A 115,343-nucleotide genomic window follows, 5' to 3' on the forward strand; every position below is an offset into this window, starting at 1 on the left:
GTAACAGTGACATAGAGTACGTCTCCGGCAGCATAATCGCCATCAGCCACTCCTACAGTACTAACCGAAGGGGCCAGTGAATCTTTTGCCACTGTATCGGTCACCGCGCTTCCAGTATTACCTACATCATCCGTCAGAGTAACAGAGAAGGTTAACGTCCCATCATTTAGCCCGGACACATTCAGGCCACTGATAATTTGACTGGCAGTAGTGATCGTAACGGAGCCGGTGACATTGCTGCCGCCGCCAGAGCTGCTAATAGTATAGCTGGCTGTCGCACCTACCTCGGCGCCCGCCAACGTCATACTGGCTGCTGTTTCGTTACTGTTATCAATAGATGCTTGGTCAACACTCACGCTGGTAATGGTAGGTAATACAGTATCGACCGAGGCATTAGTGCTGTCCGAGGTGGCGGTGGAATTACCTGCGTTATCTACTGCAGTTACGGCCACGTTAGCATTGTTGCTATCAATCGCTCCAGCAACCAGAGCGTAGCTGGCCGACCAGGTGCCACTGCTATTAATTGCGGCTACGGCAGCGCCGCCACCAAAGGCGGTAAAATCTACATTTGCACTGCTGATGGTATCGCTATTGTTGTCGCCACCGACGCTGTTATTCCAAGAGGCGGTAACGGTATCGCCGACTTTATAAGTGCCACCCGTACCCGATGCACCACTAATACTGATGTTGCCATCAGTCACTGTGGGAACCACGTTATCCACGGTAGCGTTGCTAGAATCGGCTCTAATCGTGGTATTGCCGGCGTTGTCTGTGGCCGTGAGCGAGACATTAAGATTGGCGCCGTCAATAGCACCGCTGGTAATGGTATAAGTAGCGCTCCAGTTGCCCGCACTATTATTTGCCGCTACCGCGGCGCCACCTCCAAAAGCGGTAAAGTTTGCCGTAACGCCACCTACCGTATCCGCATTATTATCGCCGCTCGCGGTATTATTCCAAGTCGCTGTAACGGTATCGCCAATTTTAAAAGCACCACCGGTACCCGAGGCACCGCTCAGGCTAATATTGCCGTCGGTAACCGTAAGGACCGCACTATCGACTGTGGCGTTGGTTGTGTCGGCTACCGTATTGGAACCACTCAAGTTAGTGGCTGTGATGCTTACATTGCTATTAATAGCATCAATTACACCAGCAATAATCGTATAGGTCGCGCTCCATGTCTCGCTACTATTGGTAGCCACTACTGCCGCACCGCCACCAAACTGACTAAAGTCAACCGTAACGCCGATGACCGCACTATTATTATCGCCGCCGGCGGTATTATTCCAAGTGGCGGTGACAGTATCGCCAATTTTATAAGAACCAGCGGTGCCTGACGCACCGCTAATGCTAATATTTCCGGCACTCACCCAAGGCACTGGCATCGACGTTAGTTGTGCACTACTGGCAGCTGTTAACCCGCCAGACGTTGCCTCTAAGTTGAACGTTTCTGAGGATGCACCACTGTTTGCGTACGTGATTTGCATACCGGTAAAGGTGGCACTGCCACTGCTTGGGGTTAACGTTACGGTACTACTGCTGCCATCTGAATCGCCAGTGCCCGATAACAATGCACTGCCCGCGCCATTGATTTCGGCCAAGCTAATGCCGGTACTGTAACCTGTATCGAAAATACCATTGGCGTCTTGCGCACTGACTACCGGCACGATACTAAACACGGTGGCAGAACCCGAGATAACACTTAAAGGCGCCGGATTAGTTGTAAACACAAGCTGTGTCGCAACAACATCAGAGGTAACAGCGTTAGCGTCAACCGTTGGAAGGTTAGGCGCCACGCCATCCTGATCATTGGCGGTTAAGGTAAAACTTTGTTGGTCTGCGGTCGCGGTATAAGTCACCGCCGTAAAGGTCGCAACGCCGGCCGATGCCGCAACACTTCCCCCCGTGAGTGATCCGGCGCTGGCTTCGGCTAAAGTAATTGTTTCGCTAAAATCGACATCGGTATTGCCAAAAGCATCTTGCGCGGTCACAACCGGCTGGGTGGTTAATACCGCGCCCGACACACTACCCGCAGGCTGGATGGTAAAGACTAGCGCACTGGCACTCACATCAATGGTGCCGCCTGCGCCATTGGTCACAGCAGTAGTAGCCCCCATTTGGGTGCCCGAGCCGCCAAGGGTTAAATCAGTATCGCCATCAACGCTAAGAATAAAGGTGTGATCTTCAATCAAGCCTGTATTGTCGTTGTAATAGGCGTTAATGGTGTAGGTTTCACTGCTGCCATGAGCAACCGATATTGGCAAACCAGAGAACGTAATAGTATCTGATCCGCTATCGTAGGTACCCACGTTATTGGCGACATCATTGCCATTTAAACGCCACGTAATCTGAGCGCGCTCGGCATCGGTCGATGTGCCACTGACGTTAACCCTAACCTCACTCACGGTCATCGCTAAGCCATCGTTACCACCACCATCGGTTAACGTAAAATCAAATATATTAACAGCTTCGCCAACAGTATCCACGGTGGCATTCAGGCCGACCGGCTCGGTTACTCCTGCTGCCGCTGTTAACACACCATCGCTATTAGCCGTTGTTGTGTCTCCAACGAACGAGTCAAGATTGATACTGACGAAGTCGGTCGATGAGACTCGAACTTCATCAACGACGATACCACCAAAGTTAAGAGTTGCTTGAGTGCCAGTAGCTACCGTTTGAGTACTACCGACCAAAGCATTGTTGAGATAACCACCAACGGTAATAAGTTCTGCAGCTGTATTATTTATAAAGAGACTGGTAAAGATGAAGTCAGCCGTATCAGTACGAGCAAGCGTAAACAACTCCGTAGCACCTAAGTTAACACCTCCTGACTGCAAATTAATTGAGGCGCTCCCCCCCTCTCCATATTGATTTTGCCATACCATATCCCCACCGTCGCCTTGCGCAGTAAAGGTATACGTAAACGAAACGCCAGCCAATGAGCGGGAGAAACTTGTAGTGAGGCCCGTATCTGCATCAAAGCTGTCGTTAAAGGCAACAGCCCAAGTTTTCTGAGCCGACAAAACCATCATCGCCAAAAAGAGTAATTTTCCGAACAGCCTCCAGATATAAGTGATTAGATTTTTGGAAGAGTTGGTTTTTATGACATCAATTGGCGACATGATCTTTCTCCATAATCGCTGCGCATATTTTTAAAGTAATTTAAGTAGCTTGTTTAAGCGTATAAACGCGCGCGCCCAAGCGCGAAAAAACGGACTTGGGCGTTGTATTACTACCTGCACTAAACACAAAGAAACATCAACTTCTTGAAGGGAATATTCCTTCCAGAGCAATAATAAAATTAGTACCCAAAAAAGGATTACGAATCGGCAAGGGCTGACCACCACCGGACATATCTGTCTGGCCAGTAACATGAGCATCAAACGGTCTTAATGTGACATCAGACGTATCGGTACTGTAAATAGCGCCGGCACGATCGCTCGCAGTCACTGGACCTAGAATACTGTTCACAGAAGGCGTACCCGAAACACTGGTGCTTGAGGTTACCCCCGGAATGGCAACCGCGGCCTTAAGCTGCGATGCAGTATGGGTATGCGCGGGCAGATTCGAAGTGGTCATATTCACATACTCCAAGCCCGATTTTTCACCCTGTGTTATGACGGACAATCCCGGCCCGTGCCCAATACCGACAGGACTACGCGAGCGATAATCTGGCAAGCCAAATGAGTTGACCCCATCACCGCCATATCTAGTGCCAAGTAATGAAAATAACGCTGTATTAGAGGAAATAGCTATCAATGAGCCATCACAACGCGCCCATCCTCGCGGAACGAAGTCAAAACCTACCATGCGAATTTCACCTATATACACTTCAATCATGCTGCTCTCCTTAACAAACGTGATTTACAACTCGATTAACCGAAAGAATTTTAATTATTAGATTCTCTCAAGCCAGCTTTACTGGTTCCGGTGTGCCTTGCCAACAATATTACAAATAGAATACGCGATGGAATTACAGCCAAGCGACCACTACTCACGCTGATGAGAGGTCGCTTTTATTAATTCAGATCAATACTTCGGAAGATTAGCCATAACATTCGCGACTAACGACGTTGGGCCACAAGAGCAATAAGATGCGCAGAGAGAATGGGGTGATACTATCCATGACATATCCGTTTATCCTTGCTCACATGGTGAGCCAACGTATCCATTAATCAAATGAAAAGTTTTACTTATAGCAATATAATACGCAGCGGCGATGCCTTGCATACGCCCTGCTTAAGAGCCACATCTGAATAGACAGCAACTCTTAACAAAGAATAGCCCTAATAGAGCTTAATCGTCAATAAAAAATATATAATTCATAAAGCCGTATCGCTACTGCGCTTCACGCAGAATAATGGCCGGCGGTGTCACTACCGCTCGTCGACAACTAAAGGCCCCGAGTAAACCAACCAACACAGCACCTGCCAACGGCGAGCCCAACCAGTACCAATAATGCGGCTGCACCGGCACATCAAATACAAACACTTGTAGGCCTAGCAATAACACCTCGGAGGCGAGCACGGCAATTAGCCCCGACGCTAAACCAAGCAAACCAAACTCAACCAATACACTGCCCAGCATTAAACGCCGGCTGGCGCCCAAGGTACGCAACAAACCGACCTCTTGCTTACGGCTCTCAAGGCTGCCACTAACGGCCGCCATCAACACCAAACAGCCGCCAAGCAAAACCATTATCAGCACCATCTGTACGCCATCACTGACTTGTGCAATGATGGTTCTAATCTGATTGATAATACGGTCTAACTCAACCACGACTATTGTCGGGTAGCGTGTTAGCAAGGCATTAATAAAACGTTTTTTCTCGGGGGCCAAATAGACACTGGTCATATACATGGGCGAGTAATCATCTAATGCGCCCGGCTCAAATATAAAGTAAAAATTGGGCTGTAAAGATTCCCACTGCAACGATCGCAAGCTTGCCACTTGCGCCTCGGCCACCAACCCACCAATAGAAAACGTCAACTTATCGCCCAGCTTAATACCCAACCGTTCGGCGACTTCTACCTCGACTGAAACACCGGGTAACTCAATCTCCGTTCTTTGCCATGCGTCCCACCACTGCCCCTCTACTAACTCATTGTTAGCTGCTAATGTTTGGCTCCAGGTAAGTTGCGCTTCGCGGTTAAGGGCATCTTGTGACTTAGGTTGGCCATTGATCTGGGTCAGTCGGCCTCGTACCATCGGGTAAAGCTGTTCGATTGTTAATTGATTTTCGTTTAACAGCTGGCCAAAGGCGTCTACTTCTGCAGGAGCAATATTAAGTAAAAAATGATTCGGGGCGTTGTCGGGTACCTTGACTTGCCACTCATCAATTAAAGAAGTACGCACCACCGTTAACGTTAAAAGTAACATCATGGCGGTGGCAAATACCACAACCTGTAAAACACTAGCTGCGCGTCGACGTTGAATACTTGCCCACGCTAAACGCCAATAGCTGCCCGCTTGCGAGCCTAATTTACGCCCACTGAGCAACAGTCCGTAGGCCAACCCCACGGCCAACAACGCAACCACGGCAAGTGCGGCAATAACCGTTAATGCCAGCGTCAGGTTACGACTAAACACCGCAATCAAAACCACCAGCACAACACTGGCCGCCAACACTTGCCAAACAACCGCACTGGTTTTAACCACCAATTCTGAGCGCAATACTTTTACCGGCGGTACGGTCGGTAAAAACCACAGTGCCGGTAAAGCAAACCCCAGCAGCGCTAACGGGCCACTAACAAAACTCAACACATAACTACTAACACTGGCAGGCGCCATCACCACTTGATACAAACGCACCACCGCCTCGGCGACCAGTGTTTGCAGAACACCGCCCAACAACAAACCAACTAACGAGGCCGCAAATGCCAACATCACCAATTGTGCAATATATAAATAACGTATTTGTTTGGTCGATGAGCCCAAGCTTTTTAGTAAAGCCACCGGTGCAATGTGCCGCTCGGCAAACTGCCGCGCCGCTAAGGCAATAGCCACACCGGCCAACAGTACACCCATAATAGCCGCTAACACCAAAAAGCGACGACCGGTTTGCAACGTGCCCTGCAAACGGCGTTGAGCATTCTCGATGTCCATCACCTCCTCGTGTTCGGACAACTCAGGCTCAAGCCATGCCATAAAATCGGTCAATAGGGCCGGCTCGGCGGCCAGTAACCATTGATATTCGACCCGACTGCCCGGCTGAATTACATCAGTGCTGACAAGGTCTGCCCAGTTCATCATTACCCGAGCCCCCATAACACTAAAGGGGCCGCTACCGTCGGGCTCATCAATAATCACTCGCGTCGTTTTTAGCGACCGCTCACCCACTTGCAGCTCATCGCCCAACTCGATATTCAGTAATGGCAACAAACGCGAATCGACCCAAACCTCGCCTTCTGCTGGCACACCACTGGCTCGCTCTATCTGGGCATTATCAATCGCGAACGCGGTTTGACTTAAATCAATGTACCCACGCAACGGGTAATTAGCCTCCACCGCTTTAACTGCAGCCAAGTGCATTTCATCACCGGCAAACACCATAGATGCAAAATAAGCCACGCGGCTTTGCTCGATGCCCTCGGTCGCTGCCTGTGTTTGCCACGCGGGCTCGGGCAAACGATTACTAGCGACAAGCTTATCGGCCCCCAACAATGAGTTACTTTGCTCAAGTAAAGTCGACTCTAAACGATCGGTAAAAACTGCGATGGTGCTGACTACCGCCACCGACAACATAATGGCCGTTGCCAATAATTTGATTTCACCCGCGCGACAATTGCGCCATAACAATCGCAGTGCTAGCACGATGCCACCTCTATATCCGCACCCTTAATAAGTTCACCGCCAGCCATTTGGATGTGACGCTGGCAGCGCTCGGCCAGACGTTGTTCATGGGTAATTAATATCAAGGTGGTGCCGGCGTCGGCGTTTAAACCAAACAATAAATCGTTGATGGTTTGACCTGTAGCGCTATCGAGATTACCAGTAGGCTCATCGGCAAATAATATTTCGGGCTCACACGCAAAAGCCCGAGCAATAGCCACTCGCTGTTGCTCACCACCGGACAACTGGGGCGGGGAATGTCCAACCCGCTCAGCTAAGCCAACTCGGCTGAGATACTCTTTAGCAGCCGCTTCTGCCCCCTTTTGGCCGCGCAACTCCAGTGGCAACATGACGTTTTCAAGCGCGGTTAATCCTGGTAACAATTGAAACGACTGAAACACAAAGCCCACATGACGCGCTCGTAACGCCGCCCGCCCCTCTTCATCCAGCGCCGTCAAATCATTACCCGCCAAAGTGACCAACCCAGCACTCGGCACATCCAGCCCCGCCAGCAAGCCAAGTAAAGTAGACTTACCCGAGCCCGAGGCACCAGTAATTGCCAGCGACTCACCAGGGGCTACTGCGAGGGAAATATCTTTTAAAATAGTCAACTCGCCGGCCGCAGTGGTCACGGTTTTGGTTAGCCCTTGAGCGCTGATAATATCTTGCATAGCGGTTCTCTTAATAAAATTTAATCAAATTGTTGCGCGCAGGCCAATACATTCCCGTTGTGATTATTAACAGCATAACCTGCAGACAAAGCGAGCTCAGTAGCAAAGAATACACGACTCACGTCCACTTGTGACCGGCTGCGCGAATGATTGCCCGCAAGGTGCCACTGCGGTAGGCTAACAGACTCACTATTTAGGCCATCTATTTATGCATTCCACTGTTATCTTTTGTCTCTTACGCCGCTTGTTAGGCATAATATTACTGCTAACCATTGCATTAAATACTCGAGCGCAAACACCTACAATTATTGTTTTAGGTGACAGCTTAAGTGCCGGTTATGGTTTTGATTTAAATGAGGGCTGGGTACAACTGCTGCGTGAGCGAGTAACCCAAAATGAGGCAACCGCACACTATCAGGTGATTAACGCCAGTGTCAGTGGCGAAACCACTCGCGGTGGCTTAGCGCGGTTGGATAAACTGTTAAAAGCGCATCAGCCCGAGATTGTGATTGTCGAGCTTGGCGGTAACGATGGTTTACGCGGCCAACCAATCAAGCTAATGCGACAAAATCTAGCCAATATCATCCAAAAAACGCAAGCCGCTAGCGCCACAGTGCTATTAGTAGGCATGCAAATTCCTCCTAATTACGGTGCACGCTATACCCAAACATTTTCCGCCATGTACCCTGAACTGGCCGAGCGCTTTAAGGTGGCACTGGTACCTTTTTTACTGCAAGGAATTGCGCTTGATTCCGAGCTGATGCAAAACGACGGCATTCATGCAAATGCTTCGGCACAACCCAAACTGTTGGATAATGTCTGGCCCTTGTTAGAGCCGCTGCTTTAAATCTACGGTCTTAATCCAACGGCTCGATATAATCTAACAACAACTGCAGCGACTGCCGGCCGCGGTATTCATTGACGTCTAACTTAAACGCGGCCCGCACTCGAGTCGTTGTTGAGCTAGGCCAAACATCTAAATCGACATTAAAGGCAATCGCGTCGATCACCGTTTGATCGTTAGCTTGGTGCGCTAACACCAGCTTTAAATGCTTCTCTCCCACAATACGCTGCTGCACTAACTTAAACTCGCCGTCAAACAAGGGTTCGGGGAAATGTTGCCCCCAAGGCCCTGCCGCACGTAATTGCTGTGCTAACGGCAAGCTAAATTCGGCCTCGCTTAACGCACCGTCACTAAGCACCACTGCCTGTAAATCGTCGTTGCTAAGTTGACGGCGAACCTCGGCATCAAAGGCGCTGGCAAACGCGTTAAAGTCATCTTTAGCAAGGCTCATACCCGCGGCCATAGCGTGACCACCAAACTTATGCAGCAGGTCTGGGTGCTGCGCCGCCACAGCATCTAGAGCATCGCGAATATGCAGTCCCGGTATCGAGCGCGCCGAACCTTTAATGCTGAGACCGTCATCAGCATCGGCAAACACAATCACCGGGCGGTGATGACGATCTTTAATGCGCGAGGCGAGAATGCCAATCACGCCTTGGTGCCAGCGACCATCGTACAAGCACAGCCCCCAGGGTAGCTCCCCGTCCGCCTCGACATTCAAACCCTCAAGCATCTGTAATGCTTCGCGCTGCATTCCGCTCTCAATGGCTTTGCGGTCACGATTAAAATCGTCTAACGCAACTGCCAACTCCCGTGCGGCTAAAAAGTCGTCACTTAATAAACACTGAATGCCAATGCTCATATCATCTAGCCGACCGGCTGCATTTAAGCGCGGCCCTATGGCAAAACCTAAGTCAGCCGCCACCAAACTCTCGCAACTACGTCCAGCCACCTCTAACAGCGCCATGATCCCCGGCCGGGCAACTCCAGCGCGGATACGCAGTAACCCCTGCTCTACCAAAATACGATTATTGTGATCGAGCGGCACTACATCGGCAACGGTACCCAGTGCTACCAAATCAAGAAACTGTGCCATGTTAGGCTCTGTAATACCCGCTTCAACAAACCAGCCAATATTGCCCAGCTCGCGGCGCAAGGCATTTAAGACATAGAAAATAACGCCCACACCCGCTAGATTTTTACTGGGAAATCCACAACCCGGTTGATTGGGGTTAACAATCGCATCGGCATTGGGTAATTGCGCACCAGGCAAATGGTGATCGGTTACCAGTACCGCAATGCCCAACGCTTGTGCCGCCGCGACGCCCTCAATGCTGGAGATGCCGTTATCAACCGTGACAATTAAATCCGGTTCACGCTCGGCCGCTACTGCGACGATCTCTGGCGTTAAGCCGTAACCATACTCGAACCGATTAGGCACTAAAAAATCAATGTGGTGGGCACCCATCGCTGTTAATGCCAACACTGCCAAAGCCGAACTGGTTGCACCATCGGCATCAAAATCGCCCACAATTAAAATTCGAGCATCGGCTACTACCGCATCGGCCAAGAGGCTGGCGGCCTCTGGTAAGCCTTTCATGTTGGGCTTTAATAATTCGTTCAGCGTTAACCGCAACTGGCACTCATCAGTTACGCCGCGGGCACTGTAGATACGAGTCAGTAACGGCGCTATATTGGCACTACTAAATTCGGCGGCAGGCGGGCGGCGTTTTATCAATTTATTCACGTAAGGTTCGGCTCCCATACTGTTATTGGCCGCATCATTATATACGGCGCTGGGTCGTGTTATCGAACACGCTTTTGTTTTTAGTAAGGTACTGCGACATACAAAAAAGGGAGCCGAAGCTCCCTTTTTTGTATGTGCTTATGCTTATTAGCAGGCCAAGTGCCCTGCCATAAATTTATGCACTGTCTCAGTATCGTTGGGTAATACTTCGTAGCGCTCTTCGCGCTCAAACAAGTCGGCCATGTGATGCGGCAAGGCGGGATCTTCGGTTTGACCAGCCTTTTGCACGGCTTCAGGAAATTTAGCCGGATGAGCTGTAGCCAAACACACCATTGGTACGTTTTGATCGCGACGCGTTACTCGGGCCGCTTCTACACCAATAGCGGTGTGCGGATCGAGCAGATACTCAGTACTTTCAAACACGTCACGAATCACTTCCAGCATGCGTTCGTCATCAACTCTGTGGCTGGCAAACAATCCACGGGCGCGCTCTAGAGCTTTCTCATCAAGGTGCATTTCACCAGATTTAAAATCTTCCATCATTTGCGCAATGGTCGCACCGTCGCGATCGTACAAATCAAACAGCATACGCTCAAAATTGCTCGATACCATGATGTCCATACTGGGTGACAAGGTGTGCTGCAATTGTTGCTTGCTAAGGTCATTAGCGCTGATCGCCCGATGTAAGATATCGTTGCTATTGGTAGCAATCACCAGCTGATCGATAGGCAAGCCCATACGCTTAGCGAGATAACCGGCAAAAATATCGCCAAAGTTACCCGTAGGCACGGCAAACGAAATCGGACGTGCGGGACCACCTAACGCCAAAGAGGCATAAAAGTAGTAGACGATCTGGGCCATGATACGCGCCCAGTTAATAGAGTTTACCGCCACTAACTGTCGGCCGTCCGGTAAAAACGATTGATCGGCAAAACTGGCCTTTACCATGTTCTGACAATCATCAAAGTTGCCGTCTAAAGCAATATTGTGAACATTGTCTTCTAGTACCGTCGTCATTTGGCGGCGCTGCACATTGGACACACGATTATGCGGATGCAAAATAAAAATATCGACATTATCGCAATGCCGACAACCTTCGATCGCAGCAGAACCGGTATCTCCAGATGTAGCCCCCATCACAACCACTTTTTGATTACGTTTTTTTAGAATGTAATCCAGTAAGTTGCCCAAAAACTGTAATGCGAAATCTTTAAAGGCCAAGGTCGGGCCTTGGAACAACTCTAAAATCCACTCGTTATGGCCGGTTTGAATCAGCGGCGCAATGGCCGAATGACGAAACGTTGCGTAAGAGTCGGCAATAATTTTTTTCAGATCGGCATCAGGTACCGCGCCATCAACAAACGGCGATACCACTTTAAACGCAAGCTCTTGATAAGATAAGCCTGCCCAGCTGGCGATCTCTTCGGCGCTAAATTCGGGCAATGTTTCGGGCACGTACAGGCCGCCATCGGGGGCTAAGCCTGTAAGCACGACTTCTTCGAATGACAATGCGGGCGCTTGGCCGCGGGTGCTGATATATTTCACGCGAGTAACCTGATTAAAATGTCCAGTAAAAAAGGCGAACAGTGCCGCCCGTTTATTTTAACGGCTCCAGTCGGATACGGGTAATAGAACCGGTGATTGAGCTGAGTGCTTCAATTTTACTAATAGCGGTCGCTAAGTTTTTCTCGACAGCACGGTTGGTTAGCAAAATTAGCGGTACAATTTCTTCATCATCAGGCGCTTCTTTTTGAATCAAAGCCTCAATACTGATACCAGAATCACTCAAGATAGTCGCTACCTGCGATAAAACACCAGGCTTATCAAGTGCTGACATACGCAAGTAGTAGGCGGTTTCAATATCTTCAATAGGTAAGATTTTATCTTCACCTAAGCTGCTTTGATGAAAGCCCAAGTGTGGCACTCGATGCTCTGGGTTGGCGGTCAAGGTGCGAGCAACATCGACAATATCGGCAATCACTGATGATGCGGTCGGCTCGGCGCCGGCGCCAGCACCGTAATACATGGTCGGCCCTACGGCATCGCCTTTCACCATAATAGCGTTCATCACACCATCGACATTGGCCAGCTGCTGCTTAGCGGGTATCAAGGTTGGATGCACACGCAGTTCGATGCCATCGGCCGTACGACGAGCAATACCTAAATGCTTAATACGGTAACCAAGCTCATCGGCGTAGGCGACATCTACTGGCTCAATTTTACTAATGCCTTCGGTAAACACTTTCTCAAACTGTAGTGGAATACCAAACGACATAGAAGCCAAAATGACCAATTTATGTGCAGCATCAATACCTTCGACATCAAAGGTTGGATCAGCTTCAGCGTAACCTAGCTCTTGAGCCTCGGCCAATACATCGGCAAATTCACGACCCTTATCACGCATCTCGGTCAAGATGAAATTACCGGTACCGTTGATAATGCCTGCCAACCATTCGATACGGTTAGCGGCTAAGCCTTCACGAATCGATTTAATAATAGGGATACCACCCGCTACCGCTGCTTCAAAAGCAACCGTGACACCTTTTTTATCGGCGGCGGCAAAGATCTCGTTACCGTGTTCGGCAATTAGCGCTTTATTGGCGGTAACCACGTGTTTGCCATTCTCAATCGCGGTTAAAATTAAGTCCCGAGCAACAGTTACACCGCCCATCAGTTCGACTACGACATCCACATTGGGGTTAGTTGCCACATCAAACACATCGCGGGTAACGTTTAGAGTAGTCATATCGCAGTGCGGATTATCTCGTCGCGCACCCACCTGCTCGACAATAATATCGCTACCGGCGCGGGCATTAATAACGCGCTGATTACGCGCCAATACATTTACAGTGCCACTGCCTACGGTCCCTAGACCGCAGATACCTAATCTGACCGGTTTCAATATCAACTCCTCTTAATCATGATGTTCTATACCAACAAAAGACGGCAACCTTACTCAGAGCGAAGGTTGCTGTCAATTGCTGGACAAGGGGGTACTGGCGGGATATTAACCCGCCAACAAGAAAGGATAGCTATTTACTCTTGATAGTTTGCAACAGTTGCTCAGGTGGCTGATAGCCAACAAACAAACGGCCATCGGGCAACAAAATTGCCGGAGTACCTGTTACTCCCATCTCGCCACCTTTAAGATATTGTTTTTCTACTGGACTGGCCTCGCAAGTAGCCGCAGACACCGTTTCAAGGTTTTTTAATTTATCTAGAGCGGCGGGCTGGTCATCTGCACACCAGGCACTTTCAAGCTTAGCCGCCGACGGGCTGTTAGCCCCTGCTCGCGGGTAGGCCAAATAGCGAATTTCGATACCTAAATCATTATAGCCAGGTTTATTAACGCCCATCTCGTTGTAGCTGTGCATTTGGCTGTGCAAACGCCGACAATAGCCACAATCGACATCCGTAAACACATAGGCTACATGCTTTGTCTCACCGTCTGGGGCAAACTTAATACTCTCTTTTTCACCCAAACTTGCGACAAACTCACGCCGGCTATTAAGCAGGTATGGATCCTGTACTGGAGCCAGCCCCGAGTCAGTCACATCAAAAACTTCACCCATAATAACGTGCTTACCGTCAGCCGAGATAATCACCGCCGGCCCGCCAATAATTTGAACGTTATACAGACCGTCGATGACAGACGGGCGAATTTCACCCAACTGAGCACCGCTGGTGAGCTTCTCAAGACTCGCCTTAATAGCCGCCTCTGGGTTTGCAGACTCTGATGTGTTGGGCTCTTGGGCGTACACACCGGTTGCTAGGGTCGCGGACAAACCCAGCGCCAAACCGTATTTAGTCACTTTTGAAATCATAAACTCTACTCGCTAGGGTGTTGGCCCAGTTACTTTACTGGAACCAGTTTATCATACAAATACCACCCTGGGCTTAGCCTCGAGGGTGGTGTTTTTGATGCAGCTCTTGCATGCGAGCTTGAGCCACATGGGTATATATCTGGGTAGTGGAGAGATCGCTGTGCCCCAGCAACAATTGCACTACCCTTAAATCGGCGCCATGATTTAACAAATGCGTCGCAAAGGCATGGCGCAGGGTATGCGGTGATAACGGCTTGTCGATACCCGCCACCTGGGCCCAGTATTTAATTCGATGCCAAAATGTCTGACGTGTCATCATTTGTTTTCGGCTGCTCGGAAACAATACCTCTGAGGATTGATCCGCCAGCAATAATGGTCGCGCCTCGTGCATATAACGCGTCAGCCAGAAACTCGCCTCTTCACCCAAGGGTACCAAGCGCTCTTTACTGCCCTTCCCCATCACCTTAACGACACCTTGACGCAGATTCAACAAGGTTAAAGTCAGACCGATCAGCTCAGATACCCGCAACCCGCAAGCGTAGAGCACCTCAAGCATGGCCCGGTCGCGCAAGCCTATCGGGTCACCTACATCCGGAGCATTGAGCAGCGCTTCGACATCAAGCTCGGTTAAAAGTTTAGGCAACGACTTGGGCAGCTTAGGACTTTCGATCCCCACCAACGGGTCGAGCTCTTGCAACCCCTCGCGCACTTGATCGCGATAAAAGCCTCGCAAACAAGATAACAGCCTAGCAGTAGAGCGACTGCTGTATTTTTTCGCGTGGCGCCACGCGAGGTATGCCAACACCTGCTGGCCAGTCAAAGGTGCCGCTAGAGTGCTTTGGGCGGCGGCGAGGTATCGAGCAAAGCCCTGCAAGTCGCGACGATAACTTGCTAGCGAATTTTCAGACAAGCCTTTTTCCAGCCAGACGCGATCGAGATAAGCATCAATCACTGCCGTATCGGCAGCCGACAAAGGCTGAGATGTCATAATTGTTACATTCCCATTTAAGCGAACAAAGGAGGCCGTTAAGACGATAGGTTATCAGCAATATAGCGCCATAAAAAAAGCCGATGTAGTTTCCCACATCGGCTTTTTTTATACAAAACGCACGTAGCAAACCGTGCGCTTTATGTATCGAACGCTTATGCGCCCAACTTTTCTTTAATACGTGCGGCACGACCGGTAAGATCACGCAAGTAGTAAAGCTTAGCTTGACGCACATCACCGCGGCGTTTAACAGCAATGCTGTCAATCTGACGGCTGTGAGTCTGGAAGGTACGCTCAACACCAACGCCGTGAGATATTTTACGCACGGTGAAAGCAGAGTGCAGGCCACGGCTACGGATAGCAATAACAACACCTTCGTATGCCTGCAGACGCTCGCGAGTGCCTTCAGTCACTTTAACCTGAACAACAACGGTATCACCTGGCGAAAAGCTAGGGATATCTTGTTTGAGCTGTTCGTTTTCGAGCTCTTGAATGATTTTGTTAGTCATTTCCATTCTCCTAAAGAGTTTGTAGCTTCACAGCTAGAATCAATCGTTATCAAGGTCTCGACGAAAGTCCGTCAACAGCGCCTGCTGTTCCTCAGTTAAGTTTTTGTTTTGCAACAAATCTGGCCGTCTTTGCCAGGTTCGCCCCAGCGCTTGTTGTAAGCGCCAACGCCGAATTTTTTCATGGTCACCGGACAACAATATAGCCGGTACCGTCACGCCATCGAGCACCTCGGGGCGCGTATAATGCGGATGATCCAACAACCCTGCGCTGAATGAATCCTCCACCGCTGACTGCGCATCACCCAACACACCGGGTAACAACCGAGTGACTGCATCAATCAACACCATCGCTGGCAGCTCACCGCCAGACAACACGTAATCGCCGATAGACCACTCTTCATCAACCACCGCCTGAATAAGGCGCTCGTCAATTCCTTCGTAACGCCCAGCAATCAGTATTAAATTGCCGCTTTGCGCCATCTGGCTTGCCGCCGCCTGATTAAACACCTGCCCCTGAGGCGAGAGGTAAACCACGCGGGCATCGCCCGTCCATTGTTTCGCCGCATCAACCGCATCGTGCAGCGGTTGAACTTTCATCAACATACCGGGGCCGCCACCGTAAGGGCGATCATCCACTGTATTATGACGATCAGCGGTAAAGTCGCGCGGGTTCCAGCACTGCACTTCCACTTGGCCTCGCGTTACCGCGCGACCGGTAATGCCATGGTCGCGTACGGCGGCCAGCATCTCGGGAAATAACGTTACTACTGCAACTTTCACAACTTGTCTGTCTGGCTCAAGCACCTTGGGCTCCCACTGTGTCGGCCCTAGAAAGCTGGATCCCAGTCCACCTCTATGGTGTTTGTCGCCTCGTCGATGTGGGTAACAAACTGATCCGGTATATAGGGGATCAGCCGTTCGCGATCATCGATACTATTAGCATCGGGTGCGACTACCAGCACATCGTTAGCACCTGTTTCAATAAGCTTCTTAACGGTTCCAAGGCGGCTCTCGCCTCCTTCAAAACAGCTAATAACAGCCATATCTTGCAGCTGGTGCCAATAAAATTCGCCAGCGTCCAAAGACGGCAGCAAGTCACGCTCTACCGCAATCACACAGTTGGTGTACTGCGCCGCAAGGTCGCGATCATCCACATCTTTGATGTGAGCCACAAAACCTTTACCGTGTGCGCGATACTCATCTATCTCAAAGGTTTTAACGCCATGGGCGGTTTTAAGCCACCAAGGCGAATAGTCAAAAAGGTTCGTCGCGGGCTCGGTGAACGAGCGGATTTTTATCCACCCTTTAACACCAAACACGCCGGTTACCTGCCCGACATTAACCAGATTAGAAGTAACTGCTGACACCGGAGGAGTGATCAGGCGGCTTCTTTAACCAGCTTGGCAACGCGATCGCTCAGCTGAGCACCTTGGCCAATCCAGTGAGCGACACGCTCCTGATCAACACGCAGACGCTCTTCTTGGCCACGGGCGATAGGGTTAAAGAAACCTACACGCTCAATAAAACGACCATTACGGGCACTGCGACTGTTGGTTACGGTCAAGTGGTAAAAAGGACGCTTCTTAGAGCCACCACGTGACAGACGAATAGTTACCATTCTAGCTTTCCTGTAGTTTCATTGGCGTAAGCCTAGCTCACGCACGGTTTAAAAATTAGGTTCAACAGCGGATCAAGTCCACCGCGAAAGGCGCCGTATTCTAAGGGAAACGATTGCCATTGTATAGGGCTATTGTGCAGCTTTTACGCAACCCGAGCAGATCGGCGTTAACTCACGCAAAAAAATGTTTTTACAGCGTACCGATAGATCCTTAACGACCGCCTAAACCATATCCTCGAAGCGGTTAGCAATATCTAACGATACCGGCCTATCAAAGCCCGGCAGGTGCACACCGCTGGCATCAAAAGCCACCTTCGACTCATCGATCATACCCTCACCAAAACGATAAATCGTGGCAAAGTCGCCACGTAAGGCGGCATCATCGTAAGCTTGGGCGTTGGCGCGCACGGTTACCCTACGCGCCTTATACTCGGCAAATGTCTCCGTGCCATAGCGCTTGGCCAGCATTCGCTCAACCACACGCGGTGCCAATACGCTTGCGGTTGCGTTATTGCCGCCAAAACCCTTGGAGTTTAAAAAGGCAACATCAATACCCTGCTCGGGAGTAAAATCCGCCAGCGGGATATGCAAACGATCGCCATACACATCATCCGCTACGGCATCAATGGTTTTAACACCGGGGATAACCCCATACTTAAAAGTACCCAGGCAAGCCATCATTTGATCGGCACTGGCCGGTGAGAGCGAATGCCCTACATAAGCTTTAACCGCGGCTACAGGCCAATTCTGGATACCAAAATGTGCAGCCACTTGATCGAAAATTTGCGACTCTGTGACGCGATTTTGCGGGGTGCTTGAGCCGTGCGCATGCACCATAGAGCGCTCTCGTACCGCCTCATCGCCCACTATCGCGCGGGCCGCCGCCACGGCTTTGGCAAAAGTAATATGGTTGCCTGGTCCTGGGGCGGTAATAGACTTCTTGAAGCCGTCGGCATTAATAAAGACATCACTTACCGCACCGTGAATATCTGCACCGAGGGTTAATGCCAGCTCATCGTCCATCAAGACAATGTACTGCCCAGACTCTGCAATGGTAAACCCGCAGTTGTCGCCAAATGGACGACTTGAACGGCGCAGATCGGTGACGCTATCACCATCCAACTTTTGTAGCTTATCTTCGCTTGCCAATGCACCCATTGTCGCGTAACCGTCGATAACCTCTGGCAATATGGGCGCCTCGGCATTACCGACCACGGCTACGCGGCAACGGCCACTGGTAATATCTTCAACGGCTGAGCGCAGATTGTATAAAAAAGAAGCACAAGCGCCGGCATTGGCACTCGTATGACCAACGCTGCCTAAAATATAAGCATTTACAAAGTCGGCCACCATGCTATTGAGCCCCAACGGGCACTGCTTGGTACTCACCCGGCCACCGCGTAAACGCGATTGCAGCAACCCGCCAAAACCGTCCTCATCTAGCTGACTCATAACGTTACTGGCGTATACACCCACTTGATCGGGGTTAATCTGGGCAACAATATCCGCCCAATCAATACCGATAGAACGCACTGCATCAGAGGCGGAGATTACCGCCAATTGCAGCGCGCGAGGATGAAACCGAGCATTGTATAAATCTGCAGGTTTAAATCCTTGCGGTAATTGTCCCGCCGACTTAACCGGGCAATCGCGATAACTGTCGATCTTAACGTCAACCGCGCCCGTTACCTCTACAGTCACTCGCCGCGCATCCAGCTCTGTCACCTGCCAATTAAGCGGCAAGGGCTCGGGCAACTCACGCGCCCTTATGACAAAACGCTGATTATTATTCTCGGGATTTAGGCTGACAGCCTTTTGCCAATGCACACTATCAACATCAAAAAACGCTGGATCGATACGGCGAATTAAACTGCCAGCTAAGACATCCGGACCAAATCTTGTTTCAATTTCGGCTCGTGTCAACGACTGACCGTCAAGGTCTTGCCATTTACCGGCGACAAAACGCACAAAGCCCATCATCACCGCCAAACCCGCCAAAGTCTCTTGGCGCATATCGTCGTTTAAGCTCTCAATGATCATTCGCTTAAAAGCGTGATGACCTGAGCTGCGTCCAGCGGCGTTAAATCCACCAAACCCAACAATAACCGGCAAGCGCGACATAGCGTTCTCCAAAACCATTTACAAGAAAGATATTACGAAGCGCGGAGTGTAGAAGTAATGCATAACGACGGTCACAGTCATACCGGCCAAATATTATGGTATTCTAGCCAAACTGTCGTTATTGCACCGCTAAACTTTAAATCACACTATTTGGCCTACCCATGACGGACAACATCACCCAAATTACTTTTGTTTTGTCAGAGCAGATGCTTACCACTGGCACCACACTGCCGCTAGAAATGCTGCAAACAGCCCAGCTAGCAAAACATCAATCGACTCAAGCCGCGCACGTCAACCTTATGATGCGCACTGCTGTAGCGCCGGGCACGCAGCTACCCAAACCAACAGGAATGCGCTGGACGCCCGATGTAACTCTGTCCGAGGCCACCCACAACGATATCATTTACTTGCCTGCCCTATGGCGCAACCCTCGTCCGGTATTGCGTCGTGCTGGAGCACTCATTGAATGGTTAAAAGAGCAGCACCATAACGGCGCGACCATTTGTGGTGTTGGCACCGGCTGCTGTTTTTTAGCTGAGGCCGGATTACTTGACGACAAAGTTGCCACAACTCACTGGCATTACTTTGATCAATTTCAAAAAAGTTACCCTAACGTGCAACTCAAGCGACAACATTTTATTACTCAAGCTGGCAACCTATATTGTGCCGCCAGTGTGAACTCGCTGGCAGATCTAACCGTATATTTTATTCAACGCTTGATGGGCAAGACCGTCGCCAGCCATGTAGAACGTCACTTTTCTCACGAGATTCGGCGCTCTTATGAAAGCTCGGCATTTTACGAAGACACCCGTCACCCACATCCCGATGAAACAATCGTACAGATCCAGCTGTGGATACACGACAATTACTCTCGCGTCATTACAGTTGCCGACTTAGCGCGGCGTTTTGGCATGAGCACACGAACACTCAACCGGCGCTTCAAACATGCGACCGACACTACACCGCTGGCGTACTTACGAGAAATCAGAATAAGAATTGCGCGCGAATTATTAAAGACCAGCAACTTGGCCATCGTCGAAATTGCCGATAAAGCCGGATACCAAGATAGCGCTTATTTCTCTGAACTATTCAAACAACAACTAGGCACCACACCTAGCGCTTACCGCGAGATGGTACGGGCGAAGCTGTTTCGCACTGATTAAAATCTATTAAGTTTTATTTTTTGTAAGAAACACGACATCGTCCGCCATAAATTCAAGTGTTGCATTAAACCTTTCGGCTAAGAACTCAAATGTTTGACGAGAGAAAAAGCACACATGAGTTTGATCATTTTTATAATGCCAGCGAGAAAACGCATCGGCATCTAATGCAAGCTTAGTCATAATAGCCAACACTCCCGTGTCGACCAAACAATCCCACAATTGGGCCAGCTGTAATTGCGGGTCATGTAAATGCTCCACCACCTCAGTTGCGGTAATGAAGTCATACTGTGCGCCAAGCACGGCCCTGTCGGGGACATAAAAAACATCGTAAAGCGCTACAGAGAACCCTGCCTCTTGCAGCATAACGGATAATGTTGGGCCCGGCCCACAACCAAAGTCCAGCCCTTTAGCTGCAGGTGCTAAGCGCGCCACTAACGGCTCGTAAAGACGACCAAGAAAACGTCGATAACCCAAATCATTCGACTGATTGTCGTGCAGATCATACTCAGCTCGCTCTTGCTTAGCTGTTAGATGAAACTCTGGAGGGACAAAAATAAGGTAGCAACAAGAGCAACGTAGATACACGCGTCGCGAGTCGCGATAAAACCACGCCCCCTCATTACTGGGACAATCGGTAGAACAAAGCGGGCAGCGCTGCAACTGAGGCATAAAAACCAATCTAAATAAAAAATACTGACACAATCCGTAAAAACAAAAAACGCCGGCTATACCGGCGTTTTTTTGTTAGGGAATCTGACTGGGAATCCTAACGTCATTCAGCTACCAATCATGCCGCCTCTACGCTTTGCTTTTGATCGGAATCACGCTCCACCGCGACACGTTTAACGCCATCCGCAATATCAATTGTGCGGGGCTTTATTGCTTCGGGTAGTTCGCGCACCAAATCAACATGCAACAGTCCATTCTCTACCGCTGCAGATTCGACTCGCACGTGATCGGCCAATTGAAATCGACGCTCAAAGTTACGCGCGGCAATCCCTTGATGCAGGTAAGTACGCGACTTATCGTCCGTACCTTTGTTGCCCGACACGGTCAGGTTATTCTGGTTTACTTCAATGTTTAACTCGGCGCGATCGAAACCTGCCACAGCCATAGAAATTCGATAGTGATCTTCGCCCGTCAACTCAATATTATAAGGCGGATAACTGGGCTGGCTTTGCTCATTACGAGACAGACTGTCGAGCAGGCCGGCAACGCGATCAAAACCAATAGAAGAACGATACAGGGGAGTTAAATCAAAATTACGCATAACTATATCCTCAAATTTGAGCAATATTTAACATATGCCTACCCTTCGGGTCAGGCGATCATTGCACCTCTCTTTTGAGCAGGTACAACTGATATATAAGGTCTACTTTTTACATTACAAGGTATAAAATCAATTTTTATTTTTTTAATTTTACACGCTTGCTTTTAACGCTTCGAGCAACTGCGGATAGCGATAAACAAATCCGCCCCCAAGCGCAATTCGCGGCACTACTTTATTACTATTCAGCAATAACTCTTGCGCCGCTTGGCCTAATAATATGTTAAGTAGCCAACGAGGAGCATTTAAAAACGCTGGACGATTTAACACCTCAGCCAACTGCCGACTAAACTCCCGATTACGCACAGGATTGGGTGCAACCGCATTAATAGGCCCCGCAATATCATCTTGTCCCAACAACCAAATAATCATCGACACCAAATCTTGCCGATGAATCCAACTCATCCATTGCTCACCTCCCGCAATCGGCCCGCCTAAACCGAGCTTAAAAGCCGGCAACATGGAACCCAGAGCACCGCCGCCCTGCGCCAATACAACTCCGGCTCGTAGCAAGCAGACTCTAGAGCCTCGCTCAGAAAAAAGCATCGCCTGACGCTCCCAATCGCAACACAAATCTGCGGCAAACCCCACACCTTGACTGCCATGCTCATCCGCTTCGACCTCAGCGGTATCACCGTAATAACCCACAGCACTGCCACTGACAAACACCTTAGGAGGGCTTTGCACGGCAAGCTGGGCCATTAATTTTTGAGTAAAGGCAATACGACTATCCCGAATAGTTTGGCGCCGACTCACGCCCCAACGGCCAAGTACGGCAGCACCGGCCAAATTAATTACCGCATCAAAACCCGCGCAGCTAGATAGGTCAGTGAAATCCGTCAGCGATACATCTAGACTATAGAGCTTACGCTCGGCTTTTTCTCGATCACGCGTCACTACCGTCACCTTTGCCCCAGCTTGGCTCAAACTCCGGCACAAGGCCTGACCGATAAACCCAGTGCCTCCGGTAACCAATATATTGCTTTGCGGTAAATCTATGGCACCCATACAGCCTCCCTCAACAACTTAAATATGATGGTAACCTTTTATAGATACGCAGATCACAAGCTACGGTTCACTCTGCACTAAAGCAAGACACATAAATAGCCATGGCGTTAGCTTCAGGTTAAGCTTACAAGACACATAAGACATGTGAAGGAGCAAGTATGACAGGCTATAAGCACATCTTAATTGCAGTCGATCTTGAAGTAGGAGGCACACAGTTATTAACCAAGGCACAAGCCTTAACAGACACAGCCCAGATACATCTCATACACGTAGAAGATCACCCGGTAACAGGCTATGGCGATGCCACCGGCCACAACCATAGCGTTAACGAGGTACAAATACGCCAAACCATATACCCAAAACTTGCCGCGTTGGCGGATAGCCACAATATACCGCACCAAAACCTGCACATTACATTTGGCGACCCAGCCCACGAAGTACATCAACTGGCCAAACTACTGGATATAGATTTAATTATTACCGGCAGTCACGGCAAGCATGGACTAAAGCATTTATTAAGCTCAACGTCGAGCAGTATTCACAGCGGCGCCAAGTGCGATGTACTGTCGATTTACACAGGCTAAGCCCAATAGACAACCACAAAAAAGCCGACACAAGTGTCGGCTTTTTTGTGGCAAGGTTTAAAAGTATCGCCTAACTTGCAAGCTTTGCGCTTTTAAACTCAACCAAACGGTTCAAGTTGCTCAACGATTGTAAGTGAGCATAAATCAACTCCAAGCCATCTTTCTTAAACAGCTCCAATATTTTGTCATCGCCCAGCGCTTTAAGCTTTTCACGCTTAACAGTATAAAATCCTTTAATGCTCATATTGTTGTCAGCATTGCCGTTAAACTCGATGTTTGCCTGCATTGGCTCGAGCAGATCCAAATCTTTCAGCATTTTACAAAACGTTTTGGTCATTTCTGCACGGTATTGATAGTCCTGCAAGAAGTTCAGCACTTCTTTCAAGTGGTCTGTTTGCTCGCCATTATCATCAAACAAACGCTGCCCTTTACTGCCATCAGCAATCAAAGCTTTACTGCCTTCATCTATGCACAAAGTCAGATTTTCCGAATCCTTACCGCCGGCAAAGACAAACGGGTAACGACGAATAAACGCTGGGATATAGCGGGCGTTAATACGGCCGTCGTCAGTCAGCATCAGGTTTTCACCTTGTTTTACGCCCATCACCGCCAACGGCGTGTGATCGCCTTCAGCATTAGGCGCCGAGAAAATAACGGCATATTCGGCTGAGGCAAACGGGATCTCTGTGGCCAGTAATGGCGAGGTGGCCATCTCTGAGATAAAGTCGTACGAATTAACACTCACCGACAACTTACGGTGTTTATCACTAGTTAAAGGCTGGATATCGTTGTAAATCATTAACTGCTTGGTCACGTGAATACTCCGTTGTTATTGTAGCGCCCTATCAGGTCCGCAGATCAAAAAATTAGGCGCACATAATAGCATTTTAGTAAGTCACTGCCACCCTATAACGGCCATTGCTGATTCTTGGGGGCGATTGACGTAAATACAAGGGCAAATTATTCAAGGCGAAAAAACTGCCTTTAATTTAACGTGCGGAGAAGCAAAGATAAGGGGGTAATGAAGAACTAGAGAAGAAAAATGGTCGGAACGGCGGGATTCGAACCCACGACCACTACACCCCCAGTGTAGTGCGCTACCAGGCTGCGCTACGTTCCGATGGTCGGAGCATGCTTACTCCGAGAGGTGGGCATAATACCGGATTTTTTTAAGATTGCAACAGACAATGTTATGACCTAGCGATGCCGTGCCAGGGCATTTACTCACGACACAAAAATGTAAGGTTTAACGGTAGTGGTTTGATTTACTTAGTATTTAAGACTTCTAGCAGTTGTTCGAGCTCAGCAATCATTTGATTAACCAGCTGGCTAAAATGACTCGAGTCTTGCTGTGCAACCTCGCCGCTCATTTGTTGCCGCGCACCACCAATAGTAAAGCCTTGATCGTATAAAAGTGCACGGATCTGGCGAATAGTAAGCACATCGGTACGCTGATAATAACGACGATTGCCCCGACGCTTAACAGGCTTAAGCTGAGGAAACTCTTGCTCCCAATAACGCAACACATGAGGCTTTACCGCGCATAGCTCGCTGACCTCACCAATAGTGAAGTAACGCTTACCAGGTATAACCGGCAACTCATCGTTATGGCTTGGTTCCAGCATATGTCTCTACTCGTGCCTTCAGTTTCTGTCCGGGCCTAAAAGTAACCACCCGTCGAGCACTAATGGGAATTTCTTCACCGGTTTTTGGGTTGCGACCCGGACGCTGACTTTTATCGCGCAAATCAAAATTGCCAAAGCCTGACAATTTAACTTGTTCGTTTGATTCTAATGAACCACGAATTTCTTCAAAAAACAGCTCTACTAACTCTTTGGCCTCACGCTTGTTGAGGCCAAGTTCTTCGTAGAGCTTTTCCGCTAAATCCGCTTTAGTCAGCGCGCCGTTGGGCATCGGTTGTTGCCTATCTCAGGGTTGCACCATATTGGTTTTGCAGATGATCGACCACCTGCCCGACAAATCCATTGATTTCATCATCCGTAAGAGTGCGTGAAGGATCTTGAAACGTCAAGCCCAAGGCGACACTTTTTCTTTGTGGATCAATGCCTTTGCCCATATACAGGTCAAAAACCTTTAAGTCAGACAAGCACTCACCTGCTTTTAACCTTACGCCATCGAGCAGGCTATCAACCGGCAGATCTCGATCCACCAACAAGGCTAAATCGCGCCGATTAGCAGGAAAGCGTGACAGCGGTGTAAAGCTTGGCACTCTCGCCACAAGCAGTGATTTAAGCTCCAACTCAAACACAAACACTCCCGCCGGAATATCTAGCTCTTGTTGCAGCGCCGGATGTATGGCACCAACGTAGCCAATCACCTGATCCGCCACTACCACCTCAGCACACTGCCCTGGGTGCAAAGCCGGGTGCTTGCCGGCGCGAAAGCTAAAGTCATGTGAAAGGCCAGTTTGTGCCAGCAGCGACTCGACATCGCCTTTTAGGTCAAAAAAGTCGACATCGCGTGATTCATTGCTCCAACTTTCAGCCGCTAAAGGTCCGTATACCAAACCCGCCAGTGTTGGCTGCTGATCTACCCCATTGCTGCCAGGAATAAAGCGCTGGCCACTTTCAAACAACCGTAAACGGCTCTGCTGACGGTTGAGGTTATAGCGCAAGGTTGTCACCAACCCAGGCAATAAGGTCGTCCGCATAACGGCCATATCGGCGCTAATGGGATTTTTTAATGCAATAGGCGCCAGCTCGGGATCAAATCGGGCATTGTCGGCCGGGTCGATGAAGCTGTAGGTCACGATCTCTTGGTAGTCACGGCTAATCAGGTGGCGACGCAATTGCGCCAACGGCAAGCGCGACTCAGTGTGTGCCTTAATGGCCATGGGTGAATCGGGGACACGGGTTGGCAAACGGTTATAACCGTAAATACGCGCCAACTCTTCGAGTAGGTCAGCCTCGATATCAATATCAAAGCGCCAGCTAGGTACCCGTAACTGCCAGCCGTCGTCGGTGCGTTTGTCGACCTCCAAACCTAGTCGAGTCAAGATATCCTCAATAGTTTCAGCATCTAGATCAATGTGCAGGCCACTGGCTATACGCTCGTGACGCAAAGTAACCACTTGCACACTCGGAAGCTCTGGGGTCACTTCTTCGATCACGGGGCCCGCCTCACCACCAACAATAGCCAACAATAGCTCAGTGGCACGCTCAATCGCATCACGCTGCAGCTGGTAATCTACGCCGCGCTCAAAGCGATGCGAGGAATCCGTGTGCAGGCCATAGTTACGCGCCCGCCCGGCAATCGCCAGCGGATGAAAAAAGGCGCTCTCTAACAAAATATCTTGCGTGGCGTGGGTAACAGAGCTGTTTAAGCCGCCCATAATACCGGCCATCGCCAACGGCGCTTGGCCATCAGCAATCACCAAGGTGCCAGCCTGTAAGGTAATCTCTTGCTCATCGAGCAACGTTAATGTTTCGCCCTCGCGCGCGTCACGCACGACAATACCGCCATCGATTTTAGCCAAATCAAAAGCGTGCATCGGTTGGCCCAACTCAAGCAACACGTAGTTAGTGACATCGACGACCGCATCAATCAAGCGCACTCCCGAACGGCGTAGCTTTTCTTGCAGCCACAAGGGGCTAGGGGCACTGACATCAATATTGCGAATTACACGGCCAACATAGCGACTACAAGCCTCAGGGGCCTGCAAAGCAACCGCTACGGTATCGGTAATCGCAGCCGCGACCGGGCTTACAACCACCGGATTAACGCCTAACCGGTTAATCACACCCAACTCACGCGCCAAACCACGCACACTTAAGCAATCGCCACGATTGGGAGTAATATCCACCTCAATCAAGGTGTCATTTAAATTTAAGTAATCACGTAAATCCTGCCCGACCGGCGCATCGGCGGCTAGCTCCCACAGGCCGGTATCATCATCCCCAGCCTCGAGCTCGGTCTGACCGCACAACATGCCAAACGATTCGACACCGCGCAGCTTAGCTTTTTTGATTTTAAAGTCACCCGGCAATTGCGCGCCCACAGTCGCAAAAGGGATTTTTAACCCAGCGCGAGCATTGGGTGCACCGCAAACCACTTGTATCTCACCGCCATCGGGATGGCCTGCGACCTGACAAACCCGTAACTTGTCGGCATCGGGATGTTGTTCAATTGCGACGATCTCACCAACCACAACACCACTAAAAGCGCCAGCTACCGGCTCAGTGGCGTCCACTTCGATCCCTGCCATAGTGAGCTGCTCGACCAAAGTCGCAACACTCACCTCAGGGTTGATCCACTCGCGCAACCAGGATTCACTTACTTTCATAGTTCAATCTCTTTCGGCCTGTGGGGCCTGTCTATTTGTTTCGGGCGGCTTATTGAGCAGCTTTGTGTGAACGCTCTAAATATCGCTACATTAAGGGGCGTTCAGCCAATTAAAATTGCTGCAAGAACTTAACGTCGTTTTCAAAAAACAAACGCAAATCATTTACGCCATAACGCAGCATCGCCATACGCTCCACACCAATACCAAAGGCAAAGCCCGAGTAAGTTTCCGGATCAATACCAGAGGCGTCAAAAACATTCGGGTGTACCATGCCGCAGCCCATAATCTCAATCCAACCCGTATGTTTGCACACCCGGCAACCTTTACCGTGGCACTGGGTACAGCCAATATCGACTTCGGCCGACGGCTCGGTAAAAGGAAAGTACGATGGTCTAAAACGCACCGGCGCATCGACCTCAAAAAAGGCCTTTAAAAATTGATCAACCGTACCCTTTAAGTCGGCAAAGCTGATGTTTTTATCCACCACCAAACCTTCTACCTGATGAAACATCGGCGTATGGGTTAAATCAGAATCGCAACGATAAACTCGGCCAGGGCAAATAATACGGATCGGCGGCTCGGTGGTTTCCATCACCCGTACCTGTACAGGTGATGTATGCGTGCGCAGCACATAGCTACCACCGCTGGTAGCAAACGGCTTTTCATCGACATAAAAGGTGTCGTGCATAGCGCGCGCGGGATGATGCGCGGGGATATTCAGCGCTTCAAAATTGTGGTGATCGTCTTCGATCTCGGGGCCTTCAGCGACTTCGTAGCCTACCTGGGCAAATATTTCGGCTATCCGATCAAGAGTGCGCGTCACTGGGTGCAAACCACCTAGCTCACTGGCACGCCCCGGTAGCGTAACGTCTACGGTCTGCTCCGCAAGCTGAGCTTCGATCGCAGCGCGCTCAAACTGAGCTTTGATTTTATTGATCCGATCTTGCACCTGCTGCTTGGCCTCATTGATCAAGGCGCCAGCTTTAGGACGCTCGTCAGCGGCAAGTTTGCCGAGCATTTTAGCCTGAGCACTGATACTGCCTTTTTTACCCAGATATTCAACACGGACTTTATCCAGTGCGGCAAGGTCTTCGGCATTATCAACTAAATTAAGCGCTTGCTCGGTCAGCGCAGCGAGATTTTCCATCGCAAATTCCAGTATTTAGCGTGTGAACCGCCGTGTGCAGGCACAGCGAACATCAAATAGCGCAAATAAAAAAAGGGAGGCCCATAACAGCCCTCCCCTCTATCGCTTAGTGGCGCGGGCACAAAGGCCCACACTGCAAGCGGTACTTAAGCGGTCAGGGCTGACTTAGCCTGAGCCACTACAGCTGCAAAAGCTGCTTTATCGTAAACCGCTAGATCAGCTAGTACACGACGGTCCAAAGCGATGTTAGCTTTCTTAAGGCCGGCAATAAGCTGGCTGTAAGTCATGCCTTCAGCGCGAGACTGAGCGTTGATACGAGTGATCCACAAAGCGCGGAAGTTACGCTTGTTAACGCGACGGTCGCGGTAAGCGTACTGACCTGCTTTGATAACGGCTTGCTTGGCAACACGAAAAACTCGTGAACGAGCACCGTAATAACCTTTTGCTGCTTTTAAAACTTTCTTGTGACGACGACGCGCCTCTACACCACGTTTAACACGGGCCATAATGAACTCCTAATTATCCGAATTTAACCAATTACTTGGCGCGAAGCATACGATCAACAGCTGGGACATCAACAGCTTTCAGAATGCTGGTGCCACGCAGTTGACGCTTGCGCTTAGTGGTCATTTTGGTAAGGATGTGGCTCTTGTTAGCGTGTTTGTGCTTATAGCCTGCCGCCGTTTTTTTAAAGCGCTTGGCTGCGCCACTATGTACTTTAGCTTTTGTTGCCATGAGATAAACTCCGCATTTGCAATAATATTAATATTCAGTCATTAAGGCAGCTAAAAGCCCAACAACTATCTCTTTTTCGGGGCCATGACCATAATCAGTTGGCGACCTTCCATTTTAGGCCGTTGCTCCACTGTTGCCAGTTCCTCAAGGTCTTTCTCGATGCGTAGCATCACGTCCATCCCGAGTTCTTGGTGAGCCATTTCACGACCGCGGTATCTAAGTGATACTTTGGCCTTGTCCCCGTTTTCAAGGAAACGTATCAGGTTGCGTAGTTTTACCTGATAATCTCCATCTTCCGTCCCTGGACGAAACTTCATTTCTTTAATCTGTTGCTGCTTTTGTTTCTTTTTAGCCGCGGCCTTGGTTTTCTTTAGTTCAAACAGGTGCTTGCCGTAGTCCATAACCTTACAGACAATCGGCGCACTATCAGCCGCTATCTCGACCAGATCCAAAGAGGCCTCTTGGGCGATTTTTAAGGCCTCATCCAGCGGGACAATCCCCACTTGCTCACCGTCGGCACCAATTAGACGAACTTCGCTCGCTTCAATTTGGTCGTTAATACGGGCTTTCTTGGATTTGCCTTTAGCGTTATCTCGTTTGATAGTGTCTTTCTCCTATTTGATTAATCTTGCAAGTCGGAAGCTGCCACGCGACTACGATTGGCGATATCGGCATTCAGATGTTCACTGAAGGCTTCCAGACTCATTACACCCAGATCTTGACCGTCACGGGTACGGACGGCTACTTGGTTAGATTCGACCTCTTTGTCACCAATGACTAAAAGATACGGAACCCGCTGAATTGTGTGCTCGCGGATTTTAAAGCCGATTTTCTCGTTTCTCAAGTCCGATATTGCTCTAAACCCACTATTTGACAGGGTTTTTGCAACTTTCTGCACATATTCGGCCTGATTGTCCGTAATATTGGCAATCACGACCTGAACCGGCGCCAACCAAGAGGGAAATGCGCCCTCGTAGTTTTCGATCAAAATGCCGATAAAGCGCTCGAAGGAGCCAAGAATAGCACGGTGCAGCATCACCGGCACCTGGCGTGAACCATCTTCGGCCACATATTGCGCATCAAGCCGGCCCGGCATCGAGAAATCCACCTGGACTGTGCCGCACTGCCAAACCCGATCAAGACAATCTTTGAGCGAGAACTCAATCTTAGGGCCATAAAAAGCCCCCTCCCCCGGCAGCAACTTATACTCTAAACCTTTGGCGTCTAACGCATCGGCCAACGCTTTCTCAGCACGATCCCAATCTTCATCACTGCCCACCCGTTGCTCAGGGCGCGTCGACAGACGAATAATAACCTCGTTAAAACCAAAGTCTGCGTACACTTGATACAGCAGGTCGGTAAACACCGACACTTCGTCCTGAATCGCCGCTTCGGCACAAAAGATATGGGCATCATCCTGAGTAAAGCCACGTACCCGCATAATACCGTGCAGCGAGCCCGAGGCCTCATTGCGGTGACATGAGCCAAACTCCGCAAGACGTAATGGTAAATCGCGATAGCTGCGCAAGCCTTGATTGAACACCTGTACATGACAAGGACAGTTCATCGGCTTAACCGCAAATTCGCGATCTTCTGACTTCAGCATAAACATATCATCGCCAAACTTATCGGCGTGACCAGATTTTTTCCATAAGCTCAAATCCACTATTTGCGGTGTCTTGATCTCTTGGTAGCCGTTGTCGCGCTGCACTTTGCGCATGTACTCTTCGATCGCGGTGTACACTGACCAGCCTTTAGGGTGCCAAAACACCATACCTGGGGCTTCTTCTTGCATATGAAACAAGTCAAACTTTTTGGCCAGTTTACGGTGATCGCGCTTTTCTGCCTCTTCTAGGCGATGCAAATAGGCTTTTAGCTCTTTTTTGTCATTCCAGGCCGTGCCGTACACACGCTGCAACTGAGTATTGTTGGCATCACCGCGCCAATAAGCACCCGACACACGCATCAGCTTAAAGTGACGCATCACGCGGGTATTGGGTACATGTGGGCCGCGGCACATATCCACGTATTCTTCATGGTGATACAAGCCTACAGCCTGCTCACCGGCTGCAATCAAGCCATCAATCAGCTCTACTTTATAGCTTTCGTTACGGCCCTCAAATAACTTACGGGCGTCCGCAATCGGCGTCATTTTTTTAACGACGTCGTAATCTGTTTTAACTAAATCTTTGATACGTTTCTCGATGGCGGCCAGATCTTCTGGCGTCAAGGTGCGCTCATACTCGATATCGTAATAAAAACCGTTATCGATCACCGGGCCAATAGCCATTTTCGCCTCGGGATACAACTGCTTAATAGCGTGTCCCACCAAGTGCGCAAATGAGTGGCGGATCACCTCTAGGCCTTCTTCATCGCGGCCGGTAATCAAGCTAATAGCCACGTCGCGGTCAATCACTTCACAGGCGTCAACCAACTCACCGTCAATACGGCCGCACACGGTGGCCTTGGCCAAACCGGGGCCTATATCTTCAGCAACCTGCAATAACGTGACGGGTTGAGCGAACTCGCGAGTAGAACCATCGGGGAGTGTAATAACTGGCATTTTGCTTCCTTTTCAGTGGTGACCCTTACCAAAGGCCACTTGTGGTTAATCTGGACACTTAGCATGCCCACGTAAATTAGGGCGGCAGTATATAAAACCCACAGCCAATACGCTACTGCCGCTGTAACATTCGCTCGCCTCGGGCGTCATTAAATGGCACACATCTGTGCTCATCAACGACAGGACGACCAAATGGACGCAAGCAAGCTACTGATACACACCACCAACTCACTGAACAGTGCCTTTGCTCGGACCGACGCAATTGCGGGGCTCGCCTTGCGTTTGTATCTGGCACCTGTGTTCTTGATGGCCGGTACAAGTAAACTAAGCCACTTTGCCGATACCGCTTTGTGGTTTGGCAACGAAGACTGGGGCTTAGGCCTGCCGTTCCCTACACTATTGACAGCCCTGGCAATAGCCGCCGAGCTGGGCGGCGCCATACTGCTAACGTTAGGCCTTGCTACTCGAGCCATTGCCATTCCCTTAATTGTCACGATGTTGGTGGCCATTTTTGCCGTGCATATCGATTATGGCTGGCAGGCAATCGCGGATTCAAGCGCGCCTTTTGCCAACGTTCGAGTAGATGAGGCCACGACTAAACTGGCCCGCGCCACCCGTATTTTGCAAGAGCACGGCCGTTACGAGTGGTTAACCTCTAGCGGTAAATTTGTGGTGCTAAACAATGGCATTGAGTTTGCCGCAACTTATCTGGTGATGCTGCTAGCTCTGCTCGCCTACGGCCCTGGCCGTTACCTGAGTCTTGACTACTGGATTAAACGCCGCCTGATGGCCGGGCACACAACGCCTCCCACAAACGTTTAACCACATCTTGGACACTACTATCGTGTTATATTTTACATTCAACACTACAGCTCTCTCTATGCCCCTCAGCGGGGGCTGGATTGCGGTATTACAAGGCAACGTCCTATACCGGGCCGCCACCAACCACAAAGGCAGGTTTCCCCCTTTGAGCGTCCCTATTACCCCATCGAGCAGTGATGAACTGCTTGTCAGTGCAGCCCAGCAAGGCAACGAAGCGGCCTTAGTGGAGCTAATCAATCGTCATCAAACACTGCTGCTCGCGGTTGCGCGCGCCATAGTCGGAGCCACCCACGCCGAGGATACCGTGCAAGAAGCTTGGCTCTCAGTGTACCGCTGCCTAGCAACATTTGAAGGCCGCTCGAGCTTTAAAACTTGGGTGGTACGGATCGTCAGTAACGAGGCTAAAACTCGTCTACGACGCGATTCACGGCTAGTGTCAGTGGACGAGTCCGAATTCGAGCAGCCTGACACCGACACGCAAAACTTTAACGCTCGCGGCCACTGGAGCAACCCACCGACTCGCTGGAGCAATGAGTCACCCGATGCCCTATTAGAGGAGCAACAATTACAGCGCTGCATCAACAAAACCCTAAACGTACTGCCCGAGCGGCAAAAGGCCGCCTTTTTACTGCGCGATTTAGAGCACCAGCCCTTAGAAGACATCGCCGAGCTACTGGGCATTAGTAATGCCAATGTGCGCGTCTTACTCCACCGTGCACGTCTCACACTAATGCAGGTAGTCAATCACTACCAGGAGACTGGACAATGCTAAATTGCCGTGAGATCACTCAACAGGCCAGCGCCTACCTTGATAATCGCGACGAGCCTGAGCGCAAGCCCGACCTGCAATTTCGCTTACATCTAATGCTTTGCCGCCACTGCCGTCGATTTATTCGCCAGCTACACAGTGCCCGAGTACTGGCGGCAAAGGTCCAAAGCGAACAGCAACGTACAGAGCAAGGCGATCAAACATTAGCCCGCCTAAAACGCCGCAATTAACCCCTAAACTAGAGCCAATTCGGCCACTCAGCGGGCTTTATTACGGCTGATGTGACTGGGATGACAGAACAAATGATGCTATGTTGCTGTCTTTAGTTGCGAACCTGAACCTGTAGCCTTGCCTTGCTCGCCATCGGCTGAGCCCCCGCTAACACCCACCGGGGATACGACAAGCTACCCGTCAGCCATTATCTGTTATTGAGAATACCGAGAGCGTTATATGCTGGAAATGTTGTGCAAGCCCCACCTAATGAAAGCGGGCGCATTATGCCTTGCTCTGGCCGCGGCCTTCCCTTTTGCCGCAGCAGATGAGTTAGCCCCGCTAGAGATCACCGACCAGCAACGAAAAACGACGGCCGAGATCGTCAGCTCGCTACACAAACACCATTATCGAGATCAAAATATCGATGATGCGCTGTCGAAGAAATTTCTTGAAAATTATCTCGACAACCTCGACCCGAGTCGCAGTTATTTTTTAAAAGCGGATATCGATGAGTTCTACAAACATCAAGACAAGTTTGACGACGACTTCCAAAAAGGTGAATTAAAAACCAGCTTTGTTATTTTTGACCGCTATCGCGAGCGTATTAGCACTCGATTAGAAAGTATTATTGCACAGCTAGAAGACGAGCAGCGCCAGTACAACTTCGATCAAGACGACCATCTGAATGTCGATCGCGAAGCGGCCCCCTGGCCCGCCACAGCCGCCGAAGCCGACGAGCTATGGCGCAAACGGACCAAAGCTGACTTACTCAACTTAGTGCTGGCAGACAAAACAATCGACGAGGCCCGCAAAGTGCTCATCAAGCGCTTCAGCAATCAGTTGCGTCGCATGAGTCAGCAAACCGGCGAAGACGCCTTTAGTGCGGTCATCAACGCCTTCACCATGCTTTATGATCCGCACACCAACTACTTGTCACCCCGCACGCTGGAGAACTTTAATATCAACATGTCTCTCTCACTAGAAGGCATTGGCGCGATGTTACAAAGTGAAGATGAGTACACCAAAGTGGTTCGGTTGATTCCGGCCGGTCCCGCCGACAAACAAGGGCAACTAAAACCCGCCGACCGAATTGTCGCCGTTGGTCAAGATAAAGAGGGCGAGCTTGTTGACGTAGTCGGCTGGCGTTTAGATGAAGTCGTAGATTTAATTCGCGGCAAAAAAGACAGCGTGGTTCGACTTGAGGTATTGCCCAGCAAAGCCGCCGCCGGCTCGGCCACCCAAGTGATCAATATTAAACGCGACAAAGTTAAGCTAGAAGAACAGGCTGCACAAAAAGCGGTATTTGAGCTATCCGACAAAGACAGCAACAGCTACAAGCTGGGTGTTATCGACATTCCAACATTTTATATGGATTTTGAAGCTTATCGCAAACGCGACCCCAACTATAAAAGCACCACCCGCGATGTATTTAATTTACTCGGTGAGCTCGCCGCAGAAAACGTCGACGGTATTATTATCGACTTACGCAACAACGGTGGCGGCTCACTACACGAGGCCACATCACTGACTGATTTATTTATTGATCAAGGCCCTGTGGTGCAAATCCGCCAGACCAACCAATTAATCTCACGTAATTACCGCTCACATTCTAAAGCCTTATTTCGCGGCCCAATTGTGATTTTAATCAACCGTTTAAGCGCCTCGGCCTCAGAGATTTTTGCCGGCGCGATCCAAGATTACGGTCGTGGAATTATTGTTGGCAGCCAAAGTTTCGGCAAGGGCTCGGTGCAATCCTTGCAGCCACTGCAATCAGGCCAACTTAAAATTACCGAGTCGAAATTCTATCGTGTTTCAGGCGATAGCACCCAGCACCGAGGTGTTGTACCCGACATCGCCTTGCCTGACATGATAGACCCCGATGAAGTAGGCGAAAGCAGCTATGATTACGCTCTTCCGTGGGACAACATTCACGAGGTTAAGCACGATCATTATTATGACTTAGCAACGTTACTGCCTAGCATTCAAAAAGAGCATGACGAGCGCGTAAAAAGTGATCCTGACTTTATCTTTTTGAACAAGCAACAAGTATTAATTGATCAATATAGCAACCGAACAAGAGTTTCATTAAATGAAAAAACTCGTCGGCAAGAAAAAAATGACAACGAGCAAAAGCTGTTAAATATCGAAAACGAACGACGTAAAACCCGCGGCCTACCCCTCTATAAGACTTACGCCGAAATCAGTACCGATGGCAAAACAGAGGGCGACGACGAAATCGAGACTGCCGAAGCAGAACCCAAAAAGATTGACCCGGCTAAAGATCCACTGTTAACAGAAGCTGGTTATATCTTACTAGATTTTATTCGGGGTACTAACAGTAAAAACGACACTAAGATCGCTAACTTTTAGCGCCACCTAAACGCTTTAACCCTGTGGCGGCCAAGTGCCGCCACAGTTCGTTTAAAACCAACAAACAGTTAAATCTATGAAAGTCATATCCTTCAATATCAATAGTATTCGCTCACGGCCACACCAATTACAAGCCATTATTGACAACTACAACCCCGACTTTATTGGCCTTCAAGAAACCAAAGTAGCGGACGAACAGTTCCCACAAGAAATTGTTGAGGCGATGGGCTATCACGTCGCTTTTCACGGTCAAAAATCTCATTACGGTGTCGCGCTTATGTCACGCCACCCGTTTATTGAGACCGTTAAAGGGTTCCCTGAAGATACTGACAAATCACAGCGACGCTTTATCGGCGGGCGATTTAATGTACCCGGTGCTGGCGAGATACAGGTGTACAACGGCTACTTTCCCCAAGGTGAAAGCCGCGATCACCCGCTTAAGTTTCCTGCAAAACAAAAATATTACGCCGACTTAACCCGCTTTCTGCAAGAGCAACACAACCCCAGCGATTCGATCATCGTCATGGGAGACGTGAACGTTTCGCATCAGGATATTGATATTGGTATTGGCGAAGACAATCGAAAACGCTGGTTGCGCACAGGGAAATGCAGCTTTTTACCCGAAGAGCGTGAGTGGTTAGACACACTAAAAGATTGGGGCTTAGTGGACACCTATCGCCAACTGCACCCTGAAGTTGACGACCAATACAGCTGGTTTGATTATCGCTCGCGGGGCTTTGAACGCGAACCCAAGCGCGGCCTTAGAATTGATCAAATTCTAGCAACCAAAGCACTTGCAGAGCTGTGTACTGGTGCCGGCATCGATTATCAATTAAGAGCAATGGAGAAGCCCTCGGACCACTGCCCTATTTGGGCAGAATTTAAATAACCTCACCGGCAGCTATCACCTAAAAGCTGTCGTCGGTGTGTGACAGACCTCAGCCAAAATTACTCCACCACAGGCAACGGTGGTGGCGTAACATCCAACCAACGCTGCAAGCGCCCCTCTAGTGCGTCGTAACGTAGCGGCTTGGCAACTTGGTCATCAAACCCTGCGGCTAACAACTGGCTCACCTGTTCTTCGGTAAGCTCTGGAATCATTCCAATAATGGGGACTCGACGACTATTAGCGGCTTTTTCTTGCTCGCGTATTTTATGCACCGCATTAATCGCCTCATCGTTCGGCAACTCACTATCGAGTAACACCAAATCAAAACGCTCTCGCTCCAAAATTGCCACCGCCATAGGACCTGTGTCCACCAACTGCACATAGCAACCCAGTTTTTTCAGCATACCTGATGCAACCATTTGGTTTACCCGGTGTTCCTCGACCACCAAGATGCGTCGAACTGCAGGGGCGTCCAACACCGGCGCTAGCGGCTCAGGCGTATTCTCACTAGCGGCTAGCTCGACACTCGGCGAGCCTAACAACCGCTGGCAAACGGCCTCGTACAGCTGCTTATAAATAACCGGTTTTTCTAAGCAGCTAACCTGTGAATAATGGCTCAAATGCTGCTGCACTTCTTCAGTATCTCGCTGCAGCACACTCATTGCGATCATCTGCTTAAGACCCGATGTAGCTTCTGCTCCGGCCAACTCGCGAGACAATGCCAACGCATTAAAACTATTTAAACGATTGTAAATCAGCACTAAATCAATGGGCTTGCCGCGCTTACTATCATCCTTAATGCGGGTTATCGCCTGCTCATAGCCGTAAACACTATTGCTATGAACACCCCAGTTGTTCAATTCATTTTCAAGATCTAATGCCACTCGATCAGGCAAATCTACCAGCAACAAACGCTTGCCTCTCAGCTTTTGATCGGCGCCTAGCATTTTACCTTGGTGACTAATAGTCTTCAGGCAGACATTGACGACTAATCGATTGCCGCCTGTGGTTGCTTTAAGCAAGTGCACACTCCCCCCCATGCACTCAGCCAAACCTTTACTGATCGACAAGCCAATACCCACACGACCCGCCTGCTCGGCTTCTTGTAAACGTGACTCATCGACCTCTGCTTTTGCCTCATCGGCACGATGGTAATGGCTATCGCTAATAACAACCTGCAGCTCTCCCATGTCGTCAGATGAGCTCGTGTAACTCACCTCGACAAAAACATTACCGGTCACAGAGAACTTAATAGCATGTTGCATCAGTGTCGCGGTTATCTGACGTAACCGCGCAGCATCACCATGGACTCGGCTAGGCAACTCAGGGGCGAGTAAATAATTTAATTCCACGCCTTGCTGGTGCGCCTCTAATGAGAAATCTCGCACCAACTTGGCCACTAAGCGGCGCAGATCAAATACCGACTCATCAAGCACAAGACTCTTGGTGGTAATCTTAGAGAAATCTACCACGTTATTCACCAGGTCCAACTGCCGCTCACCCGCTTTAGACGCCATTCCTAACAAGTCGCGCTGACGATCTGACAGCTCGGCGTCATCGATCAACGCCAATGTGCCAAGAATATCGTTTAAAGAGGTACGAAACTCATGCCCCAAATTGACCAAAAACTCATTTTTAAGCTCGATCGCAGCGCGCGTGCTTTTTTGCTCGTTTTCAAGACCCCGAGCGCGCTCGTGCAAAACAAAATTAGCTTCTAATCGCTGCCAATAACCACTGGCCGTTACCCGTGCTTGGTGTACTAGCATCATATAAAATAACGCCATAATGGCGGCGTAAAGATAGCCTTCCACCGTAGCCAAGGCCGCCGCGGTAAGAGCCGCCGGAACCATACCTATAAACAGGTAAATTTTTAAAAACCGAATATATGGAGCAAACACATTGGCAATGGATGAGTAAAACACCACCGTATACAGCCACATAATGAGGGCTTCTTCGCGCATTCCCAGCACCCAGGTTAAGCTGACAAGAATCACGCTCCACCAAATGGCGCCCAGGAAAGACGCTATAAAATACTGCGTACGCCAACGCCTTGGCGCTCGAGCGTAAAGCACCTCGAACCGGAACAAGTAATAACTTCGCAACAATGTTACCAACAACAAGCCTGTGACCAGAACAATAGCGAGGTTATTTTCACGATAAAAAAAGTCACCAAAAACCAGGCTTAAACTAAACACCAAGAAGTTAAGCAATAGCCCTCGACGGCTATATTTGGCCACTCGGGCATCGGTATCGTGGATGACTTGGCGGTCCTTCTGGACCTTGGACATCGGCGTAAAAAGCTCGAACATAAGGCGCCTTTTGGAGGTTCACGATGAACACGTGAGTCTTAAAGTAGACAGTTTCTGTCGATTTTACTGCGGTAAATAGCTATAAGCAGCTCTAGTCACAGACTTATGTAGGGTTCTTGACTACGACTGCCTTAATGACAAATCAGTCAGACCTAAATTAAGCATCAAAAACAACATGAAAATATCGACACGATATACTTAGGTTGTCCGCTAGGCTCTCGTAGTAAACGCCACTACAGCAAACAACTCGAACGGTTAGTACCTTAAGGGCACAACACTAAAGACGCTCATTGTAACCAAGTTACTGCAGGGACGCACTACTATCGGCGGGCCTACTTTGGCTTTTTATAGCGGTTAAAACATACCGTTTACGCCTTTCTGATCAGCCAACGATATGCCGTTATCACCGCGATTTGACTAAGCTTTCACCGCACGACAAAGTCTTTTATACTACTGTGGTATAACAACGGTAATCGCTCGATCTAACAAGGTTGCGCGAATAGGGAGACACTAACCAAGAATCAAAACCCTAGCGTTTAGCACGCCGTGTATACGGGAAAACAACTAACCATCTTGAGGGATTAATAATGAAATCTAAAGCCGTACTTTTAACTCTACCACTGATTGCCATGCTGGCCGCCTGTAGCCCCAATGAAGACAGCAACCTTAAAGATTCAGCAGAAAGCACAATGTCGAGCGCAAAAGAAACTGCGCAATCTGCCACTAATGCCGCAGCCAAAAAAGCGGGTGAACTAAAGGATAAAGCAGCTGAAATGGCTGACGATGCAGCAGACGCGACCGCCGAAATGGCTGGCGATGCGAAAGATGCCGCATCAGATATGGCTAACGACGCTAAAGATGCCGCCTCTGATATGGCTGATGGCGCTAAAGATGCAGCATCTAATGCTTGGAATGAGACCAAAGATGCCGGTGAAGATGCCGCAGACGCCGTAGAAAACGCCGCTGAAGACATCAAAGACTAAGCTTAAATATCGACCAATATAAAAATACCGGGTTTATCCCGGTATTTTTTTGCCCAATGCCGCAGCAATTACTCGTCTTTATCAGTGTTAAGCCGCTAACGGTCGCCCTGCTGCCACTCGGTGGCTGCGAGATCATCTTGCCTCCGGGCTTCAACCCAGCGGGTACCACTAGAGCGGTGTTCTTTTTTCCAAAAAGGCGCTTGGGTTTTTAATGTATCCATTAAAAAACGTGCACTCAAAAATGCCTCATCGCGATGGCGACTACTAACTGCCACCAATACAATTTGCTGTCCAACCGCGAGCTTGCCCACCCGATGCACAAGCGTAACACCGGTTAGCGACCAACGAGATCGCGCCTCGGCCACCAATGCGCACAAGGATTTTTCTGTCATGGCTGGGTAATGCTCAAGCTCTAACGCCAACACTGGGTCCAACTCGGACTCGGCACGAACTTTACCGACAAAGAATACAATTGCTCCTGCAACACCCGCTGATTGCTCTAAACGTTGGTAATGCTCAGCAACGGAGAAATCGTTGTTTTGCACCACTACCACGTCGGATAAAACACTGTCATTCATCATTAGCCTCCGGTCACTGGAGGGAACAGCGCAACCTCATCACCAACTTTAATAGCCGTATTGGCTTTAGCCATCGTTTGATTAACACTCATCAGCCAAGCTTTACCCTGCAGTACCTCAGCCCACTGGGGGCACTCGGCAACCAATGCAGGCACTACATCGCCCGCCACACTCACCGCTTGCGCCGACAGCTCGATCGATTCACAACCAAGCAATTCACGCAATTGTGCAAAAAACAAAACTTGCATCACAACGACTCCCGCCGGTATTGACCACGTCGACCACCGCTCTTCTCCAACAGACAAACACCTTCAATGACCATCGCCATATCAATTGCTTTGGCCATATCAATCACGGTTAACGCTGCCACGCTGGCAGCGGTTAACGCTTCCATTTCAACCCCAGTTTTGCCACTGAGTTTGCAATAGGCCTCTATGCGTATTTGGTTGTGTTCGTGATCCAACTGAAACTCGACCGCCACTTTAGTCAGCGCTAATGGGTGACATAAGGGGATCAGGTCGGAACACTTTTTGGCCGCCTGTATACCGGCTATTCTGGCGGTGCTTAACACATCACCTTTTTTTAAATCATTCGCCGCAATAGCCGCAAGCGTCGCCGCTTGCATGGTAACTCGCGCCTCAGCACGCGCCTCGCGAACCGTATCGGGCTTATCCGACACATCCACCATCGACGCAGCACCTTTTTCATCACAGTGTGTTAAGTTCATTACTAGCCTCTATACCTAGCTGGGGCAAAACCTGTTGGCAGCATTGACTCGCGGGCACTACGCACTCGCCATCTGCTATACCAACAAGGCAAAAATCTCTACGCACCGAGTTAATTCGATACGTAGAGATTTATTCGGCACGGCTTACATTAAAAGTTATAAACCAAGTTAATGTAAGTTGTAGTATCTGTACCCTCTTTATCATCGGCCACATCGGTATCATGGTTAATGGTATAACCTACTTTCATCTGCATCCGATCACTAATTTTAGTACTGAGCGAAGTGTCGCTCACGTAACGAGTATTATCTTCGGCCGCTTCAACACCAAGCTTTTGGCTAAAAGTCGCGTTTTCGGTAATGACCCAAGCCAGATCGCCTGCGGCGCGCACCATAAAGCCTTCTTCTTTAGCAATAATGTCATTGGCTTCATCTATGACCTTATCTCCCCAAAAATAACCTGGGCCCACTTCGGCGTCTAACGTCAAAGTATCGCGGTTAATCAGTCGTGCGCCATAACCTGCCGCCGCGGTGGTATATTTTCTATAAGCGCCAAACTCATCGTGGGTGTGCGAACCGAAGACAAAGATATTGCTGAACTCATCAGCCATCAAATACGCGCTTTTGGCCGAGATAAAGTATTTTTCCGCCGTTGTTTCCGACTCTTTAGTGCCGTCAATCTGCTCTAGCTCATCCTGCTTATACAACACGCTGGCAATATACTGATTCCTCCAGCGCTCTAAGCTTTGAGTCGCATCAATTTTGCCATTAAACGAGGTAGCTTCGGTATTACCTGTGGTTTTAATCGCACCTAACTCCGCCGAGACTAGCCAAGTTTTGTCTTGCTCTTCTGTCTGCGCCGAGCTAGTGCCGGCGGCAACAGCCAGTAAAGCGCCAATAGCGGCGGTTGTGTACATCTTCATATCGTGTCCTTTTTGCTTAAATAGGCTGCATTAAAAACCCTTATTATACACGCTCCAACACGCCCACTGTCAGCCGAAAATGCCAAGGGCGTCGCTTTTGATCGATGGATATAAGCCACAAGTCAGCCATCCGCCAACAGCGGCCAAACCCGCAAAAGCATATGGGCATTTATTAGACATACGCTAATCGACCGCCCTTCTGTGTCACCTCAGCGGTCACAAGTGCCTCTCGGGCAGAATCGTAGATGAAATTAAACGCAAAGGTATAAACCATAACAAATAGTGTTATGCCGATATCCAACCAAAATGCCTCGATCAATGACACGCCCATCACCCATGAAACCAAAGGAGTCGTCAAAGTCAGCAGGCCACCTTCAAATAACGCCACATAATACAAACGTAAGCTTAAACTGCGCTGCGCCCTAGGGGCGGGAAAGTAACGGTCAAACACTATATTAAAGTAGAAGTTATACACCATCGCTACAGCTGAAATTGCAATCATTGAGGCCAAAACAGCGCTCACTTCATGGTGGGTAAACATCAGCAGACCTACTACCGTCAGCAGTAGTGCCAACACCTCGTACAAAAAGGCATGGCCCATGCGCTCGAATGTAGACATCGCGTTATCTCCTTGTTCCGGTAAAAATCTTAAGCTCAGTATTACAAGTTATGGCCTGAAGCAAAAGTTAGCTACCATCACATAATGTGATAACCTAGAGAGGTTGAATACTCAACAAACAAGCAATATCAATAACGAGAAAACGATGTACAGCCTTGAACAGCTCAATATTTTTGTCACCGTCTGCGAGACAGGCTCGTTCTCGGGAGCTGCTCGCCAGCTAAATCGTGCCCAATCTGGGGTTAGCCAAGCAATATCTAACCTAGAAATCGCCTTCAATCGCACCCTATTCGATCGCAGCCGCAACACTCCACAGCTCACCCCCGACGGCGAAGCACTACTGCCTATCGTGCAATCTATACTGGATCAGCGGCTACGGCTCGAGCAAAAAGTGGCATCGTTAGATCAGCAACATGAACACGAACTAATCTTAGTAATCGAAGAGAGCCTGCTCGACTCACCGCTATTAGCGGCGTTAAGCGGGCTGGCCGAAATATTCCCCAACACCAACATCAATATCCTATCGGCATCTACCTTTGATGCCGAAGATATGGTCCGCGAAGGACAAGCCCATATTGGCGTGGTGTATACCGACGGCCAGATACTCACCGATGTGGATTTCTTTGCCTTAGGCTACAAACGCTTTATCACCGTCGCATCGCCCAAGCACCCGTTAACCCAACTCGCTTGCGTAACTCATGCAGACTTGCGCCAGCACCGGCAAATTGTGCAGCGTTCCACAACCGGCAAAGAGTTATGGTTCAGTTATGGCATAAGCACACAATCTTGGTATGCCAGTACCCACCAAATACTCTGCCAGCTGGCACAACAAAATGTCGGCTGGGCAATTGTGCCCGAAAGTCTCGCCCAAATGGCCCTCACATCAGGCCAGCTTATCGCCTTAAATGTCGACTTTGAGCCCAATGGCTGGGTAAGTTCTATCGACTGCATTACCTCCCGCAGCCTACAAGCAGGCCCCGTATTTCAGGCGGCACTGGCGCAATTAAAACAACACTTTAAGCCTCAAACCATCCACACAGCCAGCGTCAAAGCTGTCGCCACACTGCCAAGCAAGCCCAGCAACCCAGAACCGAAATGACTGACACATTCAAACGTTCAGCCGAGCAATAAGCTTCCACCAAGGTGATTTTGGCAACTGCGAGCATTGCAGGTAAACTAGCGCGCCTCGGGCTATAAGCTCAATCAATCACAACACCACTTAGAGTGAATGCACGGTGAAAGAAACATCAACTGGCCATCCAGCACCCGCCACGGCACAGTCTACGTGGTCGCGACGCTTTTGCGCCGCGCCGATGATGGATTGGAGTGATCGTCACTGTCGCTATTTTTGGCGTTTACTGAGCAAAAATACCCTGCTGTATACCGAGATGGTGACTACGGGTGCGCTGATTCACGGCGACCGGGAGCGATTTTTGGCGTTTAACCCAGCCGAATTGCCGGTGGCACTGCAAATAGGTGGCTCCGACCCAGCAGCCCTTGCCCGGTGCGCAGAATTTGCTGACACCTGGGGCTATAGCGAGATCAACTTAAACTGTGGCTGTCCCAGTGACCGCGTACAGAGTGGGCGTATTGGCGCTTGTTTAATGGCCGAACCCGAGCTGGTGCGCGACTGCATAGTCGCCATGAGCGAGGCCTGCGATATTCCCGTAACTATTAAACATCGCATTGGCATAGATGACATGGATGACTACAACGGTCTGCGTGACTTTGTTGTAACCGTGGCCGAGAGCGGCTGTAAAACCTTTATTGTGCACGCGCGAAAGGCTTGGCTGCAAGGGCTAAGCCCGAAAGAAAACCGCAATGTCCCACCATTGGATTACGGCTTAGTGGCGCGCTTAAAAGCTGAACTTCCAGAGTTAGAAATTATCGTAAACGGCGGTATCACTACCCTCACCCAGTGCGATACATTACTGCAAAATGTTGATGGCGTGATGTTAGGTCGCGAGATTTACTCTAACCCTTATCTGTTAGCCGAGGTAGACCAACGCTTGTTTGATACCGCCGCCCCGATACCAAGCCGGTTAGAGGTGATGACGGAATTTATGAAGTACTGCGAACAAGAACTACCTAAAGGCACCAGATTAAACCAGATGACGCGACATATTTTAGGACTTTATCAAGGCCTACCCGGCGCGCGACGTTTTAGACGGGTGATTAGCGAGAACGCCCATAAGCCCGGCGCTGGCATTACAGTAATCCAAGATGCGCTGCTGCAAGTTGAGTAAGCTATCAGCGCTTTGCCCATCGACCAATAGCGTTTACAATAGCTACCCTGAGGTTAATAGGCCTGTTTTTGACAGCGCCCACAAAAAGCCGGTTTAGACTCCTAACAAGCATACTCCGCAGAGAGTAACTGAAAAAGAGAGTGACTTTACAGCCGGAGTATTGCGCACCAAAGCCATTACGCTGCATCAAACAGATCGCCCTACTGCGCTTAATATCGTCAACGAATCTATTTAGGAGCCAAATGTGAGCACTAAACTCGAGCAACTGAAAAAAATGACCGATGTTGTCGCCGATACCGGTGACATCGAAGCTATCAAGCTGTACAAGCCACAAGATGCAACAACCAACCCATCGTTGTTGCTGAAAGCCGCACAACTGCCACAGTACAAAAATCTATTGGATCAGTGCATTGTAGCCGCCCAAAAAGCCGGCGGCAGCTCAGATCAGCAACTTAAATTCGCCAGTGATCACCTAGCAGTAGCGATTGGCTGTGAAATTCTAAAGGTTGTGCCAGGCCGAATTTCTACTGAGGTTGACGCGCGCTTAAGCTTTGACACCAATGCCAGTATTGATAAAGCTCACCAGCTGATTGAGTTATACCAACAAAATGGTATCGATAAATCACGAGTATTGATCAAGCTAGCCTCTACCTGGGAAGGTATCCGTGCCGCCGAGAAGCTAGAGAAAGAAGGCATTAACTGCAACCTAACGTTGTTGTTTGGTTTTAACCAAGCTGCGGCTTGTGCCGACGCTGGCGTGTTTCTGATCTCACCTTTTGTGGGCCGTATTTTAGATTGGTACAAAGCCAGCACTGGCAACGAGTACACCGCCGAAACAGATCCAGGCGTTATTTCTGTGCGTCACATTTACAACTACTACAAGCAACAAGACGTTAAAACCGTGGTTATGGGCGCAAGCTTCCGTAATCTTGGCGAAATTGAAGCGCTGGCCGGTTGTGACCGCTTAACCATCAGCCCGCAGTTGCTACAAGAGCTAGAAAACGACACCGGCACCTTAGAGCGTAAGCTGTCCGCCGATAACACCGGTGAAGCAATTGCCAAGCTGCAAGATAACGAAAGCAGCTTCCGTGTTGGCATGAACGATGACGCGATGGCAACTGAGAAACTTTCGGAAGGTATCCGCAACTTTGCTAAAGATCAGGTTAAGTTAGAGAACCTGCTAAAAGAGCTCGCCAATGCTTAATCGTATTGCTAAGTTCTTCGAGCGCCACCGGCAAGCCGATGGCGCGGAAGAGGCGCTGTCATTCTCACAAAAACAGCTGGCAGCTGCAGCGCTTCTAATGGAAGTTGCTGCGGTTGACCGCGTCTTTGAAGATGCCGAGTTTAATGAGTTTAAGCATATTGTTGCTAACGTTTACGAGATTAGCGATGCCGACCTCGAAGAGCTTTGTAGCATTGCTCGCGATAAGCAAGAAAACGCCACATCACTGTATCAATTTACCCAGTTGATTAACGATCATTGTACAACCGAAGAGAAGTTCACTCTGGTTAAATCGATGTGGCAAATTGCTCTGGCGGATGGCGACTTAGATAAATACGAAGAACACTTGATTCGGCGTGTTGCCGAGCTGATCTACTTGTCTCACACGGACTTCTTAGTCGCTCGCAATGCCGCACGAGACCAAGCTAAAACCGTATAAAACCACGCTCGTACGAGCTCTCTCACTAGATTATTTTGGGAGGCTGCCTGTAAGTTGTGCAATGCAGCTTATAGGCGGGGTTATTGGCCGTTTTCCAACATATTCACTAAATCGGTAAAGGTTTGCTGATTGTCATCATTAAGTTGCATCAGGTAGCGATGCGCCTCAATCACTTTATCTTTCATGGCATCTTCGTCATCCGCAGAATCCAGCGCGGCGGTTGGCTGAACAGGTGTTTTTAAGTCTTTAACAATGGTGAAGATATCGGCAAAGCCCATCGTGTCGAGAATTCTGTTAATGCTGCTACAGGTCGATAATATCACCGGATAACTGTCTATTTTATCCTCGCCCAACAACGATATTTTTGCCATCAAACCAAGCGTGGTACTGTCGATAGCTTCGGCGCTCGACAAATCAAACAGCACCGCCTTAAATTTGGGGTGAGCAAACATATCGTCAATAAATTTGTCAAACGATATGCATAGAGTCAAGCGTACATCGCCCACCATTTTAATGACGAAAACACCGTTGTGTTCGGCAACTAAAATCTGCCCAGGCCGCATGCTCAAAAACCTCGAGTAATGGTCAAAATGGCAATGTCATCCGGAGTCGAGGTAACGTCATCGATCCCAACCGCATCGCATACTGCTTCTAGATTCTGCGCTTTTTGTGCCAGTAATTCCAGTAGATAAGCTTCTTTTTCTTGTAGCGTCGCAGCTGGCAAGATTTCTAACACACCGTCAGAAAAACATATTAACGAAAACCGCTCTGGCAATATTTGCGAATAAACAGTCCAGTTTACATCGTGAAATATCCCCACCGGCTTGCCGCTGCCCAAAATAAATTTAGCACCTTCATCCGTTACCAATAAGGGCATAGGTAAATGCCCTGCAACCACATAGCGCATTTCTTGAGTGTGAGTATCAATGACTCCCACAAAGAATGTTAAATGATGGTTCAAGCTAGTTTCGTTTAACTCACGGTTAATAGAGCGCAGCATATCGTTAGCGCCATCCACAAATGATGCGTCATCGCTAAACAACCCCTCTTCTCGCACCATACGGCTAACCAAATGCTTAAGCCAAATAGTGACAAACGCAGAAGATGCCCCATGACCTGACACATCGGCCAAGTAAAAGGCTAAATAACGATTTTTTATATAAGCGTAATCGACAAAGTCGCCGCTCAAATACAACGAGGGGGCAATATGGTGCGCGGCACTGTAGCCGTCTGGGGTCGTTAGCGGTTTTGGCAGTAAGCGGCGTTGAACTTGGCGCCCGGCCAGCTGATCGCGCTCAAGCACACGGAGGTTATCACGCAGATCCTTGTTGACCTGTTCGAGCTTTTCTCGGTATTTTTTATTTTGCGCTAACAAATCGCGCCGCTCTAGAGCTTTTTCTATCGAGTGCTCCAACACCGCCATATCGACCACCGGCTTAATAAGATAATCGGCAGCCCCAAGGCGCAGCGCCGACACCACATCACTCATAACGCCAGCACCGGAAATAACAATAACGGGGGTTTCAACAGATTTTTCATGCAAACTCTGCAGAACACTCAGACCGTCCATAGCCGGCATACGCAGGTCGGTAATCACCAACTCAACGTCGCCTTCAGCAAATCGAGCTAAACCTGCAGGACCGTCGGCCGCCTGTAAAACCCGATAGCCACTGTCCTCCAAAAACGCAGCAATACTGTGCCTTACCGGCTTATCGTCGTCGATAATCAGCAGTGTTCGGCAGCTTTCGTTCATTATTTGAATCCGTCAGACCATTTCAGATACAGGTGCTCGAGGCCCTGTTGTAATGGCGCCTAACAGTACTCCGATAGCTGCGCAGGCGCAAGCATCACAGGCGAACTACATCTCTATGGAGTTGCAGCATGAACGCTGCTACTCTTAGGAGGCTCTGAACAATACAATGTTTGCAGTAACAACACGCCATTAACGTGTCCCTTTAACGCAAGCCCTTAACTCGCGACACAAAGAGCGATGCTAAAGGCCTATACAGCAACACCCTTTGGAGGATCAATTGATGAGCCATTCAGAGAATTCTTACGCCGAAAAACGTGATTTTATTCGTATGAAAATCGCACTCCCTCTTACCGGCACCCTTACCAGCGATAGCCTTAGTATCGACGGCCAGTGCCATGAATTAAGCGGTGGTGGATTACAGCTTGAGTTGCCAGAGCCGGTGGCAGAGGGTTCTCGGTGGGAACTACACCTCGCCGCAGAGCACGATCAGCGAGCCCAGCTGCGAGCACTGGTCGAGGTGGTTAGGTGTACCGCTAGTGGCACCAACTACAGCACCGGCCTACAAATTATCGAAGTGCTCGAATAGCGCTCGGTCACCGACGAAACGCTGGGGGATAAAACGACAGCTTCTCAATTAGAAATCGTCAAAATCATCAAAACCATCAGCATCACCGCCAAAGGTGTCCTCCACCTCGCCATCTTTGACGAGATAATCGCGCCTTTGCAGGTAAATATCGCGCAGCAGGGTGTACTTATCGGCACCTATATCTTGCTCAAGCGCTAGTAACCGAGCCCGAGTATCCAGCAACTCAACGGCTTTTAGCTCGTAGCCTGTCTGCGTGTGACCAATGTAGGTTTTAGGGTCAGTGGCCCAATCGATTGGCGTTGCCGCAGCGTCGCGCAACGTGCGCGGCCCAAAAATAGGCAGCATTAGATAAGGCCCCTCTGGCACTCCCCAGCGACCTAATGTTTGACCAAAGTCCTCACTCTCGGCGCGCGGCATTCCCATATGATGGGCGACATCAAATAGCCCTGCCACACCTAATGTTGTATTAATCAAAAACCGACCGCTGTCTGTACCCGCTTGAGCAAACTTACCTTGCAGCAGATCATTAAATACTTTGGGGATCTCTAGGACATTAGAGAAAACGTTGTTAACCCCTTGACGCACCGGGCTTGGAGTAACCGCTTGATAGCCACGAGCAACCGGACGCAAGACATAAGTATCGGCAGCATCATTAAAAGCAAATACAGCTCGATTAAAGTCTTCCCATGGATCTTGCGGATCAGCGGCGCTGACCACAGAGCTAAAACCTGAAAACAACAATACCCAGGCGAGTTGTTTAAGAGTGTTCACGGTACTTTCCTTTTAATCCTTTACAGGCCTGTTAAGCCACCTAAGTCCACTAGGGCTTTACACCGCCCCAACTCCAACTTATTGATAAATTGACCAAGAAGCCAATGAACGATCATTCACATTTTACCCAACCATCACACGCTACACAATCTGTGAATTTGTATAACTGATCACTATCTACAATAAAAGCTCATAATAAGCTGAGTGTGCCCCTGATGCCCTTGTCTATAGGCCTCTTCACTAAGCACAGCAACTCCATCGCAGTGTTCAGCGGCTTGAGCCACCAAGGTGAAGCGTGCCTGCACTAAATCCAGTGCACTTTTAACACCTACACTGATTAGCTCAAACTTCGCCGCTAACACCGGGGGATCTACAACCGGTGGTAATACTGCGGTTTGAGATGTATGCATCGGCTCAGGGGTATTCTCTGTGCGTGCCTTAAACCAGCCGTTTAGCCCTTTATCGCTGTAATCGCACTCGCTCATACGGTTAACCGCATCATTGCTTTCCAGCATATCAACCGCCGGTTCGCAACCCTCTGCCTGTACACTTAAACCGTAAGCACTTAGCAAAAGTACCAAAACGTACAGTAGAGCTGACATGGAGACGGGCAAGCCCGCTGAGCGTCGCAATTAAAACTTCAACTCTAGGCCAACACCTAAATAGTCGCCATCGTTGTTGATGCTGTCATCGTTTTGCGTGTAGTAAGTAAACGCCTTAACTTTTTTAGTAAACACATAATCAGCCCCCACGCTTAGGGTTTTCTGGTCATTAAAATCGCTACTGGATTCACCGTATTGTGTTTTCAGTACCCAATGGTCGTCTAGCCGCCACTTTACCGAGCCGAAAAAACCATCGGCATCATCGCCGTTATCGTAGGTAGCCTGTTGGTACGCACCGCCAAGCTGTACCGAGCCCAGCTGATAAGCGCCCACCAGACGATAAACATCAGCTTCATCCACCTCTTGATCTACCGCTACGGCTACATACAAGGCGTCGGCATTATAGGCGAGTGAGGCCGACACACCATCTTCATCACCATTACTGCCGCCTTCATCGAGCACATAGGCAAGCTTAGCGGTAAAAGGGCCTACAGACTCGGGCGTGACATATTGGACAATATTGTTGACACGGTTCTCGCCGGCAAAGACATTTTTAATGTCGCCGACTAGATTATCAAATAAATCAATCTTTCCTTGGGCTGTTTTAGTGGGGGTATCAAATTTACCCGCCATTAAAGTACCGGCCTTACTTTGCACACCCAAATAGATATTGCGCTGGGTTAACGTCTGGCCGTCTTTATCCCCATCATCAATACTGGTTTCGTATTCAAAGCGATAAATAGCTGTTAAACCGCTGCCAATCGCCTCGCTGCCCATCACCCCGATACGCGATGCGTTACTTTTTAGCTCGGTCTCGTTGTCGCCTGCTTTATCTGTGTACTGCAATGAGACATTCGCCTTACCATAAAGGGTAACATCGGCCGCCGCATGGGCGGACACTAGGGTAGCGGCAGCTGCTGCCAAGCAAAATTTAACTCGCATGATAATTTCCCAATATCGATTACGACAAACTAATGTCCGTCTTATGAAGTTTTAATGACAGTATTGTGACAAGCGTGCGCATGATGCGGGGCAATTGTTGCAGTAATGTTACGAGCGGGCAATATTTTAATGATTAAACCGTAATACAGCACCTATGTAACCGGCCAGAGCACATCCTTATCGTACAACTCCAAGAGTATAGACTCTCCCAGCGCGACAAACCGATCAACATCGGTAAATTTGATGTCGACAGCCAGCTGAGCAAGTATCGTACGGCCATTTGAAGGCGCTGACTGGAGCTTTTGCAACAGATGTACGGTGACCGCATTAGAGTGAATAAACTGAACTGCATCGGCACGATTACGATACACCAGCAAGAAAGTAGGCTCAGCTGGCGGCTCGCTAGGCTGATAGTCAGGCCCCAGTAAATGCACTGGATACTGATAATTAAGGCACCAGAGTAACTTAGAAACCTCAATAACCGAGTCGAGTAAGCTGTTATCCGCCAAAGGCTTTGGGGGTAACTCGTCAAGTGCCACATCCAGCGCCAGCTCGACCCATTCATAGTGGGCAAGCTCAAGCATAAATGGTGGATCGCCAGCATCGGCGCGGCGCTCATTTTGCAGATACAACAAAAACTCTTGGCTAATCTCTAAAAAATACGGACTTTGGCTTTTATGCTGGGCCACAAAATCACGCACCATGGCGTGCCAATGGCTATCGTTTAAAATTTCCCGCAGTACCGGAAAGCCTCCCGCGATAAACCCTTCAATATTGTTATAGATCAGGTCGCGATATATGGCCAAACGACGATCTTCTACATCCTGAGGGCCTTGGTGATGCTGCGGGTCGCGTAAATGATCGGTCAAAGATTGCTGCAGCGCAGCCAATGGCAGGGAGCTCAAGTCAAAGCCTCTACTCGCCCAGCGAGACCTGCGGTGCTGAATGTCTCGACTTGGATTTGGCGAATTTTATCGACCTCGGTTAACAACTCAGGAACCGACGGGATATTAAAATCACGCTCCAGCAATGTAGCCACACTACCCGCCCGCTGATAAAGCGCGGCCAACAACGCCCACACAGGCTCTTCTACTGGCGCGCCATGAGTGTCGACCCGTAGATCCTCGGCCTCGTGAAAGTGCCCCGCCACATGTGCGTAAGCAACTCGCTCTAAAGGTAATCCAGACAAAAAAGCATCGGCGTCATAACGGTGATTAATGCTGTTAACGTACAAATTATTCACATCCAACAACAGGCTGCAGTCGGCTCGCTCAATCACGGCGTTAATAAAATCCAGCTCGCTCATTTCTTGCCCTGGAGCACAGTAATAAGATGCGTTTTCAATCGCTATGCGCTCGCCCAATATATCTTGCGCTTGTTTTATTCGTTCGGCCACATGCGTGAGCGCAGCTTCCGTAAATGGAATAGGCAATAAATCATACAATTGGCCAGCATCACTGCAATAGCTTAGATGCTCACTGTAACCGCGTATATTATGCTCGCGCATAAAAGCCTTGATAGACTTAAGCAGGTCAACATCAAGGGGCGCTTGTGAGCCTATTGAGAGAGATAAACCGTGACATACAAATGGGAAACGTTCGGTATAGGCACGCAGTTGACGCCCTAAACGACCTCCCACATTTATCCAGTTCTCAGGTGCCACCTCCATAAAATTTATATCGGTGGTGCTCACCCCCTCAAGAGGTTTAAGCAGTGCACGGCGCAGGCCAAGGCCCGCACCAGCAATGTTTAAGCGGTAATCGCTCATTAGTGACCGCAAGTGCCTTCGGCATCGGCTTTTTTCTCGCCGCCACAAGAACCTTCTTGCTCAGCTTTTTTCTCGCCACATTTGCCTTCACCACACTTACCTTCGCCTTCAGCTTTAGCCTTGGCTTTGCTTTCACCACAAGTGCCTTCAGCATCGGCTTTTTTCTCACCGCAAGTACCTTCAACTTGCGCTTTTTTCTCGCCGCATTTGCCCTCGCCACATTTGCCTTCGGCGTCTTTACTGGCAAGCTTATAGCCTGCAGATAGCGATTCGGCAGCAAAAGGGTTTTCAGTGGCAGAAGCTACTGGTGCCATCATCGCTGACGCCATAAAAGCGGCGCCTACGGCGGCGGCCAAAGGGGATGTTATTTTCTTATTCATAAGTTAACTCCATTACTCGTTAGTGAAAACAGTGGCTGCAGCTCCTTAGCCAAGCCTACCGATAGATTACGCAGACAACCCCAATTAGGATCAACTGTTATGGTATGGATGCGCGATTACTGCGTTTGTTACATATTGGCTCATTAAAAATCTGTTTATATTGCACCCCAAAGAGCGCGATATAAACAGATTAGCTAAATACCACACCAAAGCTTGGCTTTTATGACACAAAATCCCGTTAAAATCTCGAATAGCCGCACACTAACCGTTAGTAGCCTCTTGCCAAAGCTTATTAAGCCTTTTACCCGACACCGGAAATCGAGTCTTTAACGTTTGTGCAAACAGCGACACTCTAAACTCTTCAATGGCCCAGCGATAACGCATCAGTTCTGGGTTTTCGGCCAACTGATACCGTCCATGCTGTGCTAAATACTCGGTCAAACGTGCCTCATAAGGTTCGATCTCAAGCATTTGCACCCGATCTTTTTGCGCGTTAAGTACCGCCTTTTCTAACCGCAGGTTGATCGCTTGTAAATAACGCGGATACTCATGAAACCACTCAGGCGGTGTTTCAAACACCAGCGACGGGTAAAACAGGCGATCCAGCTGTTGAGCAATATCGCCCGCAGCCAAAGCTACCGCCAATGCATTTTTGGAGTGCTTAAGCTGCTTTTTAATACCGACAACTAAACTGAGTGAGCTCAATAAAGTTTGCTCTAGACTTTGCGTGTAGGTTACAAGGTCGGGCTTCACCCGAGCCAAACATGCAGAAAATTCCGCCTCGGTACGCGGCAGCTGTCCCTCGGGCATCGCCAAATGCCGCGCGCCAGCCATAATCAAATCATCAACCACTCGTTCGCGGTTGCCAATTTGCACCACCGTTAACCCCAGCTCTTTGCCTTTTAACAGCTGTTTCTGTAAGTATTTAACCGTCTCCTTGCTGTGCAGCAACAACAAACGCGCCACTCCAGCAAGCGATGCATAATGGGCCTCTTGCGGATTATCGAGCACTTGCATAGCGGCCGAGTCACGCTGATCAAGCAGTGCGGGGTACGCACGAATGGACAACCCGCGACGCTTCAACTGCACCTGCTCGGGCAACTCCAAATCCCACCGGGTTATATTCTCGCGGGTAATATCATCGGCTGCATCACGAATATTATCTTGCACCCGCTCACGATAATTAGCTTTTAATTCCGTTAAATTACGACTGGCAGCAATGGTTTTGCCGCGATCGTCTACCACTTTAATATTAAAGCGATAAAAATCTTCTAATCGTTCACTTTGCCAATCAGTGGGCTTTACCTCCATCAGTGTCTGACGCTTTAGCTGCAAGCTAAGCGCTTCAGTTAAAGGTTGATTATCGGGCGCCATACTGGCCAGTGCTTTATCAACAACATCGGGTACCGGCACAAAGTGCTTGCGCAGGGTTTTAGGCAAACTTTTCACCAGCTCAATGCATTTATCGCGCAGTAACCCCGGCACCAACCACTCTAGCCGATGCTCAGGCAGCTCGTGTAACAAACTCACGGGGACGTGTACACTCACGCCGTCATCAGTCTGTCCCGGCGCAAAGTGATAACTTAATGGATAGCTCACCCCTTTATATTCCAGGGTGTCGGGAAACTGCACCTCACTCACACTGCCGGCGCCTTGCAACACTAAACGCTCGCGCGGAATTTTTAAAACATCAGGCTGTTCTTGCTCAGCTTGTTTACGCCAAGCATCAAAACCGACCCGGTTGACCACATCCGCCGGCACCCGCTCGTTATAAAAAGCAAATATCTCTTCATCATCGACTAAAATATCTCGCCGCCGAGACTTAGCTTCTAATGCTTCGATCTCATCGACCAAGGCTCGGTTATGGGCAAAAAACGCTGGTGGCTTTTGCCCCCGTTTAAGATAGCGCCCCTCAACCAATGCGGCGCGAATAAACACTTCATGACAAGTCACAGGGTCGATCTGGCTGTAATTAATACGGCCCTTTTCTACCAGCGCCAAACCATACAAAGTAACACGCTCGTAGGCTTTTACCTGCCCCTGTTTGGGGTCGTAGTGTGGCTCAAAATAATTGCGCTTAACCAAGTGTTCGGCGGCTTGTAACAACCACTCGGGCTCGACTTTGGCAACATCGTGAGCAAACAACTGCGAGGTTTCAAGCAGCTGTGCCGCCACCAGCCATTTAGGACGTTTCTTCTGCTGCGATGAGCCGGGGAAGATGGAAAACTTACGGTTGCGCGCGCCCAAATACTCACGGCCTTCATCATGAAAACCAATATTCCCCAACAGCCCCGTCGTCAGTGATCGATGTACTGCTTCGTAATTCGCGGGCTCGCGATTAAACGTAAGCCCGAGCTTTTTCGCCGCTAATTTTAATTGCCGGTGGATGTCACGCCACTCACGCATGCGCATAAAGGCTAAAAACTCTTTTTTACAAAGCTTGCGCAACTGATTTTGGGTCAGCTCCTGACGCTGTTGCTCAAAGTAGTTCCACAAATTCACGTAAGCCAAAAAATCTGAGTGCTCGTCAGCAAAACGCTTGTGCTGTAGGTCCGCGGCTTGCTTTTTATCGGCCGGCCGCTCGCGCGGATCTTGCACCGACAGCGCACTGACAATAATCATCACCTCTTCCACCGCACCGAGTTTATCGGCGGCAAGTAGCATACGCGCTAATTGCGGATCGACCGACAATTGCGCCAAACGTCGTCCGTCGCGAGTTAGCCGCTTACGCGTATCAACCGCGTGCAGCTCCTCCAGCATTTTAAAACCGTCGTTAATCTGACGAGAATCGGGCGGGTCGACGAAAGGGAATTTATTGATATCACCAATACGCAACTGCAACATTTGTAAAATAACAGCGGCGAGATTGGTTCGCAGGATTTCCGGGTCGGTAAATTCGGGGCGATTAACAAAATCATCTTCGCTGTACAAACGAATACAGATACCGTTACTTACCCGACCACAACGACCTTTACGTTGATTAGCGCTGGCTTGGGATATCGCCTCGATGGGCAACCGTTGCACCTTAGTACGCACACTGTAGCGGCTGACACGAGCTACACCCGTATCAATAACATAGCGAATACCCGGCACCGTGATCGATGTTTCAGCAACGTTAGTCGCCAACACGATACGTCGGCCGCGATGGCTTGAGAATACTAAATTTTGCTCGGCTAAGCTCAAGCGCGCATAAAAGGGTAACACCTCAAAATGGCGTAAATCAGCTTGTCGTAAACGCTTTGCGGTTTCGCGAATTTCTCGCTCACCACTTAAAAAGATTAAGATGTCGCCGCCGCGTTTGCCCTCGGCGCGCTCATGCCGATCAATTTCGTCAACAACATCTAAAATGGGCTGATAAATATCACCGTCATCGGTGTCACTGCTTTCAAACGGCGGCCGATACCAAACATCCACAGGGTAAGTGCGGCCCGATACTTCAAGCACTGGAGCATTGTCAAAATGGCGTGAAAAACGATCAACATCAATGGTTGCCGAGGTAATAATCAACTTAAGATCGGGACGCTTTTTAAGCAGTTGCTTAAGATACCCCAACAAAAAATCAATATTTAAGCTGCGCTCGTGGGCCTCATCAATAATCAGAGTATCGTAGCGGCCTAGGGTTGGATCTTGTTGGATTTCGGCTAGCAAAATACCATCAGTCATGACTTTGATTAAAGTGTTATCACCGGCCTGCTCGGTAAAGCGCACCTGATAACCGACAGTCTCACCCAGAGGCGAGCCAAGTTCCTCAGCCACCCTAGCCGCCACGGTATGTGCCGCAATACGTCGCGGCTGGGTATGACCAATCAAGCCTCGCACACCACGGCCTAGCTCGAGACAAATTTTGGGTAATTGAGTGGTTTTCCCCGAGCCTGTCTCGCCCGCCAGAACCACCACCTGATTATCGCGGATCAGCGCGGCAATATCATCACGCTTAGCGCTAACCGGTAACTGCTCGGGAAACTCTATCGATGTAGGTACCAACTGGCGGCGGGCATCGCACTGCCGGCAGGAGCTTTCAAGATCAGACAGCCACTTGGTTAAGGCTTGATCTGAGGGCTTACCCTGTGCAATACGCTCGGCAATATCCACCGCCTTGCGACGCAGACGGTTGGCATCTTTTAACAGGGCGCCCTGTAAGGCGCTGTCGATATCGGCGGGTAAACCGGTCATAGAGGCTCCAACAAAAACTGAAGGTGCGTATTCTATCAGTTTCGAGCCAGGGATATAGATAAGGAGGGCAAGCGAGGTAATGAATCAAAAACGTAGGCAACACGCCGCCTTGGTAAAATACCCAGCGGCGTGTTAACTGATTACTCTTCGAGCAGTGAACGCAACATCCAAGCGGTTTTTTCATGCAGCTGGATACGCTGAGTCAGTAAATCACCTGTGGCCTCGTCCCGCGCTTTATCAACCAGCGGGTAAAGCGAACGTGCGGTTTTAACAACAGCCTCTTGTCCCTCGACCAGTAGCGAGATCATCTCTTTGGCCGTTGGAATACCCTCTTGCTCTTTGATAGACGACAATTCGGAATATTGCTTATAAGTCCCTGGGGCAGGGTAACCTAACGAGCGAATACGCTCGGCAATATCATCTACGGCTATCGCCAATTCAGTGTACTGGGTTTCAAACATCAGGTGCAGTGTTTGGAACATCGGCCCTTTCACGTTCCAGTGGAAGTTATGGGTTTTTAGGTACAACGTATAGGTGTCGGCTAACACTCGTGACAAGCCTTCGGCCAGCTGACCACGATCATCTTGATTAATGCCAATATCAATATCCATAAAATCCCCTTAGTGATATATAAACTATATTTGAATCATATCAACATACTCAACCTCAGCGACAATTAATTATCTAAATAGCACATATAGCTAAATATATAATGAGGTCAATAAACATAAATTCCTTTCGTGTTGGAGACAACTAAAGTAGCGTTCTCACCCTCGTTTAAGGAGACAGCATAACCAAAGAACGACCCTTCTGCACCTTGCGGCGGTTTAATGTATGTAACCTGCTGCCAAACGTGATCGATTTGTTGAAAATATACAGCTGCACCGGCATTTTTTAGAGCGTTGTCGGATTCATCGCCATTAAACCCCACCGCTACACTTTCTTCATAGGGGGCACCGACGATAAGCTGTTGACCGCTGTCAGACAAATCGAGGCTGTATCCAAATTGATCCCCACCCTCATAATCTGACGGTGACAACCACAATTTAGAGTCAGCATACGCCAACTGTAAACGTTGCTGATGGACCCAACTGCCCCCAACATCCAAATGGTATAAATGAACGGCGCCCTGCCCTCTTTGCTCTTCACAGGCACCAACAGCAATAACATCACCTGTGGCGTTAACATCTACGGAACAGCCAAAACCATCTCCAGATGAAAGCTCTGGCTGATCACTATCATTACAATAATTATCATAGCAATCAGACCAACGGCCATCTGGCATTAACGCCTTGAGAAACGCCTGTTGCTGCCATACGTCATTTTTTTTACTAAAAACATAAACAGCGCCAGATTGGTTCAAATCGTTATTGTTAGGCTCACTCAAGCCATCGTTCAGTGCACTATCTTCGCCGGGAGCCCCAACAACGATAATATCACCACTGTAAGATAATGCCATTTTTGAACCATAAGCGTCATCTACATCACCAATCTCCGGAGTGATCACTCCTAAAGAGGTCAGCTCATCATCCACTTGAAAAATCTCTACCACTTCAGCCGAATCAGCATCATTAAGATAATGCGCAACGGTCAATATATTGCCATCACCACTAAGCGCAATATTTTTAATTCGCCCTTCGACAAACCCTCGCAGATCCTTATGTAACTGCCAGGAATCATCAAAAACTTTATACCATTCAACAGCCCACTCATCGGTGCTAGTGCTCAAGCTTGGCGCCAAAAGAACAAATAGATTTTTCTCATCTTCACTTACTAAAAAATTAACCACTCGAGCGAAAGGAATTACTTGCTCAACCCCTCCCAGCTCTTTCTCTACTCCTCCATAGACGATCAAATCTGAGGGCTGATAATCAATAAATGCATCAGAAATATAGGAGGCAACAGCAAAGATACGAGAAGCATCTTTATTAACATGTAAAACCTGACCGAGCGCTAACGACAAAAAATCTTTTTTCGAAGGCTGGGCAAGGGTATGCACAGAATCAACTGCCTCTCCATCCGCCACAACCCACTCAGACAAAGCACAATCCTGTGCAGTACAGCTTTGGACTTGATAACTTGACCCTATATGTGCAGGAATCAAGTGCGAACGCTCAAAACGGGTTTCATCCCAAGGGATATTGTTCGCTAAGACAAGCTCATCCCCCATGGCGGTCTGTTCAATCAGCCGATAGTAAGCATTTCCGGTAGATGCCCAGCTAAACTCTTGTTTTTTATTGGCTTGATACGTCACATTAAGGCTAGGCTTAATGATTGTTTTTGCTTCAAATGCTACAGTAAAATTACAACCTTCTTTAACTGGCGCGATAGTATATGTAGATTCGTTATTCGCTGACGAAGCCAAACTTCCGTCACAACCTGTCACCGAAGCGACCTTATAACCAGCTTCGGCATGCAAAGAAAACTCAACCTCATCGCCTTCCATTGCTAAATGCTCGGAAGGAGCAACAGAGCCTTGTCCCTCAACCACTGCTGAAATTAAAACCTGAGAAATCTCTGCATCCGTATTATTATCATCTCCCCCGCATGCGGTCAGGAAAAATAAAACAACCACCAAAAAAGTTTGAGTACAACATCCATGATTCATCGCCAACACTCCTTCAATTACCATAATTTATGTGCACTATAGCGCACATAAATTAACTTAAGCTGAACACCACCTCGCCTTTATCAAACACTATAAACTCCCCTGCCGACATAGCTTGCCAGGCCTCGTTAGTGGTCAGCGGGTTAGTTGCAATGACAGTGACAATATCACTATCTGTGGTGTGCTCACCAAAATTTACCGTAAGGTCGGCATCAGACAAACGCGCTTCGCCAAATGGCGCACGTCGGGTAATCCAACTGAGTTTGGTAGCGCAATAAGCAAACAGATAGCGGCCATCGCTAAACAAAAAATTCGCCACGCCACGCGGACTTAACTCATTGCACCAGCGATGTAACTGTTGCCAATAAGCGGGTTCGTCAGCCTCAATTGTAGCGCTGTCGCTAAAGCGTTCGCGAATACGTGCCAGCAACCAACAAAAAGCGCGTTCGCTATCGGTGCTACCCACCGGAACAAAATCTCCCAGCGCCAACTCATGGCTATCGGCCAGCTGACCATTATGGGCAAATGTCCAATTGCGGCCAAACAGCTCGCGTACAAACGGGTGGGTATTCTCTAGACTAACAGCGCCGACGTTGGCTTCGCGGATGTGACTAATCGCAATACAGCTTTTCAGTGGCAGGCGACTTACCAGCTGAGCAATTTCCGAGCTTACACTTGGCGCCCAATCGCGAAACGCGCGAATACCACGCCCCTCATACAAAACCACGCCCCAGCCATCACGATGAGGGCCTGTACCGCCACCGCGCTGCAATAGACCGGTAAAGCTAAAACATAAATCAGTTGGCACATTGGCCGACATGCCCAGCAGTTCACACACTCAATGGCTCCTTAGATAACGACTCGGCTTGCCAGCCCATCAACACAAACGACTTACCGCGCTCGCGATAACGTTGATATGGCTCAGCGATGGCCTGTGGCACTGCGGCTACATCGCACTCATTAAAATCAAGACTTAAATAAAAATCTTGTAAATAATCCAAGGCATAACAGTAAAGCGTCGGCTCGCGTGCCTGGCACAATATGCGCTGCATCAAATCACGCGCTAAGCCACGACGTCGATACTCAGGGTTAACAGTTAAGCTGCGCAACAAAAACTGGTCTGCAGCTGGCTCTAACACTCGCGCGGCCGCTACTAGTTGGTCAGCTTCATGCAAACCATACACCCGATCTTTTTTACCACATTTAACTTTCTGTCCCCATTGCCGAAACTGCCGTGTGACATCGGGGTATTCAGCCACAGTGGGAAGCCATAGCGCTCGTGTTGATAGCGAATCACTCACTCACGATCCTTATCATTACTGTTTGCATCACTAGCGTCTAGATCATCAGCTTCTGGATCCGGCGTATCAAAGTCCACTAGGTCTCCCAGAGCAGCCAACATATCGTCATCATCTAGCTGAATCATATCGGACATCTCGCTTGCCTCAGATTCAGACTTAGATTCAGTTGATTTTGGAGCTGCCGGTGTGACTTCACCCAAATCGGCAAAGACATCATCAAAGGCCCCGGCCGGCAACTCAGCCTCGGAGCTTTCGACTTGTGCCTCATGCCCTTCATTATCACGAAGCTGCTGTTCAATAACGTCGAGGTCCGACTCCATCGACTTGCCACTAAAGCGTCGATACAACCAATAGATCGACCCCAGCAACACAATATTAAAGAGCACCACCAACGCAATCAACCAACTGTTGCCCCCCTCACTTTTTGTAGTTTCTGGTACTGGCGTAACGCTGGCGATACTGGCAACCGAACTACTTATTGAGGAGGCAACCTCGATTACCGGCGCAGGGGTAAGCTCCCCTCGCTCACGGGCTAAAGCCTCGCGCTCGGCAGTCAAAGCTTGCTCGAGCGCGATCAAGGTGTCATCGACAGCGACTGGTTTCGGGTCACCTTCGGCGGGGTAAGAAAAGTACAACGGCGCAAGCGTTTGTGAAAATTCTCGACCATTATTATCGATGCCTTTTGCCTGCAGCTCGATCACGTAACGGCCGCGATGCTCGGGGGTTACGGTTAGCCCCCAGAGCCCCTCGGGTAAATGTTTAAGCGCTCGCAGAGCATTAGCGCCGGTAGAATCTTTAATGTGAGCCACCACTTCAGTTTGCTCTGCATTCAGCGTTGAGGCGCCCGTCACTACAATATGATAAACAACGGACGAGGTTGCTGTAGTTTCAGCTGTTGATTCTTTTATATGTTTTTTAAGCTCTACGGTAAAGACTGGCTCTACCTCAAGCTGACGCTGATATTCACGCGCAAAAGTAGCGCCATCAACACGCAACTTAAGTTGATACTGACCCGGTTTTTTAGGGGCGTTGGTGTGCAACAAAAAACGGCCGCTATCATCGGCCGGCCGCAACGTTATCTTTTGCGCTTCGGCTGCACCTAATGCCCCGTCATCCTGATAAGCACTAACATTCAGATCTGCCCGAATATTTTGCAGAAGCTCGCCCTCTGTTAACACCTGACCGCGCTCTCGCAAAACAAAACTCAAACTCAATGGCTCGCCCGACAATAGCGACTTAGCGTGCGGCTGCACCTGCAATGTTAAGTCGGTTAATATGGTCAAGCGAGCATCGGTGGCATCATTCACCAATTGCCAGCGACCTTTTTTAGGCTGGGTAATAGTCACTAAATCGTAGCGTGGACGAGACAACCAGCGGACGTTGGTCGGGAGTTGCTTAGCACTGACGGGTAACAAATCAGGATCAAGTAAGTGCGGACGTACAGCGTTAGCATCGGCGTGATAAATCAGCACTGTTAATTCATTGACGCTCGCATCCACCGAAAAACCATCGCCGCTCATGGGCAAGCGTTGCGGGGGCACAGCTTGATCCAGAATATCAACAAACACCGACACCAACTCGTCGCGGTTAGTCACCACTCGGTGCTCGCCGGCACTTGCCACTGCGATCGCTTGCAACAGCTCGGCATCGGCATCATTTGATAAAGCAACGGTATGAATCACAAACCCACGGGCGATTAAATTGGGCAGCAACTCGGTAAGAATGCTCGTGCGTTCACGCACATTGCGTTCGGCGTCAGCATGCACATCAACTTTACCGTCTGTTAACAGCAGTATATGTGCACTCTCTGCATTTTTAGGCGTACGTGCCACACGTGAAAGCGCTGCCCCAATATCGGTTAACTGCCCTACCGCGCGCAGTTCTTGCAATGTGTTTTGAGCCGCTAAGCGCCAGCGATTATCGACCGGCTCCAGTACCGAAACTTCCTTAACGTTACCGGCAAAGCTCCATACCCCCGCACGGGTATCTGCCGGCAACATTTTGGCTAATAACACCAGTCCTTCGGCGCGTAAGTTTTGTGGGTCCGATTGGTTCATACTGCCCGAGACATCAATCAACAATCGAATATCCGCTGTCGACGCATCATCGTTAGTTTCGGCGGCGTACGCCGACAATACCAACAATGTACAGATAAGCACGCAACTAATACGAACCCAAAGAGTAGAGCGATATGTCAGGTGATTGTTTAGCATTTCACGGCACTCGCACAGCGGCTGGGCCGCTATAATGAAGTTATTATTTTGGCGCTGGCGGTTACTTTGCCGTATCGGCTGGCGCCCCGCGCTGACGTTTTCGAGTCAGCAACAACAGCACTAAAGTTAGCACCAATGCAGTCAGCCAAATTAACGCAAGGGTAATGGCTGCATCGAGACCCGCCTCGACACCTAAAAACATACTGTTTAGTACAGCAACAAACAGTGCCGGGGCATAAGCGCTTGGGTGATTTTCTAAATTTAGACTAAAAGGCGTAAATAACAATACCGCAATCGATACCGTAAACAACCATTGTGGGTAACGTGTTAACGGCCGAGTGATCCGCCAGCCAAACAACACAAGTAATAAAGCACCAACCAGATATACACTCCAAGCGATCATTGACTCACTCAAGCGCTGCTCCTTAGTATTAATTAATTACATAACCCAATGAATTATATACTCTTCTAGATCATCGGGGGCCACTTGCTGCTCCGGCACGACTTTACCCGCCACTGACATCCCCGCTCGGTGAATGGTATCAGGGTCACCACTAAACAACGGATGCCAAGGCGGAAGCGACTCACCCTCGGCCAACAACCGGTACGCACAAGTGCTGGGCAACCACTCATATTCGGCAAGATCGGCAAGTGTCAGGGTTAAACAATCAGGCACCCGCGCCTTACGGTTGGAATAATCACTGCACCGGCAGTTGTCGGTATCAAGCAGCTGACACGCCACTGCGGTGTAGTACACCTCGCCATCATCTTCATCCTCTAACTTGTGTAAGCAACACTTGCCGCAGCCATCGCACACCGACTCCCACTCCGAGGGACTCATTTGTGCCAATGATTTCTCTTGCCAAAAAACTCGTGCCGCCATTACAGTTTGCTGTTGTGCTGTTGAATATTATTGACTTGAAAATCCGACTCTGGACGTGGCGGCAGCTGCAAGTAATAACCAGCGTCATCTAAACTGGCCATCACCTTGTTCACATCCACACGAGCGAGCGGGCGGCTGCCATCGAGTAGCAATACCATAGCGGGCTCGGCAATACCAAAGCGTTTACGCAAAGGCTCGGGCACTTTTTCTAGACCATCCTCTTTGCGACAGTATAAATACATGCCCTCTTCGCGCTTACTGCGATATATCTGACAAACGACCTTCATATACTTTCTCCGGCGCAAAGCTTTTGTACTGTTTGCAGCAACCCGGCACCAATAACATCAAAGCGCCAACCGTTTAATCGCCCTGGCAATTGTGGTTCACCCGCTACGGCGCTGCGCACAATAGCCTCGTACTCTTTTTTACGGATCAACACCTCGGGCGGTAACTCGCGGGCCTCGGCCTGAGCAACCACATAGCCTTTAAGTGCCTTCATCCAAGGGGCGTATTCACGAGCCAGCGGTGGGTCAAATTTTGCGGGCCATTGATCAGGTGTTTGTGTTAACGCCTCGGCAATAATATCTAACAGCGTTTCGCCATCCTCGACGATAGTACGCCTAGGCATACCCTCGATTCGTTTAAGCTGGTTAATATTATCGGGGATTTGCCGCGCCAGCTCGTACAACTGCGGCTCTTTCATAAGCCGATTGCGCGGGATATTACGCGCCCGAGCTTCGGCTTCGCGCCAATGGCTTAATGCCCGCAACACCGCCAAGCCCTTAGGCTGCAACTTCCAGCCCAAGCCAACCCGAAAAAAGTAAGCGTTTAAATCGACTGGCTGCCGCGCCTGCGCCACTAAATCGGCGCAATCAGCTTTTACCCAACTTAGGCGATCATCGGTTTTTAAGCTTTGCAGCAACTTGCCATAAACAATCAATAGATGGGCGACATCTAATGCGGCGTACTTTAATTGCGCAACACTTAAGGGGCGCTGTAACCAATCTGAGCGTGTTTCACCCTTGGGAATATCCACCCCCAATAAATCGCGGGCGAGCGCTGCGTAACCCAACGAAAAGCCGTAACCGGCAAAGGCGGCACCAATTTGAGTGTCAAAAATCGGCCCAGGTACGGCGCCTAATAAGGTGTTAAACACCTCTAAATCTTCCGAGCAAGCGTGCAATACTTTAATCACCTGCTCATCCAGCATCAACTCGGTGAGGGGTGTTAAATCATCAAAAGCTAACGGGTCAATTAAATAACAACCTTGTCCGTCACCAATTTGGATCAACCCCGCGATCGGATAAAAGGTATCCGTACGCATAAACTCAGTATCAACCGCGATTGCGGCTTGGCTGCGCCAGCGTTGACAAAGTTCGGTTAGTGCATCGAGATTATCAATCCAAATAGGATCTGAAGGAATAGCCATAACTACCTAATAAGATATGTACGCCCAAGACAAGCGGCATTCGATTTAAAGTGATCGACGGCTGCTAAAAGCATGCGCCAACGTGCCGCCATCAATGTATTCAAGCTCGCCACCTAAAGGCACGCCATGGGCGATACGCGACACCACAATGCCAGATTGTTTGGCTCGCTCACTAATATAATAAGCGGTGGCCTCCCCCTCAACCGTAGGGTTAGTGGCCAATATAATTTCACTGACCGGCTCGCTTTGTAACAGCGCCAGCAATTGATCTATGCCGATATCTTCGGGCCCCACACCATCGATTGGCGACAAGTGCCCAAGCAACACAAAATATTTACCCTGATAACTGCCTGCCTGTTCGATAGCGAGCACATCCGCAGGCGTCTCCACAACACACAACAACGTGTTATCCCGCCGCTCGCTGGCACACACACCACACAGTGGCTGTTCGGTTAAGGTACGGCAACGACCACAGCGAGCGACACCCTCAACCGCGCGTTGCAAGCTATCGGCCAAGCGCGAGGCCCCCTCACGGTTATGCTCTAACAATTGCAACGCCATTCGCTGAGCACTTTTGGGACCAACGCCGGGCAGCACTTTTAAGGCGTGCATCAATTCATCTATAAGCGGGCTAAACATAAAATACGTGCGCCTTAAAACGGCATTTTAAAACCGGGCGGCATACTCATGCCCGAGGTCATATCCGACATCTTCTCGCGGCTGTTAGCCTCAACTCGGCGCACAGCATCATTAACCGCCGCGGCCAATAAATCTTCTAACACTTCTTTGTCTTCTTGCAGCAAACTGGCATCAATTTTAACGTCTTTAACATCGTGACGCCCGGTCATGGTGACTGACACTAAACCGGCACCTGACTGACCAACAACCTCGGCGCGGGCTAGCTCTTCTTGCATTTGTTGCATGCGCTCTTGCATCTGCTGCGCCTGTTGCATTAAACCTTCCATGCCTTTCATGCTGCTACCTCTTGCTTCTATTCGTTTAATGGTGCGTTTACTTAGTATCTATTGGCTCAACAGTGCCTTCGTCTAAGGTTGCGGCAAAATGCTCAACCAACTGCTGCACAATGGGGTCTGACTTCACCGATTCAACCGCTTGCTCATAGCGTTCGCTTTGTTTACGCGTGGCAATTTGCGCTGGGGTTTCGGTTTGTACCGGTCCCAATTGAATCATCACTAATGCTGGCTCGCCAAAATATTCGCTCAGAATATCCGCCAAGCGCTGCTGATGCCCTTCATCGTAAAGACTGCTGTTGCGCTCATCCAATATAAAGTGCAGCTGGTTACCCTGGCGTCCCACCAACTCGCAATTGGAGGCCGTATTACGCATCACGCCGCCAACACTTAAACCTAAATAAATTTCAGGCCAGCGCAGCGGCGTAGCATCGGCCAAACTTACCATTGCAATCGGCTCCGGGGCCGATTTAAGCACCGGCGCGGCAGTGGCAACTTGTGTCGCAGGCGCTGCTGGCGCGACGTCATCCACTTGCCAAGGTACATCCACCACCGGTGCCGGTGCCGTCTCGGTAGACGGCTGTTCTGTAGCGGGCGCGGGCGGCGAAGCTTGCTGAGACAAATCGGGCTCCGTCTCATAGGACGGCATTTGATTGGACAGCTGTTCGTATTCAGCGGCGGCCTGAGAGCCTAATTCGTCACCGGACTCATAATCTTGGCTACCCGCGACGTTAGACTCTTGCGGTTGCGGCTCATTAGAAAGAGCCTCTGGGGAGTGCGACTGTGCGGCAGGCGATTCATCGACAAGAGGTTTATCAATGGAAGGCTCAGCGGTATTAGACTCAGGCGGTTCTTGCTCAGATGACACGTTACTGTCTGCCACAGCATCCACAACAGAGTTATTTACCTCATAGCTTTGTGGCGCATTCGACACCGGCTGAGTCTCGGGACTTTGGCTTACCTTATCGGGGCCTAGATCTGGATTAACTGTTGCGGCTGTGGCTTCAGCAGCAGGGGTTGCAGGTGCGACTGCTTCTGGCGTGACACTAGCGACCTGGGCACTCGCGCCATGGGGAGTGTTAGGCGAGTCTGCCGCCAGTGCTCGAGTGGGTACATCGGCCACACCTTGGGGGCGAAATGCCAACATCCGCAGCAACACCATTTCTAGTCCCGCGCGTGGGTCGGGCGCCAAGGGCAAGTCTCGCCGACCAATTAAGCCGGTTTGATAAAACAACTGGACGTCTTCGGCGGGTAACTGCTGCGCCAACTGCAAGATCTGATCGCGATCACCGTGGCTGTTATCTACCGCCTCGGGTAGCGCTTGGGCAATGGCCACCCGATGCAATATAGACAGAATATCAGCCAGCGCGCTGGCAAAATCCGGCGCGTGCTCGGCCATTTGTGCCACCGCATCTAACACCTGTTTACCGTTGCCGGCGGTGAGAGCTTGCACCATATCGTAAACAGCGCTGCGGTCGATGGTGCCCAACATAGCGCGCACATCAGCCTCAACCACTTTACCCGAGCCAAACGCAATGGCTTGGTCGGTCAGGCTTAACGCATCACGCATACTGCCATCGGCAGCTCGTCCCAACTGCCACAAGGCGCTTTGCTCAAACGGCACCATCTCGGCCTCAAGCACGTGCTGCAAGTGGCCAGTTACCAGTTCGGGCGTCATATTTTTAAGATTAAACTGTAAACAGCGGGATAAAATCGTCACCGGCAAACGTTGCGGATCGGTGGTCGCTAATAAAAACTTAACGTGTGGTGGCGGCTCCTCTAGTGTTTTAAGCAGGGCATTAAAAGAATGGGTCGAGAGCATGTGCACCTCATCGATCAGGTACACCTTATAGCGGCCGCGGGTTGGGGCGTATTGTACGTTATCGAGTAACTCACGGGTATCTTCTACCCTAGTGCGGCTCGCGGCATCCACTTCAATCAGGTCAACAAAGCGGTTCTCGGCAATTTCTATACACGACGAGCACTGACCACAGGGCTCAGAGCTAACACCCGTTTCACAGTTTAAACATTTAGCCAAAATACGCGCGATGGTGGTTTTACCCACGCCACGAGTGCCGGTAAATAAATAAGCGTGATGCAGTCGATCGTGATCAAGCGCATTGATGAGCGCTTTAAGTACAAGCTCTTGCCCCACGAGATCGCGAAATGTACGGGGGCGCCACTTGCGGGCCAGGACCTGATAACTCATGCCTTCCTCGATTTGTTAGTCGTAAGCTTGGGGATTATAGCTGTCCCAGATACAAATAAATACGGGGCCGGAGTGTTACAAAGCACAGAGTAAGGAGGTAGCGAAGAGAAGATGGAGGCGACCCCGCCAGCCACACCCCGGCACATGGTATCACCGCTACCGTTGCTCCCTTCCGGGCCTGGCGGAGTTCACGGTTGACCATTGCGAGGGGACCGACAGGGCCACCATTGCAGCGACAAAACGAGTCTGTCGAGGCCGCGCATTATCCTGAGTTTTAAAGCCGATTGCAAGGCCGCTTGTTAGCTAAAACACACTCTTATGCTTGCGGCCCAAGAGGCAGGCCAATAAGTAACCAAACCGCAAACAACACAGACCACCCCAATAAAAAACTCAACGAGTAAGGCAGCATCATGGCTGCCAGCGTTCCCATACCGCAATTTTTGCGATAGCGCGCGGCAAACGCCACCACTACCGCAAAATACGGCATCAACGGTGTAATAATGTTGGTACTGCTGTCGCCAATGCGATATGCCATTTGCGCCTGTTCTGGGCTCACCCCCAATAAATACAGCATGGGCACAAACACTGGCGCTAATAGCGCCCACTTAGCCGAGGCGCTACCGACAAATAAATTGATCATCGCGCTGACCATAATAAAACCCATTAACAGCAGCACGCTCTGCCCTTCAAGCCCGCTGAGTAACGCCGCGCCGCTGGCCGCGATAAGCGCCCCTAAACCGGTCCAATTAAACCAAGCCACACACTGCGCGGCAAAAAACATAATCACCAAATAGCTGGCAAGCGTTGTCATCGCCGCCTCCATACCGGCGACCATATCGCCAACCGCTTGGTAACGCTTGCTTAAACGTCCGAATATTAGCCCTGCGATGGCTGCGTAAATAGCGATAAGCGGCACTAACATGGCTAACTCAAGTGTGCCATCAACGCTGCGCAATGGCGCATCGATCGCGACACTTGCCCACAGTACCCAGCCAGCAAAAAACAGTGTCCACCCCGCTACTGCCCACAGCGCACGAACATCATCGGGGGTTTCCTGAATGGCGGCCAGCTCTTGCGCGTCCTGTTCGACGTCCAAGCCCGGCGCACTAGTGGTCATCAAAAAAGGCGCCACCCAGCGCTCGGTCACCCACGCGCCCATCAACGCCAGTACTAAGGTTGAAGCCGCGGTAAAGTAATAATTAGAGGCTACGCTCACTTGGTAGCCAGACGCCACTCCAGCCATGGCCTCTTGGGTAATACCGGCCAAAATCACATCGGCCGGCCCCAGTAATAAATTTGCACTATAGCCGGCCGAGACACCGGCAAACGCCGCAGCAATACCCGCCAATGGTGGACGCCCTGCCAGCTGAAACAACACCCCAGCCAAAGGGATCAGCAATACATAGCCGACATCAAAAGCCAGATTAGATAAAATACCCGCCAGTACCACCATAAAGCTTAATAGCGGGCCACGGGCGCGGCGCACCAAACGCAACAACACGCAACGCAACAACCCAGAGTGCTCGGCCACGCCCAGCCCCAGCATAGTGACCAACACCGCCCCTACAGGGGCAAAGCCGACAAAGTTATCAACCATAGTCGCTAGTGCCCAGCGCAATCCATCGGCCGACACGATATTGCGCGCCTCCACCACACCGCTGGGCAAGCTGACTTGCCAGCCAGCGGCGCTCGCCAAGCACGAAGCCGCGGCAATCAACGCCGCCAGCCAAACAAACAATAACGCAGGGCTAGGCAGGCGATTCCCAATGCGCTCGACTGCTATTAAAAAACGCTTAAAGCGCGAAACTGTTGTTGTAGACGTCATAGCTCTGTCAATTTCTAGAGGGTGATTTTCAATTTGCCGGATTAGATGAGCTAACAATTCAAGGGCCGACAATCTGGCCATTGAATTTTATAGATTCGTCACCACAATAACATCAGCAATGCCCACATACTTACTTACCCCACACCGCACGGAGTTTTATATGGCTACAGTTACTTTAAAAGGCAACCCCATCAACACCAATGGCGCGCTACCGGCCAATGGCAGCGCCGCACCAGCTTTCACTTTGGTTAAACCTGATTTATCTGAACTGAGCCTAGCAGATCTGCAGGGACAAAAAGTCGTGTTGAACATCTTCCCTAGCGTCGACACACCAACCTGCGCGCAATCTGTGCGCACTTTTAACGAGCAGGCCAGCAAACTGGATAACACCACCGTTATTTGTGTGTCACAAGATTTACCGTTTGCCCAGGCACGGTTTTGCGGCGCAGAAGGTTTAGACAATGTCACCAACGGCTCGGCGTTTCGCTCAAGCTTTGCCGACGATTACGGTGTAAAATTTGTCGATGGCCCACTGACTGGCCTAACTGCCCGCGCCGTAGTGGTAATCGATGCCGACGGTAAAGTCAGTTACTCTGAGCTAGTTGCCGAAGTCGCCGACGAGCCTAACTACGATGCGGCCCTAAAAGCCCTTTAAGCGCTGTTTTTATTAACACGCTGACCCGGCGGCGATTGTCGCCGGGATCTGTTATTATGCGAGGCATTAACGACCTCGGACCCATCCCTTATGCTGCTGTTTGTCGACAACCTTACCAATGTAGATTTTAGCTTCTTAGATGCCTCTCGCGGCTTATTAGGAGAAACTTGGCTGGCCAATATTCGCCTGCACGGCGACCTCGACGATCAAAGCATGGTGTGCGACTTTGGCACGGTAAAGAAAATTGTCCGCAACTGGCTCGACACCGAACTGGACCACCGCTTAGCGGTACCTGCCCGCGCCCCCAACATTGACATTAAAACAAACGGCGACCAGCTGGACATCACCTGGACTCTAAACGATGGCAGCCATATCCATACCCGCTGCCCGCGCCAAGCTATCGCGCTGGTCGATGCCGAAGTATTAACCCCCAATAGCATTGCCCACTGGTGCGAGCAACAACTCAAAAGCGCCTTCACCGACGACATCAAAAAGCTGGAATTAAGTTTTAGTATTGAACAGATCGACGGTGCGTTTTATCACTACTCGCACGGGCTTAAAAAACACGACGGCAACTGCCAGCGCATCGCCCACGGTCACCGCTCACGCATTGACATCTGGGCTGACGGAGAAAAATCAGCTCGACTCGAAGCCCAATGGGCCGAGCGCTGGCGCGATATTTACATTGGCAGCCGTGAAGACATCAGCGCCGAGCCGAGCATTAACGGCACCGACTACATCGACTTTGCCTACACCTCCGAGCAAGGCGCGTTTACCCTGCAACTGCCCAAGCGCTGTTGCTACATCATCGATACCGACACCACCGTCGAGTGCTTGGCCGAACACATTGCAACCCGCACAACAGCCGAAAACCCAAGTCTGGAGCTGCGCGTGCGTGCGTTTGAGGGAATCAACAAAGGCGCCGAAAGCTACCGCTTAAACGCTTATGGCGATACTTAGCACCGCGCAACAAAGCTTAACGGCAGACCATCAAGGTTAACTCGATAACAATATATTAGCGGTAAAAATCAGGCTCGCCTGGCGGGCGCGTTTTAAAACGCGGCTGCGCCCAAAAATACTGCTCGGGACACTTGGCGATTTGCTCGGCCATGAAATCTGAGATCCGTTGCGTGTCAGCAATATCATCACCGCTTGGAAAACCATCAAGCGGTGGATGAATCGTCAGCTTATAACCTGAGCCATCATTCAAACGAACCTGCGTAAACGGAATAACCCGCGCGCGGCCCAGTTTGACAATTTTACTGGTGGCGGTAACCGTGGCCGCTGGAACACCAAAAAAATTAACAAACACGCTATTTTTTTCACCCAAGTCGCGGTCCGGCGCATACCAAACGGCACGCCCTTTGCGCAGCTTAGCAATCATCGCCCGAATATTATCGCGGGGAATCGCCTCACCAGTCACACAGTAAGACTCACGTCCTTTGCGCTGTAAGTAGTCATACACCTTGTTGCCATGAGGGCGATACAGGCCATCAAACTCTATATTGCAACCTAAAAAAGCACTGCCAATATCAAGCGTACTAAAATGCGTTGTAAGCAACAGTACGCCCACGCCATCGCGCTCGGCTTGATGAATATGCTCAACCCCTTCAATGCTATGCAATTTACGCAGCCGCTTACTGCTCCAAAACCAGCCGATGCCGGTTTCAAAAACTGCGGCCATCATCGATTCGGTGTTGCTCTTTAACAACAACTCGCGCTCAGTGGCAGATTTTTCGGGAAAACAACGTGCAATATTGACTCGCGCATAATTAATGCGTTTTTTATTTAAATACAACAAAGGTGCCAGCTTACGCGCCACCCACATTTGCCATACGTAGGGTAAATGTGCCAATAAAAACCATAACCCTGCCCCCAACCAATGCAACCAATAACGGGGTTTAAGCAAAGATGCGCTAAAACGTGTACGACTCATAACACATTATTTCTCATGTTTAATAACGCTAGGACCACAATGCGCCAAAGCCTCTAAACGTTCATCTTTTTCTTGCCAGATTTTATTAATCCAGCGCTGAAAGTGCGCCCGGAACTCAGGATCTTCGGTGTAGTTGCCCAACAAATCCTCGGCAATGTTCAGCTCCCGTGCGTGAACAGTAACGTGCCCTACGCGTCCGCCAATATACTGCATAAAGCTCGGCCGCCCCTCGGGGTAGTGAATCGTAACATCCAATAGCGATGCAATACGGCCATTCATAGCAGTTAGCGTAAAGGCTAAACCACCGGCTTTAGGCAATAATAAATGACGGTAAGGAGATGCTTGCGCACGATGTTTCGCAGGGGTGAAGCGTGTCCCTTCTAGGTAACTAATAATGGTTACCGGTTTTTCGCTGTAACGTTCGCACTGCTTTTGCGTCGTCGCCAAATCTTTACCGGCTAAACTTGGGTCGCGGGCAATTTGCGCCTTAGAATGACGCCGCATAAAGGGAAAGTCTAGCGCCCAAAAAGCCAAGCCCAATACCGGAATCCAAATTAACGACGCCTTTAAAAAAAACTTAAAGTACGGCAACTGACGATTAAACACTCGCATTAGCACTAGGATATCAACCCAGCTTTGATGATTAACCACCAACATAAACCATTGCCGACGGGTAAAGTGTTGCGGGCCATCGTAAGCAATACTTGTAGGTAATAACCAGCGCTGGTGGGTGTTATTAATAGAGATCCATGCACTGGCAATTTTATCCAGCCAGCGGGTTAACGCTGGCCGGTGTGGGCTGCGCTGCAACGCCAGTTTAAAAAGCGCTAAAGCTATCAGCGGCAAACCAAGCAACAACGTTGCTATAACAAATAACAACAACGATAAAGTGCCACGCACCACCGAGATCAGCCACATTACAAAATCACTTAAAAGTTATGAGACACCAAAGGAGAGGTTTCGGCCTCGTAGTCTACGCCGTCAAAACCAAAGCCAAATAACTTTAAAAAGTTCTCGTGATAGGTTTTATAGTCGCTAATTTGCATTAAATTTTCTTCTGTCACTTGCGGCCAAATAGCTTCTACCTCGGCCTGCGTGGCAGGGTCTAACTCTAACTCATCAACCCTAAAGCGGTTGTCACTGTCCAAACGGGGGTTGGCACTGTACAAACACTCGCCAAACAAACGTTGTATTTGTTCGATGCAACCTTCGTGGGTGCCCTTCGCTTTCATCACTTTAAAAAGAATCGACATATATAAAGGCATTACCGGAATCGCCGAGCTGGCCTGAGTGACCAATGCTTTTAATACCGAAACATTAGCGCTAACCTTTTTATCGGTTAAACGCTCGGCAATAGCACTAGCGGCACGGTCTAAATCTTCTTTTGCCTTACCGATAGTCGCGTGACCGTAGATGGGCCAAGTCAACTTATCGCCTAAATAAGTGTAAGCGACTGTTTTAGCGCCCTCGGCTAATACATCAGCCTCGGCCAGTGCATCTAACCACATTTCCCAATCTTCGCCGCCCATCACCTTAACGGTGTTATTAATCTCTTCGTCTGAGGCAGGCTCAACCGTAATATCTGAGATTTTCATGGTATCGGTGTTCAAGTTCTTAGCGGTGTAGCCCTCACCAATCGGCTTTAATACCGAGTTATAGGTCTCACCGGTGTTAGGGTCGGTACGCCGAGGCGAGGCCAGTGAATAAACCACTAAGTCCACTTTGCCTAAATCTTCTTTAATAGCGGCAATGGCTTGGGCCTTAATTTCATTACTAAAGGCATCGCCATTAATGGTGCGGGCATACAAGCCGTCTTGCTCGGCAGCGGCGTGAAATGCGGCCGTATTATAGTAACCGGCCGATGCGGTTTTGCGCTCTGTAGGCGGCTTTTCAAAGCACAAACCCAAGGTTTTAGCACCACTGCCGTAGGCGGCGGTAATGCGCGACGCCAAGCCGTAGCCAGTCGAGCAGCCAATTACCAGTACGTTTTTGGGGCCACCCGCCACTTCGCCCTGGGCGCGAGTGTAGTCAATTTGCTCTTGCACGTGGGCCGCACAGCCTTGCGGGTGGGCGTTAATACAAATAAAACCACGAACTTTTGGCTTGATAATCATAGACTTGCATCCTATTGTATAAACATTTAGCGGCCGCCTGCCGCTGCGCAACCAAACGGTTGCAGTCACTAAAAAGAGAGTATTATAGTGCTCTTAGCGCCGATTAACAGAGCCTAACGACTCACGCCAGCTTCGGCTTGTGTTTTAACCCAATAGGAGTTTGTATGATCTACCCCATGGCGGCCTTAGTGCTGCTGACATTTTATGCCGCTCTACGCATGTTTATGGCACGGGTCGCGGCCGTAAAAAACAACCAAGTGTCCATTGAGTACTTTAAAACCTACTCCACCCCAAGCGATCAATTACCGGCAATCATGATCTACACCCAGCGCTGCTACAACAACCTGCTGGAAATGCCCATTCTGTTCTACGCCGCATGCCTAACCGCTATGGCCACTCAGCTAACTGGCACCTTAATGCTCGTGCTGGCATGGTTGTATGTGGCGTGCCGTATTGGCCAAGCTGCGCTGCACCTGCGAGGCAAAATTAGGTGGCGCATGCGCCTGTTCATGGCCAGTATGATTTGTTTATTGGCTATGTGGGGCGTATTGGTAGGCACCGCACTGGCACGCTAGGCTTATCAATAAAGGCGCCCACTGGACAATGCTCGGCGGACGCCCTTGTACAAATCATTAGCCGTACGGCCTGAAACAGAGCCTACCGTCCTCAATCAGCGCTACAGCACGCTATGCCGATGAGCAGACGGCCTATCAATAATAAAAATTAAGCGAGCACCAAGGATTTTGCTGCCTGCAACGTCTTACCTCTTAATAGCGCTACGGTAAATCTATGGATCCAGACAACCTCAGCCAACTTATCCAGCGCGCTCAAGCCGGTGAGGCGGATGCCTTTAGCGAGCTGCTCGAGGCACATTACGAGCTTATCTACCGTTTTGCCTTTCGTTGGTGCGCCAAACGCGAAGCGGCCGAAGATATTACCCAGCAATGTTGTATCAAACTGGCTGGCGCCATTAAACAGTTCCAACATCGGTCAAAGTTTAGTACTTGGCTATACCGATTGGTCATTAATACCGCTCACGATTGGCAGCGTCACGAAGGGCGTCACCATCAAACTGACACTAGCTGCGATCAACCTGTTGCCGCAACAGCCCAAGATGAATCCGCTATTTATTTGCAACAGGTACTCAAACAACTAGACGTTATGGGCGAGGGATTGCGAGAAACCGCACTGTTAGTTCTGGCCGAGGGTTTTAATCACCGCGAGGCAGCCGAGATACTCGGCGTCAAAGAATCCACTATTTCCTGGCGTTTACACCACATGCGAAAGCAGCTCGCATCAACCGATGGAGCGCACACATCATGACTGACATCGATAAATTACTGCAACAACAAAATATTCCGCCCGCTGACCCCGCTGCCAAGCAGGCCGCCATGCGCGCTGCATTAGCAGAGTTTCAACAAGAGCACGAAGCGACACAAAACAAAAAACAAAATAATCGCTCCAGCGGCCAAGGATTTTGGCAGCGCTTGCGTCTTATTAAAGACGCAACCTTAAGGAGCATGATTATGACCTCATTCACTAAACGCACATTATTTGCTGGCTTCGCAGCCGCCAGTGTTACCGTTCTTGGATTTTTTATTGCCCTGCCTATGCTGCTATCAGTGTCGCCACCAAGCATTGACAACCAAATCAAAATCTCTGAGATCAATATGTCCAGCGCACCAAGCACTACCGTATACCAGCCAATGGCTGAAGATATAATGGTTGAAGAAGTCGTAATAACAGGCTACGCAAAGCCTGAAATGCAAGCAAGCCTCCCAGCCCACCGTACAGCATCCAAGCTAAGCCTGCCTGCATCCCACGGCGACGTCATGCACATGAATGCCAGCCCAATAATGACCGACGTAGCGGTTCAACCCGCACCACAAAATCGCGATAAGTTTTCCGAACAGCAAGAAAACCCTGTTAAGCGCACCGCCGACGAACCTGTCTCTACCTTTTCAATCGACGTCGATACCGCCTCTTACAGCTTTGTTCGCAGCCAGTTAAACAATGGCATACTGCCGCCTAAAAATGCGGTACGAGTAGAAGAAATGCTTAACTATTTTGATTACAACTACCCCGTACCACAAAACCAAGAGCAGCCCTTTTTACCCAGCGTTGCCATTACTGACTCGCCCTGGGCCGAGGGTAAAAAGCTGCTGCACATTGGCATCAAAGGTTACGATGTGAGCGCTCAGCAAAAACCCAAAACAAACTTGGTTTTTCTGTTAGATGTTTCCGGCTCGATGAACAGCCCCAACAAGCTGCCATTGGTTAAGCAATCTATGGATATGCTACTGGGCAGTTTAAAGCCAGACGATACTGTCGCCATAGTTGTATATGCTGGCGCTGCTGGCACCGTACTTGAACCCACCGCCGTTAAAGACAAACAAAAAATACTAACGGCGATGCGCAACCTAGAAGCCGGCGGCTCCACCGCTGGCGCCGAAGGCATTAAGCAGGCTTACCAACTTGCCGAGGCCAACTTCGACCAAGACGCCGTTAACCGCATCATACTCGCCACCGATGGCGACTTTAATGTGGGCATTAACGATACCGAACAACTCAAGGGCTACATTGAGCGCAAACGTGAACAAGGTATTTTTCTTAGCGTGCTGGGCTTTGGCCGAGGCAACTATAACGACGAGCTAATGCAAACGCTGGCGCAAAACGGCAACGGCGTAGCAGCCTATATAGACACGTTAAGCGAAGCGCAAAAGGTACTCGTACAAGAGGCCAATGCCGCCCTATTCCCCATTGCTAAAGACGTAAAAATCCAGCTAGAGCTCAACCCCGCTAAAGTGGCAGAATACCGTCTAATTGGCTACGAAACTCGGCTATTAAACCGCGAAGATTTTAACAACGATAAAGTAGATGCCGGAGACATCGGCGCGGGCCACAGCGTAACCGCACTCTACGAGCTAACCCTAACCGGCTCCGATGCGGCGCTTATCGACGCTAGCCGCTACACCAGCAACACCTTAGAGGAAACCAACAACAGCAGCGAATACGGCTTTTTAAAACTGCGCTACAAGCTGCCCAAAGAGAGCGAATCAAAACTGCTGCAAAGAGCCATAACTACCGCAGATAGCCAAGTAGATGATCGCTTACAAAATGATGTAGCCTTTGCCACCGCTGTGGCTGGATTTGCGCAACACCTTAAAGGCAGCGTGTACCTCAAAAACTTTAGTTACGATGACATCATCGCCATGGCGCAAGCCAGCAAAGGCGACGATCTTTATGGCTACCGCACCGAGTTTATTCAGCTGGTACGCAAAGCGAAGATCGCAAAAGAGTTGTAACTGATGGGGTGGCCCCGCGTTCGAGTAATATTACGACGGGGCCATTGGGGCGGTTAAAACAAACTAGTCAGTCGTAACGCTAATCTAACTAAGATGAAAAGCATGGGACGCGTACGCCCCACTCGGTTACATTCCGGCCAACTGTTCTGCGGCCACCCAGCCGCCACCTAGCGATTTGTATACCGCAATCAGGTTTAACAGCACCTGAATATCACTTTGCGCCAACTGGGCGCTTACATCTAACTGCGAGCGCTGAGCATCCAGCACCGTTAAAAAATCGCCATTGCCTAGCTCAAACTTGCGCCCCGCAAGATCGGCCGCCTTAGTGCTAGCTTTTGCCGCTTGCTGTAAGCCGGCGCGACGCTGCTCTTCGCGGGTGTAGTTTTGCAGACTGTTGTCAGTCTCTTCTAGCGCGACCAGTACGCTTTGTTCAAACTCGGCCAAGCGCGCCTCGGTGCGGGCATCGGCGGCGTCAATCTGTGCGTTAACCCGGCCCATGTCAAACGCGGCCCAGCGAATTTGCGGCGCAAATAAAAACGTCGAGGTCACACTGTCGCCTAGGCGTGACCAATCGCTGGACAAATATCCGAGGCCTCCAGTAATGCTAATGCTCGGGTACAAATCGGCCACGCGGATATTGTATTGCGCCACCGACGCGGTCAATGCGTGCTCGGCACGGTGAATGTCGGGCCGACGCTGCAGCATACTTTTCGGGTCGCCCACAGCAAAGGTTGCGGGTAAACTCGGCAGTGGTTGCACCTCGGCCAATTGGTTTTTTAGCTCGGGCAATTTGCGTCCGGTTAATACCCCCAAACGATTTAGCGCCGTATTAATCTCGGCCTCGATACTGGGTACGCGGGCGCGGGTAAGCTCTAATTGCGATGTAGCCTGAGCGACGTTTAGCTCGTCCCCCAAGCCCACCTCAAAATAGCGCTCTGTCAAATTAAGGGTTTGACGCTGAATCGCCACGTTTTGCGCTGCTACATCCAGCAGGTACTGAAAACCGCGCAAGTTAACATAGGCGCTTGCCACCTCGGCGCTAACGCTGACCTGAGCTGCGTGTAAATCGGCCTCGCTCGCGGCCGCCAGCGCTTGTGACTCGCGCACGCCGTTGCGCACCCGGCCAAACAAATCTAGCTCCCAGCTAACGTCTAAGCCGGTGGCATAGGTTTGGCTGATACGCGAACCCGCCTCGCCCACCACATCGGCGCTTTGGCGCTGACGGGTGGTACTAAGCCCGGCCTCGACCGTCGGGTAGCGATCAAACTTGCTCTCGCGTAAATAAGCGCGAGACTCGGCTAGCGAGGCCGCCGCGATACGCACACTGTGATTGTGCGTAAGCGCACTGGTCACCAACCGATTTAATTGCACATCGTTAAGTTGCGACCACCATGCAGCAATAGGCTGTGCCTCGGTTGCCGGTGCCGGCAGAGCAAAGCTCGCATCCGGCGCTGGCAATTGCGCGCTATCACGCACAGTGTCGGGTGATTTAAACGAACTACAAGCCGCTATCGCTAGGGGCAGCAAGGCTAGCCCCACTAACTTCACGTAAGATGGTGTGTGTTTCATAAAAACTCCTTACCTGTGCGGCTGATGGTGCAGTGCGTCGGGCGCTGTTTCACCGTCAACCGGTTGTGATTCAGTATCGACCTTTGAGTAACTACGACCTTCAAGCTTGCGCAACAGTACATAAAACACCGGCGTAAAGAACAAGCCAAAGAAGGTTACGCCCAGCATCCCCGAGAAAACCGCAATACCCATGACGCTGCGCATTTCAGAGCCCGCGCCGGTCGAGAACACCATGGGCAGTACGCCCATAATAAAGGCGAACGAGGTCATTAAGATCGGGCGTAAACGCATCCGACTAGCCGTTACCGCGGCATCAAAGGTGGCCATGCCGCGCTGCTCCAGCTCGCGCGCGAACTCTACAATCAAGATGGCGTTTTTACTCGCCAAACCTGCCAGTACAAACAAGCTCACCTGGGTAAAGATGTTGTTGTCGCCACCGGTCAACCACACACCAAACAGCGCGGCCAAAATTGATAGTGGCACAATCAACACAACCACCACTGGCAAGGCTAGGCTCTCGTATTGAGCTGCCAACACTAAAAACACCAACAGTAAACACAGCGGTAAAATAATAATGGCAGTGTTACCGGCCAGAACCTCTTGGTAAGTCAAGTCGGTCCATTCAAACTCGATGCCACTAGGCAAGGTTTCGTTCAGAACTTCAGTAATGGCATCCTGCGCCTGTCCACTGGAGTAACCCGGCGCGGCATTACCGTTTAAATCCGCCGATAAATAGCCGTTGTAGTGCGTTGCGCTTTCGGGGCCATAGCTCTCCTCCATGCTTAGCACTGTTCCCAATGGCACCATATCGCCTTGTACGTTGCGCACTTTTAACGCCATCGCATCGGCTGGCGTATTACGGTACTCGGCATCCGCCTGTGCAATCACCTGGTAGGTACGACCGAATTGGTTAAAGTCATTCACATACAACGAACCCAGGTAAATTTGCATGGTGTCGAAGATGTCTTTGATGTTTAACCCTAACTGTTTTGCCTTGGTTCGATCTAAATCGGCGTACAGTTGCGGCACATTGATTTTGTAGTTGGAATACACGCTGGCAAGCTCAGGTCGCTGCCAGGCTTTTTGCTGCACTTGCTGAACAACTTCGGCAAGCGCCTCGTAGCCTAGGCCTGCGCGATCTTCAATTTGCAGCTTAAAGCCACCCGTCGTTCCCAAGCCCCGTACCGGCGGCGGTGGGAAGATGGCAATAAACGCCTCTTCAATGCCAGCAAATTTCATTTGCAAGCGCTGCGCAATGGCACTGGCCGAGAGTTCATCGCCGTGACGCTGCTCAAATGCCGCGAGCGGGAAAAAAACAATCCCGGCGCTGGAGCTATTCATAAAGCCATTTATGCTTAAACCCGGAAACTGTACTGCGTTTTCCACACCCGCTTCGGCTAAACCAATTTCACTCATCTCGCGGATAACCGCCTTGGTACGCTCAAGCGTAGCGCCATCGGGCAGCTGGGCAAAGGCAATCAAATATTGTTTGTCTTGCGCCGGCACAAAGCCTTTGGGGATCACATTAAACTCGCCCACGGTAACGGCCAGTAGAAGCCCGTACACCAATACGGTAAGTCCTTTACGCCCTAACAAACGACCGACTTGGTTTGAGTAACCATCTGAGCCACGTTTAAAGCTACGGTTAAACCAGCCAAAAAATCGGCCAAACACAGCGTCAATACCGCGGGTTAGACGATCTTTAGGCGCATGGTGCGGCTTGAGTAGTAAGGCGGCTAATGCCGGGCTTAACGTCAGCGAGTTAATGGCCGAAATCACGGTAGAGATAGCAATCGTGAGGGCAAATTGCTTATAAAACTGGCCCGTCAAACCGCTGACAAATGCGATAGGCACAAACACCGCAATAAGCGTAAGCGAGATGGCAATGATAGGCCCGCTCACCTCTTGCATTGCTTTGTAGGTTGCTTGCAGCGGGCTTAAACCCTCTTCGATGTTTCGCTCAACATTCTCGACCACGACGATTGCGTCATCCACCACAATACCGATGGAAAGTACTAAACCAAACAACGACAAGGTATTAATGGAAAACCCAAACGCTGACATAAGCGCGAAAGTACCCACAATCGATACCGGAACCGCCAGCAAAGGAATGATCGACGCGCGCCAGGTTTGCAAGAATACGATAACAACAATCACCACCAATGCCAGAGCCTCTAGCAAGGTTTTAATAACGGCATTGATCGAGCTTTTAACAAACACGGTAGGGTCGTACACTACGCGAAAATCGACACCTTCAGGAAAACGCTCTTTAAGCTCGTCCATGGTCGCGCGTACATCGTCAGAGATTTGTATCGCATTCGCGCCCGGCGACTGAAAAATCGGAATCGCAACAGCGGGCTGGTTATCCAGCATAGAGCCCAAACTAAACTCCGATGCGCCCAGCTCGACCCGCGCCACATCTTTTAGCCGTGTAATTTCGCCGTTGCTACCGGCGCGGATAATAATGTCATTAAACTCTTCGGGGTTATCCAAACGGCCTTTGGCATTAACCGGCAACTGAATATCCACTAGATTAGTGATCGGCGCACCGCCAATAATACCGGCAGCGGCTTGCACATTTTGCTCGCGTATAGCGTTAACCACATCGCTGGCGGTGAGGTTTTTCTCGGCAATTTTCTCGGGGTTTAACCACACCCGCATTGCGTAATCACCCGAGCCAAACAAACGCACCTGCCCTACACCCGACACTTTAGCCAGCTCGTCTTTTACGTTAAGCACAGCATAGTTGCGTAAATACAGTTCATCGTAGCTTTTATCTGGCGATATTAAGTGCACCACCATCGTCAAATCGGGAGAGCTTTTTACCACCGTTACGCCCGCCTGCCGGGTAACTTCGGGTAAGCGCGACAGCGCTTGCGAGACGCGGTTTTGTACCATTTGCTGCGCTAAATCGACGTCGCTGCCAATTTTAAAAGTAACAGTAAGATTCAACCGGCCATCGGTGGTCGCCTGTGAGGACATATACAACATGTTCTCGGTGCCAGCCAATTGCTCCTCCAGCGGTGTCGCCAAGGTTTCGGCAATCACTTTTGGGTTTGCACCCGGGTACGAGGCGCTTACCACCACCGACGGTGGCGACACCTCGGGATATTCGGATATAGGTAATTGGAACATGGCGAGAAACCCTGCGATAAAAATCAGCAGTGAAATCACACCGGCAAAGATGGGTCGATCCACAAAAAATTTGGAGATATTCATAGTAAGCCCATGAGCATTAAAAAATGGGTAATAAAAACAGTAAGGGGCAAGGTGGCTGGCTACCACTTTTGGCGGCCCGCACTAAAACTTAAAAATAAACCGGCAAATAGTTAGTGAGCTACTGCCACTTCGGTGGCGACCTCACTCGGGGCAACTTCACGTGGAGCAACGATGGTATTGGGGCGCACGTGGGACAAACCGTTGACGATGACGCGATCACCGGCATTCAACCCCGCCACCACAACACGTCGGCCCTGGTAATACTCACCCAGCGTTACTTCGCGGTAAGTAGCAGTGTTGCTGTCGTCTACCACCAGCACAAACTTTTTACTCTGATTTGTGCTAACGGCAAGACTCGGTACCAACAGCGCTTCGCTAATGGAGGCAGAGCCCAACCGCACATTGGCAAACATGCCGGCAGTTAAGGCACCATCGCTGTTGTCAAACAAGGCCCGCGCGCGAATAGTGCCGCTGGTCGCATTAAGGCGGTTATCAAACGAGCTGATGTGCCCCTGGTAAACCACCCCCCTATCGCGTGCCAGTGTTAGCTCTACCGGCATTTTTTGCGGGTCTTGCACCGAGCGAACAAACTCTATGTAAGTCGCCTCATCAACACTAAACTCAGCAAACAACTGGCGAGTGGCAACGATCTCGGTCAGCACCGGTGCGTTAACCCCCGCATCCACCACATTACCGACCGTTAGCTCGGCGCGACTTACCCTTCCGCCAATAGGAGCGGTGATGTGCGCATATTCCAAGTTCAACTGCTGCTGGCTAAGCGCTGCTTGAGCCTGCTGGACATCGGCTGCGGCCACATGCTTAGCGCTTAGGGCTGCATCGTAAATACTTTGCGAGATCAACTTATCGTTAACCAACTGCTCCGAGCGTTTCAACTCATCCTGAGCCAGTTTGGCGCGCGATTTAGCCACAGCCAGCCTAGCCTGGGCTTCGCCCACCGAGGCCTGATGCGGACGCGGGTCGATTAAAAACAACGGCTGCCCCTGCTCTACTTGCTGCCCCTCAGCAAACAACACCTGCTGAATTACGCCGCTCACCAGAGGGCGAATCTTGGCACTCTCGACCGGCGCCAGACGGCCGGAAAACTTCACCCAAGTACGCACGTTCTCGGGCTCGACAACGAGCACATCAACCGCAGGAGCCGCACTCTCGCCCGCTGCCCCACTAAAGGGAGCGGCAGACAAGGCCACAGCAGTTAACAAAGCGCTCGCCACAAACCGCGAAACCCGCAGACTGCTGGGTAAATTCAATAAGCTAGACATAGGTATCTCCTTTTGCCAGTGGCAAAAAAACTGAACGAATTAGGGAGCAAACCGTTACCGACAACGTCTTATACATACCGGTCGGTATGGGCTCTGTGTGAAGTAATCCAGCACTTCAGCCAAATTGGCTAGATTGACGCGAAAACGCCCTAAAACTGGCAGCTTTATTGGGATTTTTGTGTTCGGAAGCTGGATCACTGCGTGGCAACGACAGAAACTATACATACCGGTTGGTCTACTCGTCAACTAAAATATAGCAGACAAAGTCTCTCGCAGATGGACGGCAGCAACTAAGCGACTGAAAAATAAGACCAAAACGAACTTTTTAGCGGCGCAAAGCTCGAATTTCGCGACGTTTAGTACAATGCGGCCACATTGATTAACATACCCATTGGTATCATAATGCCGCCAATCGCTACCCAGAGGTCTATCTATGACGGTTACAGATACACGCACACGACTGCTAGAAACCGCTCTCAAACTTATTTGGAGCAGTAACTACAACTCTGTGGGCGTTAATGAAATCTGCAAACAAGCCGAAATCACCAAGGGCAGCTTCTACCATCATTTCGAGTCTAAGGCCGAGCTGTTCTGTCAGGCGTCGGAGCATTACTGGGATAAAATTCGTCACGACCTCGATGCGCTAATGTCGCCGCTTAACAGCCCTCTTGCGCAACTCGAAGGCTGGCTAAAGCTAGTACTCGCCACTAAGATCGGTGACGACATCGACAACATCCCAGGTTGTGCTTTTTTTAGCGCCGGTAACCAAACCAGCTGTGGCGAGATTGATATTAACAACACATTGCTACAAATGAATGACCGTGGCATCAAGTATCACATCGCCATGCTGCGCAACCTAGAAGGCGGCGGCTTTATCACACCCACGCAAGATATAGAGCAAGTGGCGCGCCTAATACAACAGTTTATGCACGGCTTTGTCAGCCACACCCGCCTCACCCGCAACCTCGACAACGCCCGCCAAGATTTACCCGAAGGCATCTACCGTATTATTGGCTTAAAACCGGAGTACTGGTACAGCAACGATGTGCCTGCCACGCCGTAAGCGGGGTTTGGGGACTTCCTGAAATAAAAGAGCTTCATTTAGAACACTGAAATAGAGATAGCCGTCGGCTGGTTGCCTTCAACACGATTCCCCTGCCCCTGTTTCTCTAGCCCAATAGAATAGACCTACGCCCTACTGACCGCAGGGGAGCTAGAGCACCGTTTCGTAGTTAACTGCGCGACGAAAACCGCATTCCTTATTCGGCATCGTCCATACCGACCTTGAGCCGCTATTCAGTGGATTTGCTATCTACGACGTGTTTCGTGCCATACGATGCAACATGAATCTAGAAGGCTTATGCACACCATTAAGCATCAAAAAGAAACCACCACCTCAACCCGACAAGGGTTCAAACAGATAGTTTTTACAAGCATCATTTTTTAAAATCACTACTATTAAACTCAACCAACAAAGCTAAAGAGAGTAGTGTTTTTTATAAGCTTTTGAAATGACAGGAAAATAACCTTATCTTCAGAAAAAACATCTAGATATACTTGCTTAGTCACTCGCTGGGCTACACCTTGGTTTGTTATTCGATAGTAAAAACTTCTCGGGTTATTTAACGCTAATGGATGAACTCAACCAACTAGGGGTGAGCCTGCCAGCCGAACAAACTCAATTAAGCATAATGCGTATTCATAGCTGTGCGCATTAGCTTGACGCAACCTTTCGCAAGGCGCACCAACACTGCGCAGCGTGGGTATCGCAATAGGCGAAATTACTGGACTTTAGCCTTACAGACTTGGTATATGGCTTGCATTGGATAATGTATACATTAACTGGCTGTTCAAAAGGTACTATCGTGAATGCCGATGCCCGCATAGAGCGCACCCTACCCCGTCAAACAACACAACTTGACCCGAGTCTGGCACTTTTTGCCGAGCTTATCGGACTATTTCAAATGCACCGAGGAGCCAGCCTTGCAGCCCTAGGTGGCGTTGAAAGTCTACATAAACACGCGGCGAGCCTATACCCGCAGATAGATACATTAATCGCAAAAATTTCCGACCAAGCCATTCAAACCGATCCAATGCAATGGACATTAATTACCGGAGAGTGGGAAAATACACGACGCTATTGGCGCCAGGACAATGCCTTAAGCAACTTTGAAATACACAATTTTCTCATCGAACAGTGCCATCGTATGTTGTGGCGCTACGTAGAAAGTCAGGCCTCACCATCGCACAAGGATATCGAAGAATTTTTATTTCGCGACATCCCCTCGCACATTGAAGGGCTTGGTCAACTGCGCGGGTTATCAAGTTATGCATCGACACAAAGCTCTGAACCTACTATCGTTAACAGCTGTAATCCTCGCGTCACCCAACTCAGCAAGCAAGCCCATCTAACTTTAGTAGAAACCCAGCGCCAATTGATTAAGCTTGCAGAAAGAGAAGAGAGAACCCGCCTAATGCCAGTCCTGCAAGCAAGAATTCGTCTCACGGGGCAATTTCTCCAATGCGTGCAAGATCAACTAACCCCTCGAACAAAGCCTATACCGCAGCCGGAAAAGATTTTTCATTTAGGCACGCTCGCCATCGAAGCCAACCAAGAGATTTGGGCCGGCTTAGCCGCCAGCCGTTATAAGCCTTTTACTCAGAATTAATATTAGACTTGCGTACATCCCTAATATTAAAAAACACCTAAATGTAAAAACATCTGGATTTATACGAATCCCTGACCGTGAAAAATAGCCTTTGTAAAAGCTAAACAAACAGTATGTATAACAATAAATAATTCGCCGAGAAAATTTAAGAAAAAAACCAGAAATACTGAAAACAGATAACGGCAAACAACAGCCCGCAGAGAAACTTCCAGAACGCCATAGGATTTCGCTCAAGCAATGGTGCCGACTTAAACCGCTTCATTAACTGGGCATTTGGCTGCAACAAATCGTGAATAAATTCTGAGTAAGCAGGATAGCGAAATCTTGGCCTTGGCGACAGGGCTTTACGCAAAGCCAAATCAATCCAAACGGGTACATCTTTACGGTATTTTCGTATGCTTTGGTATTGCCAAGCTTCAAATTTTGTTGGAGGATTTCTTTGCATATCGGAGATATCAAAAGGTAATTTTCCACAAATGATTTCATAAGCGATAACCGCCAACGAAAAAATATCCGATCTATCCGTTGCCGGCTCGCCCAACAAATATTCTGGTGCAATATAATCTACCGAACCCACCGGAACATGCTCCATCAATGGCGTAGATATTTCACCTAGGCCAGCAACAAACACCGTACCAAAATCAATAATAATTGGCCGACCACGTTTATCTATCATAATATTTTCAGGTTTTAAATCGCGATGAATCATACCCAGACGCTGAAATGCGCGCAGGCTTTTGATGATTTTATCGAGCATATCGCGTACAGGCTTTAAATCTGGTTTGGGATTGTCGTAAATCCACTGACGCAAGGTAATGCCTTCGATATACTCACACACGTGATAGAGAAACGGGCTATTTTCCGGCCGCGGCAATATTTTCATAACCCCGGAATGATTCAAACGCCGCCCCACCCATTGTTCGCGAATAAAACCCTCTAAATATTGCACATCATCTTTGAAATTCTCCGACGGCGCCTTTAACACCTGTAACTGATCATTATGAATGTCTTTAACCAAATATAAGTGCGATCGCGTACCGGAATGTATGACTAGCTGCACCTCATAATGATCAATTTTTTGCCCTTCCTGCAATACTGGAGGGATAACGAGTTGAGTTAGGCTGCGATGCACCTCATCGATTTCGGCCAGCGGCAATTCATCAACAGTAACCAAAAGACAAGTGAGGTTATCATCGCTGCCATTGGCCAACGCAGCGCTTGATAATGCCGCAGTCGCTTGTTCGAGTTGACCTTGGTGGTCGCCGATAATATCGACCATCTCGCACTCCGTTAACCACTCGTGAATACCATCAGTGGTTAACAAAATGATATCGCCTAGAGCAATATCCTCTGCCTGATAGTCTACCTCGAGACAAGAATCCATGCCGAGTGCACGCGTTAGGAAGGTTTTTCGGCCAGCCTGTTGATGACAGTGGTCGCGGGTTATTTGTTGTAACGTGCCCTGCCTTAAAATATATATACGACTATCACCCACATGAAAAAAATGTGCGGTATTGGATTTAAAAATCACGCCACTGAAAGTAGTGACTAAGCCGTTATGCCGTGCATGACCTTGCTGCCCATGGTGATAAAGCCACGAATTCAACGACGACAAAACCCGTGCCGCCGCCATTTTTACCGGCCAAGTGTCGGGTGTAGAAAAATAATCTTCAATAAACAAAGTGACACTGGTAGAGCTCGCCTGCTGCGAATTTTCACTGCAACTCACACCATCAGCAATACAGGCAAGACCGCCTTTTAGAAAACGCGCAGAACCGCTGGGAAGGTGTGCTGCGAAAGCATCTTGATTTTCAGCTTTTTTACCGGTGCACGAACTGCCGCCAAAACTCAGCTTTAACGACTTCTTGCCCGCTAATGCGCTATCCTCGAGTTCAACTCCGTGACTATTCATAGACAATCAACTCTCACCTTTAGGCCCTACCGTCTAACTCTATATGTAAATTTAAGCCTAAACTGGACATTTACACAGAACTAAAAAACGGCGGAGCTAGCCCCGCCTAAAGACGTTAGCTTACGGTAATTAACTCCACCGAGCCATCTTCTCTAACCTCGGTAATATGGCCTTTGGGCTCCTCCATAAAGAGCAAGGTGATAAAACCCACCACGGCAGTACCAGCAATCACGTAGAAGAAGGTTGAATAATCGACAAAACTTAACACCGTTAAATAAACCACGGCACCAACATTGCCATAAGCCCCTGTCATACCGGCAATTTGGCCGGTTAATCGACGCTTAATCAATGGCACTACGGCAAACACGGCGCCCTCACCAGCCTGCACAAAAAACGAACAAGCCATAGCCGCAATAACGGCCATCACTAAAGGCCAGCCCGAATCGACCATACCCATGACAACATAACCAATAGCTAAGCCTGCGGTTAAAATCAGCAAAGTGGATTTTCGCCCGAAGCGATCTGAAAGCCAACCACCTCCTGGGCGCGACATTAAATTCATAAAGGCATAGGCTGAGGCAACCATACCGGCCATCACTGGAGTTAAGGCAAAGGTATCGGAAAAAAATAACGGCAGCATAGAGATTACGGCTAACTCAGAACCGAATGTGGCGAAGGATAAAATATTCAGCACCACCACTTGCTTAAATTTATAGCGATGCATTTCTGGCACGGGTTCAACAAAAATATTCTTGTTGACTTTCCAAACGTGGGTCAGATCGTAAACAAACAATACCACTAAGCCGGCATAGCAAATCATTGCGATGGTTTCGGACAACATTGACACACCCGCAGGCGACAACTTCCATGTTAGCAATGCGAGCGCTGCATACATAGGGACTTTCATTAATATCAGTAAGAAAAAGTCGCCTTTACTGGTGACTTCAATAGCACCAACATTTTTCGGTTTGAAATACGTAGACCCCTTGGGTGTATCGCTAACATTAAAATAAAACACCGCAGAAAAGAGTAAACTCATTAAACCGGTTATACCAATGGCATAGCGCCAACCGTCATCGCCACCAAACAATACAGCGATAGTTGGCAGTGTGAATGCGGCGGCAGCAGAGCCAAAATTACCCCAACCGCCATAGATACCCTCTGCGGTACCCAGCTCGTTGGCTGGAAACCACTCACTCACCAAGCGAATACCGATAACAAAACCGGCACCAATAAAACCAAGTGCGAAACGAGCAACAGCTGCCTGCAAAAAGGTATCGGCTAAAGCGAACATAAAACACGGAATGGAACACAACGCCAACAAACCCGAGTAGACCATTTTAGGGCCGAAGCGATCGGTAAGCATACCAATAACAACGCGGGCAGGAATGGTGAGCGCAACATTCAAAATCAAAAGAGTCTTAATTTGCGATTTATCTAAACCTAAAGAAGCCGCAACAGCTTGCAGCATGGGTGCAAAGTTAAACCACACCACAAAAGTAATAAAGAATGCCATCCAACTAAGATGCAATATTTTCATTTTTCCTGAAAAAGAAAACAAGTTAAAAGACCGAGTTATGCTCATATCTACTCCCTGAAGCGATTGAAATAAAATGTATATAATTTTTAATAATGTATGAGCCAAGGCCACACTGACTTTTAAATGTTCAACAAAATATTACAGTTAGCGTACAGTAAGAACCTATCTCCTTATGTAAAACCGTAAACATCTGAATAAATAATCTTACACAACAAGAAGATTCACTAATAATTTGAAAAAAAATGAAACTAAGCTGCCACCTCCACTACACCATCGACTTCACGCACATGGTAAACAGGGATGGTGACATCTTCTTCCAAACACTTTCCAGTGGACAAGACAAAGTGCTGTTTGTACAAGGGTGATGCAACGACTAGATCATCACCAATTGAACCTTGAATACCACGAGAAAGCACATTGGCCTTACCGAATGGATCAAAGTTATCTAGTGCAAATAATTTTTTCTCTTTTAATGTGCGAAAAATAGCCACCTGCTTACCTGCAATCAAGGCACATACGCCAGTGCCGGGAGTGACATCTTCAACTTTACACACTGTTTGCCATTGCTTTGTCATAATATCTTCTCATTGTGTGAGAGCAGCATCACCGTTGACACTGCTAACATGTCAATTAATGAACCCTTACCGTTAAGCCATTAAAGGCTCAATTACCTCTACTACCGCAATCCGCTCCTGCTCATTAGCGGGGCGAATTTGATTACGCTCTACAACATAGGCGAGGTTACTATCGCGAGTATCGGTGTTAATGAAGTGGCTGAAACGTTTTAGCCTCTCTGGGTTTTCGATGGTGGTTTTCCATTCGCACTGATAATTACTAATGTTATGCGCCATTTCAGCTTCTAGCTCAACACCAATAGACAAGGAGTCTTCGATAACAACCTTTCTCAAATATTCCAAACCACCTTCTAAGTTTTCCAGCCACACGCTGGTGCGCTGTAAGCGATCTGCCGTGCGCACATAGAACATCAAAAAACGATCGACATACTTGATTAAGGTTTTTTTATCCAATCCCGTCGCAAACAAGTCGGCATGACGTGGGCGCATTCCACCATTACCGCAAACATAAAGATTCCAACCTTTTTCCGTGGCAATAATACCCACATCTTTACTCTGCGCTTCAGCGCATTCACGCGTACAACCCGATACAGCAAATTTCAGTTTGTGTGGAGAACGAAGACCTTTGTATCTATCTTCAATTTCTATGGCCAAACCAACTGAATCATCGACGCCATAGCGACACCAGGTAGACCCCACACAAGACTTCACCGTGCGCACAGATTTTCCGTAGGCGTGACCGGTCTCAAAACCGGCATCCACGAGTATTCGCCAAATATGAGGCAAATCATTCAATTGTGCGCCAAACAAATCGATACGTTGGCCACCGGTAACTTTGGTATATAAATGAAACTGCTTGGCCACCTCACCTAGCACTATAAGTTTATCAGGCGTAATTTCACCCGCGGCAACGCGTGGCACCACCGAGTAAGTTCCGTCTTTTTGCAAATTACCCAAGAAAATATCGTTGCTATCCTGCAGGCCAATGTGTGCGTCTTCTAAAATATAATCATTCCAAAAAGATGCCAGTATTGAACCCACTGTGGGTTTACAAATTTCACAACCATGACCCTTGCCATGACTATCCAGCAACACTTCAAAGCTGCGCACTTTAGTGACACGCACTATGTCCGACAACTGCTGGCGCGAATAAGCAAAGTGCTCGCAAATATCATTTTTAACTTCAACACCTAAATTAGTAAGCTCGGCGTCTAACACTTGTTTGACCAATGCCGTACAACCACCGCAACTGGTTGACGCCAGCGTCTCGGCTTTGATCTCGGCCATAGTTTGTGATCCATTTTGCACAGCACAACAAATAGCGCCTTTGGAGACATCCATGCAGGAACAAATTTGAGCGGTATCGGGTAGAGAATCCAAACCCATCATCGCGCCGGAGGCATCTATCGATGGTAAAATCAACGCATTGGGATCGTCCGGTAAATCCATTTTATTAACGCAAAGTTGCTGCAAGATGCCGTAGCCGTCAGCATCACCGACTAACACAGCACCCAACAAACGGGTATTGTCCGCCGACACAATAATGCGTTTATACACCTCATCCACATCGTTACTGTAAGTATAACTTTTACAACCTGGTGTATTGCCATGGGCATCACCCACCGATGCCACATCAACACCGAGTAGTTTTAATTTGGTGCTCATATCGGCACCGGTAAATTGCTGATCACCACCGGTAATGTGTGACAGTGCAACCTTGGCCATTTCATAGCCAGGCGCCACTAAACCATAAATGCGACCATCCCAAAGAGCACATTCGCCAATGGCATAGACATTTTTAACTGAAGTTTGGCAGTGATTATCAACCACGACACCACCACGCTCGCCTAGATCAATACCGCACTTTCGTGCTAATTCGTCTTGCGGACGAATACCCGCGGAAAATAAAATCATGTCCGTTTCAAGATGGCTGCCATCGGAAAAATTCATGCGATAACGGTACTGTTCCCCGGCAACAATAGCCGTGGTTGCTTTTTGTGTGTGCACGCGAACACCGAGAGCTTCAATATTACTGCGCAGTAATTTACCGCCACCTTCGTCTAGCTGTACCGCCATTAAACGCGGTGCAAATTCAACTACATGGGTTTCTAGGCCTGCCTGTTTGAGCGCATTCGCAGCTTCGAGGCCTAAGAGCCCTCCGCCCACTACAACCCCCACTTTAGATTGTTGTGCCGACGCAGTAATGGCTTCGAGATCTTCAATAGTGCGATAAACCAAACAATGTGGCTGATCGTTTCCAGCAATGGGGGGCACAAAAGGAAAGGAACCCGTTGCTAGCACTAACTGATCATAGGCTTCGCGACGACCACTGGCGGTAACGACCTCTTTGTTGTCAAAATCCAGATCAACTACCTTATCGGATAGAACATAGTTCACCCCCTTGTCTTGATAGTAAGATTCTGTGGTTAACGCTAAATCTTCTGCCGTGGAACCCGCGAAATATTTAGACAATTGCACGCGATCATAGGCCAGCCTAGGTTCTTCGGAAAAGGTGATTACTTGATAGCGGCTTGCGTGTTCGGAGGTCACCAGATTATCAATAAATTTGTGACCGACCATGCCATTGCCAACGACTACTATTCGCTGCTTACTCATATTTTTTCCTCACGTCAGGCTGACAATTTCTTCCAAAGGGAATTTTTATTACTGGATCTTGAAATACTCGACACCACAGTACCGGTAACAGAGGTTGCCACTTCGGGGTAAATTTCCTCCAGCTCGGGGCTAGCTATCTGATCAAGCCACTGCAGCTGTTCGCGCAAACGCACAACCTCGCCGACAACAATTAGCGCCGGCGACTCGATACTGTGACGCTCGACCAGTCCCGGCAACTTAGAAAGGCTCTCGGTAAAAACCCGTTGCTGGGCAGAGCAACCTTTTTCGATAATAGCCGCAGGGGTACAAGCGCTAAGCCCCGCATTCTGTAATTCTCTGGCGATAGAGGATGCCGAGCCCAAGCCCATGTAAAACACCAAGGTATGACCACTGTGTGCCAGTGACGACCAGTTAATCAGTAGCTCTTTTTCCCCTTGCGCTGTAACAAAGCTAACACCTTGAGCGATACCACGATGGGTTAAGGGAATACCTGCATAGGCCGTTGCACCTGCACCAGCCGTAATGCCCGGCACTACATCTACAGCAATACCGGCCGATTTAAGCTCCAACATTTCTTCTCCTCCACGACCAAACACAAAAGCGTCACCACCTTTCAGTCGACACACATGCAACCCAAGTTGCGCGGTTTCTACCAGAAGAGAATTTAAATCTTGCTGAGGAATGGAGTGACGGTCTTTGGCTTTACCCACATAAATCGCAGGTGTACGAATAGGAAATAAAGCTCGAATATCTTCGCTGACCAAGCGATCATAAAAAATAACATCCGCTTGCTGCAGTGTGCGAAGGGCTTTCACCGTCAACAAATCTGCATCGCCAGGCCCTGCCCCAACTAATGATACTCGTCCAATATTCGCACTATTACGCGGTTTTAAGCGTGAAAAAAAATGGGTCCTTGTCGCAGGGTTGGTTGGCATAATAGCTGGCTCCACTCAGTGTCGTTAGGCTAAGCCTTATCCGACTCAAGCACTAATGAATTTAGATTGAGATAGAGCAAGGACGATGCCAATAAAAATAAAACGTTAATTTTTTAAAAAAACACCCGTTATTATTAATTTTTTTACAAAATCATATAGAAGAAAGACTATTAGAAAAAATAAGTACACACAGAATAAATTCACCTCAAGACGAAAAAACTCGCACTCTTTCCGCGCAACACGCACAACAAAGAGGCAGCAGGCCAACCCAAATCGCACCAGAAAAACACGACACGCACAGTGTTGGTGCCAAAAAAACCCTCCACGAATACCGTAATGTTTAACAATCATAAAAAAATCACAAATTTTCCGATCCTACAGGGTGATAAGTATTACGGAATGGAGGTAAATACGTAAAAGTTATGCAACTTGATAAAATTTTTATGTGCTCGCCAAGTTGGTTCACTAATTGCTCCATGTCTAGGAGTTCCAATTTTCTACTCCTCATTGAGTAGCACTAAACCATAGGAAGCCGCATGATTTTTGGTCGTAAAAATCGTAAACCTATTAGCATTCCAGCCAAACCCGTCAAGGAGTGGAAGTACGCCACCTGTAACTATTGCTCCACCGGCTGCTCCATCGAGCTAGGTGTTAGTGAAGAGGGTAAGGTTATCACCAGCCGCGGTCATGCCGGCGCCGACGTCAACCGTGGGAAACTCTGCATTAAAGGCATACTCGAACACGACCTTTTTAACTCTCCTGGACGCGGCACCGTTCCACTGATGCGCGATAAATCCCACCTGCCTTTTGCAGCGACAAGCTGGGATGCCGCATTGGATAAGACCGCTGAAAAGATCAAACAAATTCAAACCAAGTACGGTCGCGATAGCTTCGCCATTGTGTCAACCGGCCAGTTATTAACCGAAGAATTTTATGCTCTCGGTAAATTGGTACGAGGCCAAATAGGCACCAACAATTACGATGGAAACACTACGCTTTGCATGGCCTCTGCAGTATCGGGCTACAAGCGATCGTTCGGCTCAGACGGCCCACCGGGTTGCTATGAGGATTTCGAACACACCGGCTGCTTAATGGCTTTCGGATCGAATTTACCGGAACAACACCCGATTATTTACTGGCGCTTAAAAGAAGCGCGCGAAAAGCGTCACTTCCCATTAATTGTGGTAGACCCACGCGTCACTATGCTGGCGCAATTTGCCGATATTCATCTACCGATTACACCCGGAACCGATACCGTGTTAATCAACGCAATGATGCACGTTATTTTCAAAGAGGGTTTAGCCGACGACGAATATATCGCCAAGCATACCCAAGGTATCGATGATTTACGCGAGCTTGTTAAGAGCAAATACGATCCCAAACAGGCACAACATATTTGCGGCATCGACGAAGACCGCATCCGTCATGTGGCCCGAGTTTACGCAAAAGCCAGTAGCGCCATGAGCATTTGGACCATGGGGATTAATCAATCTACCCACGGCTCAGACGGCGTGTCCAACATCAACAATTTGAATTTAATTACCGGAAACATCGGAATATTAGGTGGTACGAGTTTGTCGATTACCGGCCAATGCAACGCCATGGGAACGCGCGAGTGGTCGTCTTGTTCTGGGCTTCCCGGTTACCGTTACCTGGAAAAAGAGCAAGATCGTAAACACATCTCCAATTTCTGGGGGATTGACGAATCGTTTTTCCCACCTAAACGTGGCTTGGCGCAAACCGATATCTTTCCCGCCATCGAATCGGGACAAATTAAAGGCTTGTGGTTAGTAGCCACCAACCCCATGACCTCTATGCCCAATCAACCACGCATTCGTAAAGCGATGGAGATGTTGGATTTTTTAGTGGTGCAAGATATCTACGAGGATGTAGAGACCAATAAGTATTCACACGTATTCCTACCCGCTGCAGTGTGGGCAGAAAAAGAAGGCTGTCATACCAATACTGAGCGTCGAGTAAATTTAACCCGTAACGTATTACCGGCGTACAAAGACTCAAAGCCCGACTTCTGGATATTCAAAGAAATGTCTAAACGTTTTGAAGACCGCAATAAACTGAACTTCCCGGAAACCGCTGAAGCGGCTTTTAATGAAATGCGCGAGTTGTCTAAAGGCGCAGGCCGAACACTCGACATATCGGGAATGACCTGGGATAAGATTGAAGCCGCACGTGGTATTCAATGGCCCTACACAGAAGCCGATGCCGCCGCCGATGAAACACTCTTGGGCACCGTCATTGCCACTGACAATAAAACTCGCATGGAATTTAAGGGTAGTCAGCGCCTCTACGCCGATGGCGTATTTCAAACGCCATCGGGTCGCGCCAATTTAATTTGCGTCGATTTTGTTAATAACAACGAGTGTCCAGATGACGACTACCCATTCTGGCTCAACTCAGGCCGTGTGGTAGAACATTTTCACACTCGAACCCGAACCGGAAAAATTGGCAACCTGAATAAATTCAGCCCAACACCCTACATGGAGATGAACCCAGATGCGGCGGCTGAATTAGGTATCGAACACCAATCTTACGTACGCCTACTCAGCCGTCGCGGCGATGCTGTGGTGATGGTACAGCTGACTCACCGTGTTGGGCGTGACATGCTATTTATTCCGTTTCATTTTCACGACTGCGTCAACCGCTTAACCCTCGGCTTGCTCGACCCCTATTCACGTCAACCTGCATTTAAACAAAATGCGGTGAGAGTCGAAAAAGTCGATCAAAACGAGGCTGGCCGCCTAAACCTCGAGCGTCGAACCTTTTAATTCGACCCACGAGAAAAGACCGAACCAACAGTACAATCTGAACCCAAGCTTAGGCACAGATATGTTAAAAGACAGAAAACAAAGTCAGATGGGAACATTGTCCGGCAGCGAACTTCCGGAAGACAATCAAACTCCAACCGAAGGCAATGAAAGCGCAGGAAGAGCGGGCACTATGATTTGGGAAATTCGCACTGAGGAGCAGCCCTACGCATACTTACCCGACAAAGAAATAGAAGAGTCGAACCGCTACGGGCAAAAAATCGATCTAATCGATTTAACCGAACATACATTACCCGTAGGCCGTTCACTCTATATCAATGAAAATCCAGCGGTGGGCACCAACCCTAACCGCAACAAACAGCACGGTTTTTATTTTACCGCCGACAACTGTATTGGTTGCCATGCTTGTGAAGCAGCCTGTGCAGAAAAAAATGAAACTCCCGCGCATTTAGCCTTTCGCTCTGTGGGTTATGTGGAGGGAGGAAGCTTTCCCGACTATAAGCGTATGAACATCTCCATGGCTTGTAACCACTGCGATAACCCCGTATGTTTGAAAGGCTGCCCAACCCGCGCCTACACCAAACACGTAGAGTACGGTGCGGTATTACAAGACCCCGAAACCTGCTTCGGTTGCGGCTACTGCACCTGGGTTTGCCCTTACAATGCGCCTCAGCTGGACCCTGTGAAAGGTCAAGTCTCTAAGTGCAACATGTGTGTAGATCGCCTCGAGGTAGGTTTAAAGCCGTCCTGTGTTTCCGCCTGTGTTGGCAATGCCTTGGATTTCGGCGTTATTGAAAACGTACCCGACAACCGCGAGCAAGCACTCACCGACATCCCCGGTTTTCCCAGCTCGGAAATTACTCATCCGAACGTGCGCTTCCAACAGATTAATCAGCTACCCGATGAAATGAAACGCACAGATTCTATGCCGCTGAAATATCACAAAGATGAGAATGGGCGCTACAAGCCTGCCATCGATCAGAAAGTGGGCAAAACCAAACACTGGAACTTGGCGCGCTTAAGTTCGCGAGAAAACCCTTTAGTGCTATTTACCTTGTGCGCACAGGCATCTATTGGCGCCTTCGCCTTAAGCTTTTTAGCTGCGCAAGCCAGTATTAATCCATTCGTCACCTTTCAGCAATCAGCCCTGTACGCACCACTGGCGATTCTGAGCTTTTTATTGGTGGGCTTTGGTTTATTTATGTCAACGATGCACTTGGGCAAACCGCACCGCTTTTATCGAGGCTTTAATAATTTGCGCCATTCACCTGTGTGCCGAGAAGGTTTAGGTATCGCCTTATACATGGCCGGTTTAGGTTTTCACATTCTATTTAGCCTGCCTGCTAACAGCCTGTTCCAAAGCCTTTACACAGGGCTCTTGGGGGCCGATATTAGCGCCCTAATCACACCAACACATGCGCAAAGCTGGGCCACAGGTTTTGGTTATTTTGCCATTCCCGCAAGCCTTGTAGGCCTCTACTACATGAACCGTTGTTACCGTATCGAAGCGCGCCCGTTCTGGAATCACTGGCAAGTGGGCAGTGCGTTCTTCGGCAACATGCTGTCGTTAGGCGGTTTAGTGGCAGGTGTGGTTATGGTACCCACCCTCGCCTTTAGCGGAGCGAATTATACTATTGCGCTGTTATTGTGTGGTGGCTTGATGGCGCTCGGATTACTGATTGAAGCCATCGGTCATGTTGCCCACAGCAAAGCAATGAGCAGTGCCGAACACGAGGGTGGTGCGTCTTATTACATTCAATCCACCACTTTTGGCAAAACCTTTGTCGCACGCAATGTACTGCTAGCACTCAATCTGTGCTTAGTCATCGGCCTGTTAATCGCTTTGGCGATCTGGCGTCTGGACAACATTTATGCACTAGTCGGCTGGTGCTTTGCGGGGGGCTTATTGGTTGCCACCTCTCTAGTGGGACGCGCCTTGTTTTATGTGCTGGTAATACCTACCACCATGCCTGGAGCCTTCTTTTGGAAAAACAAAGGCTTCGAAGAACACGCGCGCGACATAGGCTTAGCCAACATGCCTCAAGTGGGCGTTGCGCCGTTGCGGCATTAAGGGCCGCATTCCGTGCGCAGGAGAATCAGTTCACAGATATAGAAAGCCTACTGGCTTGTTCTGTGAGCCGTTAACTTCAACCTGAACTTACAATCAAACTGAGAACCCCAATGGATCTAGAATCACTGATCGGAAAGACTTGCCTCATCGGCCTCTCCTACTTCGAAACTGATGGCTCGTTGCTCAAGCAGTCGCAGTGCTGTGGGCGTGTAATTCAAGTTGACAAAGAACTGGGGATTACTGTGCAACTGCAGCATTCAGACTCAAAAGTACAGCAGGCTGATTTTATTCTTCCACCTAATTTGTCCGCTTGGTTTAACGCGCCTGCGGGCCGTTTTAGCCATGCGCCCAGTGGCGTCGATATCGAAAATCCCGATTACTTAGTAACCTGGGATATACACCGCACTCAAGAAGAGCGCACTGATGGCCAGCATGAATGGTGGGATTGGGTACCTAATATGCAAACACCAAGCGCCGGCCAAGACACGGCTAAAACCCATTGAGTAAAACTAAACTGACCGTTGCGCTTATTGCAGGGGTAAAACTAGAACGACATTATCGCCATGGCGCAAGCCAGCAAAGGCGACGATCTTATGGCTACCGCATCGAGTTTATTCAGCTGGTACGCAAAGCAAAAATGGCTAAAGAGTGTAACCCATCTAAGATTATGCATGCTGCTTACTCGAAATCTAATCGCGAACAAGCAGCATAATACTAAGCAAGAAACAACATAAAACAGACAAGCCTATAAGAATCTGCGGTTCAGATTATTTAATACACTGATCGATTGGGGCGTTATGCCCAAAATCTAACTAAAACCTCTATCAATAACTACCTTCTTAGAAAAAATTCTTCTCTCACATCTATTATTAAATAAATATGTCGCCGGACGCATCTAGTATTAGCTGGTCTAAGAGCCACTTTGAACCCTGCGTGAATGAAGTTCCGGCACATACTTTTGTATGGTCTCAGGCAATCTAGTAATGATTGCTGCACGCACCTCTTGCCAATAAACGGATAAGATCAAAAGTCCACTACCAATCAGCATTCCGGTTAAGGCAAAACTATAATTTAAGCCGCCAATCTCTCTTAATATGTTTGATATTGCAAACACAACATAGACAAGCGATGAAACCATAAAGGCACGGCGATCGACAGTAATTGACAACAGTGTCATTAGTGCATAAAGAATAATGACAAGAAGCATTCCGAAGACTGATTCACTACCATCAAAAATACCTAAACTTGAAAATACTGGATGAATAATAAGAGGCGCCGCAAGAAGATGAAGCCAAAATGCCACATCTGATTTATTGGTTGTACGCGCCCGGTCAGATGAATCCCAATGCATAGCAAAGACAAATGTTACCACTCCACATATGAACAATATTGGCAGTAAATAAGTCTTCCCGTCAGGGTGTATAGTTAGCTCCACTGAGGCGGCTAAACTCACTATTGCCGCGGTCCCAGCAGCAATAGTGATAGGCACACCAAATCGCCGCCAATGAAGATAAGCTGACACCGATGCCGCAGCTGCAGCCATCACAAAAGATATCTCTGACCCATCATCGTATAAATCAAGAAAAAAAACAAAAACACCACCAACAAATGCTAACAACAAAGAAATAGAAGGTAATGCCATCTTTCTTTTTAAGGTAAAAAATTCGGACAAGCACCAAGACAAAACAAAGAACGCAAAGATACCAAAGCTATCATTAACACTTCGTGCCACCCACAACGTAGAAAACAGCAACAATCCGCATGCAATAACCACAAAAATATCATTAAAACTATTTATTAGCCTAAAATTCTCTTCATCGACAAATCGTGTTTTTTTATGATTTTCTAATCTTAGTCTAAACTCACTAACAGACTCTTTAGAAAATATTCCTTGATCTATCGCAAAGTTAAGATCCTCGTTGGTATACATAAACAATATCCTTATATCTAAAAAATACAATAACTATTTAATGAATCAACCAAGGTGATGGCTTTATATACAAGGTATATTCATCAATTAAATCAATGCTTTCGTAATATTTATTATCAAAGGCTATCACTTTAAATTACTTCTAAAAATTCGGCAGTGGCTTATGCATCCAGCACTGCAAAATATCATCTAACTCTTGCGCCAATGATTCGTTACTACACTTAATATGCTTTATTTTTTGTTCGCTAGGGTTATACCACTGTATTAGTATTGCCGTCACTACCGACAACACGCCCACCACCACGGACTTTATCAAACCAAAATTCAGTATCGACATGATCGCCGTTAACGAGCCCAGGCCTAAAAAAACAAGCATAAATAGTGATGAGTACATATTGGTACGCACAATCGGCTTTAAGCACTCTAAGCTATGCCGGCTATCGATGGATGAAAACCTACACCAGAAATCCTCCAATTGCTTTTTGTTGTAAAAAATAAGGCAAACCATACCCAGTTCACACAGAAAAAACACTTGAAAGGATATGTTTTTAAGATAAGAAAGGAATTCTGACTCTTCACCTGTGGCAGAAACATAGATATACCCAGCATAAATCACGACAACCATGATTATGGAGAATGGTACGACTATAGGGGTTTTAAATACTCTTTTAGCGGGGATATTCGATTGCATATACGAATCTTCCATTGATACATCGTAAATTTTTAAGTTATAACATTGATACTAATGTCTGATATTTAACCGACTTACGCCCATTAATCACTCTGATCGCCAGCCAGTTAGACACCTATCAGAGCAACTGAGTCGTTCAGGGCTGCCCAGCTACGGCTCAGCCGCCCTCACCTGACGGCTTGATATGAACTATAAGATAGCTCGCAGTAATAATACAGGGTTCACTCAGCGCTGCAAAACTATTGGTATTAAAGCCCCGGCAACCTCACGACTAACGGTAAACTCTTGCGACTGCACAGTGCCATCGAGCTTATAACTTAAGCGGTAGCGGCCATAAAATCCTTGTAAATTCACCTTACCCGCAGTATCACTAGTACGCTGCTCGTGGGTATGCCAAGTATGCTTTAGCAGCTTTTGCTGCGCTAAAGCATTGGGTTTAGGCTCGCCTTGGGCATCAATTAACGCCCCCAAGGGCTGCCACATCTGCGGCTGATAAAAGCCCCAACGAGTAATACCCACAGTGGCCGGATGAGCAAATACAGCCGTATAAAAATCACGGTCATACTGAGCCTGGCCGGCTTTATCTCGGGTGTTTAAATCGTATTCTGTAATGCGCAACGGCAAACCAAACTCAGCAAATCGATCGAGAATTGGCCAGAGCTTCTCTGGTGGCGTTACCAGCGAGCTAAAATGCCCCTGCAAGCCTATACCGTGGATCGGTGCACCTAAAGCTTGCAGCTTTTTAATGGTTTGATAGTAATGATCTTGCTGATTCTGATTAGCCCCGCCATCGGTTAAAATCGAGTTTTCATTAATATACAGCAGCGCCTCTGGGTATTGCGCGTGCACCCGCTTATACCAATCAGCCACGGTCTCCAACCCGACAATATCAGTCCAATCTTGTTCGTGGCGCAGCTCGTTAATCACGTCCAGCTCTTTAATGCCGTAACGCTTTAAAAATGGAATCACCTCATCGATATGTTTATTTACACGGGCAATAAAGGCGGCACGGTCATCTTTTAATACCAGCAACTCTTGCGGGCTAAAACTAAACCCCGGATACAGTAAAACGTGGCCACGGGTGGGTATATTATTGCGCTGAAAATAGCTCGCCATAGCCTCGTACTCGGCGCGTCGCTCACTGTTTGCCCACCCCCAATCGGCCCAATAAATAGGGGTTGTCGCGACATTAAAATACTCTTTCAGCCACTCTCTATAGCGCTCGGCCTCGTCTGTTTTTTGTATCAATAATGAACTGATAAAAGTGCCAAACTGGTAATCGTGATCTAGTTGTTCGATTGTCACGTCGTGTCCTGCAAACGGTGCTCCATTGGCCGTTAATAGCTGTAGAGTTACACTCGCAGTGCGATTTTTTTCGATCATTTTTTTAGCAGTTTCACGCCACAGGGCATTTTTATCCATTCCATCATAAGATAGTGACGTGGCTGGCAGCTGCTCGGTCACCGTGTCAGACGCTAAACGCAGCACCGTCACACCAGCAACATCTAAGGTTTGCTCCCCTAACGCCAGATGCAGACTTAAACCCAAATTTCCAACGGGGTAATCTGCCTCTGCCTGTCCAAGAGCAATCACTTGACGCCAGTGCTCAGTAACATTAGTACTCACATCTGCTATTGAGTGCCACGTGGGCTGATTACGCTCTAGATAACCGGACACCTTTGCTTTACCACTGCCGGGGGCCGCTCGTAAATACAAACTTGCCAGCACCCAATCGCCCTTTTTTACTGGCTGAGTATTTTTACCCGTCTGCAGCGTCACGTCCCAAGAGTTGACCGCCCCCTGTTTCGTCTTAATACGTAAAAAACGTGAAAACAGCGGGTGATCGATAGCAAGCCATTTATTCGCCTGTAAAGCATCAGTGCCAGAGACAAGCATACCCAGCTGTTCAGCCTTACCAAGAGAATCTCCACCATAAATAACCTTGGGGTCGGCGCTTGAGGGTAATTGCCCAAGTAATTCGCTTAAATACGGCGGGGCTTGATTTGCAAAGACAGGCGTTATGACCGCAAGCATGCTAAGTAAAAAACACCGATACGCAAAGACAAGATAATGTGATTTCATGATTGCAAACTCCCGTAATATTTTTATTCATTAGATTTAGCAAACCGCTTACAGCACCTTAAAGCTACGCCCGACTATATCAAGTTATGTAATACGGTTTAAAATCGTAACCTGATTAATCGCACTCTAGTTAATGGCTGCCTCTAATCTTCGTCAACTAGCATTACCCGATAGCCAAGCCGACAGTCTCAAATACAGAAAATCCATACTTTCCCCATCATAACTGCACACTTTACACACATTTGAGGTTTACATTTCTTATGTGTGTATCAAATCGATCGCGTCTGATTTGGTATTTTCGATAATACAGCGAGATACCCTATGTTAAATCACTTTTCCCCTCGTCTTACGACGGCCATAACACTCACCGCACTACTGGTGGGCTGTGGCGGCAGCGCAGACAACACCCTTGAGTCCGAAGTTGAAGTTGGCACTGACAGCAGTACTGAGACTGGTACGATTGTTATTAATGAGATAGTGGCCAAGGCCGCCGACGGAGGAAATGATTGGATTGAGCTTTATGTAACAGAAGGCACTGTAGATTTAACAACATACACTATTGTTGATAATGATCTTGAGCATACCCCACAGGCCTTACCCGCCATATCAATCTCCAGTGGCGAATACTTATGGTTAGAAGCCATTGATGAGGAAGATGCCGCAACAGCTACAGGCTACTATGTAACCTTTAAATTAGGTTCCGAAGATTCAGTTACCCTATACAACAACGCTGAAATTGTGGACACCATTAGCTGGACTGATGGCGAAGCCGCCGAAGGCAATAGCTATGGTCGCCTGCCCAATGGCTTAGGTGAGCCGCAAACCTTAACACCAACCCCGGAAGAGACCAACGCTGCGGAGGATGATAGCGATAGTACACCGACAGATACCATTGTTAATGAAAATGCAAAATTAAGAATTAATGAAATAGTGGCAAAAAGTGCTGATGGTGAATACGACTGGATTGAATTATATGTTAACGGGGATGATAGCGTTTTTCTTGGCGATTACAGCTTAAGTGATGAAGATTCTGCTCTACAGAGCCTTCCCGCTATCACTCTTAATCCCGGTGAGTATTATCGTTTAGCGGCCAGTAAAGATACAGTTGAAAATATTGAATCAGTCGCTTTTGGTCTGGGCTCTAGTGACACTGTAAATTTATACCTAAATGACGATCTTATTGATCAGTTATCTTGGAAAAAAGAGCAAGCACTTATTAATTACAGCTATGGCCGCTATCCCGATGGCAGCGATGCCTCTTTTACCCTAGTACCAACTGCATTAGAAACTAATGTTATCGCCGAAAAGAATCAATTGTTAATTAATGAAGTGGTCGCCAATGATGTATCCGATGGCGATGACTGGTTTGAGCTATACAACAATACCAGCAACTCTATATCCCTTGCCGACTACAGCATTATTGACGAAAGTGACGATATTGAAGCCGTAAGCTTGCCAGATATTATTTTACCCGCAGGTGAATTTATAGTTATTTATGCCACCAAAGATAGTCTAGACATTAATTATGTACCTTTTAACTTAGGTAATAGCGACGAGCTGAGCTTACGACTAAACGATGAAGTGATCGATTATATAGACTGGGACGATAGCGATGTAATAAAGGGTTATAGCTACGGATTAACATCTGATGCTAGCTGGACAGCCGACACCTTAACACCCACACTAGGTGCAACCAATCAAGCTGTTACCGTGTTTGATACTAGCGTGGTAGAGTCTATTTATATCGACATCGATGAAAGTGAATGGAGCGATTTACTGCAAAACGCTTTAGATGAAGAATATCACCCCGCCAGCATTGCCTTTAAAGGTGTAACACTCGATAAAGTAGCCATACGTACAAAAGGCAACTCTAGCTTGTCCGGTGTTTACCAAATGGGCAGTGAACGCTATAGCTTTAAAATCGATTTAAATGAATATGTCGATGACCAAAAACTTTTAGGACTTAAAAAGTTTACTCTACACAACTCCTATAAAGACCCAAGTTACATGCGTGAGCCGTTGGCTTACGCTCTTATGTCAGAAATGGGAATTCCAAGCCCTAAAAACTCTTACGTTAACCTATACATTAACGGTCAGCTGCACGGCTTATATTTAATGGTCGAAGCCATTGACGGTGAGTTTCTAGAAGACAACTTTGCCAATTCATCCGGTGATTTATATAAACCCGACGGTGTTGGTAGTGACTTACAGTGGATAAGCGACGCATTTGATGATTACACCGATGTATCCCTTAAAAGCAATGAAGACTCCAGTGACAACGGTGCCTTTATGAATTTTATCGACACATTAAACAACGCTGACGATCTCAGCTCGGTCAATGTGGACAATATTCTTCGCTATATGGCGGTCAGTGTCGCCCTTTCAAATCTAGACGGTGTTTTTTCAATTCTTCCTTGGGATTTTAATGAGTCGTTTGGAACCTTTAAAATGGACTGCAACCAAAATGACTTACGCAATCTAACCATTGACGAACCAACCTCTGGTGCACTTTCTGAGCGACCTTTGATTGCTAAGATATTCTCCCAACAAGAGCATCTCGACAATTACCATTATTACCTTCAAACGCTTATTAACAGCTCATTATCTGACGATGAATTCCGAGCAAGAGTTAATAATATTGCCGATTTAATCCGAGATCATGTAGCTGCAGATCCAACCGCTTTTTTTAGCTTGAGTAATTTCAATACATCATTGACCAGCGACATCGGAGAAGTGTATGGGCTAACGAGCTTTATGGCAGTGCGCACAGCCAATATTCAACAACAACTCGACGGTACTATCAGTGCATCTGGCGATGGCAGTGGTTATTGCTCTGGCGGATCTGCCATCCCTGGTGGGCCTCCCCGTTAATCGCAGGTAAAAAGGCCGGCGTTATAACCGCTTAATAAAATCAGCTCTTAATCTTTATCATTAAACATAAAGATTAAGAGCTTTTTAGGTGTATTAATGGTGCTTTATCACAGCACGGGATATGCCCAAGTGAGTTTTTAGGATAGCCAGAAACCCTATTAATAACCCTCTTTAGCAAACGATTATTCTGGATACTTTTGCTCTAACTCAGAGGATTGCCAAAATCCGCTTTGTTGCGACGTTGCCGCACGCACCTTGGCAACCTGATCGGCACTAATGGCCGTTGCACTATTGCCAAAAGCATTGCGTACATAGCTGAGCACCGCCGCTAGCTCATCATCATTTAACAGGTTTTTAAACTGTGTCATAGGTACGTGTCCGGCGTAATCTTGGCCTTTAACGTTGATCGGTCCAATTAATCCGTGCAGGGTAATATCAATAAGTCGTTCAGGGTTTCCAGTGACCCACTCGGCACCCGCTAATGGCGGAAACTGTGCCGCTGGTAAGCCTTTACCATCGGCTTGATGGCAAGTACCACAGTAACCCTCGCGGTTATAAATCTCTCGCCCAGCCTGCCACATCGCTTGTAGCTCGGGGGCGATTGTATTGGCCTCAACCTGTGAGGTCGGCTCAGGTAATACAACACTACCGCCTAGATATTTGGCAACTTGTAAGTAGGCTTGCCGTCCCCACCGATCAACCGGCAACTTGGCCGCGTTAACCACAATATCAAGCGCGTTATCGCCGCCGAGCCACGAAGCCGCGATTACCGCCTCTAGCCTGACACGCGGATGCTCATCCGCCGCCGCAGTCAACAACAGCTCTTGCGCATCATTAAATTTAGCTAGGTTGTAGCGCAACCCCCGCACCGCCGCTGCGCGCACTTGAAACGATTTCGCCTGTAGCAGTTGCCGAGCAAGTTGCAGATCTTGCGGGGCATCAGTAAAACTAACCCACAAGGCCTCAAGCATTAAAGGTTCCGCATCGCGCCCTTTAGATTTTAAGTTTTTTAACCAGCGTGCTTTGCTGGCCTGTAGCTCGGCTTGGGGCAATTTACGCAGCTCGTGTTTAATACGTGAACGAAGATGTAAATCGGTGCTGGTAAGTCGTTGCCACAAAGCATCAGCATTGAGCACGGTTAAGTCTTCCACCTTAGCCAGCGATCGTTTTGGATAAGTCACCCGATAGAGACGACCATGGGCGTGGTCGCGTAACGGATCGCGGGCATTATGCTGCATATGGCCAATCAGCTGATTGTGCCAATCAACCACATAGAGCGAACCGTCGGGAGCAAAATCCATATCGACCGGGCGAAAATTCGGATCGCTCGACTGATATAGATCCATTCGGAAATAGCTGCTATAACCGGCCCCTTTATCGTCAATACTGTGCTGCTTAGCGCCCAAAAAGCCAATGCTATTATTCAGCAAGTAATCCCCTTGCACCTCGTTAGGAAAATGTTCACTGGAGATAAAAATTAACCCAGATGTAGGCCGCACACGTTGGCTCTCTTGCACCAGCGATTCGGTGCCCACGGTTAGCTCGCCATAATGAGTATTAACCTCGACCGGTAACATCCAGTGCATATCGGGGTTCGAGGTCGACAAAAAGAAATCCTGCCCCCAGTGGTCAAAAGCGATACCCCACGGATTGGGAATATGAGTTTGCACCACTCTCTCGAGTTTTTGGCTGCGCGGCTCAAACCGATAAAACCCACCATTGACCGCCCGCACAGGGCCGTACGCGGTTTCGATATTAGAGTGTAAAAATACCCCTTCGGCCAATATTAAATTACCAAACGGATCGCGGCTAAACGCACTAATCGCATGATGCGTATCGTGGGTATCAAAGCCGCTTAAAATAATGTCTCGCGTATCGGCACGATCATCGCCATTAGTATCGCGCAGCAACACTAAATTAGGGGCTTGCGATACATACACACCCTCGGGGGTTAGCTCAAAGCCAATGGGCAGATGTAAATGATCGGCAAAAATCGTTTCTTTATCGGCTTTACCGTCGTGGTCGGTATCTTCATAGATTAATATTTTATCGTTGGGTCGCGCATCGCCCGCTTTGTAATGCGGGTAACTGGGCATCACCGCCACCCATAGGCGGCCTTTGCCATCAAACGTAACCTGCACAGGGTTGGCTAAATTGGGAAACTCCCGCTCCGAGGCGAACAGCTCGATCTTATAGCCATCGGCCATGATAAATCGGTCCAGCGCATCTTGACCGTACAAGTAGGGGCTATCGGCACTTTGTGGCGAGTTGGTGGTAACCGCTCGTAAATCTACGGTGTTAGCATCAGCGCGGGCTCGATCAAACGGCTGTTGTTTTAACATCGCCCAAATTTCAGCCTCGCGATTAGCGCTTAACTGACGCGACTTTAACAATTCATCGGGGTAATTGTCTGGCCCGTAAGGCTCAAAGCGACGCCCGTGCACATGTACGCCATTGGGCATTTGGTAGTGATTAAACCAGTGAAAATTTTTGTCGTTGACCAACTCCACCAACTCGCGGTTTAAAACCGGTTTTTGGCTAGGCGCACCAAACAGCAAGGTATTTAACAGCTGTCCAAAACGACGATAACCCTGCTCGTTTAGCTGGGCGCCGTTTACCGTCAGTTGCTCGGTGCCGGTGCTAAACCAACGTAATGTTTCGCTAAAAACATCGACAAACTCGACGCCCTTTTGCTCGGCCACCTCTTTCATAACTTGGGTATACAAAGCTAAATTAGCATTGTTATCCACGCCATCGGGTAGCTCATGGTCATAGGATAAATTTTGAAAAGCAATGGGAGATACCAACACCAAGCGCGGTGTACTGTTGCCGTTATAGCGCTGCGCCAACGTATGCTCGACAAATGCCGTCAGCTCTTTTTTATAGGCATTAACACCGGCTTTACCGGCAAACGATTCGTTAAAACCAAAAAAAGCTAACACTACATCCGACTCAAACTCACTCAACCATTCGTCTGGTGTCGGATAGTGGCCCGCACCACTGTGATGAGCAAACTCCGGCTTAAGTTGTTCGCCACCGGCAAACGCCCACTGTGAGTTGCGCGAAGCGTGTGGGCGAAATGCCGGAGTCATGCCTGGGCGCGCCAAGTTGCGAACACGAATATCCTGCGGTCCATGGCGGGCGTACAGCTCGCTTTCAAAATAGCCGTAATGCAGCATCCGCTCGGCCAAGCCATTGCCTATTAAGGTAACCGAGTCGTTGTTGTTTAAACGTAAATTAATGGGTTTTACTGGCGATTGGGTGGCGGCAGACAGCGCCGGGGCGGTCACAATTGAGCGGCCCGACCGTCCAAGAGCAAAATCTGCAACTTTTAAGCCTCGGGCTAGATAATAATCGGGCGCCTGAAACCCGTAGAACGATGGTTCGTACCTATCTACCGGCGTCACATCGGCACGCGCCGGCACGCTTTTACCCAATAGGTAATAACTGGCATTCACCACCAAACGGCGCAGTGCTGGCTCTGCAAAATCAATGGCGGCACCGGCGGTTGTGGCAAACACCGAACCCTCGGCTTTGCCATTTGGAGCGGTATAAGACTTCAACCACGCCAGCGGCATCATCGGGTTGTTTTTATCGCCTGACAGCGGTTTTGAATCGCGCGCAAGCGACTCGGTCACCGCGCCACGCAACAATACAGTCGCCTGCTGCTGGTCGAGATGCTCGATGCCGTAGATGTCCGATTGAGTAAAAATATCCGTCGCCGCATTTAGGATCGGATGATTGCGATGCGCCGGTTCAACCACCGCGCGACCGCCCTGCACCTTGTGCTCACCATGATGATTAAGCCAGTTTTCACCGATAACATTTAGGCCAAAGTTTTGCCAATCGTAACCGCCGTAGTGGTCATCATTATTAAACGCGTGAGTCGCGGTGCGGATCGCTATTAACGGCTTAGCCGCATTTAAATAATCCAAAATCGGCTGTAACTGCTCGCCCGGCAGCTTGCGCCAGCGTGTCCCCAGAATTAACAAATCGGCGCTATCCAGCGCCGCCAGGCCCGGAATATTGCTATTCTCGTTGGGATTGATAATCTCGCGCGTTTTATCCATCGCAAATAACACAGTAGTTTTAAAGCCATGTGTTTGGCTTAAAATCTTAGCCAGCATCGGCGCCCACTCTTCCGAGCGGTACTCTTCATCGCCCGAGACTAAAACAATATGCTTATCTTGTTTGATCGACTGTGGTGGCTCAAACACCAAATGATCAAGATTGTTGGCCAAACTCAAGTGGGTAACACACAGCAAGACAAGGCCAAGACTGATGGTCAGGGATTTCATATTATTATCCTGTGGCTTTTTATATATCTTATTAGGTATAGCATCGGCACGATTAGCTGCGCACGAAGGGGCCATTAAATATTACAAAGTGACTAAAAGAACAATTACGGCACGGTGATTCGTTATTGTAAGACCCATAAAGATTGCCCAAATGCCCGCGTAATCACAAGCGAGCGGCACCACAGGTGAACACAAATTAACAATAATTACCAAATACTAGGGCGCCCCCACAGCTATTACTCGGCGCAAGAAGGTATTAGAGCCGCCCTTTACAGAAAATGCTCTGGCTATATTCGCATTAATCTTGCCCCAAGCGCACATCGACCCACACCAAACGGTGGTCAGAGCTGATGCCGCGCGCCCCAATCAAATCACTATGCGGCTCGTCAGGCGCGGGCCAAAACACACCGGCCCCCGTTACCGTCAAGCCGGTAGAGGGCAGTACATAATCTGCTCGCAGCCCCCAACTGGCGGTATGATTTGCGCTTTCTTTACTATCTGGACGAGCCAAGTAAGCCCCGCGGCTAGCAGGCTTAGGATCTTGCACCCTCGGGTGCTGCAGCAGTGCGGTGATCGCCTCGCGCCGGCCATCACCAGCCACAGCCGACGCATTGAGATCACCCAATAGTACAAAAGGCGTATCGAGATGCAATCGAGCAGGCTCGCCATCATCATTGTATAAATACTCTGTGCTGCCACTGATGTAATCGAGCCACAAGCGCACTTCATCGTGGTTGCGTGCTCCGTTGCGGTCCTCGGGCCCATCAAATACTGGCGGAGTCGGGTGACTGGCCAGTACCCGGAGGGTTTTCTCGCCAATTTTAAGCGGAATATCCCAGTGCGACTTTGATGATAAACGCAACTGCGACCACACAGCGTCTGAGTAAAAAGGCGTTCCATCAGGGTTTAAAGGCCGTGCGGCTTTAGGCATATCGGCCCAGACAAACTTTTGAAATGTTTGCACCGCATCGAGATCAACAGGATAGCGGCTGAGCAACACCATGCCGTAATGGCCGGGGTAAAAACCAAAACCGTGAGCATCAGCCGGCGCACTAATAGCGTGGTCGCCATCGTGGCGCAACAGCACACCGGTATTAACCTCGCCACGATAGTGATAGGGATAATGAATTGGCTCGGCACCTTGATGCGCTACCTCTAGATAGTTTTTTTGCCACAAAGTTAAAGTGTCTGCCTGCTCGCCCGCTTGAGCGGTGTTGTCAAACTCATTGAGCAGCAAAATATCGGGTCTCACGCGCTGAATAATCTCGGCAATGTGATGAATTTGCCGGTTGTTAGCGCTGCGCAGTTCGCGGGTCAAGACCGCGGCGCTTAATTTGGCGGTATCTGCCTGGTAATTACGTGCCTCCATGCTTACATTAAAAGTGGCGACACGCAGCGTATCCGGTGCCGAATCATCAGTAAACATCTCACTTCCGTGGCCTGCACTACTTAACACCATTAATACCCCAACCAATCTACACGTTCGATACAGTTTCATTTGGCAAGCTTCCACTAGAGACATAAGACGTAGCCGCCAGTCTACCCATGCTATATGACTACTGTGTTATGTGACTACTGTGTTATCTAACTACAGCACTTCTGTCACGCTGCTGACTTTGTTTTGTCACCTACCAGTCACAGAAATTTCGCATTGCTTCGTTACAGTCCTCGGGCCAGTGCATAGAACGCCAATAAATCTCCACGCAGATTGCGACCACCATGTGCGAAGCTCCGCAACGGAGTTCGCTGGAGAAACCTGCACGACAAAACAAATAACGCGCTGGCCTAAAACTACGGATTAACCTAATGGGAAAGAACGCCATGAAAAAAACCTTAACACGAAAGACGTTAGTCGTCGCAGTAGCATCGGTTATCGGTAGTGCACTACCAGCCATAGCTCAAGAAACCTCTTCTGCGATCCAGGGACAAGTGACCAACAGCCAAGGTCAACCACTGGATAACGCCAGTATAACCATCACTCATACGCCATCTAATAGCCAAAGCGAGATCACCACCAGCGATAACGGACACTTTAACGCGCGCGGCTTACGCGTCGGTGGGCCTTACACGGTTAGCGTGACATCGGCCGAGGGCAACCGCACCGTACAAGACGTATACTTATCGCTGGGCGATGCGTATCAGCTAGAAGTTGTGGTTGGCCAGCAGCAAACCGAAGAAATTTTAATTATTGGTAACCTGCAAGAGCAAAACTTTTCGGCGGTTGGCCCCAACACCACGTTCAGCTTACAAGATTTAAAAAACGCACCGGCCATTAATCGCGACTTAAAAGACGTGGTGCGCCTCGATCCCCGTGTGTATATCGACGAATCCTTTGGCGATGCCATTCAGTGTGCCGGAGCCAACCCACGCTTTAACAGCCTGACCGTTGACGGCGTGCGCATGAACGACAACTTCGGTCTAAACAGCAACGGTTATCCGACCGAGCGTATGCCGTTCTCTTACGATGCGATTGATCAAGTCGCCGTCGAGCTAGCGCCGTTCGACGTACAGTACGGTGGCTTTAGTGCCTGTAATATCAACGCGGTAACAAAATCGGGTACCAACGAATTTCACGGATCGGTGTTTTTTGATTACACCGACGACGCCATGGGTGGCGATTCTCTAGAAGGCGACAGCATTGACATCGCCCCCTTTGATGAACAGCGTTACGGCATCAGCGTGGGCGGCCCTATCATTCAAGATACGCTATTCTTTTTTGCCGCTTACGAAAAACTCGACGGGGTAAACACCTTTGATCGCGGCACCGCCGATGCCAACGTCGCCACCCC

At 49.1% G+C, this 115,343-nt stretch carries 97 protein-coding genes, 1 tRNA gene and 1 other RNA gene (2 of these 99 only partly in view); 27 read left to right on the forward strand and 72 right to left on the reverse strand.

The window, feature by feature from the left end; all coding sequences use genetic code 11:
• From GILYN3_RS07345 to GILYN3_RS07360, 4 genes are all read right to left on the reverse strand, one after another.
• Positions 1-3,119, reverse strand: the 5' end (the start) of a protein-coding gene (locus GILYN3_RS07345; RefSeq protein WP_049722236.1) for an Ig-like domain-containing protein. 3,517 nt of this gene lie to the left of the window's left edge; the window shows 3,119 of its 6,636 coding nt (coding positions 1-3,119); it begins with the start codon at positions 3,117-3,119; the stop codon falls past the left edge of the window.
• Positions 3,120-3,255: 136 nt separating this feature from the next.
• Positions 3,256-3,837, reverse strand: a complete 582-nt coding sequence (locus GILYN3_RS07350) for a phage tail protein (RefSeq protein ID WP_049722237.1) — start codon at positions 3,835-3,837, stop codon at positions 3,256-3,258.
• A gap of 498 nt (positions 3,838-4,335) precedes the next feature.
• A complete protein-coding gene (locus tag GILYN3_RS07355; RefSeq protein WP_049722238.1) occupies positions 4,336-6,810 on the reverse strand; it encodes an ABC transporter permease in 2,475 nt (824 codons plus the stop codon).
• Complete coding sequence (locus GILYN3_RS07360) at positions 6,804-7,499, reverse strand: ABC transporter ATP-binding protein (protein WP_049722239.1); 696 nt, start codon at positions 7,497-7,499, stop codon at positions 6,804-6,806. Before GILYN3_RS07360 ends, GILYN3_RS07355 begins: the two co-directional genes overlap by 7 nt.
• 208 nt (positions 7,500-7,707) lie before the next feature.
• Between GILYN3_RS07360 and GILYN3_RS07365 the strand changes: the two genes are divergently transcribed.
• On the forward strand, positions 7,708-8,346 hold the full coding sequence (locus GILYN3_RS07365) for an arylesterase (RefSeq protein ID WP_049722240.1): 639 nt from the start codon (positions 7,708-7,710) through the stop codon (positions 8,344-8,346).
• Positions 8,347-8,356: 10 nt separating this feature from the next.
• Here the strand turns inward: GILYN3_RS07365 and recJ are convergent, their stop codons facing one another.
• From recJ to GILYN3_RS07415, 10 genes are all read right to left on the reverse strand, one after another.
• The gene (gene recJ / locus GILYN3_RS07370; RefSeq protein ID WP_408606304.1) at positions 8,357-10,090 is read right to left on the reverse strand and encodes a single-stranded-DNA-specific exonuclease RecJ; all 1,734 of its coding nucleotides are present in this window, start codon (positions 10,088-10,090) and stop codon (positions 8,357-8,359) included.
• A 147-nt stretch (positions 10,091-10,237) separates the two neighbouring features.
• A complete protein-coding gene (gene thrC, locus GILYN3_RS07375; RefSeq protein ID WP_049722241.1) occupies positions 10,238-11,635 on the reverse strand; it encodes a threonine synthase in 1,398 nt (465 codons plus the stop codon).
• 52 nt (positions 11,636-11,687) lie between these two features.
• Positions 11,688-12,992: a homoserine dehydrogenase gene (locus tag GILYN3_RS07380; RefSeq protein ID WP_049722242.1), complete on the reverse strand. Its 1,305-nt coding sequence runs from the start codon at positions 12,990-12,992 to the stop codon at positions 11,688-11,690.
• A 130-nt stretch (positions 12,993-13,122) separates the two neighbouring features.
• On the reverse strand, positions 13,123-13,914 hold the full coding sequence (locus GILYN3_RS07385) for a thioredoxin fold domain-containing protein (protein WP_049722243.1): 792 nt from the start codon (positions 13,912-13,914) through the stop codon (positions 13,123-13,125).
• 73 nt (positions 13,915-13,987) lie between these two features.
• On the reverse strand, positions 13,988-14,902 hold the full coding sequence (gene xerD / locus GILYN3_RS07390; RefSeq protein WP_049722244.1) for a site-specific tyrosine recombinase XerD: 915 nt from the start codon (positions 14,900-14,902) through the stop codon (positions 13,988-13,990).
• 155 nt (positions 14,903-15,057) lie between these two features.
• The gene (gene rplS, locus GILYN3_RS07395) at positions 15,058-15,417 is read right to left on the reverse strand and encodes a 50S ribosomal protein L19 (protein WP_269745923.1); all 360 of its coding nucleotides are present in this window, start codon (positions 15,415-15,417) and stop codon (positions 15,058-15,060) included.
• A 33-nt stretch (positions 15,418-15,450) separates the two neighbouring features.
• On the reverse strand, positions 15,451-16,191 hold the full coding sequence (trmD, locus tag GILYN3_RS07400; RefSeq protein ID WP_049722246.1) for a tRNA (guanosine(37)-N1)-methyltransferase TrmD: 741 nt from the start codon (positions 16,189-16,191) through the stop codon (positions 15,451-15,453).
• A gap of 47 nt (positions 16,192-16,238) precedes the next feature.
• The gene (gene rimM, locus GILYN3_RS07405) at positions 16,239-16,778 is read right to left on the reverse strand and encodes a ribosome maturation factor RimM (RefSeq protein WP_049722247.1); all 540 of its coding nucleotides are present in this window, start codon (positions 16,776-16,778) and stop codon (positions 16,239-16,241) included.
• An 11-nt stretch (positions 16,779-16,789) separates the two neighbouring features.
• The gene (gene rpsP / locus GILYN3_RS07410) at positions 16,790-17,029 is read right to left on the reverse strand and encodes a 30S ribosomal protein S16 (RefSeq protein ID WP_049722248.1); all 240 of its coding nucleotides are present in this window, start codon (positions 17,027-17,029) and stop codon (positions 16,790-16,792) included.
• A 222-nt stretch (positions 17,030-17,251) separates the two neighbouring features.
• On the reverse strand, positions 17,252-19,150 hold the full coding sequence (locus GILYN3_RS07415; protein ID WP_049722249.1) for a beta-ketoacyl synthase: 1,899 nt from the start codon (positions 19,148-19,150) through the stop codon (positions 17,252-17,254).
• A gap of 161 nt (positions 19,151-19,311) precedes the next feature.
• On the opposite strand from GILYN3_RS07415, the gene GILYN3_RS07420 reads away from it, so the two are divergent.
• Positions 19,312-20,313: a GlxA family transcriptional regulator gene (locus GILYN3_RS07420; protein ID WP_232305526.1), complete on the forward strand. Its 1,002-nt coding sequence runs from the start codon at positions 19,312-19,314 to the stop codon at positions 20,311-20,313.
• Between the two features lie 6 nt (positions 20,314-20,319).
• On the opposite strand, the gene GILYN3_RS07425 is transcribed toward GILYN3_RS07420, so the two are convergent.
• The 3 genes from GILYN3_RS07425 to GILYN3_RS07435 form a co-directional block, all read right to left on the reverse strand.
• Positions 20,320-20,982 (reverse strand): class I SAM-dependent methyltransferase, encoded by a 663-nt coding sequence (locus GILYN3_RS07425; RefSeq protein ID WP_049722250.1) that lies wholly within the window; start codon positions 20,980-20,982, stop codon positions 20,320-20,322.
• A gap of 118 nt (positions 20,983-21,100) precedes the next feature.
• The gene (locus GILYN3_RS07430) at positions 21,101-21,583 is read right to left on the reverse strand and encodes an Hsp20 family protein (protein ID WP_049722251.1); all 483 of its coding nucleotides are present in this window, start codon (positions 21,581-21,583) and stop codon (positions 21,101-21,103) included.
• A gap of 150 nt (positions 21,584-21,733) precedes the next feature.
• Positions 21,734-22,648, reverse strand: coding sequence for a TIGR01777 family oxidoreductase (locus tag GILYN3_RS07435; protein ID WP_049722252.1), 915 nt, complete (start codon positions 22,646-22,648; stop codon positions 21,734-21,736).
• A gap of 158 nt (positions 22,649-22,806) precedes the next feature.
• Here GILYN3_RS07435 and GILYN3_RS07440 point away from each other — a divergent pair, with 158 nt between their 5' ends.
• Positions 22,807-23,232 (forward strand): universal stress protein, encoded by a 426-nt coding sequence (locus GILYN3_RS07440; protein WP_049722253.1) that lies wholly within the window; start codon positions 22,807-22,809, stop codon positions 23,230-23,232.
• Positions 23,233-23,302: 70 nt separating this feature from the next.
• Here the strand turns inward: GILYN3_RS07440 and GILYN3_RS07445 are convergent, their stop codons facing one another.
• The 10 genes from GILYN3_RS07445 to thrS all read right to left on the reverse strand — a co-directional run bounded on the left by GILYN3_RS07445 (position 23,303) and on the right by thrS (position 31,980).
• Complete coding sequence (locus GILYN3_RS07445; RefSeq protein WP_049722254.1) at positions 23,303-24,046, reverse strand: SapC family protein; 744 nt, start codon at positions 24,044-24,046, stop codon at positions 23,303-23,305.
• Between the two features lie 229 nt (positions 24,047-24,275).
• Positions 24,276-24,352: transfer RNA gene (locus GILYN3_RS07450), tRNA-Pro, on the reverse strand.
• 145 nt (positions 24,353-24,497) lie between these two features.
• Entirely contained in the window at positions 24,498-24,857 is a 360-nt protein-coding gene (locus tag GILYN3_RS07455) for a MerR family transcriptional regulator (protein WP_049722255.1), read from the reverse strand.
• Positions 24,838-25,146, reverse strand: a complete 309-nt coding sequence (ihfA, locus tag GILYN3_RS07460) for an integration host factor subunit alpha (protein ID WP_049722256.1) — start codon at positions 25,144-25,146, stop codon at positions 24,838-24,840. The genes GILYN3_RS07455 and ihfA overlap by 20 nt, the downstream gene beginning before the upstream one ends.
• A gap of 10 nt (positions 25,147-25,156) precedes the next feature.
• The gene (gene pheT, locus GILYN3_RS07465; protein WP_049722257.1) at positions 25,157-27,535 is read right to left on the reverse strand and encodes a phenylalanine--tRNA ligase subunit beta; all 2,379 of its coding nucleotides are present in this window, start codon (positions 27,533-27,535) and stop codon (positions 25,157-25,159) included.
• A 109-nt stretch (positions 27,536-27,644) separates the two neighbouring features.
• Positions 27,645-28,682, reverse strand: coding sequence for a phenylalanine--tRNA ligase subunit alpha (gene pheS / locus GILYN3_RS07470; RefSeq protein ID WP_049722258.1), 1,038 nt, complete (start codon positions 28,680-28,682; stop codon positions 27,645-27,647).
• Between the two features lie 146 nt (positions 28,683-28,828).
• A complete protein-coding gene (gene rplT, locus GILYN3_RS07475; protein WP_049722259.1) occupies positions 28,829-29,188 on the reverse strand; it encodes a 50S ribosomal protein L20 in 360 nt (119 codons plus the stop codon).
• Positions 29,189-29,219: 31 nt separating this feature from the next.
• Positions 29,220-29,417, reverse strand: coding sequence for a 50S ribosomal protein L35 (rpmI, locus tag GILYN3_RS07480; RefSeq protein ID WP_049722260.1), 198 nt, complete (start codon positions 29,415-29,417; stop codon positions 29,220-29,222).
• A gap of 65 nt (positions 29,418-29,482) precedes the next feature.
• Positions 29,483-30,019, reverse strand: a complete 537-nt coding sequence (gene infC / locus GILYN3_RS07485; RefSeq protein ID WP_049722261.1) for a translation initiation factor IF-3 — start codon at positions 30,017-30,019, stop codon at positions 29,483-29,485.
• A 20-nt stretch (positions 30,020-30,039) separates the two neighbouring features.
• Complete coding sequence (thrS, locus tag GILYN3_RS07490; protein WP_049722262.1) at positions 30,040-31,980, reverse strand: threonine--tRNA ligase; 1,941 nt, start codon at positions 31,978-31,980, stop codon at positions 30,040-30,042.
• A 153-nt stretch (positions 31,981-32,133) separates the two neighbouring features.
• Between thrS and GILYN3_RS07495 the strand changes: the two genes are divergently transcribed.
• The 5 genes from GILYN3_RS07495 to xthA all read left to right on the forward strand — a co-directional run bounded on the left by GILYN3_RS07495 (position 32,134) and on the right by xthA (position 37,043).
• Positions 32,134-32,802, forward strand: coding sequence for an HvfX family Cu-binding RiPP maturation protein (locus GILYN3_RS07495; RefSeq protein ID WP_232305527.1), 669 nt, complete (start codon positions 32,134-32,136; stop codon positions 32,800-32,802).
• A 145-nt stretch (positions 32,803-32,947) separates the two neighbouring features.
• On the forward strand, positions 32,948-33,574 hold the full coding sequence (locus GILYN3_RS07500) for an RNA polymerase sigma factor (RefSeq protein ID WP_232305528.1): 627 nt from the start codon (positions 32,948-32,950) through the stop codon (positions 33,572-33,574).
• Positions 33,568-33,801, forward strand: a complete 234-nt coding sequence (locus GILYN3_RS07505; RefSeq protein ID WP_049722264.1) for a zf-HC2 domain-containing protein — start codon at positions 33,568-33,570, stop codon at positions 33,799-33,801. The genes GILYN3_RS07500 and GILYN3_RS07505 overlap by 7 nt, the downstream gene beginning before the upstream one ends.
• Positions 33,802-34,051: 250 nt before the next feature.
• A complete protein-coding gene (locus tag GILYN3_RS07510) occupies positions 34,052-36,154 on the forward strand; it encodes a carboxy terminal-processing peptidase (protein WP_049722265.1) in 2,103 nt (700 codons plus the stop codon).
• A gap of 76 nt (positions 36,155-36,230) precedes the next feature.
• Positions 36,231-37,043, forward strand: coding sequence for an exodeoxyribonuclease III (xthA, locus tag GILYN3_RS07515; RefSeq protein WP_049722266.1), 813 nt, complete (start codon positions 36,231-36,233; stop codon positions 37,041-37,043).
• Positions 37,044-37,102: 59 nt separating this feature from the next.
• Here the strand turns inward: xthA and GILYN3_RS07520 are convergent, their stop codons facing one another.
• Complete coding sequence (locus GILYN3_RS07520) at positions 37,103-39,352, reverse strand: response regulator (RefSeq protein ID WP_049722267.1); 2,250 nt, start codon at positions 39,350-39,352, stop codon at positions 37,103-37,105.
• A 587-nt stretch (positions 39,353-39,939) separates the two neighbouring features.
• On the opposite strand from GILYN3_RS07520, the gene GILYN3_RS07525 reads away from it, so the two are divergent.
• A complete protein-coding gene (locus tag GILYN3_RS07525; RefSeq protein WP_049722268.1) occupies positions 39,940-40,335 on the forward strand; it encodes a hypothetical protein in 396 nt (131 codons plus the stop codon).
• Between the two features lie 95 nt (positions 40,336-40,430).
• Here the strand turns inward: GILYN3_RS07525 and GILYN3_RS07530 are convergent, their stop codons facing one another.
• The 5 genes from GILYN3_RS07530 to GILYN3_RS07550 form a co-directional block, all read right to left on the reverse strand.
• Complete coding sequence (locus GILYN3_RS07530; RefSeq protein WP_232305530.1) at positions 40,431-40,916, reverse strand: molybdenum cofactor biosynthesis protein MoaE; 486 nt, start codon at positions 40,914-40,916, stop codon at positions 40,431-40,433.
• Entirely contained in the window at positions 40,916-41,161 is a 246-nt protein-coding gene (locus GILYN3_RS07535; RefSeq protein ID WP_232305548.1) for a MoaD/ThiS family protein, read from the reverse strand. Before GILYN3_RS07535 ends, GILYN3_RS07530 begins: the two co-directional genes overlap by 1 nt.
• A complete protein-coding gene (gene moaC, locus GILYN3_RS07540) occupies positions 41,161-41,640 on the reverse strand; it encodes a cyclic pyranopterin monophosphate synthase MoaC (RefSeq protein WP_049722271.1) in 480 nt (159 codons plus the stop codon). The genes GILYN3_RS07535 and moaC overlap by 1 nt, the downstream gene beginning before the upstream one ends.
• Before the next feature lie 149 nt (positions 41,641-41,789).
• Entirely contained in the window at positions 41,790-42,560 is a 771-nt protein-coding gene (locus GILYN3_RS07545; protein ID WP_084005190.1) for a DUF481 domain-containing protein, read from the reverse strand.
• 172 nt (positions 42,561-42,732) lie between these two features.
• Complete coding sequence (locus GILYN3_RS07550; RefSeq protein WP_049722272.1) at positions 42,733-43,179, reverse strand: PACE efflux transporter; 447 nt, start codon at positions 43,177-43,179, stop codon at positions 42,733-42,735.
• A 145-nt stretch (positions 43,180-43,324) separates the two neighbouring features.
• Here GILYN3_RS07550 and GILYN3_RS07555 point away from each other — a divergent pair, with 145 nt between their 5' ends.
• The 4 genes from GILYN3_RS07555 to GILYN3_RS07570 all read left to right on the forward strand — a co-directional run bounded on the left by GILYN3_RS07555 (position 43,325) and on the right by GILYN3_RS07570 (position 47,086).
• The gene (locus tag GILYN3_RS07555) at positions 43,325-44,278 is read left to right on the forward strand and encodes a LysR family transcriptional regulator (protein ID WP_049722273.1); all 954 of its coding nucleotides are present in this window, start codon (positions 43,325-43,327) and stop codon (positions 44,276-44,278) included.
• Between the two features lie 136 nt (positions 44,279-44,414).
• Complete coding sequence (gene dusA, locus GILYN3_RS07560) at positions 44,415-45,425, forward strand: tRNA dihydrouridine(20/20a) synthase DusA (RefSeq protein WP_269745924.1); 1,011 nt, start codon at positions 44,415-44,417, stop codon at positions 45,423-45,425.
• A 244-nt stretch (positions 45,426-45,669) separates the two neighbouring features.
• On the forward strand, positions 45,670-46,629 hold the full coding sequence (gene tal / locus GILYN3_RS07565; RefSeq protein ID WP_049722275.1) for a transaldolase: 960 nt from the start codon (positions 45,670-45,672) through the stop codon (positions 46,627-46,629).
• The gene (locus GILYN3_RS07570; RefSeq protein WP_049722276.1) at positions 46,622-47,086 is read left to right on the forward strand and encodes a tellurite resistance TerB family protein; all 465 of its coding nucleotides are present in this window, start codon (positions 46,622-46,624) and stop codon (positions 47,084-47,086) included. The genes tal and GILYN3_RS07570 overlap by 8 nt, the downstream gene beginning before the upstream one ends.
• Before the next feature lie 80 nt (positions 47,087-47,166).
• Here the strand turns inward: GILYN3_RS07570 and GILYN3_RS07575 are convergent, their stop codons facing one another.
• Both GILYN3_RS07575 and GILYN3_RS07580 read right to left on the reverse strand, forming a co-directional pair.
• Positions 47,167-47,649 carry an STAS domain-containing protein gene (locus GILYN3_RS07575; RefSeq protein ID WP_049722277.1) on the reverse strand — a complete coding sequence of 161 codons (483 nt, stop codon included), beginning with the start codon at positions 47,647-47,649 and terminating at the stop codon, positions 47,167-47,169.
• 2 nt (positions 47,650-47,651) lie between these two features.
• Positions 47,652-48,839 carry a SpoIIE family protein phosphatase gene (locus GILYN3_RS07580; protein ID WP_049722278.1) on the reverse strand — a complete coding sequence of 396 codons (1,188 nt, stop codon included), beginning with the start codon at positions 48,837-48,839 and terminating at the stop codon, positions 47,652-47,654.
• A 280-nt stretch (positions 48,840-49,119) separates the two neighbouring features.
• On the opposite strand from GILYN3_RS07580, the gene GILYN3_RS07585 reads away from it, so the two are divergent.
• On the forward strand, positions 49,120-49,425 hold the full coding sequence (locus tag GILYN3_RS07585; protein ID WP_049722279.1) for a PilZ domain-containing protein: 306 nt from the start codon (positions 49,120-49,122) through the stop codon (positions 49,423-49,425).
• A 48-nt stretch (positions 49,426-49,473) separates the two neighbouring features.
• On the opposite strand, the gene GILYN3_RS07590 is transcribed toward GILYN3_RS07585, so the two are convergent.
• The 21 genes from GILYN3_RS07590 to GILYN3_RS07685 form a co-directional block, all read right to left on the reverse strand.
• Entirely contained in the window at positions 49,474-50,196 is a 723-nt protein-coding gene (locus GILYN3_RS07590; RefSeq protein WP_049722280.1) for an MlaA family lipoprotein, read from the reverse strand.
• Between the two features lie 173 nt (positions 50,197-50,369).
• The gene (locus GILYN3_RS07595; RefSeq protein ID WP_157484871.1) at positions 50,370-50,798 is read right to left on the reverse strand and encodes a hypothetical protein; all 429 of its coding nucleotides are present in this window, start codon (positions 50,796-50,798) and stop codon (positions 50,370-50,372) included.
• A 30-nt stretch (positions 50,799-50,828) separates the two neighbouring features.
• Positions 50,829-51,740, reverse strand: coding sequence for a porin (locus GILYN3_RS07600; protein WP_049722282.1), 912 nt, complete (start codon positions 51,738-51,740; stop codon positions 50,829-50,831).
• A 152-nt stretch (positions 51,741-51,892) separates the two neighbouring features.
• Positions 51,893-52,645: an HvfC family RiPP maturation protein gene (locus GILYN3_RS07605; protein WP_232305531.1), complete on the reverse strand. Its 753-nt coding sequence runs from the start codon at positions 52,643-52,645 to the stop codon at positions 51,893-51,895.
• The gene (locus GILYN3_RS07610; RefSeq protein ID WP_049722283.1) at positions 52,642-53,508 is read right to left on the reverse strand and encodes an HvfB family MNIO-type RiPP peptide maturase; all 867 of its coding nucleotides are present in this window, start codon (positions 53,506-53,508) and stop codon (positions 52,642-52,644) included. The genes GILYN3_RS07605 and GILYN3_RS07610 overlap by 4 nt, the downstream gene beginning before the upstream one ends.
• Positions 53,508-53,888 carry an HvfA family oxazolone/thioamide-modified RiPP metallophore gene (locus GILYN3_RS07615; protein ID WP_049722284.1) on the reverse strand — a complete coding sequence of 127 codons (381 nt, stop codon included), beginning with the start codon at positions 53,886-53,888 and terminating at the stop codon, positions 53,508-53,510. The genes GILYN3_RS07610 and GILYN3_RS07615 overlap by 1 nt, the downstream gene beginning before the upstream one ends.
• Positions 53,889-54,149: 261 nt before the next feature.
• On the reverse strand, positions 54,150-58,061 hold the full coding sequence (gene hrpA, locus GILYN3_RS07620) for an ATP-dependent RNA helicase HrpA (RefSeq protein WP_049722285.1): 3,912 nt from the start codon (positions 58,059-58,061) through the stop codon (positions 54,150-54,152).
• Positions 58,062-58,201: 140 nt separating this feature from the next.
• Positions 58,202-58,672 (reverse strand): Dps family protein, encoded by a 471-nt coding sequence (locus GILYN3_RS07625; protein WP_049722286.1) that lies wholly within the window; start codon positions 58,670-58,672, stop codon positions 58,202-58,204.
• 107 nt (positions 58,673-58,779) lie between these two features.
• On the reverse strand, positions 58,780-60,669 hold the full coding sequence (locus tag GILYN3_RS07630; protein WP_049722287.1) for a hypothetical protein: 1,890 nt from the start codon (positions 60,667-60,669) through the stop codon (positions 58,780-58,782).
• 52 nt (positions 60,670-60,721) lie between these two features.
• On the reverse strand, positions 60,722-61,507 hold the full coding sequence (locus GILYN3_RS07635) for a class II glutamine amidotransferase (protein ID WP_049722288.1): 786 nt from the start codon (positions 61,505-61,507) through the stop codon (positions 60,722-60,724).
• Complete coding sequence (locus tag GILYN3_RS07640) at positions 61,500-61,970, reverse strand: GNAT family N-acetyltransferase (RefSeq protein WP_049722289.1); 471 nt, start codon at positions 61,968-61,970, stop codon at positions 61,500-61,502. Before GILYN3_RS07640 ends, GILYN3_RS07635 begins: the two co-directional genes overlap by 8 nt.
• Positions 61,967-64,183 (reverse strand): VWA domain-containing protein, encoded by a 2,217-nt coding sequence (locus tag GILYN3_RS07645; protein ID WP_049722290.1) that lies wholly within the window; start codon positions 64,181-64,183, stop codon positions 61,967-61,969. The genes GILYN3_RS07640 and GILYN3_RS07645 overlap by 4 nt, the downstream gene beginning before the upstream one ends.
• Positions 64,184-64,244: 61 nt before the next feature.
• Entirely contained in the window at positions 64,245-64,598 is a 354-nt protein-coding gene (locus tag GILYN3_RS07650) for a hypothetical protein (protein WP_157484873.1), read from the reverse strand.
• Positions 64,599-64,622: 24 nt separating this feature from the next.
• The gene (locus GILYN3_RS07655; RefSeq protein ID WP_049722292.1) at positions 64,623-65,066 is read right to left on the reverse strand and encodes a YcgN family cysteine cluster protein; all 444 of its coding nucleotides are present in this window, start codon (positions 65,064-65,066) and stop codon (positions 64,623-64,625) included.
• A complete protein-coding gene (locus GILYN3_RS07660) occupies positions 65,066-65,353 on the reverse strand; it encodes a YcgL domain-containing protein (protein ID WP_049722293.1) in 288 nt (95 codons plus the stop codon). The genes GILYN3_RS07655 and GILYN3_RS07660 overlap by 1 nt, the downstream gene beginning before the upstream one ends.
• Positions 65,350-66,495, reverse strand: coding sequence for a ribonuclease D (rnd, locus tag GILYN3_RS07665; protein ID WP_049722294.1), 1,146 nt, complete (start codon positions 66,493-66,495; stop codon positions 65,350-65,352). Before rnd ends, GILYN3_RS07660 begins: the two co-directional genes overlap by 4 nt.
• 45 nt (positions 66,496-66,540) lie before the next feature.
• Complete coding sequence (recR, locus tag GILYN3_RS07670) at positions 66,541-67,134, reverse strand: recombination mediator RecR (RefSeq protein WP_049722295.1); 594 nt, start codon at positions 67,132-67,134, stop codon at positions 66,541-66,543.
• Positions 67,135-67,148: 14 nt separating this feature from the next.
• Complete coding sequence (locus GILYN3_RS07675; protein ID WP_049722296.1) at positions 67,149-67,469, reverse strand: YbaB/EbfC family nucleoid-associated protein; 321 nt, start codon at positions 67,467-67,469, stop codon at positions 67,149-67,151.
• Positions 67,470-67,506: 37 nt separating this feature from the next.
• Positions 67,507-69,675, reverse strand: coding sequence for a DNA polymerase III subunit gamma/tau (gene dnaX, locus GILYN3_RS07680; RefSeq protein ID WP_049722297.1), 2,169 nt, complete (start codon positions 69,673-69,675; stop codon positions 67,507-67,509).
• Positions 69,676-69,796: 121 nt separating this feature from the next.
• Positions 69,797-69,893, reverse strand: an RNA gene (gene ffs, locus GILYN3_RS16475) — signal recognition particle sRNA small type.
• Positions 69,894-69,991: 98 nt separating this feature from the next.
• Entirely contained in the window at positions 69,992-71,500 is a 1,509-nt protein-coding gene (locus GILYN3_RS07685) for an AbgT family transporter (RefSeq protein WP_049722609.1), read from the reverse strand.
• 160 nt (positions 71,501-71,660) lie between these two features.
• Between GILYN3_RS07685 and tpx the strand changes: the two genes are divergently transcribed.
• Together tpx and GILYN3_RS07695 are read left to right on the forward strand one after the other, a co-directional pair.
• Complete coding sequence (gene tpx, locus GILYN3_RS07690) at positions 71,661-72,155, forward strand: thiol peroxidase (protein WP_049722298.1); 495 nt, start codon at positions 71,661-71,663, stop codon at positions 72,153-72,155.
• A gap of 90 nt (positions 72,156-72,245) precedes the next feature.
• Positions 72,246-73,115, forward strand: coding sequence for a 6-carboxytetrahydropterin synthase (locus GILYN3_RS07695; RefSeq protein WP_049722299.1), 870 nt, complete (start codon positions 72,246-72,248; stop codon positions 73,113-73,115).
• Between the two features lie 55 nt (positions 73,116-73,170).
• Here the strand turns inward: GILYN3_RS07695 and lpxL are convergent, their stop codons facing one another.
• From lpxL to fabV, 3 genes are read right to left on the reverse strand one after another with little or no spacing between them, the layout of a single operon-like run.
• The gene (gene lpxL / locus GILYN3_RS07700) at positions 73,171-74,091 is read right to left on the reverse strand and encodes an LpxL/LpxP family Kdo(2)-lipid IV(A) lauroyl/palmitoleoyl acyltransferase (RefSeq protein WP_049722300.1); all 921 of its coding nucleotides are present in this window, start codon (positions 74,089-74,091) and stop codon (positions 73,171-73,173) included.
• A gap of 6 nt (positions 74,092-74,097) precedes the next feature.
• A complete protein-coding gene (locus tag GILYN3_RS07705; RefSeq protein WP_049722301.1) occupies positions 74,098-75,009 on the reverse strand; it encodes an acyltransferase in 912 nt (303 codons plus the stop codon).
• An 11-nt stretch (positions 75,010-75,020) separates the two neighbouring features.
• Positions 75,021-76,205: an enoyl-ACP reductase FabV gene (gene fabV, locus GILYN3_RS07710; RefSeq protein WP_049722302.1), complete on the reverse strand. Its 1,185-nt coding sequence runs from the start codon at positions 76,203-76,205 to the stop codon at positions 75,021-75,023.
• 164 nt (positions 76,206-76,369) lie between these two features.
• Here fabV and GILYN3_RS07715 point away from each other — a divergent pair, with 164 nt between their 5' ends.
• The 3 genes from GILYN3_RS07715 (at position 76,370) to GILYN3_RS07725 (ending at position 79,510) form a co-directional block, all read left to right on the forward strand.
• Positions 76,370-76,780, forward strand: a complete 411-nt coding sequence (locus tag GILYN3_RS07715) for an MAPEG family protein (protein ID WP_049722303.1) — start codon at positions 76,370-76,372, stop codon at positions 76,778-76,780.
• A 214-nt stretch (positions 76,781-76,994) separates the two neighbouring features.
• Positions 76,995-77,528 carry an RNA polymerase sigma factor gene (locus tag GILYN3_RS07720; RefSeq protein WP_049722304.1) on the forward strand — a complete coding sequence of 178 codons (534 nt, stop codon included), beginning with the start codon at positions 76,995-76,997 and terminating at the stop codon, positions 77,526-77,528.
• Complete coding sequence (locus GILYN3_RS07725; RefSeq protein WP_049722305.1) at positions 77,525-79,510, forward strand: vWA domain-containing protein; 1,986 nt, start codon at positions 77,525-77,527, stop codon at positions 79,508-79,510. Before GILYN3_RS07720 ends, GILYN3_RS07725 begins: the two co-directional genes overlap by 4 nt.
• 126 nt (positions 79,511-79,636) lie before the next feature.
• Here GILYN3_RS07725 and GILYN3_RS07730 read toward each other — a convergent pair whose 3' ends face one another.
• From GILYN3_RS07730 to GILYN3_RS07740, 3 genes are all read right to left on the reverse strand, one after another.
• Positions 79,637-81,079, reverse strand: a complete 1,443-nt coding sequence (locus tag GILYN3_RS07730; protein ID WP_049722306.1) for an efflux transporter outer membrane subunit — start codon at positions 81,077-81,079, stop codon at positions 79,637-79,639.
• A 9-nt stretch (positions 81,080-81,088) separates the two neighbouring features.
• Positions 81,089-84,298 (reverse strand): efflux RND transporter permease subunit, encoded by a 3,210-nt coding sequence (locus GILYN3_RS07735; protein ID WP_049722610.1) that lies wholly within the window; start codon positions 84,296-84,298, stop codon positions 81,089-81,091.
• 110 nt (positions 84,299-84,408) lie between these two features.
• The gene (locus GILYN3_RS07740; protein ID WP_049722307.1) at positions 84,409-85,578 is read right to left on the reverse strand and encodes an efflux RND transporter periplasmic adaptor subunit; all 1,170 of its coding nucleotides are present in this window, start codon (positions 85,576-85,578) and stop codon (positions 84,409-84,411) included.
• A gap of 433 nt (positions 85,579-86,011) precedes the next feature.
• Here GILYN3_RS07740 and GILYN3_RS07745 point away from each other — a divergent pair, with 433 nt between their 5' ends.
• Together GILYN3_RS07745 and GILYN3_RS07750 are read left to right on the forward strand one after the other, a co-directional pair.
• A complete protein-coding gene (locus tag GILYN3_RS07745) occupies positions 86,012-86,641 on the forward strand; it encodes a TetR/AcrR family transcriptional regulator (protein ID WP_049722308.1) in 630 nt (209 codons plus the stop codon).
• An 802-nt stretch (positions 86,642-87,443) separates the two neighbouring features.
• Complete coding sequence (locus GILYN3_RS07750) at positions 87,444-88,247, forward strand: hypothetical protein (protein ID WP_049722309.1); 804 nt, start codon at positions 87,444-87,446, stop codon at positions 88,245-88,247.
• 145 nt (positions 88,248-88,392) lie between these two features.
• Here the strand turns inward: GILYN3_RS07750 and GILYN3_RS07755 are convergent, their stop codons facing one another.
• From GILYN3_RS07755 to cobA, 5 genes are all read right to left on the reverse strand, one after another.
• Complete coding sequence (locus GILYN3_RS07755; RefSeq protein WP_049722310.1) at positions 88,393-90,159, reverse strand: bifunctional protein-serine/threonine kinase/phosphatase; 1,767 nt, start codon at positions 90,157-90,159, stop codon at positions 88,393-88,395.
• Between the two features lie 115 nt (positions 90,160-90,274).
• Positions 90,275-91,744, reverse strand: coding sequence for a NarK family nitrate/nitrite MFS transporter (locus tag GILYN3_RS07760; protein WP_049722311.1), 1,470 nt, complete (start codon positions 91,742-91,744; stop codon positions 90,275-90,277).
• Between the two features lie 203 nt (positions 91,745-91,947).
• A complete protein-coding gene (nirD, locus tag GILYN3_RS07765) occupies positions 91,948-92,274 on the reverse strand; it encodes a nitrite reductase small subunit NirD (protein WP_049722312.1) in 327 nt (108 codons plus the stop codon).
• Between the two features lie 72 nt (positions 92,275-92,346).
• On the reverse strand, positions 92,347-94,890 hold the full coding sequence (gene nirB, locus GILYN3_RS07770; RefSeq protein WP_049722313.1) for a nitrite reductase large subunit NirB: 2,544 nt from the start codon (positions 94,888-94,890) through the stop codon (positions 92,347-92,349).
• Positions 94,891-94,904: 14 nt separating this feature from the next.
• A complete protein-coding gene (gene cobA / locus GILYN3_RS07775) occupies positions 94,905-95,825 on the reverse strand; it encodes a uroporphyrinogen-III C-methyltransferase (RefSeq protein WP_084005192.1) in 921 nt (306 codons plus the stop codon).
• 536 nt (positions 95,826-96,361) lie between these two features.
• Here cobA and GILYN3_RS07780 point away from each other — a divergent pair.
• The 4 genes from GILYN3_RS07780 (at position 96,362) to GILYN3_RS07795 (ending at position 101,394) form a co-directional block, all read left to right on the forward strand.
• Positions 96,362-98,611, forward strand: a complete 2,250-nt coding sequence (locus tag GILYN3_RS07780; RefSeq protein WP_049722314.1) for a molybdopterin oxidoreductase family protein — start codon at positions 96,362-96,364, stop codon at positions 98,609-98,611.
• Between the two features lie 61 nt (positions 98,612-98,672).
• On the forward strand, positions 98,673-100,682 hold the full coding sequence (locus GILYN3_RS07785; RefSeq protein WP_049722315.1) for a DmsC/YnfH family molybdoenzyme membrane anchor subunit: 2,010 nt from the start codon (positions 98,673-98,675) through the stop codon (positions 100,680-100,682).
• A gap of 242 nt (positions 100,683-100,924) precedes the next feature.
• Positions 100,925-101,185 (forward strand): hypothetical protein, encoded by a 261-nt coding sequence (locus tag GILYN3_RS07790; protein WP_157484874.1) that lies wholly within the window; start codon positions 100,925-100,927, stop codon positions 101,183-101,185.
• Positions 101,182-101,394 carry a hypothetical protein gene (locus GILYN3_RS07795; RefSeq protein ID WP_049722317.1) on the forward strand — a complete coding sequence of 71 codons (213 nt, stop codon included), beginning with the start codon at positions 101,182-101,184 and terminating at the stop codon, positions 101,392-101,394. The genes GILYN3_RS07790 and GILYN3_RS07795 overlap by 4 nt, the downstream gene beginning before the upstream one ends.
• Before the next feature lie 198 nt (positions 101,395-101,592).
• Here the strand turns inward: GILYN3_RS07795 and GILYN3_RS07800 are convergent, their stop codons facing one another.
• From GILYN3_RS07800 to GILYN3_RS07810, 3 genes are all read right to left on the reverse strand, one after another.
• A complete protein-coding gene (locus tag GILYN3_RS07800) occupies positions 101,593-102,612 on the reverse strand; it encodes a hypothetical protein (protein ID WP_049722318.1) in 1,020 nt (339 codons plus the stop codon).
• A 142-nt stretch (positions 102,613-102,754) separates the two neighbouring features.
• Positions 102,755-103,318 (reverse strand): hypothetical protein, encoded by a 564-nt coding sequence (locus GILYN3_RS07805; RefSeq protein ID WP_157484875.1) that lies wholly within the window; start codon positions 103,316-103,318, stop codon positions 102,755-102,757.
• 210 nt (positions 103,319-103,528) lie between these two features.
• Positions 103,529-105,385, reverse strand: coding sequence for an endo-1,4-beta-xylanase (locus GILYN3_RS07810; protein WP_084005194.1), 1,857 nt, complete (start codon positions 105,383-105,385; stop codon positions 103,529-103,531).
• A gap of 321 nt (positions 105,386-105,706) precedes the next feature.
• On the opposite strand from GILYN3_RS07810, the gene GILYN3_RS07815 reads away from it, so the two are divergent.
• Positions 105,707-108,256 (forward strand): CotH kinase family protein, encoded by a 2,550-nt coding sequence (locus GILYN3_RS07815; protein ID WP_049722321.1) that lies wholly within the window; start codon positions 105,707-105,709, stop codon positions 108,254-108,256.
• 182 nt (positions 108,257-108,438) lie between these two features.
• Here GILYN3_RS07815 and GILYN3_RS07820 read toward each other — a convergent pair whose 3' ends face one another.
• Both GILYN3_RS07820 and GILYN3_RS07825 read right to left on the reverse strand, forming a co-directional pair.
• Positions 108,439-112,554 (reverse strand): PVC-type heme-binding CxxCH protein, encoded by a 4,116-nt coding sequence (locus GILYN3_RS07820; RefSeq protein WP_049722322.1) that lies wholly within the window; start codon positions 112,552-112,554, stop codon positions 108,439-108,441.
• A 298-nt stretch (positions 112,555-112,852) separates the two neighbouring features.
• Positions 112,853-114,052 carry an endonuclease/exonuclease/phosphatase family protein gene (locus GILYN3_RS07825; RefSeq protein WP_084005196.1) on the reverse strand — a complete coding sequence of 400 codons (1,200 nt, stop codon included), beginning with the start codon at positions 114,050-114,052 and terminating at the stop codon, positions 112,853-112,855.
• 323 nt (positions 114,053-114,375) lie between these two features.
• On the opposite strand from GILYN3_RS07825, the gene GILYN3_RS07830 reads away from it, so the two are divergent.
• On the forward strand, positions 114,376-115,343 hold the 5' end (the start) of the coding sequence (locus tag GILYN3_RS07830; RefSeq protein ID WP_049722323.1) for a TonB-dependent receptor. Its footprint extends 2,176 nt past the window's final position; only the first 968 of its 3,144 coding nucleotides appear in the window; its start codon is at positions 114,376-114,378; its stop codon lies off the right edge, out of view.

Origin of the sequence: Gilvimarinus polysaccharolyticus (assembly GCF_001187555.1) — a bacterium.
Lineage (GTDB): Bacteria > Pseudomonadota > Gammaproteobacteria > Pseudomonadales > Cellvibrionaceae > Gilvimarinus > Gilvimarinus polysaccharolyticus.

Bases quoted from the DNA above. Each gene is read 5' to 3' on its own strand.
- GILYN3_RS07350 (WP_049722237.1), bottom strand. From the start codon at position 3,837: ATGATTGAAGTGTATATAGGTGAAATTCGCATGGTAGGTTTTGACTTC.
- GILYN3_RS07360 (WP_049722239.1), bottom strand. From the start codon at position 7,499: ATGCAAGATATTATCAGCGCTCAAGGGCTAACCAAAACCGTGACCACT.
- GILYN3_RS07365 (WP_049722240.1), top strand. From the start codon at position 7,708: ATGCATTCCACTGTTATCTTTTGTCTCTTACGCCGCTTGTTAGGCATA.
- GILYN3_RS07385 (WP_049722243.1), bottom strand. From the start codon at position 13,914: ATGATTTCAAAAGTGACTAAATACGGTTTGGCGCTGGGTTTGTCCGCG.
- xerD (WP_049722244.1), bottom strand. From the start codon at position 14,902: ATGACATCTCAGCCTTTGTCGGCTGCCGATACGGCAGTGATTGATGCT.
- rplS (WP_269745923.1), bottom strand. From the start codon at position 15,417: ATGGAAATGACTAACAAAATCATTCAAGAGCTCGAAAACGAACAGCTC.
- rpsP (WP_049722248.1), bottom strand. From the start codon at position 17,029: ATGGTAACTATTCGTCTGTCACGTGGTGGCTCTAAGAAGCGTCCTTTT.
- GILYN3_RS07415 (WP_049722249.1), bottom strand. From the start codon at position 19,150: ATGTCGCGCTTGCCGGTTATTGTTGGGTTTGGTGGATTTAACGCCGCT.
- GILYN3_RS07420 (WP_232305526.1), top strand. From the start codon at position 19,312: ATGACGGACAACATCACCCAAATTACTTTTGTTTTGTCAGAGCAGATG.
- GILYN3_RS07425 (WP_049722250.1), bottom strand. From the start codon at position 20,982: ATGCCTCAGTTGCAGCGCTGCCCGCTTTGTTCTACCGATTGTCCCAGT.
- GILYN3_RS07430 (WP_049722251.1), bottom strand. From the start codon at position 21,583: ATGCGTAATTTTGATTTAACTCCCCTGTATCGTTCTTCTATTGGTTTT.
- GILYN3_RS07435 (WP_049722252.1), bottom strand. From the start codon at position 22,648: ATGGGTGCCATAGATTTACCGCAAAGCAATATATTGGTTACCGGAGGC.
- GILYN3_RS07440 (WP_049722253.1), top strand. From the start codon at position 22,807: ATGACAGGCTATAAGCACATCTTAATTGCAGTCGATCTTGAAGTAGGA.
- GILYN3_RS07455 (WP_049722255.1), bottom strand. From the start codon at position 24,857: ATGCTGGAACCAAGCCATAACGATGAGTTGCCGGTTATACCTGGTAAG.
- ihfA (WP_049722256.1), bottom strand. From the start codon at position 25,146: ATGCCCAACGGCGCGCTGACTAAAGCGGATTTAGCGGAAAAGCTCTAC.
- pheT (WP_049722257.1), bottom strand. From the start codon at position 27,535: ATGAAAGTAAGTGAATCCTGGTTGCGCGAGTGGATCAACCCTGAGGTG.
- pheS (WP_049722258.1), bottom strand. From the start codon at position 28,682: ATGGAAAATCTCGCTGCGCTGACCGAGCAAGCGCTTAATTTAGTTGAT.
- rplT (WP_049722259.1), bottom strand. From the start codon at position 29,188: ATGGCCCGTGTTAAACGTGGTGTAGAGGCGCGTCGTCGTCACAAGAAA.
- rpmI (WP_049722260.1), bottom strand. From the start codon at position 29,417: ATGGCAACAAAAGCTAAAGTACATAGTGGCGCAGCCAAGCGCTTTAAA.
- thrS (WP_049722262.1), bottom strand. From the start codon at position 31,980: ATGCCAGTTATTACACTCCCCGATGGTTCTACTCGCGAGTTCGCTCAA.
- GILYN3_RS07495 (WP_232305527.1), top strand. From the start codon at position 32,134: ATGGCACACATCTGTGCTCATCAACGACAGGACGACCAAATGGACGCA.
- GILYN3_RS07505 (WP_049722264.1), top strand. From the start codon at position 33,568: ATGCTAAATTGCCGTGAGATCACTCAACAGGCCAGCGCCTACCTTGAT.
- GILYN3_RS07510 (WP_049722265.1), top strand. From the start codon at position 34,052: ATGAAAGCGGGCGCATTATGCCTTGCTCTGGCCGCGGCCTTCCCTTTT.
- xthA (WP_049722266.1), top strand. From the start codon at position 36,231: ATGAAAGTCATATCCTTCAATATCAATAGTATTCGCTCACGGCCACAC.
- GILYN3_RS07520 (WP_049722267.1), bottom strand. From the start codon at position 39,352: ATGTTCGAGCTTTTTACGCCGATGTCCAAGGTCCAGAAGGACCGCCAA.
- GILYN3_RS07525 (WP_049722268.1), top strand. From the start codon at position 39,940: ATGAAATCTAAAGCCGTACTTTTAACTCTACCACTGATTGCCATGCTG.
- GILYN3_RS07530 (WP_232305530.1), bottom strand. From the start codon at position 40,916: ATGATGAATGACAGTGTTTTATCCGACGTGGTAGTGGTGCAAAACAAC.
- GILYN3_RS07535 (WP_232305548.1), bottom strand. From the start codon at position 41,161: ATGCAAGTTTTGTTTTTTGCACAATTGCGTGAATTGCTTGGTTGTGAA.
- moaC (WP_049722271.1), bottom strand. From the start codon at position 41,640: ATGAACTTAACACACTGTGATGAAAAAGGTGCTGCGTCGATGGTGGAT.
- GILYN3_RS07545 (WP_084005190.1), bottom strand. From the start codon at position 42,560: ATGAAGATGTACACAACCGCCGCTATTGGCGCTTTACTGGCTGTTGCC.
- GILYN3_RS07550 (WP_049722272.1), bottom strand. From the start codon at position 43,179: ATGTCTACATTCGAGCGCATGGGCCATGCCTTTTTGTACGAGGTGTTG.
- GILYN3_RS07555 (WP_049722273.1), top strand. From the start codon at position 43,325: ATGTACAGCCTTGAACAGCTCAATATTTTTGTCACCGTCTGCGAGACA.
- GILYN3_RS07570 (WP_049722276.1), top strand. From the start codon at position 46,622: ATGCTTAATCGTATTGCTAAGTTCTTCGAGCGCCACCGGCAAGCCGAT.
- GILYN3_RS07575 (WP_049722277.1), bottom strand. From the start codon at position 47,649: ATGCGGCCTGGGCAGATTTTAGTTGCCGAACACAACGGTGTTTTCGTC.
- GILYN3_RS07580 (WP_049722278.1), bottom strand. From the start codon at position 48,839: ATGAACGAAAGCTGCCGAACACTGCTGATTATCGACGACGATAAGCCG.
- GILYN3_RS07585 (WP_049722279.1), top strand. From the start codon at position 49,120: ATGAGCCATTCAGAGAATTCTTACGCCGAAAAACGTGATTTTATTCGT.
- GILYN3_RS07595 (WP_157484871.1), bottom strand. From the start codon at position 50,798: ATGTCAGCTCTACTGTACGTTTTGGTACTTTTGCTAAGTGCTTACGGT.
- GILYN3_RS07600 (WP_049722282.1), bottom strand. From the start codon at position 51,740: ATGCGAGTTAAATTTTGCTTGGCAGCAGCTGCCGCTACCCTAGTGTCC.
- GILYN3_RS07610 (WP_049722283.1), bottom strand. From the start codon at position 53,508: ATGAGCGATTACCGCTTAAACATTGCTGGTGCGGGCCTTGGCCTGCGC.
- GILYN3_RS07615 (WP_049722284.1), bottom strand. From the start codon at position 53,888: ATGAATAAGAAAATAACATCCCCTTTGGCCGCCGCCGTAGGCGCCGCT.
- hrpA (WP_049722285.1), bottom strand. From the start codon at position 58,061: ATGACCGGTTTACCCGCCGATATCGACAGCGCCTTACAGGGCGCCCTG.
- GILYN3_RS07625 (WP_049722286.1), bottom strand. From the start codon at position 58,672: ATGGATATTGATATTGGCATTAATCAAGATGATCGTGGTCAGCTGGCC.
- GILYN3_RS07630 (WP_049722287.1), bottom strand. From the start codon at position 60,669: ATGAATCATGGATGTTGTACTCAAACTTTTTTGGTGGTTGTTTTATTT.
- GILYN3_RS07645 (WP_049722290.1), bottom strand. From the start codon at position 64,183: ATGCTAAACAATCACCTGACATATCGCTCTACTCTTTGGGTTCGTATT.
- GILYN3_RS07655 (WP_049722292.1), bottom strand. From the start codon at position 65,066: ATGGCGGCACGAGTTTTTTGGCAAGAGAAATCATTGGCACAAATGAGT.
- GILYN3_RS07660 (WP_049722293.1), bottom strand. From the start codon at position 65,353: ATGAAGGTCGTTTGTCAGATATATCGCAGTAAGCGCGAAGAGGGCATG.
- rnd (WP_049722294.1), bottom strand. From the start codon at position 66,495: ATGGCTATTCCTTCAGATCCTATTTGGATTGATAATCTCGATGCACTA.
- recR (WP_049722295.1), bottom strand. From the start codon at position 67,134: ATGTTTAGCCCGCTTATAGATGAATTGATGCACGCCTTAAAAGTGCTG.
- GILYN3_RS07675 (WP_049722296.1), bottom strand. From the start codon at position 67,469: ATGAAAGGCATGGAAGGTTTAATGCAACAGGCGCAGCAGATGCAAGAG.
- dnaX (WP_049722297.1), bottom strand. From the start codon at position 69,675: ATGAGTTATCAGGTCCTGGCCCGCAAGTGGCGCCCCCGTACATTTCGC.
- GILYN3_RS07685 (WP_049722609.1), bottom strand. From the start codon at position 71,500: ATGACGTCTACAACAACAGTTTCGCGCTTTAAGCGTTTTTTAATAGCA.
- tpx (WP_049722298.1), top strand. From the start codon at position 71,661: ATGGCTACAGTTACTTTAAAAGGCAACCCCATCAACACCAATGGCGCG.
- GILYN3_RS07695 (WP_049722299.1), top strand. From the start codon at position 72,246: ATGCTGCTGTTTGTCGACAACCTTACCAATGTAGATTTTAGCTTCTTA.
- lpxL (WP_049722300.1), bottom strand. From the start codon at position 74,091: ATGAGTCGTACACGTTTTAGCGCATCTTTGCTTAAACCCCGTTATTGG.
- GILYN3_RS07705 (WP_049722301.1), bottom strand. From the start codon at position 75,009: ATGTGGCTGATCTCGGTGGTGCGTGGCACTTTATCGTTGTTGTTATTT.
- fabV (WP_049722302.1), bottom strand. From the start codon at position 76,205: ATGATTATCAAGCCAAAAGTTCGTGGTTTTATTTGTATTAACGCCCAC.
- GILYN3_RS07715 (WP_049722303.1), top strand. From the start codon at position 76,370: ATGATCTACCCCATGGCGGCCTTAGTGCTGCTGACATTTTATGCCGCT.
- GILYN3_RS07720 (WP_049722304.1), top strand. From the start codon at position 76,995: ATGGATCCAGACAACCTCAGCCAACTTATCCAGCGCGCTCAAGCCGGT.
- GILYN3_RS07725 (WP_049722305.1), top strand. From the start codon at position 77,525: ATGACTGACATCGATAAATTACTGCAACAACAAAATATTCCGCCCGCT.
- GILYN3_RS07730 (WP_049722306.1), bottom strand. From the start codon at position 81,079: ATGAAACACACACCATCTTACGTGAAGTTAGTGGGGCTAGCCTTGCTG.
- GILYN3_RS07735 (WP_049722610.1), bottom strand. From the start codon at position 84,298: ATGAATATCTCCAAATTTTTTGTGGATCGACCCATCTTTGCCGGTGTG.
- GILYN3_RS07740 (WP_049722307.1), bottom strand. From the start codon at position 85,578: ATGTCTAGCTTATTGAATTTACCCAGCAGTCTGCGGGTTTCGCGGTTT.
- GILYN3_RS07745 (WP_049722308.1), top strand. From the start codon at position 86,012: ATGACGGTTACAGATACACGCACACGACTGCTAGAAACCGCTCTCAAA.
- GILYN3_RS07755 (WP_049722310.1), bottom strand. From the start codon at position 90,159: ATGAATAGTCACGGAGTTGAACTCGAGGATAGCGCATTAGCGGGCAAG.
- GILYN3_RS07760 (WP_049722311.1), bottom strand. From the start codon at position 91,744: ATGAGCATAACTCGGTCTTTTAACTTGTTTTCTTTTTCAGGAAAAATG.
- nirD (WP_049722312.1), bottom strand. From the start codon at position 92,274: ATGACAAAGCAATGGCAAACAGTGTGTAAAGTTGAAGATGTCACTCCC.
- nirB (WP_049722313.1), bottom strand. From the start codon at position 94,890: ATGAGTAAGCAGCGAATAGTAGTCGTTGGCAATGGCATGGTCGGTCAC.
- cobA (WP_084005192.1), bottom strand. From the start codon at position 95,825: ATGCCAACCAACCCTGCGACAAGGACCCATTTTTTTTCACGCTTAAAA.
- GILYN3_RS07780 (WP_049722314.1), top strand. From the start codon at position 96,362: ATGATTTTTGGTCGTAAAAATCGTAAACCTATTAGCATTCCAGCCAAA.
- GILYN3_RS07785 (WP_049722315.1), top strand. From the start codon at position 98,673: ATGTTAAAAGACAGAAAACAAAGTCAGATGGGAACATTGTCCGGCAGC.
- GILYN3_RS07800 (WP_049722318.1), bottom strand. From the start codon at position 102,612: ATGTATACCAACGAGGATCTTAACTTTGCGATAGATCAAGGAATATTT.
- GILYN3_RS07805 (WP_157484875.1), bottom strand. From the start codon at position 103,318: ATGGAAGATTCGTATATGCAATCGAATATCCCCGCTAAAAGAGTATTT.
- GILYN3_RS07810 (WP_084005194.1), bottom strand. From the start codon at position 105,385: ATGAAATCACATTATCTTGTCTTTGCGTATCGGTGTTTTTTACTTAGC.
- GILYN3_RS07815 (WP_049722321.1), top strand. From the start codon at position 105,707: ATGTTAAATCACTTTTCCCCTCGTCTTACGACGGCCATAACACTCACC.
- GILYN3_RS07820 (WP_049722322.1), bottom strand. From the start codon at position 112,554: ATGAAATCCCTGACCATCAGTCTTGGCCTTGTCTTGCTGTGTGTTACC.
- GILYN3_RS07825 (WP_084005196.1), bottom strand. From the start codon at position 114,052: ATGAAACTGTATCGAACGTGTAGATTGGTTGGGGTATTAATGGTGTTA.